Raw genomic sequence first — 113,493 nt, forward strand, 5'->3', positions numbered from 1 at the left:
GAGGCGGACGTGGCGATTGCGGACATTCGCTTCTATGCCGCGTCTGACGCCCCAGGCGGCTGAGCGGTCGAGATTTCATCGAAGCTGCGCCCATCCGCGTCGAGGACGGCCTGTTTCCCTGTGAACTTCTGCCAGCGCTGGACAGCCACATCAACATAGGCCGGGTTCAACTCGATGCCGAGGCAGACGCGGCCCGTGGTCTCGGCCGCGATCAGCGTCGTGCCCGATCCCATGAAGGGCTCGTAGATCGCCTGACCCGGGCTTGAATTGTTGAGGATCGGCCGACGCATGCATTCCACGGGCTTCTGCGTCCCGTGGACGGTCTTCTCGTCCTGATCCTTGCCAGAGATGTGCCAGAGCGTTGTCTGCTTCCGGTCGCCTGCCCAATGGCCCTTGCCGGATTTGCGCACGGCGTACCACGCCGGTTCATGCTGCCAGTGATAATCACCCCGGCTCAAAACCAGCCGATCCTTGGCCCAGATGATCTGCGACCGGATCGTGAAACCGGCAACCTCAAGGCTTTCCGCCACCGTCGCTGCGTGCAACGCGCCATGCCAGACATAGGCGACATCGCCGGGGAACAGCGCCCAGGCCTCGCGCCAGTCGGCACGGTCATCGTTCAGCACCTTGCCGATGCGCCTGGTCTTGGCCGCTCCCGCCTGGTTGCGCCAGGAGGGGTCATATTCCACACCGTAGGGTGGATCTGTGCACATCAGGAGCGGCGAAACGCCGTTCAGCACCCGTTCGACATCCGTGGCGACCGTGCTGTCACCGCAAAGAAGCCGATGGTTGCCGAGGACCCAGAGATCCCCGGGCCGGCTGATCGGGTCCTCGGGGGCTTCCGGAATGTCATCTTCACCGTCCTGCGGGCCAGTGCCTTCCTCGAGGCTCGACATCAGGCCATTCAACTCGTCCTCGGTGAAGCCCGTCAGCCCGAGATCAAAGTCGGCCTCCAACAGGTCCGCCAGTTCGAGGTTCAAGAGGTCCTTGTCCCACTCGGCATTCTCGCTCGAGCGGTTGTCCATGATCCGGAACGCCCGGGCCTGGGCCTCGGTCAGACCCTTGGCGACATGCACCGGGGCGGTCTTGAAGCCGAGCTTGCGCGCGGCCTCCAGCCGGGTGTGCCCGGCCAGCACGACCATCGCCTCGTCCACCACGATAGGCTGGCGCCAGCCAAACTCCTGGATCGAGGCCGCGACCGTGGCGATGGCCTGCTCATTGCGCCGCGGGTTGCGCGCATAGGGAATGATCTGCTCGAGCGGCAGGTCGACGACGTCCATGCTGATATCCTTGGAGATGCTTGATGCGCGGAACGGGTCTGGTCCGCGAAACGAAATGGGGTCCACACCCCGTTTCGGTTCAAGCGGGGGTTCTCAGGCCTTCAGGCCCTTGTTTTATTGGCTTTGAGCGCAATGCGAAACGAAACGGGTGTTTTTCAGGGTGTCACTGGGAAAGCCTCGCGCCAAGCCCCCCCGAATACAATTTCCGGCAGGAAGGACCCGTTCATTTTCAATGGCTTAGATGTCTCATCATTTTGAGCGGAGACAGTTTTTTCGGAAAACCGGTCACCGTTTGCACAGCTTCGAACCACCCAAATCCGGAACGAAAACGGGGAGAGACGTCTCCGCGACGCACTCTCCCCATCATATGCCTCGTTTAGCATGATTTTGTTGCAGCTGTCGAAAACAAAAGTGTTGCAACACTTCATGCAGCTGCAGCATTGAGCCGGCTCGCGATCTTGGTGAGCGCGAGCTTGTGCTGTCGCCAGGCGGTGCTGCGATCGACACCCAGTTCGTAGGTGATCTCCTTCCAGGGCCGCCGGGCCGCCCGCCACCAGATCAGGCGGCGTTCGTCTTCGCCGAGCCACAGCACCCAGTCGAAGGTCTGCTCGAGCCGGGTGATCGCGGCGGCCGAGGGCCAGACCCGCATGGGCTCGGGCTCCATCGCGAGGATCTCCTTTTCCGACCGCACGATCTGAGGCCAAGCGTTGAAGTAGCCCTGCACCCTCACGGGCGGCAGCTTGCGCAGGGTGCGGAACGCCTCCTCGAAGTGATCGGCGACATCCTCAGCGGTCCAGATGTGGTCAACCATGACGCACCTCCCCACCTGCAGCGCGTTTGCCGTAAAGCTTCTCGCCAAGCTGTCGAACCAGTTCGCGTTCGGGCCAGGTGAGACGGTCGTCATCCGCCGAGACCGCGAGAACGCCCTGTTCGCGCCACCCATCGCGCTTGACCTGTTCGGGATCGCGGCGCTGGCCGCCATAGCCCTTGGGGTACAGCCTCATGCGGCACCTCCCCGGGTCTCGAGCGCCCAGTGCAGGATAGCAATGGCATCTGCCTCGTTGTCATCGGCCGGGCTGGAGCCGCGCGCGCGGGCAGCCGCGATCATGGCCTCCTTGGACGCATTACCGTGGCCAGTGGCGTGACGTTTGATGGTACCCACCGGCACGCCTTGGTAAGGCACGCCGCGCAATTCACCCCACGATGTCAGCGAGGCCATCAGCCCGCCATAAACGTGGCTCGCATCCACGCCTTTGTGATTTCTGACTTCTTCGAACCAGATCGCCGCGATCGGGCCGGACAACCGGTCCAGTTCTGTCAGCCAGTTGGTGAAGCGCAGATAGCGCATGCCGCCACCGTCATAGCGGCCGGGTTTGAAGCTGGCCGTGCCGGTGGTGATCAGACCGTCATAGCCGCGCAGCGCCCAGCCGGTGGTGGTGCCGAGATCGAGCGCCAGGATACAGCGCAGTTGTTCGTTGGGTTGGGTCATGCAGACCTCCTCTTCGCTTTGGCGAGCGTGGCGAGAGGGCTGGCCGGTGAAGGCTGCGGTCTCGCCAGGCCCCGAAGGGTGGTCTGGTCATGTCAGGCGCGGGGCGAACGGGTCGCCCGGCTGATTTTTCTGGAACTTCAACAAGCTCGCATGAAGCATTCTCCATGCTAACCCATTGGCCTCCCTACATAATATATATAATTCATATTATTATATAGTTATAGAGGGTAGTCATTCTTTAATTATACCGCGCGCGCGTACACGCGTAGGGGAATAGGTGTCCTCTTGAAAGATTGAAGGACGTGATGGATCTTACTTTTTCCATTATTTCCATAATCTTATACATGATCAAGCTTCCTTCTGCGTGATTTTGCGCCCTGAAGCATCCCGCCAGGGACCACCCCAGTGGGCCATTCGATAGACCATCGCCTGCCTGGTCGACGAGCCCCGCATGCCGGTGGTGATATCTCCGCTCTCGATCAGGGTGAGCAGGATCTCGTCCCGGTCACGGGATTTCAGCCATTGGGAAGCGCGCGTTACCTCGGATTTCGTGATCCCCTTGGCCCCGGCTGCTCGGATGATCTCCTTCAGCCGCTTGAGATGAGCCTCGGTTTCGGTGTCTGCCACATGTCGTTCCACCGCTTCCATCGTCCGCTGTGCATAGTGCCGCACGAAGGTAATGGCCCAGTCCGCCGCCGTGATCTCGATCTCGGGACGGGACGGATCACGCCCGACCGCCACGATGAGCGCGAGCTTCAGGGCGTTTTCGCCGATGCGGGCGAGAATGGCAGTGAAGGCCGTACCAGCAGCCGCGCGCAATTCCTCGGTCAGCTCGATGCTGAGCTGGCGGAACCGGGCGCGGGCGTCCTCGGTCATCGGCACGATCATCGGGTTCACGACAGTGTTCTGGTCGGCCGTCTTGCCGGCCAGGTTGCCCTTCTTGCCGCCGCCACCCGCCGCAATCAGCTGCAGCCCCTGGATCAGCGCCGGCGGGGCCTGCCGGATGCCGACAGCGATGTTTTCATCAGGATAGTCCTCGTCGCTGGGCAGGATCAGGAAACGCGCGAGCGAGCCGTCAACGACGTTCGCCCCTTGGAGCGCCCCCCAGAAGTGCAAGGGCGTCGTGGTGCCATAGACGCAAAGGCAGGGCTGGTTGATGTCGCGCCGCTCATTGGTGCCGTCCCGGTTCGCATATTCCGCCCCGAGGAAAATCCCGCCGGCCGAGGTATAGAGCTCGGTCATGTTGTCGAGGATCTCGGTGATGTGGCGCGGGCTGCGCTTGCGGTCTGCGGCGGCCGACAGGAACATGCCGAACTCGTCGATCTGGAACAGGATCGCGGGCTGACGGTGCAACGCAGTCAGCAGCCCCGCGCCGGAGGCGATCTTGTTGCCGCCGAGGTGGTGGGCGAGCCCCGCCTCGAAGAAGGTCTCGTTGATGATTTCCCGGGCGTGGTTCTTGCCCGATCCACTGTCCGCAATGCCCACGACATAGAGGTTCGAGCGCAGGTTGCTCTCGGTCCGGTAATTGCGCCCCATCAGCGCCCCGATGGCGCAGAGGCTCGCCCCCAAGGACAAGAGAGGCTGCGGGCGCCGGGCCGTGGTCAGCATGAAATCTGTCAGGTCGCCCACCAGACCATCGGGGATGGCGAGCGAGAACGGTGGCGCGCCCGGGGGCGAAGATGGCGCGGCTGCTGTGACACCGAGGCGAGACAACAACCCCGCCGCCGGATGGTCTTCGCCCTCGGCCACGCTGCCGTCGAGGCGCAAGGTAGCGTCGGGCTGCCAGCCGCGCTCCATGGCAAGATGATAGATCGTGCCCGCCCCGATCCGGTCCGGCTTGAAGCTGGCCCAGGCTTTCATGGTGGTCGCCGGCACATCCTTTGCCGCCTGCGCGGACCAGTTGGCAAAGAGATCGGCCCCGGCCTCTCCGATTGCACCTTTCAGCGCCATGCCCACGCGCATCCAGCTGTCATAGTCCAGTTCCGCATTGGGCAACCATTCGAGCGCCGCCTCTATTGCCGGCAGGGTCCCGACCTGACTGTGGCTGCGTGAGACTTCCGCCGATGGCGAAAGGGCGGCCAGCCCGCGCTGTCGCAGGGCTTCTGGCAAAAGCGCGTAGGCCTCATCCAGAAACGCCGCAGCCGCTTCGGCCGTGATTTCCGGCAGATCGCCGATGTCGATATCCGCGAGCCCTTCCTCGGGCCAGGCATAGGGTGCGCCCGTGTCCGGGTGGTTGGCATAGGCGACGAACTGCTGCCCGAGGCAGAGCACCTCCAGCGGATGGCGCTTGAGGCCCCGGAACGGCACGGCCGTGCGGTAGACCAGCATACGTTTTGGCGCCCTGCCGATGCGCAGCGCGGGCGTGTCGCCGAGGCGTTCGCGCGCCAGCCGCTCGATCTGCAGCGCCAAGTCCGCATCCTCGGTAATGTCGATATCAACTGCGGCCACGGCGCCGCCCACGATCCCGACGCCGCACTCCGGCCAGCTGGCCCATGTCGCCACCTCGACCTCGGTGGTGCCGCGCTCGGCATGGCGGTTCCATTCCGGGTAGTCCGCCCATGCCCCCCGCTGGAAGCGGCCTGGCTTCTTCGTACCCGGGCCGATCGGCAGGATGGCATAGCCATTGGTGACGAGCCGCGCGCCGAAGCGCGCCATGAAGGATGTGTTGGTCATCAGAAGGGCACCTCGGGGGTCATGGCGACGAGGCGTGTTCGGTCCTGGCCCGCCAGCTCGCGCAAGTGGTCGCAATATCCGGTGATGACCGCGTCGATGAAGCGGTCCCACTCGGTCTCCGTGAGGGTGGCGAGATCGGACTTGCCGATGCTTTCGAGATACTCGCCGCCCGTCTGGCCGCCGACGGTCATCGCCTGCATCTCGTTCGGGGTAGGATCGATCATGCCCTTCCTCCCGTGGCAGATGTCCTGGCAGGCACGGCTGCAGAGGTGCTTGCGGCTGGCATCGCGGCGCGGGTCCGAGACGGAGAAATTCCGGTCGAACCAGCCAAACCCGCGAGGTTGCCGGTGGCAGACGGCGCAGAGGCCGGGGTGGGATTGAGACATGGATCAAACCTGTAGCCGGAAACTTCGACAAAGCGGCCCGCGGGACGGACCGAGATAGCACTGGGGCGCATGAGCTCTTTGGCCTGCAGGATGGCCTCGGCCACGCTCAGCGGCACGGGGCAGCCGGGCGCGCGCTTGCGCCACCACTCGGCGGCCTTCTGGCGCGCATAGCCCGGATGCTCGAGGCAGATCCATTCGCTGTAGGTGGCAAGGCCGCAGCTATAGGTCACCTTCAGCGACGGACGCCCGCCCAGCTTGTCGTGACGACTGTAGGAAACCCCCGTGACCAGAAGCCATTGTTGCTTCGGCGAAAGCACCGGCAGCGTGGCGGCGGTGGGGGCGATCTTCACCTCGCGGGCCGGGAATTCGTAGCCGCAATCCGGGCATTCGATTGACGAGAGCGCAATGATGCTCTCACACATCGGGCAGAGCTTGGTCGGGGCTTCACCACCACCGCCTTCGCCCGGACGCTTCGGGCGCACAAGGTCGATCGGCCCGTGGCGGCGGACATTGCCGGCGAAGTCGAGAACGAGGCAGTTTTCTTTACCCGGCGCGAGGCGTGTGCCGCGCCCGACCATCTGCACATAGAGCCCGGCAGACTTGGTAGGGCGCAAGAGCGCGATCAGGTCGACGCCCGGCGCGTTGAAGCCGGTGGTCAGCACGCCCATCGAGGCGAGCGCGCGAATCTCGCCGCGCTTGAAGGCGGCAAGGATCGCATCGCGCTCGTCCTTCGGCGTGTCGCCGAAGATCGTGCGGCAGCTGATACCCTGGCGGCCGAATTCCTCGGCCACATGGCGCGCATGCTCGACACCCGAGCAAAAGGCCAGCCAGGACTTCCGGTCACGGCCATGTGCGATGATCTCGGTGACGGCCGCGCGGGTGATCGCCTCCTGGTCGACTGCCGCCGCCAGATCGCGCGCAATGAAATCGCCCGCGCGGGTGCCCACCTTCGAGACGTCGAGCCGGGTTACAGGCTGCTTCGAGACCAGAGGGCTCAGGTAGCCTGCGTCGATCAGTTCGCGGACCGGGGCCTCATAGGCGATGTCGGTGAAGAGTGCGTTTTGCCCCTCGTGCAGCATCCCGCTATCGAGTCGGAACGGCGTGGCGGTCAGCCCGATCACCTTGAGCGCCGGGTTGATCCCCTTCAGCGCGTCGAGGAAGCGCCGATACATCGTGCTCGATTTGCCGGGGATCAGATGCGCCTCGTCGATCAGCACCAGATCGGTATGGCCGATCTCACCCGCACGGCGGTGGATCGACTGGATGCCCGCGAAGAGGATCCGCGCCTGCGCCTCGCGCTTGCCGAGGCCCGCCGAATAGATGCCCGAGGGCGCATCGGGCCAGAGGCCGATCATCTCGGCATGGTTCTGCGCGATCAGCTCGCGGACATGGGTCACGATCAGGATCCGCTGATCGGGCCAGGCCTTCAGCACGCCCTCGATGAAGGAGGCCATGACGAGCGACTTGCCGCCCGCAGTCGGAATGACCACCAGCGGATTGCCGGTGTGGGTCTGGAAATAGCCGTAGATCGCGGTGATCGCGGCCTGTTGATAGGGGCGCAGGGTCAGCATGGCGCGGCCTCCGGGGAACGGGCGTCGTTGGTCCAGGTCGAGCCATCGGCCATGCGGTAGGTGACGAGATCGTCGCCCGCATCGATGACCTCGCCCGGGATGAGATCGGGGATGAAGAGATGGCGGCCGCAGGCCGCGCGTTGCTCGGCAGGCGCCAGCATCCGGTCGTGCCGGGCGCAGTGCCAACCGCCCTCAATTGGGGTTGAATGCAAACAGGACCGACAAGTCACCGCAGCGCCACCACCCTCATGACAGGCCCCATGGTGATCGCAGAACCGGCATTCGAACCAGGCCGGGTCCTCGCTGATCCGCGCGGGCGGATGCTGAGCGAAGATGATGCGCCCGGCCTTGTCCAGAAGACGCTCGGCCATGGCGCGATCCACCTCGATACGCTCGACATGCAGCGCGTCGGTATCCTTGCAGACCGCCACGTAAAGCGCGCGCGTGATGCCGGTCAGGTGCATGTAGATCTGCATCTGCGCGGCGTGCTGGGGCTTGGCCAGAACGACGCCCTTGGCGACCAGCTCGTTGAAGCTCTTGAACGAGTGGGTCTTGAATTCCAGCACATGCCAGGTCTTGGGCGCCTCCAAGAGCCCGATGGCCACACCGTCGAGCGAGCCGCCGAAATGGCCGCCATGGGCCTCGACCCGGAACTGGCGGCCGGTCTCGGGATCGACCTCGAGCACGGTCGCCCCGGTGGCACGCAGGTTGCGCACCAGCCGGTCCTCTTCCAGTTGACCCGTCTCGAAGAGGCGCAGAAGGCGGCCGGAATGGCGCGCGGGCGTGATCCAGCGGAAATCATACCAGAGCGCCCGGGCGCAGGATTTGCCGATGATCGAGGCCCCGAGGTGATCGCGGAAACCATCGCCCTGGCGGGCCTCGTAATCGGCATAGATCGCCGACAGCGTCGGCGTGGGGGCTTCGGGAAGCTCGGCCATCACAGGCCCTCCCGTTCGGCTCTCGCCTGGGCCTCGGCCAGGATGCCGGTCCAAGTCTCGGGGTCATGGCGCTCGCGCAGGATGCCGATCAGGGCGTCCTTGAGCTTTTCCCTGCGGCGACGACCGGTGCCTTGGGCGAGCAGTTCCGCGCGTTCACGGCACAGGTGACGGAGCGCCGTGCGCGCCCGGTGGAACCAGTCCGGATCGATCGGCCTCGTCCCCCGCTGGCGGGCCAGATCGGCCGTGGCGATCTGGGTGCGGATCTTGGCAATGGCATCGTCGAGCTCGATCAACCGGCGCTGGTCTTCAGGCAAGCCGGGGCTGGTCGCGGCCACAGGGGCCGCGTTGGTCATGTCAGTCATGGGAGTATCCTCAGATGGGGTTGCGCGCTGCCCCGTCAGTCAGGGCGCAGGACAGCGCGGGGGCTCAGCCCTTCTTGTTCCAAGGCGCGGAGACCATTTTCGGCGGCGCCGAAGAACTGGCCGGATCGGGCGCGGGCCTCAATGGACGGGCGGCCGGGGCTGCGCCCTTCTCGGGCGGCAGATAGGCAATCGCATTGCTCTCGCCGTAGCCATTCTTCGGCGGCTTGATCTTCACCTGGATCGTCATCGGTATGAGGTGCAGCTCCTCGCTGTCGCTGACATGCATCCGGCCCGTGGCGTGGCAGATCGCCGAGAGCGTGCGCTGCGCGATCTCCACTGTCGTCGGGTTCGGGTTCACCAGGTTCAGCTGGTCGAAGATCTTCCGCCCCTTGTGCTCGCCCTCGAGGATGTCGAGCATCAGCCAGAGGAACTGGCCCATGCCGTTCTTGGTGACGCGCATCTCGCTCTCGACGATCTGGGCGCGGTATTTGCCTGCAGGCAGCAGCTCGTAGGCGGTGGTGGGCTCGACGCTGGTGGCGTCGAAGGACGTGTCGAAACGTGCCATGGTCTTGTCCTTGTTCAGTTCATTGGGATTGGGGCATGGCCGCGAGGAACTCCGACCACTCGAGTGGCAGGGTGTCCGGCAGGCCGTAACGGTTCTTGGCGAGGAAGGCCGGGCGCTCTTCGGTGTGCATGACGCGCGCACCGGACCCGAGCGCCCGGGTGACCTTCTTGTTGAAGCCGACATCGGATTTTGCGACCGAGATCTGATAGTTGGCGAAGAGCACCACGTCCGAATGCTCCTGCAGCAGCGCCGAGGCGCGGGTCTGCAGCTTGATCACATAGCGGTCGTAGGGCTCGTGCTCGGGGCTGTCGAAACGCTTGATGTCGGTATGGGCGATCTGGATGACCACCATGCCCTTGCGGTCGCGCAGCGCGTTGAGCCGGTCGAGATATTCGCGCCAGATGGTCAGCGCTTCCGCATAGCCTTTCCCAAACCCCGGCGCCTCGATCGAGGCCCAGCCGTTGCGCTTGCAAGCCTCGGCCCAGATCAGCGGCTCCAGCCAGTCGACGCTGTCAACGACGACCGTGCCGAAATCGTGGTCCTCGTTCAGCAGCGCATCAAGCGCCTCGGCCACCTCCGCATAACTGGTCGCGAGCGGGAAATGCGGGACCTGCAGCTTGCCCAAACCGTCCTCGGTCATGAGGAAGACGGGCCGGTCGGCATCGGCCGCGAAGGTGGATTTGCCCACCCCGGCCACGCCGTGGATCAGGATGCGCGGCGGGGTCAGCACGGAGGTGGTCCGCAGGGAAGCGAGCGAAATGGCCATCAGCGAACCTCCTCGTTCAGCACGAGGCGGAACTTCGGCTTGCCGGTGCGGACCGTGCGCGCGGGCTCGAAGCCCTTGCGCCAGCTTTCCGGCAAAGCGCCGTATTTGCGCTCGGAGACCGAGAGCTTGGTGTCGATGAATTCCGCCGGGTCTTCGCCCGCCGAAGCGATGTTCTCGGCGATCTGCGCGAGCTTGGCCTGGTCCCAGTCGATGCGCTTGGGCAGTTCGGCGATCACGGTGACGCCGTCATCCTCGAACCGGATCGTGCCGGTGTCTTTGCCTGCCTCCTGGCGAGATGTCTGGGCGCGGTCCGCGTATTTGAGGGAGATGGCGCCGTCGAGCCAGTCGGCGACCGACTTCGCCTGCGTCAGCTGCTCGTCCGCCGCGCCTTTCAGCAGCGCAAGCTGATCGGCGGGCAGCGCAGCAATCTCTCCCACCGGCATGCGGTGGATATCGGCCAGGGTGATGTGGTTGGAGATCGTCATGGCCCGCCCCCTCAAGCCAGTTTCACGGCAGGCTTGCTGGCCGTGCTCGAGCAGTGGCGGTTGGTCTCGTAGGCCTCGATATCCTCGAGCCTGTAAACGACCCGCCCACCGATCTTGATGAAGGCAGGGCCCTCACCGCTCCAACGCCAGCGCTCCAGCGTGCGCGGGCTGATCTTCCAGCGAGCCGCCAGCTCGACCTGGTTGAGATGTGTGACTGACATTGTCGTCTCCTTCGCGTTTGACCTTGTGTCTGCGAAGGAATGTGCAAAATGCCGCCGTGGGATGTCGTCGGGATTGGAGTGGGATGTGGCAGTGGATCGGAAGGACCTTCCAATCAAGGTGGAAGTGTAACGGCGTGGGATCATCATCCCCTACACATCCCACAGCGCATCCCCCGATGAGGTCAAAGGGGGTCGAAGCGGGGGAGGTTTCGGAGAATCAGAGCCCCAGCAGGCGATAAGCGCCTTGACGATCCGATTCGATCAAAAGGGACCAGTTCTTCTTCGACTTGAATACGTCATGCATCTTCGTACTGCGCGAGCCTGCAGCGGCGAGCACCGCCTTGCCGCTCTGCCAAGGTTCGCCCTGTTGCGCGGCCGCGTGAAGGGCCCGCACAACATTCGCCTGGATTTGGCCCAACCGAAAGCGATGCCCGTTGCAATGGACGTCCCGATAATCGGCAGAGGCGAAAAACACACCCGGCTGCGGCCCGACAGAAGCGCCGCAAAAATTGGTCTCTGCATCGAAACGGTCGCGTTCCTCGCGCTTTAGCAGAAGGTCACTTTTGCGCACAGAGATGAACTCGTGCCGGCCGCAGAGGCAGGCATAGTCCGCCCGCGCGGTTCGAAATTGCGAGACCCTTACCTCACCGTGACGGAACAACTGGAAGACATCCTGGACATGCAGGTCAAGGAGCCCATTGAAGCAAGTTCTCTCCCAGGGAATTGAGTGACAGTGCCCGTCATCAGTAACTTCCAGGTCCCCGAATTCGATGTCCAGATAGAGGATCCGAACCGAAAGGCGCAGTTGGTCGTTCTCGGCAAGGTAGGCGAGATCCGTCTCGGACATTGACCAGCGCCTGAGGACTTCCGGCAGAGTGAAATACGCCTTCTCGATCTCCATCTGGGGCCCCCGATTCCGATGCAATATGTTTGCCTTTTGTTCTATCTTCTTGACGATCCCAATTCAATCCTGTCATATCCAATCATATCCACAGCCCCATGGGGAAAAGATGACCGAACATCACACCCTGGCTGACCGTCTGCGCGCTCGCTCCGATCAGCTTGGCCTGGCACCGGCCCATGTTGCGGAGATGGCCGGTGTCAATCGCTCCTTCGTCTACGATATTCTGCGTGGACGATCCTCGCGCCCCAGCATTGATCGACTTGCCGATGTCGCGCGAGTGCTGAAGGTCGATCGCGAGTGGCTTATCCATGGCATCGGTGAGGTCGAGGGCCCCTCCCCCTTCGCCGAAAACCCCGAAGACACTTTCATTGCGATCGCTCATGCCACTCCACGCCCGACGATGGGCGGCGGAGCGGTGGTGACCGAGGACGGAGATACGCCTGGTCGCACTTACCATTTCCGGCAGTCGTGGATCCGGCACAAATTGAAGGCCAGGCCCTCGCAGCTCAGGATCATGCATGTGGAAGGCGACAGCATGGTCCCCACCCTTCAGGACGGCGACGCGGTTCTTGTAGACATGGCACGCCAACTGCCAATCCCACCCGGTATCTTTGTCCTGGACGACGGGATGGGACTTGTGGCCAAGCGCCTGGAGCATATCCCCAACAGCGAGCCGCCAACTGTTCGCGTGATTTCGGACAACCCACTCTATCCGAGCTACGACCGTGCTGCTGACGAGATCCGCATCATAGGCCGCATACGGTGGTTTGCTCGCGAAGTGTAGGGTACCTTAGGTCCGCCCTCAAAGTCAGTGTCGCAAGTCATCCTGCCCGTCGGCTCTGTGCTGCGCCGCCGGAATTTCCAAGGTCGCTTCTGTCTAGCTAAAAACCCAGTGCCGTAAGGATCCTACATACCGCTTACGCCACTCGGTCAAGGGCCAAGTTTTGTCAAAAGTCCGGCGCCTATTGAAACCGCCATTGGGGCCAGAAACCGCAGAACGATTGGCACCAATGGCAGCTTAATACCGGCAGGCTTTTCAACCGACCAACTAAGTTAGATCCCCCCCGACATATCCGGCTCGCAACACCGATTGTTCCGATCCTACCTTGGCCCGTCGATGTCATCAGGGGTTACAACATCAAAGCCTGCTGGCCCGCTCGAGCGTTACGACTCGATCTTGGGGCCAGCCGGGTCGAAGCCTTCCATTTCTACACGCGCAAGGTGATCTAGTTCAGCCGGCGTCATACGTACCCAATGGATTGCACTGACTATGCCCCAACCACCTTTCCCGCGTCCGGGCCTACGCCACGACGGGTGGCGCATTTCCTGCAGTTTGCTCAGAGCCTCTTCGAAATTGTCAACCTGCCTTTCATTCCCCTTCTCGCCAACGGTGTAGGCACCGCCACGCTTGAGCCCGGGGTGGAAGACTGACCCATCGCGCGATTGCGGTACGAACACCGGTTGCGCATAATCAAGATCATGCACCTCGCCATCCCATTCTCGCCGTGCGCTTTCCCAGATCGAAGGAAAGAAGGATCGCTTGTCCGCGAGCCAATTCAGCGCTTCATTGGCTGCAATCTTGCCTTCGATCTTGGTAAAAATCTGAGTCTTGCCCGATAGCAGGTTGCGCATTGAACCCATTGTGACACCACCAAAAATTGCCAAGGCCTCAGGCTCGACCGGTAAGCCATGATCCAGCGCCCATCGGTTTTTCGCCAGCAGCAGAGTTTCTTCAAGTTGGCGCGGTCTGTCTTCGCCAAGCCACTGTTCGAGCGGGCATAGGTCGACCAAGACTTCAACAGCTTCGATCACCGCACGCAATCGGTTGGTGATTTCTGCTGCGCTCTCGTGCTCTCGGGCTGTGAGGTCAATTCCATAGCGCGCATAGGCCGAAAGGAAGTGAAGCTGTTCACCAATAGCCCATTCGCTGTAGGCGCTAGTCTCGCCATTCTCCAGGTCGTCACGCCATGCTGAGGGACCGTTGGCCGACAATGAACCGATGATCCGGGCCATGCCTTCATTTGCGGCTTTTGGACCCACAATTTTTTCGAGAAAATCCCCGGCCCGGCGCACAAGGGCAACCAGGGTCACGCTAGGATCGTTTCCGTAGTCAAAAAGCTCGGTGAACTCTCTAACGCGTTCATAGTAGTCCATTTCGGAAGGATGCTTACCGTCCATGTTACGCCTCCATATTGCGGATCTTGCGAGTAATCGATGCGCGGGCTGCATCGATCTTGTCAGGGTTCGTCTTGCTGGACAGCTTCGCGCGCGGCTTGCGTCCCAGAAGATAGGCAATGCGTTCTGCATTGGCGCCGCTGGGATGCGGCAGGCCTGACAGTATGCGTGTACGGTCAATTCCGGCGCGGTCGGCCGCCATTTCAAGAGCGGCGCTGACCTTCGGTCCAAGGGGAACAAAAATGGCCTTGGGCAGAGCGCGGAGTTCATCTGCGAGAAAAGTGTCAAGCTGTTCGCGCATGACCGGAACCCGGGTCATGTCAGGGGCGCCCGAGTAGTTTTTGCCATCGACAAAGACCGGGTATCGAAGGGCCGATGTGAAGTGCGCAAGATCAGACCGATCCGTCCAGAGACTGGCTGTACTTTCGACTCCGATCAGGCGATGCACACCGATTTCATCTAGCATGGCGACCAGATTGGCACGCATCGGCCCAGAGAAGCTGGCGAAAACCTTTGCCGCAGCCAATGCGGTAATACCATCGACGCCAGCACGCAGGTGTTTGTGACATTCCCGCAGAGCGTTACCCATCTGCTGGCGGCCGGGAGTAATTCCGACGATGGCGAGCAGGGCACCCGAATTGACGTGATCGAAAGGCGCGTAGGCAATGTCGATACGCGAACGACCGTGCTGTACCTGCTGCATCTGCAACTTTGAAGGTCGCTCGATCTCATGCTCCAGTTCCGCCGGCGACATAGCGGCGATGAGGGGAAGGAAGTGGTTAGCTGGTTTCTGGTCCATGGAATCCTCAGTGAAAAATAGGTTTGGATGCGAAAGCGGCGGTGATGATCTTTTCGTCGCTGGCGATGACATAGGCGCGACGAAAGTGATCGAGTTTGGAGGGGGACTTAGTTGCTCGATCCTTTCTGACTTCGCGCAGCCCTCGGCGGGATAAAGCATATTTTCGCGCCCCATCGCCTGCATCACGGCTGTCACCGTAGGCTAGGATGAGATCAATCACGTCGATCGGGATGGAGCGCTGCGCTGCACGATTCGCGGCGTGGCGGGTGAGTTTGTAAGATAGCTGAGTCATGATGCGTCCTACATGATTTCACGATATCATGTTATCATGTTTAGCGCTCGATCTCGATCGCGTCAAGCATGATATCATACATTCATTATCATCGAGCGCCCTTAGACACCGTTGATCTATCCCAATGAAGAAATGAGGCGAACTGCCTTCCTGCCCAAACGCAGCTATCCCGAACAGCGACCCGCCGGCTGTTGGAGTGACCTCGGACTACCCACTCTACCCGGCCTAAGACCGTATTACTGGCGAGACCCGTATCATCGGCTGCGTCCGATGGTTGGCTCGAGAAGAGTAGGTTGGCTGCGCCTTCGGCTGCCGTGGGTGACTAAGGCGTCTCTTGCAGACCAAAAATTTTCACTATGCGAATGATCGTCACGATTTAGGAGCGTCCCGGAGTTCGCGAGGGCGTCGGCCACCTTGTCCGGGTCGAATACATTGGACCGTACGCCATCGAATAGCCAACCCACGAGTGCAAAAAGGTAATCCTTCAATATCTTTAGGCCCCCGGAGAATTGGCGCATCAGATTTCCCGAGCTAAGGATTCTTTAATCTAGCTCAGTGCTCTTAAATTACTGCGGAAATATTGAACCGCCGACCTCTTCCTTCATCACGCGAACTGTCAGCTCCTTCTGGCTGAGATTGACTGCGTTTCGGGCCTTCGCAATCGCCTGCGCCGTCGGCGGACGTGGCCGGTTCATCGCTTGCTCTTCCTGTCAATCCGCTTGTTCGCCGATTTACGAACGGTTACCCATTATCCCTAGATAAATTGACGACGAGGCGCGCTGCAGGCCTGAGCGAGCTGCAACATGTTACGAATACAAGGTAATCGTGTGACGGATCAAGTTTCTGCCCTCGAGCTCCTCAGACTCGCAGTTGGCGACGCAACTGCCGAGTTCCGCGATGGGCAATGGGAGGCCATTAATGCGCTCGTAAACCGTCGAGAACGCCTGCTCGTTGTACAGCGGACTGGATGGGGCAAGAGTTCTGTCTACTTTATCTCGACACACATCCTTCGCGAACGCGGACGTGGCCCAACCCTAATTGTGTCGCCGCTTCTCGCATTAATGCGAAACCAGATCGAAGCCGCAGAACGGCTCGGGGTCCGTGCGGTGACGGTCAACTCCACTAACCGAGACGATTGGCCCAACATTGAACGCGCCGTCGGCAGGAACGAAGTGGATGCGCTCCTGGTTTCCCCTGAGCGACTTTCCAACGAAGAGTTCGTCGAGAAGGTCCTGCTACCTATTGCAGGAAGGATCGGCCTGCTTGTGGTGGACGAGGCACATTGCATTTCCGACTGGGGGCACGACTTCCGCCCGGACTATCGGCGCCTGGTAAACATCCTGCAACGCATGCCGGCGAACGTCCCGATCATCGGCACCACAGCAACCGCCAACAATCGCGTGGTCGAGGACGTTCAGAACCAGCTTGGTGACATCGGCATCCAGCGTGGAAGCTTGATGCGCAGCACTCTGGCCCTGCAAACCGTTCAACTACCAACCCAAGCCGCACGTTTGGCGTGGCTTGCAGAGCATATAGGAGCATTGCCTGGAACCGGGATCGTCTACACGCTTACAAAGCGAGACGCGAAGCAGGTAGCCGATTGGCTGCGGTCGCATGGAATCGATGCGCGTGCGTACTTCAGCGGCGTTGTTAGTTGCGGCTTCGAGGACTCGGATGCGTATCGGCAGCATCTCGAACGCAAACTGCTCGACAACGACATAAAGGCTCTGGTTGCAACCACGGCGCTCGGAATGGGCTACGATAAACCTGATCTCGGGTTCGTCCTACACTACCAAGCGCCCGGCTCCATTGTCGCATACTACCAGCAGGTCGGTCGTGCGGGTCGTGCCATAGACCATGCTGTCGGTGTGCTGTTGTCGGGCGAGGAAGACTCGCACATCCATGATTACTTCAGGAAAAGTGCATTCCCCAAGGAGAAGTGGGTCCTCGCAATTCTGGAGGCGCTTGAGGAAAGTGATGGATTGAGCGTTCTGCAACTTGAACGGGCCGTGAACCTTAGGCGCGGCCAAATTGAGCAGGTGCTAAAGTTCCTTTCAGTAGAGAATCCGGCGCCGGTCCTCAAGTCAGGCCCAACATGGCAGCGCACACCTGTCCCCTATCAAATGGATCACGAAAAGATTGCGCGCTTGACAGGACAACGCGAGACCGAATGGGAAGAAGTACAGCGCTACGTTGAAGCAGAGGGCTGCTTGATGGAGTTCCTAGCTGAAGCGCTGGATGACGCAGATCCTCAACCATGCGGAAAATGCGACAGATGCCTGGGGCGACCGATTGTAGACCCCCACTTCACCCGTGAGATGGCGATCTCAGCTGCGCGATACCTACGTCACGCGGAACTAGAACTGGAATGCAATAAGCAGGTAGCCAAGGATGCGCTGCCAGAGTACGGCCTTAGCGGGAACATCCCGGTAAAATTACGCGCCGAAACAGGTCGTATTCTGTCGCGATGGGGCGATGGCGGCTGGGGACAGTTGGTCGCCGACAACAAGCGCGCTGGCCACTTTCGCGACGAGCTAGTGCACGCAGTCGTAGAAATGCTGAACGATCGCTGGCAGCCCAGTCCAAGGCCGGAATGGGTGACCTGCGTGCCCTCGCTGAATAATCCCACTCTCGTTCCCGACTTCGCCCGCCGCCTTGCTGACACACTTGGACTGCCGTTTAAATCGGTGGTAAAGAAGGTGAAGGGAAACGAGCCACAGAAAGTGCAGCAAAACAGATTTCATCAGTGCAGGAACCTGGACGGTGTCTTCGGGATCGATGGGCCGGTGCCTACGGGACCCGTATTGTTGGTGGATGACGTCGTCGACTCTGCGTGGACGCTAACGATTGCCGCCGCCCTTCTTCGAAACGCTGGCAGCGGCCCCGTTTGGCCTTGCGCTCTCACAACCTCAAGCATTGGGGCCTAGAATGAACGTGAGCGCCCAAGCACAGGCGGTGATCCTCCTTACAGTCCCCTTTGGCAAAACAGACGCCAAGCCACTTTCAGTCAAAGAATGGGGACGGTTCGCCCTCTGGCTGAAAGACCATGAGATGGAGCCATCGCGACTTCTCAAGGGAGATCCGAAATCTCTTCTTTCCAGCTGGATGGACCGTACGGTCACTCTGCAACGGATTGAAGGCCTGCTGGATCGTGGCGGAGCACTAGGTCTTGCCTTGGAAAAATGGCAACGGGCTGGGCTATGGATAATTACCCGATCCGAACCCGACTATCCGGAGAGACTGAAGCGCAGGTTGCGCCTGGACTCTCCGCCGGTCCTCTTTGGCTGCGGGAACAAAACGCTTCTCAACAAAGGTGGCATTGCAGTTGTAGGATCCCGTGATGCCGACGAAGACGACCTAAATTTCTCGATCAGCCTCGCCCGATCCGCCGCCCACCAAGGTTTCTCAGTGGTCTCTGGTGGTGCTCGTGGCGTAGACGAAAGTGCGATGCTGGGTGCCCTCGATAGCGAGGGAACAGCAGTCGGCGTATTGGCCGATAGCCTTCTGCGGGCGGCCACATCTGCCAAGTATCGCAAGCACTTGCTCTCTGGTGATTTGGTTTTGGTTTCGCCGTTCAACCCGGAGGCGGGTTTCAACGTCGGCAACGCGATGGCGCGAAACAAGTATATCTACTGTCTTTCTGATGCGGCCGCGGTCGTGAACAGCACGCCCGAAAAGGGAGGCACATGGAACGGAGCTATCGAAGACCTGAAAAGCGATTGGGTGCCACTTTGGGTGAAGCCAAAGGATAGCCCTCGATCGGGCAATGCAGCACTCGTCCAGAAAGGTGCGCGCTGGTTCCCGAAAGAATTACCCGCACTTTCAAGCCTGTGGGAGATGGTTTCAGGCGGCGATGTCGCAACACAAGAGGCCGCGGGATTGCCACTACTTCAATCCGAAGCGCGGATCACGCCTGCTGAAACGGCGGCTACGGCCACTGATGCAGAGAGTGAAGGCGGGGCTGCCGAAGCACCAACCGAAAGCGAGACCATAAAAAACTCTGACCCGGAGATCACGTCTTCGGAAACTGCAATCGACTTCTACGCCCTATTTCTTCGGCGTCTCCTGGATTTGACAGGTGACGACGCGTTGAAAGCCGAGGACATCGCTGTGCGTCTAGAGTTGGAGAAGGTGCAAGTTAACGCATGGCTGAAACGCGGCGCTGCGGATGGTCAGATCAAGAAGCTAAGCAAACCTGTTCGCTATCAGTCCTCATCTGCGGAGCAACGACAAGCATCCTTCTTTGGGAATGAGAGCTGAGCGACCGGGGTCGAGATCGCAAAATCAGGAAAGACGGCAATTGTCTCGATTTAATCCAAATCACTACGTCGCGCCAATCTACGACGCCGCTGCGACATGGAAAGACAGGTGCTTTCTTTTAGACGGATCGGCGTTGTCGGACGGCGCAAACCTTTGGACGAACGAATTGCTCGGCGAGCTCGATCAGCGCTTCGTGAAAAACCTCGACGCCGGTGACGGCGATTTCCGCTCGAAATTGAAGGTGCAGCTCTCTGAAGGCTCTCCTGATTGCCGCCAGCTGATGGCTGAAAGCCTATGGCTTACCCTGCTTTTCCCGTCAAACGTCGGCGCGGCCAAGAAACGTGAGAACGTGTGCGAGATATGGTCTTGGTCGGCGGATGATCTAAGTTCGACCCACCCCCTTCTGGACGATTCCGTCCTGGAAGGCATTGGCTCCGCCGGCACCGCATACAATACGCACCGTTGGCGCGAGCTGGTCTTCTTCATTGGTGCCTTGCGAGATTTCAAGTCACGCGATCCCTCCGAGCGCGAGCAGATCGCTTCGGATCCATGGGCGTTCTCTGGCTGGCTAAGTGGGCTTCCTGAGGCGCGGCACAGACAGCTGATCCATATTCTTCCGCACCTGCTGTTCCCCGATACCTTTGAGCGGATCAGTTCTGAGGGCGATAAGCGCCTGATCCTTGCCGGCTTCGGAGACACGCCGGAGAAGGAGATCAAGAAATGGAGCACTGTCGAGATCGACCGCGCTCTGCTTGAGCTGCGCCGCCGACTTGAAGAAGAACATGGTGCGGACATCGATTTCTACCAGGAGGAGTTCGAGGCCCAGTGGAAGAACCAGACCAAGAACTGGCTCCTCAGCTGGAACCCCTCCAAATGGAACTGGGATACGCTTGCGAGGGACCGCGCCACGACCATCAACGGGGAGAAAGCTGACAACCGTTGGCGCTGCAGCTCGAGCAAGCCGCGCGAAGGCGACCGAGTCTTCCTTGTCCGCACCGGAAATCCTCCGAAAGGCGTCGTGGCAGTCGGAAAGGTCACGCGCTCGCCATACGAAGCGGAGCACTGGGAGCAGTCTCGCGCCGACGCCGACGAGACAACGCGGTTCGTTGACGTCGCATTCGACTCCGTCCGCGATGCAACGACGGACGAAATCGTCCCTCTTGAGGAGCTGCAAAGCCGCGAACCCGGCCAGGAATGGAACCCGCAGTCTTCCGGGATCGAGATTAAGGCAAAGGCGGCGCGGAGCCTGGAGCGCCTATGGAAAGCGCTGCCACCTATCGTATCGGGCGCTACTACGCGGGGGGACGACGCCGGGTCTGGGGATGCATCTCCAAAGAAACTCGCGCCGCCCCTGAACCTAATTCTCTACGGCCCTCCGGGTACCGGCAAAACCTACCGCCTGAAGAACGACTATCTGCCGCGATACCAGAACGAGGCTACAGATCGCTTCGAGTTCGTGACGTTCCATCAGAGCTACGCTTACGAGGACTTCGTTGAAGGAATTCGACCCGTTACGGAGAACGGCGCTGTCACCTACGAGGTGCGGCCGGGGGTGTTGAAGCGGCTTTGCGATCGGGCCCGGCGCTCGCCCGACAAGCGGTTCGCTCTCTTCATCGACGAGATCAATCGCGGGAACGTCGCCAAGGTCTTCGGCGAGCTGATCACCCTAGTCGAAGTGGACAAGCGTATCCGCATCGATGCGTCGGGAAACCGCTCGGCGAGCTGCAAAGGTCTGGAAGTGACGCTACCTTACTCCGGTGAGCGTTTTGGGGTGCCCGCGAACGTCGATGTGATCGGCACCATGAACACCGCGGACCGCTCGATCGCCCTGCTCGACAGCGCATTACGACGCCGGTTCCGGTTCGAGGAACTCACGCCGAAGCCAGAATTGCTTGAATCGATCGACGACGGTGAGGGTAACGTGATCGACTTGCGTCAGCTCCTGCAGGCCATGAATGCCCGCCTGTCCCGCCTGCTGCATCGCGACCAGACCCTTGGCCACAGCTACTTCTACCACGTGAAGTCCTTCGACGAGCTGCGCCGTGTATTTGCGCGGGAGATACTGCCGTTCCTGCAAGAGGCGTTCTACGACGACTGGCGTCAGATCCGTTACGTCCTCGCCGACCAGGCCGTGGAGGAAGAGCTGCAATTGGTCCGGGCGCGCACGCAGAGTGCTGCCGTGCTCTTTCCTAAGGCGGACCCGAGCGAAATTGGGGACGGTGAGGCGTTCGAGATCATTCGGGAAGACGACATCACCCCGGACGCAATCCGGAAGATCTACGAGCCACCGGAATGAGGTGCCTGACCTTCCGAGAGAGGGAGGGCGTCAGCATCGGCCCGGCCAGCGAGATCAGCGAGCTCGAGGCAGAAGGGATCGCGAAACTCGCCGGACGTCTGCCACCCGGGGCCCTCACGTGGGGCCATCGGTCATTGAAGTTCGGGCCGTTCTGCGGAGTCCTGCAAACCGAGCAGCTGGCGATCGAGATACTTCCAAAGATCGACCATGGCAGCGATAGCAGCGAAGAAATGCGGGGCCTTCTAGTTGCCATGCTTGCTCGTGCTGGAGAGCTCGGATCGAAGCGCGTAGGCGAGGCGGGCCTCGGGCAACAGCACAGCCACCTCCTGGACGTCTTCATCGAGGATTTCTGCAGCCAGGTGAAATCCGCGCTCCGAGGCGGGGCCATTGCCCGGTACTCGGAGAGGACGGAGAATCTCAATGCCATCCGCGGACGGCTCGAGCTGACCGAGCACCTGCGCGCGAACGCCTTCGACCGTTCTCATCTGCTCTGCCGCTTCGACGAGCGAAGCATCGACAACCCATACAATCAATCGCTGAAGGGCGTCCTGCGAATCCTCCTCGGGTTCGCGCTAAGCCCAAGGACCCGGGCGATGGTCGCGGCGTTTCTCCATCGCTTCGACGAGGTGAGCGATCGTCGGGTTACGGTTCGCGGCGTCGGCGCACTGCGGTTTGATCGGACCATCCGGAACTGGGAGCCGGTGTTTGCGCGGGCCCACTGGCTGTTGTCAGGCATGTACCCGGATGTTCGCATCGGCGACGCAGTTGGTTCAGCGCTGCTGTTCAACATGGAGAAGCTCTTCGAGACGGTACTCGGACTGCGTATCCGGCACGCCTGTCAGGCGCACCATGGTGGTCGCCTTTCCGTCGGGCTCCAGAGCCCTGTGAAGAACCTCGCGACGGCGGGCTTCCAGCTGCGCCCCGACATCGCCATTCAGAGCGGAGATGAGACGGTCGCCATCCTCGATGCAAAGTGGAAACGCCTAGATCTCGGCGAAGCGAACTCCGGCGTCTCGAGCGGCGATGCGTATCAGATGAACGCCTACGCCAGTCGCTACCGCTGCAAGCGACTCGCGCTCGTTTACCCTGCCTCCAGGGACTGCCCGCCAGGAAGGATCACCGAGTTCGTGCTCATGACCGAAGAGCGGCCGGTACTGGATGTCGTCGCGGTCGATGTTCGAGAGCTCGCCTTTGGCAGCGGGATCCCGGCCGGAATCGATGCGATGATCCCTATCGAGCGCAACTGGAAGCAAAGGACATCGACGACACTGATTTACGAAGCGATATGAAGGACTTCGGCCCTTTTTGCTTCCACAGTGCTTCCACGGGGGTTGCAAACGCAAACGCCGCCCCGGAAGGCGGCGTGTAAGCGTTTGGAAACGTGCATGTATTTGGTTGCGGGAGTAGGATTTGAACCTACGACCTTCAGGTTATGAGCCCAAAGGCAAACAATTCAAATATCTTAATAAAAACAACCACTTAAGAGGCAATTCTTTGTTTTGGCGTGACTTTCGCCCTCGCATACGACAGCAACCGTACGGATTCACATGCAAACTCAGCACGAAGCCCGCAGTCGCAGGTTGACGTGGCGTTGATGTAAATAGATCCCTCTGCCTGGTCTATGATCACCTCCTTGTGAGAATGAATGGAGCAGGTTTCGAAGCAACGGCCCTTTCCTGACTTTCATCACAGGCCGCGACGCCGCGATGCAGCTCTCGCATTCCGGCCGTTCGTGCATCTTGCGGCATTTTTTCGACGGCAATGACCGGGTCGCGGACGGAGCCGACTGTTGCGGATGCGGCGAAACTGAAACACCCGATGAGGCACGATCTAAGGAGTCCTCGCCGCACTGCAGCTGCTATTCCCAAGAGCGGTCATTCAGAGCGCATCAGTGATTACGTTGGTCGCTGCATTCGAACTTAGCTCAAAATCCCGCAATCCGTTCAATCACCCAAAAGGCGGCGAGACTACCAATGCCGTAACCTGTCACGCGTTCAAACTGAACCGCGCGCTCTTTTACTGCCGGATAGAGAAGCCGGGCCGCGAATCCGATGGCCAGTACCACAACGACAAACAGGATCTGACCAAGCTCCACCCCGACGTTGAATGCAAACAGAGCCAGTGGAATGTCTCCTTCGGGCAAGCCGATCTCTCTCAGTGCCCCGGCGAAGCCCAGGCCATGTATCAAGCCGAAAGCGAAAGCGACGATCCAGGGGAAACGCTCGGCCAAGGGGTCACGGTTCTCCGGCGAAAGCGATAGCTCATAGGCAAGGAACACGATTGAGAGCGCAATCACGGCCTCGACGGGCGGAGGAGGAATGTTCAGCCAGCCGAGAGTGGCCGAAGCCAACGTGATGCTGTGCGCCAACGTGAACGCCGTGATCGCCCAGAACAACCGACTGTGATCGCGTACCAGCAGCACAAGCGCGAAGACGAAAAGCAGGTGATCGAGTCCTTCGAGGATGTGCGTCACTCCGAGCGCGACGTAACTCGAAAAGATGTCGAGAACACCCGGGTCCTCAGGTACGATGAATGCAGTTTCGGTCGACGTAAGGCGATGCACCTGCGTTTGTCCCGGCTCCAATTCGTACCGCACCAGGGTTTCTGTCCTGGTCTGCTCGAGCCCGGCGATCTCGATCACACCACCCTCAAGGCCTCCTGGACAGGTGGCGACCCATGAGGTTGTCCAGGCACGTCCATCGAAGGAAGGTTTCGGTGACGGCTCTTGTGAACAGTTCTCTGGAAGGCGCGCCTTTATGGGCATTTTTCGACCGTTCACGTCAGGTACACGCCAAGTCACACGCCAGCGCTCCTGCCCCATGGACGAGAGATCGAGATACCCCGGATCAAGAGCGTGGGCCGGCGCGTATCCCGGCAAACAAATGGCGGAAATGACGAGCAGAAGTAACAGCAGCCGTTTCATCTGGTCAACACGTCTTCGGCGTTGGGCAAGATAACGGTGTAGCGATCCAGCAGCGCCTGACCGAAGCTTTCGCGCAACTTCTTTGTCTCAGCCGCGAGCCATTCGACCTTTACCCGGTCGCGGATATCGGACAGCGGTGGCAGCACGGCGTCCATTCTCTGGGTTACCCGAACGAGATGCAGGCCATAGCCGCTCTCGACCGGGCCCTGCCATTGTCCGACCGGCAGGTCCGCCAGTGCCTCGTGGAACCCCTCTCCGAATGTGCGGTCGATCACCGGCGCAGGCGTCATTGGAAAGGATTGTGGCAGTAGGCTGGCGGACCCCAGCGTCGCCGGGTCGTTACCATTCTCCAGCAGCGCCAGAAGCTCGGAGGCATCCCGATCTCTGGGCACAACGATCTGTTCCAGAGCCATTCGAGCGGGTTGAGTGAACCGTTCCGGGTTTTGGTCCAGATACGTCTGAAGCATGGCCTCATCTGGCTCCACCATCGCGGCGCCGGATTCTGCTAGGAACTTCATCTTCTGGTTCAATCGCTGGCGAATGACCACGTCGCCCTGATCAAGTCCGAGGATCAGCGCCTCGCGGACATGGGCCTCTTCCAGCGCCCATGAATGCATCAGGTTCTCCAACTCCCGGATCGTGGGGGGGCGGTTCCAGGTGGCAACGAAGTTTTGCACCAGACGGTTTGCTTCGCCCTCGGTCAAGCTGATCATATCGGGGCTGAGCGCAACTGGCTCATCCTCGATCGCCGCATATGCCGCAAAGATCAGGGCACCAAGCGCGAAGAAATGGACAAGCGGGGAACGGAGAAGCGTGCGCAAGCGTATCATCAGACCTTCGGGTATCAATCATCACGAAGTGGTAGGCTCTACGTTAGGCGATGCGATTGCAAGCTATCACAAAAACCAAATTAATCTTGGCACATATCAAATTGCTGACCTCGCGACACTTAACCCGGATACCATGCATTCTAAGATGCGTAAGGGTATCATGGCACGGAAGCTTTGACACCAAACGGTCTCCCTTAATCAGGCCAGATTGCCCGCGCCAAATCTTCATACCAGGCACGGCGTCCGTTTGATCTCGGTCATGGGTACTGTTCGACCAAACCGCTAAAATGTGGTTTAATGCTGGTACATGAGCGTTAGGAGGAGAGGACATGAAACGGCAGAAGCGCGTCGCCGCAAGGCACATCATTACCCTGCTCGCAACGGCTGTCCTTGCTACGGCAATGCCAGCCCATGCGCAGGAATGGACCCCGACTTCGGAACAGCTCGCGAATACCTATCCAGCGCCCGCCTATTCACCATATGCTGGTCGGACCTTCCCAGAACGGCCGCTGTGGGGAGAGACGCATCTTCATACGGGACAATCCATGGATGCCGGAGGTTTCGGTGCGCGCCTCGACCATGAGGATGCTTATCGTTTTGCGCGCGGGGAAGAGATCATCGCGTCCTCTGGCCAGCCTGTTCGTCTGTCTCGCCCGTTAGACTGGCTGGTTATCGCGGACCACTCGGACGGCATGGGCATGATCTTCGACGCTCTTGCAGGCAATCCTGCGGTTACGCGCTATGAACAGGGCAAGCGTTGGTCCGATGGGTTCCGCGCGGGCGGACAGACAGCAGTGGATACCGCACTTGACCTGATCGGAAGCGTTTCTCAAGGCGCCATCGACGAAGCGCTTTTCAACAACTACATGCCCGGGTCGCGCCGGTTCTCCACGCTGTGGTCGGATAACCTCAAGACTGCCGAGCGGTTCTACGAGCCCGGCATTTTTACCCCTATGCTCGGGTTCGAATGGACTTCGCTCGTGGCGGGCAACAACATGCATCGCAACGTGATCTTCCGCGATGGACCGGATCGCGTTGGACAGATCGTGCCGATGGTGATGACACCACCCTGGGGCAGTCCCGATCCGATGGATCTTTATGCCTATCTCGAGGCCTACGAGAAAAAAACCAATGGCGCGGCGCTGGCGCTTGCACATAACGGCAACCTCTCCAACGGGGTAATGTTTCCGATCGACATCCGGTTCGATCGCTCTCCCGTCACGCAGGAATACGTGGAAGCCCGGGCCAAATGGGAACCGCTCTATGAAATTACTCAGATCAAGGGAGACGGCGAGGCACACCCATTTCTGAGCCCGAACGACGAGTTTGCGGACTATTACAACTGGGATGTCGGGAATCTTGACCTGTCCGAAGCCAAGACCGACGACATGCTGGCGCGAGAATATGCCCGCGAAGCGCTGAAAAGCGGGCTCGCTCTGGAAACCGAGTTCGGGACAAATCCGTACAAGTTTGGCTTCAGCGGGGCGACCGACAGTCATACCGGTCTTGTGACCGCCGAAGAAGAGAATTTCTTTGGCAAGCACACCGGCTACGAGCCGTCCGCAGAGCGGTTGCAGCACCCTTTCATGAAGAACGAAAACGGTGAGCTTTTCGCTTGGCAGATGGTCGCAGCCGGTCTCACGGCGGTCTGGGCCGAGGAGAATACCCGCGAAAGCATCTTCGACGCCATGGCGCGCAAGGAAGTCTATGCCACGACCGGCCCTCGAATGTCGGTCCGCTTCTTCGGCGGTTGGAACTTTGACGAGGCCGACCTGGCTTCTCGTATTCCGTCTACTGTCGGGTATTCGAAAGGCGTGCCTATGGGCGCTGACCTGTCGGCCGCGCCCGATGGGGCCGAGGCGCCGACATTCATGGTGGCCGCGCTAAGGGATCCGATTGGCGCGAACCTTGACCGCATCCAGGTCGTGAAGGGCTGGCTCAATGAGGACGGCACGACCAGCGAAGCCGTCTACGACGTCGCATGGTCCGACGGGCGCGTCCCCGGCGCGGATGGCAAGCTGCCTGCAGTAGGCGATACGGTGGATGTGGCGACGGCGAGCTGGGCCAACTCGATCGGTGCATCCGAACTTGCGACCGTCTGGACCGACCCGGACTTCGATCCGGCACGCCCTGCCTTCTACTACGTCCGAGTATTGGAGATCCCCACACCGCCTTGGTACGTCTACGATGCCTATCGCTACGGGATCGAGATTCCTGAAGGCGCACCGACATCACAGCAAGAGCGAGCCTACACATCTCCGATCTGGTACACACCGGCAGGCTGATGGGCAGTGGACTTCGGGATGACAGTAAGCCTCGACCGTCGGTTCAATGGTGCGGTCGAGGAGTTAATTGCCACGATCGCTGTAGAAGGCTTCGGGGTCATTTCGCGCATCGACTTCGACAAGGCTTTTTGTGGAGAAGCTTTGGGAGGTCTTGCACAGCAATTCAATTCTTGGGGCAAGCAACCTGAAACTTGCATTTCGGGCATTGAAAGCCGGGGCCAATGTGGGTTTGCTCTTGCCCTTCAAAGTTACGGTCGAGGAAGTTGAGGCCGGGTCAATCGTCAGAAAAGTGGATGCCGGTCAACTGACGAACGTGGGAGTTCTGGCCAAAACACCGGAAGTATCGGAGTTCGCGACTTATCCCAGTGAAAGCCTGAATGGCGTCGCCCGAAATCCCGTCCTCCCGCGACCCTCCAATGCGTCTCTGCGCGCCATCACACCGCGCAACCGCCCGGATTAGCCGGCAGAAAAGGCATCAGCTTCGTTATAGGGGGAGTACCCGAAGGTGGCTGGCGGGGAGACAGGGATTCGAACCCTGGGATGGCTCTCACCATCAACGGTTTTCAAGACCGCCGCATTCGACCACTCTGCCACCTCCCCGGTCGCATTCCCTCTATGCGTTCGCCCCGGACGAGGCAAGAGGCCAGCCGGGAAAACTTGCCGAAGCCCGTGCAGCAGGCTTTCAAAGGGCGGGTCCGCGCGTTATGATCCGCCCCAAAGCGGGCCTTGGCGCCCACAGCAGCGCAACGACCGGACAACCGGCAGCGGGGCGGCGCGCGCCCCGGATACAGGCAAGGATACAAACGACATGCACCGCAAGAGCCCATTGTCCCGCCCACTGACCCGTTTACCGGCCCTTGGGCTTGGCCTGTTGTTGCTGGCCGGTTGCGAAGAGGGCGCCAACCTGTCCTTTCTTCAGCCAAAGGACAAGGAGGAGGCCGCCAGCAGCGAAACCCGCAGCACCAAACTGGTCGAACGCGATGTCGAAGCGCCCGAGGTGTTCCAGGTGACAGAGGCCGGTCTGTGGGACGGACGCCCCTCGCTGGGTGGTGTCTGGGTGGCGCATCCCGACGTCAAGGAACCCGAGCGGGTCATCATTCGCAACGCCACCAACGACAAGTTCGTGATCGGCGCCCTTTTCCGGCGCGAGCGCGACATTCCCGGCCCTCGCATTCAGGCCTCGTCCGATGCCGCTGCCGCGCTGGGCATGCTGGCCGGTGCGCCGGTGGAACTGAACGTGACCGCGCTGCGCCGCGAAGAGGTTCAGGAGGAGCCGCCGCTCGAAGAGACGCTGGCCGAGGCCGACGCGGTCGAACCGCTGCCCGAGGTGGCTGAAACCACGCTTGATCCGGTTGCCGGTGCCGCCGCAGCGATCGAGGCCGCCGCGCCCAGCCCGGCCCCGGCGGCAGCCCCCGCCCCCGCCGCACCGCCCAAACCGAAACCGCAGACCTCGTCGCTGGACAAGCCCTATATCCAGATCGGCATCTTCAGCGTCGAGGCAAATGCCAAACGCGCCGCCGACCAGATGCGCGCCGCAGGCATGGTGCCGACGATCCGGCAAGAGGCCACCAGCGGCAAGAGTTTCTGGCGGGTCGTGGTCGGCCCGGCGCAGTCGAAATCCGAACGCACCGCGCTGCTGAAACAGGTTCAGGGCACCGGGTTCTCGGACGCCTATGCAGTGAAGAACTAAGACGGGAGGGTATCCCAGTGCCGACTTTCATCCGCTCCGCCCTGCTGGCCCTGGGCCTGGCGCTTGCCGCCCTGCCCGCGCTGGCCTATGACACCTCGGCGCGCGCCGCCTATGTGCTGGATCAGAGCACCGGCACCGTCCTGCTCAACAAGAACGCCGACGAGGCGCTGCCGCCCGCGTCGATGTCGAAGCTGATGACGCTCTATGTCACCTTCGAGGCGCTGCGCGATGGACGGCTGACGCTGGACGAGCGGTTGCCGGTGTCACAGCACGCAATGAGCTATGGCGGCTCGACCATGTTCCTCAACACCACCGACCGGGTGCGGGTCGAGGATCTGCTGCGCGGCATCATCGTACTCAGCGGCAACGACGCCTGCGCGGTGATCGCCGAGGCGCTCAGCCCCGATGGCACCGAGGCCGGGTTTGCCCGCTTCATGACCAAGCGCGCCGAGCAACTGGGCATGACCCGCTCGACATTCGCCAATTCCAACGGCTGGCCGGCTGCGGGACATCTGATGTCGGTGCATGATCTGGCGGTGCTGGCCAATCGGTTAATCACCGATTTCCCCGAATATTATCCGCTGTTTGCCGAGACGGAATTCGCCTTTGACGGCCGCGCGCCATCGAATGTCCGCAACCGCAACCCGCTGCTCAGGCTCGACATCGGCGCCGACGGGCTCAAGACCGGGCACACCGCCGAGGCGGGCTATGGTCTTGTCGGCTCGGCCCGGCAGGGCGACCGCCGGGTGATCTTTGTCCTGACCGGCCTCGAGAGCGAAGCCCGCCGCGCAGAGGAGGCCGAAGCGATCGTGAACTGGTCCTTTCGCCACTTTGCCACCAAAACCGTTGCCCGCGCCGACGACCCGGTCGCCCGCGCCGAAGTCTGGATGGGAGCAAAACAATCGGTAGGACTGGTTCCGGCCGAGGATCTGAACCTGCTGCTACCAGTTCTGTCCGACACCAAGGTCGCAGCCGAAGTGGTCTATGACGGTCCGATCAACGCGCCCATTGCCAAAGGCCAGCAACTGGCCGAGCTGGTGATCAAGCCCGACGACCTGCCCGAAATCCGCCGCCCTCTGGTTGCGGCCGAAGCGGTGCCGGCGGGTGGCTTTGTGGTGCGGATCAAGACCGCCGCCAACCTGCTGCTGCGCCAGCTCAACGCCGGACCGGCGGAGGCGATGTGAGCGGCACGGGGCTGTTTCTGACCTTCGAAGGCATCGACGGATCGGGCAAATCCACCCAGGCGCGGCGGCTGGCCGAAACCTTGCGCGCGGCGGGTCATGACGTCGTTCTGACGCGCGAGCCGGGCGGCTCGCCCGGTGCCGAGGAAATCCGCCGTCTGGTGCTTGAAGGCGACCCCGACCGCTGGTCGGCGGAAACCGAGATCCTGCTCTTTACCGCCGCCCGCCGCGATCATCTGGAACGCACCATCGAACCGGCGCTGGCCGCGGGCCGCGTGGTGATCTGCGACCGTTTCGCCGACAGCACCCGCATGTATCAGGGCCTGTCGCGCGGCGATCTGCGGCAGCTGGTCGACCAGTTGCATGCGCTGATGATCGGACGCGAGCCGGACCTGACCCTGCTGATCGACATGGACCCCGAAACCGGCCTGAGCCGCGCCAAGGGCCGGCAGGGCAGCGAGGAACGGTTCGAGGATTTCGGCCCCGAGCTGCAACAGCGCATGCGCGCCGGGTTTCTCGACCTGGCGCGGGAATATGCCCATCGGTTCCGCATCGTCGACGGCAATCGCGACATGGACAGCGTGGCGGCGGATGTGACCGAAATCGCGCTGAGCCACCTGAATCCGCCCCGATGACCGACGACCTCCCCACCCCGGATCAGGCGCCCGGTGCACCGCATCCGCGCGAGACGCCCCGCCTGTTTGGCCAGGACGCCGCGGAACGGGCCTTTCTCTCCGCCTATGGCTCGGACCGGCTGCATCACGGCTGGCTGCTGACCGGGCCCGAGGGGGTGGGCAAGGCTACGCTGGCCTGGCGCATCGCACGCTTTCTGCTGGCCACGCCGCCACAGTCCGACGATGGCCTGTTCGGCGCCGCCCCGCCGCCACAGACGCTTGACATCGACCCCGAACACCCGGTCGCGCGCCGGATGCAGGCCGGGGCCGAACCGGGGCTGGCGGCGATCACCCGCTCGGTCAACGACCAGGGGCGCCTGCGCTCCGAAATCGTGGTCGAGGATATCCGCAAGCTGGGCCGCTTCTTTGGTCTCAGCTCGGCCGATGGCGGGCGGCGCGTGGTGATTGTGGACAGCGCCGACGAGATGAACACCAGCGCCGCCAACGCGCTGTTGAAGATGCTCGAGGAGCCGCCCGCGCGCACCACGCTGCTTTTGGTGTCGCACCAGCCCTCGCGCCTGTTGCCGACCATCCGCTCGCGCTGTCGCACCCTGCGCCTGACACCGCTGTCACCCGCCGACATGCAGGCCGCACTGGAACAGGCGGGCGCCGGGACCGAGGCGATGCCGGAGCATCTGGCCGCGCTCGCCTCGGGCTCGGTCGGGCGGGCGCTGCGGCTCTTGAACCTAGACGGTCTGGCGCTCTATGCCGAGCTGATCGCGCTTCTGGACACGATGCCCCGGCTCGACCGCCCGCGCGCGCTGGCGCTGGCCGAGGCTGCGGCCGGGCGCGGCGCGGCCGAACGGTTCGACCTTCTGCTGGGCCTTGTCGACATCGCCTTGGCCCGACTGGCACGTACCGGCGCCACCGGCACCCCCCCCCAACCCGAGGCCGCGATGGGAGAGGCGCAGGTTCTCTCTCGCCTCGCCCCCGACCCTGACAGCGGTCGCCGCTGGGCCGATATTGCGGCCACCATCTCGGCCCGCGCCCGGCATGGTCAGGCGGTGAACCTTGACCCCGCAGCGCTTGTCCTAGATACGGTGTTCAAGATGCAGGATACCGCCAGCTGGGGCCGATGAGCACGACCGACACCACACCCGAGATCACCGACAGCCATTGCCACCTCGACTTCCCCGATTTCGAGGGGCAGCTGGACGAGATCGTGGCCCGCGCCGCGCGGGCCGGCGTCACCCGGATGGTGACGATCTGCACCCGGCTGAAGAACGAACCCGCCGTGCGCGCCATCGCCGAGGCGCATGCGCCCGTGTTCTATGCCGCTGGCACCCACCCGATGAGCGCCGCCGAGGAACCCATGGCCACGGTCGAGGAACTGGTGGCGCTGGCCCGGCACCCGAAATTCGTCGGCATCGGCGAGACCGGGCTCGACTATCACTACACCGCCGACAGCGCCGAGGTGCAGCAGCGCTCGCTGCGCATTCACATTCGCGCGGCGCAGGAAACCGGCCTGCCGCTGATCATCCACGCCCGCGCCGCCGATGACGACATGGCCCGCATCCTGGCCGAGGAGTACCAGCGCGCGCCCTATTCCTGCGTGATGCACTGTTTCTCCTCCTCGCCCGCGCTGGCGCGGGCCGCCCTTGATCTGGGCTTCTACCTGTCGATGTCGGGCATCGCCGCATTCCCCAAAAGCCAGGAGCTGCGCGATATCTTCGCCGACGCGCCGCTCGACCGTATCCTGGTCGAGACCGACGCCCCCTATCTAGCGCCGCCACCGCATCGGGGCCGGCGCAACGAACCGGCCTATACTGCCCATACCGCACGGGTCGGGGCCGAGCTGTTCGGGCTGGATTACGTCGATTTCGCCGCCCGCACGCAGGCCAATTTCGACCGGCTGTTCACCAAGGCCGCCCGCTTCAAGGCCGCCGCATGAGCGGCGAACTGCGCTTTACCATCCTGGGCTGCGGCTCTTCCGGGGGGGTGCCACGCCTGGGCGGGCATTGGGGCGACTGCGACCCCGAGAACCCGCGCAACACCCGCCGCCGTTGCTCGATGCTGGTCGAGCGTGAAAGCGAAGCAGGTGTGACAACCGTACTGATCGACACCACGCCCGACATGCGCAGCCAACTGCTGGATACCGGCACCGGTCGGCTTGACGCGGTGGTCTATACCCATTCCCATGCCGATCATGTGCACGGGATCGACGATCTGCGCATGATCGTGTTCAACATGCGCGCCCGCATCCCGGTCTGGGCCGATGGCGATACCCAGAACGCGCTGTTGTCGCGCTTCGGCTATGCCTTTGTGCAGCCCGATGGCTCGCCCTATCCGCCCATCCTGAAGATGAAGACGATCTCGGGCCCGTTCGAGATCGACGGCCCCGGTGGACCGATCGCCTTTCGCCCGTTTCGGGTCGGCCATGGTTCGATCGACAGCCTGGGCTTTCGCATCCACGATCTGGCCTATCTGCCGGACGTGGCCGAGATCTATGACGAGGCCTGGGCCGAGTTGCAGGACCTGGATTGCTGGGTGCTGGACGCGCTGCGCCGGACCCCGCACCCGACGCATGCGCATCTGGACAAGTCACTGGACTGGATCGCACGCGCCGCGCCGCGCCGGGCGGTGCTGACCAACATGCATATCGATCTCGACCACGACACCGTGGCGGCCGAAACCCCCGATCACATCACCCCCGCCTATGACGGGATGGTGATCCGCTACGCGCTCTGAGGTCGCTCTGTCTGCGCGTCGCCATATGTTCCCGGCCCCGCAACAGGGGGCCGGCTGAACCATGTTTCAGGCGCTGATAGATGTTGTTCTGCCGGTTTTTCTGGTGATCGGCGCAGGATATGGCACAACGCTGGCGGGCTATTTCAAGCCCGAGCATATCGACGGGGTGATGCGGTTCACCCAGGGCTTCGCCATCCCCTGCCTGCTGTTCCGCGCGATTGCCAATCTGGATCTGAACGCGGGCTTTGACCCGGCCCTGCTGGCCAGTTTCTACATGGCGGCGTTCTTATGTTTCACCGCTGGCCTGCTGGGCGCGCGGTTCCTCTTTAACCGCGATTGGGAGGACAGCGTCGCCATCGGCTTTTGCTGCCTGTTTTCCAACTCGGTCCTGTTGGGCCTGGCCATCACCGAGCGCGCCTATGGCCCCGAAAACCTGGTCGGCAATTATGCCATCATCGCCATCCACTCGCCCTTTTGCTATGCGCTGGGGATCACCACGATGGAGGTGATCCGCAATCGCGGGCGCGGCGGGCGCAAGATGGTGACCTCGGTCCTGAACGCCATGTTCCGCAACGTGCTGATCCTGGGGATCGCACTGGGCTTTGTCGTCAATCTCACCGGAATCTCGCTGCCCCAGATCGCCGATGACGCGCTGTCGCTGATCATCCGCGCGGCGCTGCCGGGGGCATTGTTCGCCCTCGGCGGGGTGCTGGTGCAATACAGACCCGAGGGCGACACCCGCGTGATCGCCTATATCTGCGCCATCTCGCTGCTGCTGCATCCCGGCCTGGTCTGGCTGTTCGGCTCGGCGCTGGCGCTGCCGCAGGACCTGTTTCGCTCAGGCGTGCTGAACGCGGCCATGGCGCCGGGGTTCAACGCCTATATCTTTGCCAATATCTATGGCCGCGCCAAACGGGTCGCCGCCTCGTCGGTGCTGGTGGCAACCGCGGCTTCGATCCTGACAGTGTGGATGTGGTTGATGCTCTTGGGGTGAGTTGGGTTGACTTCGCCGTCCCGCGCCCCACAACTCGGACCATGACAGAGACAACCGCCCTGATCGTCGCCCATGGCCAGCCCTCGGACCCGGACCCGGCCGAGGCCGCGTTGACCCGTTTTGCCGCACGGGTCGCTGCTTCCGCCCCCGGCCTGACCGTGCATTCTGCCACACTGGCCGCTCCGGGCCGACTGGAGGCCGCGCTGGAGAGCCTGCCCGAAACGGTGCCGATCTATCCCCTCTTCATGGCACGGGGCTGGTTCGTTACCTCGGCCCTGCCGCGCCGGTTGGGCCCGCGGGGCAATCCGATCCTCGATCCGCTGGGCATCGATCCCGACCTGCCCGCCCTGATCGCCGCGCATCTGTCAACGGAGCTGGAGCAGCGCGGCTGGCCAGTGGCCGAAAGCGGGCTGGTGTTGGCTGCCCATGGATCGGGGCGCAGCCGCAACCCGAGTGCCGTGGCCCGTGGCTTTGCCGAGAACCTTCGGGCGCATCTGCCCGTGGCGCGCCTGTCCGTGGGGTTTGTCGAAGAGGCGCCCTCGATCACCGAGGCCGCAAGCGGGCATGGCGCGATGTCGCTCTGCCTGCCCTTCTTTGCCTGCGCCGGTGGCCATGCCAACGAGGACGTGCCGCAGGCGCTGGAACAGGCGGGCTATGCCGGGGCGCTGTTGCCGGTTCTGGGTGACCTGCCCCCGGTTCCGGCGCTGATCGCGCGCCGGATTTCCGAGGCGGGCCGCTAGGCTCAGTTGCCGCTGGTCGAGGCCGAGAAGACCGGGATCGCGGGCGCCGCCGCAGCCGAAGTCGAGGCCTCGGTCAGCACGGCGACCCGTTCCGGCGTCTGCCCCAGCACGCCTGACCCGCTCTGCGCCGCGTTCAGTGCAAGCCGCATCCACTCACCGGCGCGTGCCATGCCGACCGGAGCGCCAAAGCCCTGACGCAGCTGGTGGCTCACCACCTCGCCATAGCCAAGCTGACCGGCCGACGCCAACAGCGTCGCCGAAGCCAGCGCCATCTCGGCGTTGTCGGTTCGGTATCCGACACCCAGACAGATCTTGCCGCCCGAAATCAGGCTGGCCATCGGCTGACCCGAGGCCTGCAAGAAGGCCGAAGTGGCGGCGACCACCTCGGACGGGGCCTTGGTGTCGATGTCCACCATCTGCGGCGCCATCGCCTGGGCCAGGCCATCGCATTGCTGCTCGACCTGTACGGCGGTCATGTTGGGAATCGTGACCTCGATCTGGCTTGCCTCGGTCATTGCCTGACTGCGGGCCTGGCAGAACTGTTCGTTCAATGCAAAGACCGGCTCGCGCACCTGGCCCGGACGGCTGGGACCGCCATTCGACGTCGTCAGCAGATTGACCTCGTTGCAATGGGCGTTGATCGAAACAGGTGTGGTCTGGGCGAAGCCGAAATTGGGCAGGGCCGCACCGGTCGCCGCCCGCGCGGTCACCACCTGCGACGTCTGCGGGGCCGTTGCCGCCATATGGGTCTGGGGTTGCACCGGCTGCACGGCCTGCGGGGTCTGGATACCAAGCTGCTCGTTGCGATAGGTGCGCAGAAGCCCGCCCTGCCCCTGGCTGGCCAGAATCTGATTGTACGGCGCAACATGGGCGCTGGCCAACGCGCGCTGATGCGAGGCGAGCAGGAACCCGCGCTCGTGATCGTCCAGATACCCGTCGATCGGATAGCCCATATCGGCCTGGAAATGCGAGATACCTGCCCGGCTGCGGCGGCCCAGAGACCCGTCAACGGTGCCGACATTATAACCGAAATAGTTCAGCGCGGTCTGCACTTCGCGGTTCTGCTGGCGCTGCGCCGAGGAGACACCGCTCGATTGATAGGTCTTGCGCGTGGTCTGCTGGCGCTGGCGCTGCTTGTTCTTGTGAACCTCGTTCACGATCAGGCCACCCAGCAGGGCGCCCCCGATCAGCGCCGCAGCCTCATCGGCTGCAGCCCGCTGGGCCGGTACCACCACCATGCTGGCAGCCACGAAAGATGCACATAGGCGTCGCTTCATCATGTCAATGACCTTTCCCTCTTGCCATTGACCGCGCGTAGACGGGCGCGCAACGGCCCGGTTTCGAAAATGACCTAAACTGGATCAATGCGACCAAACCCGAAGCACAAAGTCAAGGTCGTTGTGCTGCGGCGCACCTCCGCGGGGCATCAACTTGCCAGATTGCGGGCGGCGCCTTGCCCGGCCGCCGCCTCTTCCTGCGGGCTTGGCGTGGCCGCCCGCTCGAGCGGCTCGACCGAGGTTGAGGACTGGCCGGCCTCATAGAAGCGATGCGTCGCACGCCCGGCGCGCTTGGCAGCGTAAAGCGCCAGATCGGCGGCATGCAACAGGGTCGAGGCATCGGGCCGCGCGAATTGGCTGGACAGGACCGTGCCGACACTGGCCGAGATGCGGCACTCCTCACCGTTGAAGGGGATCGGCTCCTCCAGCCGGTCGATCAGTCGCCGGGCGATGCTGTCGAGCCGTTCACGCTCTTGCAGGTGGTTGAATATCAGCACGAATTCATCGCCACCGATCCGCGCCACGGTATCGTCGCCGCGAGTCTCTTCGACCATCACGCGAGCCACATGTTGCAGCACGTGGTCACCAGCGGCATGGCCCAGCGTATCATTGACCGACTTGAAATAGTCGAGATCCAGATGCATGAGCGCAAACGGTGTCGTCCCGGCCAGCAGCCGCGACAGGATATGATCCATCGCGCGGCGGTTCTTGAGCCCGGTGAGCGTATCGGTAAAGGCCTGCTCCTCGGCAGCGATCATCGCACCCTGAAGCCGCAGGTTCAGCTTGCGCGAGGCCTCCATCGCCGCCGATTTCGCCTCGACCAGATAGAGCAGTTCGATCGCCAGATCGGTGCCCGAGAAATCGGCGCTGGTCAGTGCATAGTCACGCACCGCGTCCAGGATCGAGATGCCGAAGGACAGGTTGACGATGGCCCCATGTTCGCCCGGCAGGGGCACGATCAGCCCCTTGAGCGCGGTGCGCGGCTCGTCCCGCAGGCTCAGGTGCAGCTTGGCCCCGGAACTGGCCATCAGCGCTGGTACCGTCGCCACCGACCGGGGACGCAGCAACTCGAAGGTCTCCAGAAACTTCTCGCCCTGCATCGGTTGCTCCGGACGCAGTTTCTGCAAGGTGGGCCCGACGCGGGTCATCCGGCCAGAGCGGTCCAGCAGCACAAACATCGGACAGAGCCGTTCCAACAGAAAGGCAAGGTCTTCCAGGTCAATCATCCCGCGCGCGCCCCCAATTCGAAACTGCGCCCCTCGGCAAAGGCGGTTTCGATCAGCGTGATCTCGATCACCTCGGCCTTGCCACGGGTACCGGAGTGCTCCAGCATCACCAGCGCGCCGTAATCGTCAGCCATGGCGCGCAATACCCCCATCATCACATTGGCATAGCCCGGCAGACCCGTATGGCAGGTCAGGCTGAACCGGCCGCCCGATTCTTCGCGCAACTCCAGCGCAGGCAGATGCAGATCCGAGACCGCCAGCCGCGCCCGGTCGGGCAGATCATCCAGCGAATGCAGGAATTCCAGATATGTCACGCCGCCGAACCGCAACAGACGGCGCAGCGCCTCGGTATTCGGGTTGGACACCAGATAAGTGCCCAGATCCTCGAGCACCTCTCGCTGCGGGCGGCCCAGTTCCAGGCACAGTTCCTGCAAGACCCGCAACGAGGTCTCGTCATCATAGACAAGCATCGCCTCAAACTCGATAAAACCGAGATGTGCCGCCTCCGTGATCCGGATCCAGCGGCTCTGCCCATAGGTGTTGCATACAAAAGATTGTATGGCCCTGTTGATCAGCCCATGCATGGATGGTCCCCTAACGCTTGTCGGCACTGTCGCATCCGAAACATTAACAAAGCGCCAATAGCGCCCGGTCTTTACCTCGAATTGCTCCTATTCTTGGGGTGATATCAGCGAGCCACCGATATCCAGTGCCCGCTGACCGGAGGGTACGATGGAAAAATCGCCGTCCAGCGCCCGCATCAGCAGCGCCTGCTCGGCAGCGAGGTCATCGCCCTTACGCGGGTCACCTGCCGGGCGCAGAAATAGATCGCCCGCGGTATTGCGTCGCAGATGGGTGGCGCGGACCAGTCCCAATTCGTCCAGATAAAGCACGATCGCCTGGTTCTCGGCCGATACGACCGGGCTCAACGCGCCGCGTATCAACACGCAGCCCGCCCGCCCGTCAGGCAGAGGGCGGGCGCAACCGTCACGCCAAATTTGCAGTTGATGCTGGGGAACACCATCCAGGTCTGCCTCGCTCAGCCCTTCCTCCTTTGGACGCACCTGCATCCGCGCCACCAATTCCGGCACAAGATCAGCGTTCAGCGGCAGTTCCGGCGTCTCGAAGAGATAGCGGCTGTCCACCTCGCGGGCGCGGTCCAGTGCGCGGATCAACCCGGCATCCCCCCGCGCAACCGCCAAATCGCGCAACTGCGCTAGCCCGGCCTGCCCGGCATGGCCCCAATCATGGGTCATCTCCCAGATCGGCAATTCAGCGCGCTCGGCGCGTGCGTCGCCATAACGCGCAACCTGGCTTGCCGTCGAAATGCGCAGGCTGTCCAAAAGCGGCGTCAGCCACAGGGCGGCGGACACAAGCACCAGAACGGCCATGGTCACGTTGAAACGGCGCAGGCGCGCGGTCCAGTCGCCACCGCGCAGCGCCAGCAGGCAATAGCCCAGCCCATAGATGGCCATCAAGCCAGCGCTGAGCGCGGCGAACAGGCGCGCGGGCGTCCAGCCGTAACCGACCACCCGAATGCCCAGCGCCCAGATCGCCAGCGCGATCGGCAGCGGCAGCAGGATGGCCAGCACCCGCGTGCTGCTGCGCAGACCAGGCGAGTTGACCGCATGTGCCTCGTCCCGGTCGAGCGCGGTCGAGATCAATGTGATCGCCGCGGCGGCAGTGGCCAGCAGGATCGCGGCCGAGGACAGATCGCCGAACAGCCCGCTCAGCCCCCTCAGCGGCAACGCCGCCAGAAACAGCACCATGACGGTCAGCAACACCGGCAGCAGCAGCCGCAAGAGCCGCAACACCGGATAGGGAGAAACCCTGCTTCGCGCCTCGTGGATCACCGCCAGGGCGAAACCCAGCACAGCGCCGCTGAGCGCGTAAAACAGCACCCCCTCTTCCAGTATCCTGTCGATCACCCCCACCCCGACAAGGTCAAGCAGTGCATCCGACAGCAGCAGCACGCCCCAGAACAGGCCGACAAAGACCCAGGCCAGCACGAAGCGCAGGGCGGTTTCCCAGGTGGCAGCAAACAGGCTGGCATAATCGAACACGCGGCCCCGCCCTTCGGCCCGAACCACCAGGAAGGGCAGCGCGACAAAGACGAAGCCCGCCAGCGCCAGCACCAATTGCGGATGCTGCAACAGGCGCGAGGCCGGGTCGAAGCGGCTGGCCACCGACCAGGTCAGCAGGGTCGCGGGCAGCGACAGCCACAGGCTCATGACCGCGCCCCGCATCAGGCCCACCGGCCCCGCCAACGCCAATGTGGCGCCCGATTGCACCAGAACCAGGCTCAGCAGGCAGAGCCAGACCCGTTCGGGCAGCACCTCGCCACCCCAGACCTCGGCCAGCGCCCAAAGCGCCAGCCCGGCCAGCGTCCCGGCGGCGGCCTGCGCCAGCCGGTCCCGTATCGCAACCGTCACGTCCAGATCCGTCATGCCCGCCTCTTGCACCGCCTGCCCTGCCCCAGTCTACGGGGCGCACGCGGCGAATGCCAACGGCAAAGACGTCCGGGCAACCTGGTCAGAAATCCGTGGGCGCGCCACCCTCGGCCTTGCGGCGGGCCACGAAATCGGCCAGCTCCTCGCGGATCCCTTCGTCCATCTCCGGCGCCTCGAAACTGCCGATGATCTCCTTGAACAGGTGATGGGCGCGCTCGGGCGTCCAGATGGCGCCTGCCGCCTCCCAGCCCTCGTAATTCTTCCAGTCGCTCAGGAAAGGCTGGTAGAACGCGGTGGTATAGCGGTCCTGGGTGTGCTGGATACCAAAGAAATGCCCGTCATTGCCCACCGCGCGGATCGCCTCCAACGCGATATCGTCCGGCGTGGTGGCATAGGTCGCGGGCTCCATATAGCGCTGGATCTGCTGGAGCACCTCGCAATCCATGATGAACTTCTCGGGGCTGGCGATCAACCCGCCCTCCAGCCAACCGGCGGCGTGATAGACCATGTTGGTCCCCGACTGCACCGCCGCCCAGAGCGAGTTCGACGTCTCCCACATGGCCTGGCCATCGGGCACGTTGGCGGCGCAGACCCCGGAGGACCGCACCGGCAGGCCGTAGAACCGCGCCATCTGGCCGGTCATCTGGGTGGCGCGCATGTATTCCGGCGTGCCAAAGGCGGGCGCACCGGATTTCATGTCCACGTTCGAGGTAAAGGTGCCGATCACGCAGGGAATGCCCGGCCGCACATATTGGAACAGGGCAATGGCGCACAGCGCCTCGGCCAGCGATTGCGCTACGGCGCCCGCCATGGTCACCGGCGCCATCGCACCCGCCAGCGTAAAGGGCGTAACCACGATCGCCTGGCCGCGCCGCGCCAGCCGCAGGCAGCCGTCGATCATCGGATGGTCGTGTTTCAACGGCGAGGTCGAGTTGATGTTGGTATACATCCGCGGCGTCGCCTCGAACTCCTCGTCACTGAGGCCCCCGGCGATGCGCACCATCTCCATCACGTCCTCGACCCGCTCCTTGCCCAGGCTATAGGCGTGCATCACCTTGTCCGAGATCGTGAGCTTGTCGTAGAGCACGTCGAGATGCCGGACCGAAGCATGGATATCCACCGGCTCGACCGGATAACCGCCCGCGAAATGGATGCAGTTGAAATATTGCGTCAGTTTCAACAGGTTGCGGCATTGCTCGCGATTGCCGGGCACTTTGCGGCCGATCTCCATATCCCAATAGTTGGGCGGTGAGGAGACATTGCCGAACAGGATCACATTGCCGCCGATCCTGAGCGTGCGGTCCGGGTTGCGCGGGGTCAGGGTGAACTCGCGCGGCGCCTTGGCCACCATCTCCATCACCCAGTCACGGCCCATGCGGACGATCTCGCCATCCACGCTGCACCCGGCCTCGCGGAACAGCGCCAATGCCTCTTCGTTGTAAAAGGCGACGCCGATCTCTTCGAGGATGCGCATGGCCCCGTCATGGATCGCCTCGACCCCCTCGGGGGGCAGCGGCTCGGTCGGGCGGTCGGTATTGACCGGCAGGCGCCACGGCATCTGCTCGATGACGGCCTTGCCCCTGCGGGCGGCGGCGCCGGCGCGGCCTCCGCCGCGGCGTTTGCGGGTGTCGGTATCAACCATGGGACCCTCCTGAGATTTTGGTCAGGTTCCCATCTTGTCGGGGCAAAGCCGCTCTATCCACGACACACCATGTCGCTTTTGGTCAGCGCAGCGGCGTATTGACGCAAATTTTCGCGTCAGTGCCCCAACCAGTCGCCGATATGGCCAATATGGGGCAGAACGACATCGGCATGAGGGGACAGATCCTCGGGCCCGGCCATACCGGTGAGCACTGCCACCGTGGTCATGCCCGCCGCGCGCCCGGCCATCATGTCATGGGTACTGTCGCCCACCATCGCCACCCGCGCCGGGTCGAGCCCGATCCGGTCGGCAAAGGCCAACAACTGCCCCGGCCCCGGCTTTGCCCCATGGCCGCTGTCGAACCCGGCGATGAAATCGAACCGGTCCGCCACCCCGACCGAGCCCAGATGCGCCCGCGCCGGGGCCTCGCCATCATTGGTGGCAACGCCCAGCCTGAGGCCGCGCGCGCGCATCGCATCGAGAAAGGGCGCCAGCGGCACCGCCTGAACCTGCGGCGCGCGGGCGCTTTCCTCGTTGATCATGTCGACCAACGCGCCGTGGCTGACCCCCGGAAGCTCTGGCAGCAAAACCTCTGCGATCTCGCCCGGCGTGCCTGCGATCACCACACTGTCACGGGCATAGCGCGCGGCATCGAAATCGAAACCGATCATGGCGCCCAACTGCGCCGCACGTGCCGCATCGCCATCGCCGATGCGGATCAGAAAGGCACGCCCGAAGGCCCCCCAGGTGGCGGCAAAGTCAAAGAGTGTTCCGTCCTTGTCGAACAAGAGCGCGTCGATCGGCATGTGATATGGCTCCGTCTGTCTGGGTCAGGTCCAATGCATCTCGCCACCACCCAGAACGGCGCGCGCCTGCATCGGCTGATCATAAGCAATGCCCTGTTCATCGCAAAAGGCAATGACCCAGGCGTCGTCCATCGTCAGGAAATCCAGCACCGAGGCCAGAAACTGCCTGTCTCCCGCCCGCGCGCGCAGATCGCCGACATCGGCGCCGGTCGACCCCAGAAACACAGGTAACAGCTCGTCATTGGTCACCAGCCAGGTCAGCGCCTGCAAGGCCAGCGTTTCGGCGGCATCGGCGGAAAATCGCATGCAAACTCCGGCTGGGAGAGGGTTGGAAAGGGTTTGTTAACCTGTCTCATAAACACTTTGACAAGAATTGGAAACAATAGTCGAAAGGCTGGGACCGTGCAGGGAACGATACTGATCCTCGACGGTGTCTCCACCAACCGGATCATGCTCAAGGTGCAGCTGTCGGCAGCCTGGTACCATGTGGTGCAGACCGACCGGCTGGAGGGGATAGGCGCGTTGCTGCGCCGGGTGCGCCCGGACCTGATCCTGTGCGCGATGACCCTGCCCGATGGCACCGCGATGGATGTCAAACGCGTCCTGCTCGCCGATGAGAGCCTGGCCAATATCCCGATGATCGCCATCGCCGGGCAGAACGACCATACCGCCCGGCTGAGCGCGCTGGAGAGCGGGATCGAGGACGTGCTGTCCCAACCCTATGACGACGTGGTCCTGCTGGCCCGGGTCCGCAGCCTGGTCCGCGCCTATACTGGGATCGAGGAATTGCGCCAGCAAAGCGGTGCGCGCGACATTGGCTTTGCCGAAGGCACTACGACGTTCCGCGGCCTGCCCCGGATCGCCGACATTGCGCTGGTCACCCAGACCCCCGGCACCGGCGCCATCTGGCGCAGTCGCCTCAAGGATCAGGTGGCGCATCGAATCGACCTGCACCGGATGGAGGATATTCAGCACCTGCTGCGCGACCGTGAACCGGATGTGATCGTGGTCGAGCTGAGCGACGGCGTCACCGGGCTGCGCCTGCTAGCCGATCTACGCGCACGCGGCGCCACCCGCAATGCCGCGATCCTTGCGATTCCCAATCCAGCCAACGCGCACCTGGCCGCCGATGCGCTGGACCGGGGTGCCGATGACGTGATGCCCGGTGGCTTTGCCCTGCGCGAACTAGTGCTGCGGCTGGAAACGCTGCTGCGGCGCAAGGCCCGCTTGGACCGCTACCGCTGCACGCTGAATGCGCGGCTTCAGGCGGCGCTGACCGACCCGATGACGGGGCTTTGGAATCGCCGCCATGCCCTGCCCGAGCTGGATCGCATCCTTCACGAGGCCGGTTTGACCGGAGAACCCTATGCGGTGATGTTAGCCGATCTGGACCATTTTAAGGGCATCAACGACCGTTTTGGCCATCCCGCCGGCGACGCGGTGCTTATCGAGACCGCGCGGCGCCTAATCGGTCAGATGCGCGGCGGTGACCTGCTGGCCCGTATCGGGGGAGAGGAGTTTCTCATCGCGCTGCCCGGTGTCTCGCAAACCCAGGCGCTTGGTGCCGCCTCGCGGCTTTGTGCCCGCATCAATGGGGAACCCTTCGTTGTGCCGGGTCAGGCCCAACCGATCACGGTCACCACCAGTATCGGGCTTGTAACCGTCACCCCTGCCGGGACCGAACCACCGCTCAGCCCCGGCGAATTGATCGCACAGGCGGACCGGGCGCTCTATCGGGCCAAGGATACCGGGCGCAACCGGGTGTCGCTGGCCGATGCCGCAGCGGCCTGAACCACCCTTCGCCCTAGTTCCGGTCGCGCCGGGGGTGTCCGTGCATCCGCATCCGTTCGATGCGGTCGGCATAGGCGGCACGCGCACCGGTATCCATCGCGGCGATCCGGTCGATCAATGCCGCGCGCATGACCTCATGCCCCTCGGCCCGCCGCATTTCATGCTGTTCCAGAAGCGCTGCGAACCGCGCGGCGTCGAAGGGCGAAGCCCTGAGTGCCGCCGCCAGTTCGGCCATATCCTGCGCGCGGCGTGACTGCCGGGCATCCAGCCGCCCATGCGCATGCTGGCGCAGATAGTCGCGGTCGGCATCCGGCAAGGCCCTGTACAGCGTTGCCGCCATCGGCAGCGGTGGCCGATGACCATGATCACCGCCAAAGCGCCAGATGGCCCCCACCGCCAGACCGATCACCAGCAGGTTGAGGGCCAGCGAGCCCAGCAACAACAGCCGGAGCGGCCAGCCCAGCGTCTTTTTCTCCTCTGTCATTCACCCATCCTCGCTGATGATGTCGGCCAGGTCGTAGAACCCCAGCGTCTCGGTTTCGGTCTGCGCACCCAGCACCAGCTGCGCCGGATCCGGCAGGAATTCAGGCGGTGCGACGCCGATCCAGACCCCCGCCGCGCAGGCGGTGGCCAGCCCGCCCATGCCGCGCCAGCCCCCCAGCGCCGCCAGCAGAGCACGCCAGGCGCCATGCGCATGCAGATCGCGCCCCGGCACGGGTCGTGGGGTAAGGCTGGCCTGTACCCCGGCCGCGTCGGCCATCATCCGCTGCGCCAGCGCCTCGGGCAGGTCGTCCCGCCCGGCGCGCGCCGCGTGCAGCATCCAGTCCAGATCGGTCATGTCATCCGTCATCGTCATACCCCAAAGCTGCGCGCTGACCGGCCAGTTGCCCGGCAAGCGCCCGTTTCCCCCGTGCTGTCAGGCTTTCCACCGCCTCGACCCCGATCCCCATGATCTCGGCGATCTCGGGGTTCGCGAGTTCCTCGAAATGGCGCAGGACCACCGCCTGCCGCTGCCGGTCCGGCAGGTGCATCAGTGCCGCCTGCAACGCATCGACCCGCGCCGCCTGTTGCAGCACCTCGATCGCTGGTGGCGCCTCGTCCGGCGGTTCGGGCACGGTACCCAGATCGACCGCCTGCGCCCGCCGCTTGCGGTCAAGGCACAGGTTCAGCGTCACACGGTAGAGCCATGTACTCACCCGCGCCCGGCCCGGCTCCCACTCGGGCGCCATCCGCCACAGGCGCAGCATCGCCTCTTGTGCCACGTCCTCGGCCTCGGCCCGGTTGCCCAGCACCCTGAGCGCCACGGAGAAGGCCCGAGGCCCCAGGCGACCGGTCAGATCCCGCGCCGCCTGGGGATCGCCCTTGGCAAACAGTCGCAACAGCGCCTCGTCCGCCGGGCCGGCGGCCTCTGCCGGCCCGTCTGTCGAAGCGCGTCGCTCCATCGGTCTCAGTTTTTCCGTTTACCGTCGCAGCCGTGTTTCATGCCATGGCCGCCATGGCGGTCATGCCCCCGAGCCTGCATTTCCGAAAACTCCTGCTCCGAGATCGCCCCGTCGCCATCGGCATCCATATGTTCGAACATACGCATCGATTTGCCCTCTTTCTGGTGCTTCGGCATCTCGTCCTGGCTCAGTGCTCCGTCCTTGTTCGCATCATGCCGCTCCAGCATCCACGCGACCCGCGCCTTGGCGTGGGCCATGGCCTGCGCCTCAAGCTCGGCCTGGCTCAGCTTGCCGTCGCCATCGGAATCGGCACCGGTGAACATGGCGGCACGGTGGCCTTGCATCTCCTCTGGCGTGATCTTGCCATCGCCATCGGCATCGATCTCGGAGAAGTTATGGCGCATGCCGCCCCCCGGACCCATCGCCAGCGCCGAGGTGGCGGTGACCGCGACACCGGTCAAAAGGAGGGCTGCGATAAAGCCTGCATGTTTCATATCGGTTTCCCTTGCTCGCCAGCGGCCCCGTGCCGCCGTTCGTATCCTTGTAACGGCCGGGCGGTGAAACTCCGTCGCGGGCGGCGACAATATTTTGCCATTGCTGGCGCGCCGGGGTAAAGATGCCCTGAGCCCGCCCCTTTTTGCGACATGCCGACGCAAGGCCCGCAAGTGGCCTTTTCCCGGCGACGAAACAGGCCCAGATTGACGGGCAATCCTAGACCGAGAGACCCCATGACCGATCAAGCCCTCTGCGCCGAGACCGACCGCCCGACCTGGCCCGCCATCCTGACGGGTTTTCGCGGGCGTTGCCCCAATTGCGGCGAGGGGCGGCTGCTGCATTCCTATCTCAAGGTGAACGACCATTGCAGCGAATGCGGCGAAGAATACATGCATCACCGTGCCGATGACGGCCCGGCCTATCTGACCATCCTGCTGGTGGGCCACCTGATGGCACCGCTGTTGCTGGTGGTCTTCGAGACCTGGCGGCCCAGCCCGATGACGCTGTTCACCATTTTTGCGCTTGGATGCCTGAGCCTCTCGCTCTACCTTTTGCCTCGGCTGAAGGGGATGGTGGTCGCCTATCAATGGGCACGCCGTATGCACGGGTTCGACAAGAACCGCTGATCCCCGGCCCGGCAGGAGGGGACATGACAGAGCAGCAGGACAAGACGGCAATCCGCAATGCGGCCACGGTAATCGTGCTGCGCGACCGGCTGGACAATCCCGCCATCCTGATGGGGCAGCGTGGCGCCAAGGCGGCGTTCATGCCCAACAAGTTCGTATTCCCCGGTGGCGCGGTGGATGCAGAGGACGCGCAGGTTCCGCTGGCAAGCCCCCTGCCACCTGTCTGCGCCGACCGGCTGACCGAAAAGGCGCCTCAGGGCTTGGGTCATGCGCTGGCGGTGGCCGCGGTGCGCGAGTTGTGGGAAGAGACCGGCCTGATCCTGGGCCGCCCCGGTGACTGGCCCGGCGCGGTGCCCGCCGATTGGCAAAGCTTTGCGGCGACCGGCCACCTGCCGGCGGCCGAGGCGCTGCAATTCGTGTTCCGGGCTCTCACCCCACCCGGCAGACCGCGCCGGTTCGACGCGCGGTTCTTTCTGGTCGATGCCGGGGCGATCTCGGGCGACCTGGACGATTTCACCCATGCCTCGGACGAGCTGTCACACCTGCAATGGATCCCGCTGAAAGACGCGCGCCGGTTCGATCTGCCCTTCATCACCGAAGTGGTGCTGGCAGAGGTTGCGGGCCGGGTGGCCGACCCGGAACCGCCCGCCTCGGTGCCCTATTTCCACAACAACGAAGAGGCGAGCCTGTTCCTGCGCCTGCGCGGCTATCCGATGCCCGAGACCGGGTAACCCGGCCTTGTCCTGGCGCGGCAAGATTTGAAGTCAAATCTTGCCTACAAGGTCTTTTTCAAGACCTTGTCCCGCGCCCGGCTCAACGCATCCGGCTGATTACCACCGTCACTTCCGGCTTCTTGCCGATCTCCGCCTGGGCAGTCTGGCGTGCGATGCGGCGCAGCGCCTCTTCCAACCGATCGTCGTCGCGCAGCGTCTTCTGGTTCGAGCGCATGAGGAACTGGTTCAGGTCCTCCTCCAACACATCGACCAGCGGCGCCTTGGAGCTGCCGATCTCGGGCAGACCCATGATGTCGCACCAGGGTTCGCCCAGCGGTTCGTCCTCTTCGTCCAGGATCACCGTGACCGTCACATGCCCGTTCAGGGCCATCCGGATCCGGTTGCGGATCACCCCGTCCAGCGCGCCCACCTGCACCGTGCCGTCAAGATAGGTGCGCCCGGTCTCGATATGGGCGGCCACCACGGGCGCATTGCCGCTGAGGTCCAGCATGGTACCGTTCACCGCCACCACGCCCTGACGCCCGCCCGCCTCGGCCACGCGCGCATGTTCGCGCAGGTGCCGGTGCTCGCCATGCATGGGGATCACCATCTGCGGATCGATCAGCGCATGTACCCGCTCCAGATCAGGTCGGTTGGCATGGCCCGATACGTGATACCGGCCCGAGCTGTCATCGACCACGTCAACGCCCTTTTCGCTGAGCTGGTTGATGATACGGATGACTTCCTTTTCATTGCCCGGGATGGTCTTGGACGAGAACAGGAACAGATCGCCCTCGGCCAGTTCCAGCCCGCGATACTTGCCGCGCGCCAGTTGGGCGCTGGCGGCGCGCCGTTCGCCCTGACTGCCGGTCACGATCAGCATCAGGTGATCGCGCGGGATGTCCTGCGCCTCTTCCGGGCTGATCACAGGCGGAAACTCGGTCAGCACGCCGGTTTCCATCGAGGCCTCGATCATCCGCCGCATCGCGCGACCGAGCAGCACCACCGAGCGCCCGGCCCGGGCGCCCGCCTCGGCCAGGGTCCGCACCCGCGCCACGTTAGAGGCGAAGGTGGTCGCCACCACCATGCCGGTGGCGCCCGCCACCAGTTTCTCGATCTCGGGGCCGACCTCGGATTCCGAACGGCCCGGATTGGGCGAGAACACGTTGGTCGAGTCGCAGACCAGTGCCCGCACCCCGCTTTTGCCCACCGAGCCCCACAGATCGGGATCAAAGGCCTCGCCTACCACCGGGTTGGGGTCGAGCTTGAAATCGCCGCTATGCACGATCCGTCCTGCCGGCGTGTCGATGACCAGCGCGGCGCTTTCCGGGATCGAATGCGACACCGGCAGGAACCCGACGGTAAAGGGTCCGGCCTGCACCTGCTCGGGCCAGGCCGAAACCGTCTGTACCGCCTCCTCGGGCAGGCCCAGTTCGGACATCTTGCGCCGGGCGATATTAGCGGAAAAGGCGCGCGCGTGGATCGGTTTGCGCAACTGGTCATAGGTATGGGCGACCGCGCCCACGTGATCCTCATGCGCATGGGTGATGAACACCGCCTCAAGCCGGTCGACATTCTCGCGCAGCCACGAGATGTCGGCCCAGATCAGATCCACCCCCGGCGTGGTGTCCATATCGGAGAAGGCAACACCGATATCGACCAGGATCAGCCGCTCCTTGCCCGGCTGGCCATAGCCATAGACATAGGCGTTCATGCCGATCTCGCCGGCGCCCCCCAATGGAAGGTAGATCAATCTCTCACGGCTCATACGGTTCCGTTTTCCTTGTTATAGCGATGGATCACGGTCAGCCCGTGCATCGTCAGATCGTCTTCGAAGATATCGAACAGAATTTCGCTTTGCTGAAACAGCGCCGCCAGCCCGCCGGTCGCGATCACCTGCATATCCCGGTCGCGTTCACCCTTGATCCGGGCGCAGATCTCCTTGACCAGACCGACATAGCCCCAGAACACGCCCGATTGCATGCAGGCCACTGTATTGGTGCCGATCACCGCCTGCGGCTTGGCGATATCCACATGCGGCAACGCCGCCGCCGCCATATGCAGCGCCTCGAGGCTGAGGTTCACGCCGGGCGCGATCACGCCACCCACATAGGCGCCATCGTCATCGACCACGTCGAATGTGGTGGCGGTGCCGAAATCGACCACGATCTTGTTTCCGCCATGCCGATCATAGGCACCGGCGGCATTGACCAGACGGTCGGGGCCGACGGCGGTGCCCGCATCGACGCGCGGTTGAACCGGCAACAGGCAGTCGGGCTTGCCCACCACCAGCGGACGGCAGCCAAAGAACCGGTCGGCAAAGACGCGCAGGTTGAACACCACACGCGGCACCGTGGACGAGATGATCACATCGGTGATGTCGGTCTCGATCCCGTAATGTTTGATCAGGGTGGAATACCAGGTGAAATAGGCATCCGCCGTGCGCGCGTGATGGGTCGAGGTCCTGAGCGTGCACAGGAATTTCTCGCCATCCCAGATCGAGAAGACGGTATTGGTATTGCCGCAGTCAATGGCCAGAAGCATGGCCCTGTCTCCCCTAGAAATAGACCTCTGCCGCCGGGATGCTGACCCGGCCCTGGGCGGTGTTTAGGACAAGGTTGCCGTCCGCGTCCACCGTTTCAAAGGTGCCCACGGTTTGCGACGTTGCGGTGCGGGCGGTGATCACCTCGCCCAGGCGCGCGGCGCGGGCCAGCCAGGCACTGCGGATGGGGGCAAAGCCATAGGTCAGGAATTGCGCCTCGTAGCGGGCAAAGGCGGCGGCCAGTTCGGTCAGGAACAACTCGGGCTCGACCTGCGCACCGGTCTCTGACAACAGCGAGACCGGGCGGACAGCGCCCGGCTCGACCGCATCGGCGCCGGGGGCATCGGCCAGGTTGACCCCGACACCTATGGCCAGGTGCGCCACACCACTGCCGTGGCCGGTGCTTTCCAGCAGGATACCCGCCAGCTTGCCGCCGTTCAGCAGCACGTCATTGGGCCATTTCAGCGACAGCCCCTCGGCCCGTCCGGTCACCGCCACACAGGCATCGAACAGCGCCAGCGCCGCGACAAAACTGCGCAGCGCGGCCTGCTTGGCCTCGCCCACCGGGCGCATCACCAATGTTGCCGCCAGATTGCCCTGCGCTTGCACCCAGGCCCTGCCCCGCCGCCCTCGGGCGGCGGTCTGGCGCCGCGCCATGATCCATTCCGGACCCGACAGCGTGGGCGCGATCCGGCTTGCCTCGTTCAGGGTACTGTCGACCTCGTCCAGCACCCGCTTGCCATAGCCTTGGGGCCAATCACTCATTGCGCAAAAAGGCCCGGTCCTAGGACCGAGCCCCCCTTTGTCGGTTGTGTTGCGGGATCAGTTGACAAGCGTCGCCGCCGCGGCGGCAGCCGCCCCTTCAACCCCGAACTGATAGAACAGCCCCACCAGCATCATCGCGGCCGACCCCATCAGCGCCACCCAGAGCACGGGCGAGGAATGGGTGTCGATCGGTTCCTCGTTCTCGGCGCCGAAATACATGTAGAACACGATGCGCAGATAGTAGAAGGCACCAATGACCGACGCGATGGCCGAGGCCACGACCAGCCCCATCAGCCCGGCATCGATACCGGCCTGCCAAACGCCCAGCTTGGCGAAGAAGCCCAGCATCGGCGGCACGCCCGCCAGGCTGAACATCAGGATCAGCACCGCCAGCGCCTTGCCCGGATCACGGCGCGAGAACTGGCGCAGGGCGTCGATATCCACCACCGGCTGGCCGTCCCGCTCCATCATCAGGATAAAGGCAAAGGTGCCCACGTTCATGGTGACGTAGATTGCCAGATAGACCAGCATCGCCTGAACACCCGCCTGGGTGCCCGCCGCCAGACCGATCAGGGCATAGCCCATATGCGCGATGGACGAGAACGCCATCAGCCGCTTGATGTTGCGCTGGCCGATCGCGGCAACCGCGCCCAGGAACATGCTGAGCACCGAGAGCACCACCAGAACCTGTTGCCAGTCGCTGACCGCGTTGCCGAAGGCATCGAACATCAGCCGCGCGAACAGACCCATCGCCGCCACCTTGGGTGCGGTGGCAAAGAAAGCTGTGATCGGGGTGGGCGAGCCTTCGTAGACGTCGGGGGTCCACATGTGGAAGGGCACCGCCGAGACCTTGAACGCCAGACCCGAGATCAGGAAGATCAGGCCAAAGAGCAACCCGATCGAGACCTCGCCGTGATGGGCGCTGGTCAGGATGCCCGAGAACAGCGTGGTGCCGGTATAGCCATAGACCAGCGACGCGCCATAAAGCAGCAGGCCGGAACTCAGCGCACCCAGCACGAAGTATTTCAGACCCGCTTCGGTCGATTTCACGCTGTCGCGACGCAGCGAGGCCACGACGTAGAGCGCCAGCGATTGCAGTTCGAGCCCCATGTAGAGAGACATCAGGTCGCCGGCGCTGACCATCATCATCATGCCGACAGCGGCCAGCGCCACCAACAGCGGATATTCGAACCGCAGCAATCCGCGCCGCGCCATGTAGTCCTGGCTCATCAGCAGAACGGCACCGGCCGACAGCAGGATCGCCACCTTGGCAAAGCGAGCAAACGCATCATCGACGAACATGCCGCCGAATGCCACGCGGGTGCCGCTGTCCTGGGTCGCGATCCAGATCGCCAGCACCGCCATCAGCGCCGCCGTGGCCCAGACCAGCGCCGGGCCCATCCCGTCCTTGGTCGTATAGACCGCCCCCAGCAGCGCCGCCATCGCATAGACCGCCAGAACGATCTCGGGCAGGATAATGTACAGATCAGCCTGGATCATGTTCCCAAAGCTCCCTTAATGCGATGCGACCTGGGTCGCGGTCTCGGCCGCGGCCAGGGCCGTGTCAAAGTTCGAAATCAGCGCGGCGGTCGACGGCCCGATGATATCGGTCACCAGCGCGGGGTAGACCCCCAGCAGGATGGTCATCACGATCAGCGGCGCAAAGATGGCGCGCTCGCGCGAGGTCATGTCGGTGATCGCCTTCAGGCTTTCCTTGATCAGGTCCCCGAACACCACCCGGCGATAGAGCCACAGCGCATAGCCCGCCGAGAAGATCACGCCCGAGGCGGCAACCGCCGCGACCCAGGTGTTCTTCTGGAAGGTGCCCATCAGGGTCAGGAATTCACCGATGAACCCGCTGGTGCCCGGCAGGCCGACATTTGCCATGGTGAACAGCATGAACACGCGGGCATAGGTCGGCATCCGGTTCACCAGACCGCCATAGGCGTCGATGTCGCGGGTATGCATCCGGTCATAGATCACGCCGACGCACAGGAACAGCGCCGCCGAGATGAAGCCGTGGCTGAGCATCTGGAAGATGGCCCCGTCGACACCCTGCTGGTTGGCGGCAAAGATGCCCATGGTGACAAAGCCCATATGCGCGACCGAGGAATAGGCGATCAGCTTCTTCATGTCCTCCTGCACCATCGCCACAAGCGAGGTGTAGACAACCGCGATGGCCGAGAGCCACAGGATCAGGTCGGTCATCACCTCTGCCCCCACGGGGAACATCGGCAGGCTGAAGCGCAGGAAGCCGTAGCCGCCCATCTTCAACAGGATCGCGGCCAGCACCACCGACCCGGCGGTCGGCGCCTGCACGTGCGCGTCCGGCAACCAGGTATGCACCGGCCACATCGGCATCTTGACCGCGAAGCTGGCGAAGAAGGCCAGGAACATCAGGGTCTGCGCCCCGCCCAGCACGTGCACGCCCAGCACGCTGAAGCTTTCGGACGAGAACTGATGCTTCATCAGCAGCGCGATATCGGTGGTACCGGCATCCACATACATGGACACCATCGCCACCAGCATCAGCACCGAGCCGAGGAAGGTATAGAGGAAGAATTTGAAGGACGCATAGATGCGCTCCTTGCCGCCCCAGATACCGATGATCAGGAACATCGGGATCAGCCCGGCCTCGAAGAACAGGTAGAACAGCACCAGGTCGAGCGCCATGAACACGCCCAGCATGAGCGTTTCCAAGAGCAGGAAGGCAATCATGTATTCCTTGACGCGGGTCGTCACCTCCCAGCTGGCCAGGATGGTCAGCGGCATGATGAAGGTGGTCAGCAGCACGAAGAGAACGCTGATCCCGTCAACGCCCATCTTGTACTTCAGGCCCATCAGCCATTCGGCCTCTTCCACCATCTGAAAGCCGGTGTCGGCCGGGTCAAAGCCGGCATAGATACCGATGGACACAAGGAAGGTCACGGTCGTCGCAAACAGCGCCACCCATTTGGCATTGCGCTGGGCTGCGGCGTCCTCGCCCCGCAGGAACACGGCCAGGATCGCCGCGGCCAGGGCCGGGATGAAGGTGACAATGGAAAGGATGTTGTCCATCAGTGTGCGCCCCCGCCGATCGACATCCAGGTGACCAGGGCAGCGATGCCCAGGACCATCCAGAAAGCGTAAGTGAAGATGTAGCCCGACTGAGCCTTGCCCGCGAGGCGGGTGAAAAAGGGCACCACGCCCATGGCGACGCCGTTCAGGAAGCCGTCGATCGTGCCGCCGTCACCGCGTTTCCACAACAGCCGGCCCAGGGCCAGCGCCGGGCGGACGAAGATGGCGTCGTAGATCTCGTCGAAATACCACTTGTTCTTGAGGAACAGGTAGAGCGGACGCTGATTGGCCGCCAGCCGCTTGGGCAGCTCGGGATTGACGATGTAGAACAGGTAGGCCAGCGCCAGACCCAGCACCATGGCGATGAAGGGCGAGACCTTGACCCATTTCGGAGCCGCGTGGGCATCGTCCAGCACATGGTTGTCGGGACCGAAGTAAAGCGCCCCCTCGCCCGGTGCCCCGGCAAAGGCTGCGTGATGCTCGCCCTCGCTCTTGCCATGCGTCGCGTCATCGCCGTGACCGGCGTCCGCGTTGCCATGGCTTGCATCGCTGCCACTGACCGTGTCGCTGTCCGAGGCGCCATGGGCCGCCTCCTGACCACCCGCAGCGGCCTCGGCCACCGGGATGCCGTAGAACTTGCCCACCTGATCGGCATGGCCAAAGAAGTTGCCGTACCAGATCATGCCTGCAAACACCGCGCCTAGGCTGAGCACGCCCAGCGGCACCAGCATCACCTTGGGGCTTTCATGGGCGTGGTCATGGGTATGCTTGTCGCCCCGCGCCTCGCCATAGAAGGTCAGGAAGATCAGCCGCCAGCTGTAGAACGAGGTCATGAACGCAGCGATCACCAGCAGCCAGAACCCATAGGCGGACCCACCCGCATAGGCGCTTTCGATGATCGCGTCCTTGGACAGGAACCCGGCAAAGCCGATGGTGGTCAGCGGGATGCCGACGCCGGTGATGGCCAGCGTGCCGATCATCATCGCCCAGAACGTATAGGGGATCTTCTTGCGCAGCGCGCCATAGTTCATCATGTCCTGCTCGTGATGCATCGCATGGATGACCGAACCGGCGCCAAGGAACAGAAGCGCCTTGAAGAACGCGTGCGTGAACAGGTGGAACATCGCCGCCGAATACATGCCCACGCCGGCGGCCACGAACATGTAACCCAGCTGCGAACAGGTCGAATAGGCGATCACCCGCTTGATGTCGGTCTGCACCAGACCCACGGTCGCGGCAAAGAACGCGGTGGTGGCGCCCAGCACGGTGATGAACCCGGCAGCCCCCGGTGCAAATTCGTAAAGCGGCGACATCCGGCAGACCAGGAACACGCCCGCCGTCACCATGGTTGCGGCGTGGATCAGCGCCGACACGGGCGTCGGGCCTTCCATCGCGTCGGGCAGCCAGGTGTGCAGGATCAGCTGCGCCGACTTGCCCATGGCGCCGATGAAGAGCAGCACGCCGATCACCTCGGCCGCGTTCCACTCACGCCAGAGGAAGGTCATCTGCGTCTCGGCCAGCGTCGGCACGGCGGCGAAGATGTCCGAGAAGTTGATGCTGTCGACCAGGAAGAACAGGGCAAAGATACCCAGGGCAAAGCCGAAGTCGCCCACCCGGTTGACGATGAACGCCTTCATCGCCGCCGCATTGGCGCTGGGTTTGCGATAGTAGAACCCGATCAGCAGGTACGAGGCGACGCCCACGCCCTCCCAGCCAAAGAACATCTGCACCAGGTTATCCGCCGTCACCAGCATCAGCATGGCGAAGGTGAAGAAGGACAGATAGGCAAAGAAACGCGGCTTGTAGCTTTCGCCGGTGCGCCATTGCGGGTCGTGATCCATGTAGCCGAAGCTGTAGAGATGCACGAGCGCCGAGACGGTGGTGACCACGATCAGCATGATCGCGGTCAGCCGGTCGAGGCGGATCGACCACGAGGTCGAGAGCGACCCGCTCTCGATCCAGCGCAGGATCTCGATCTGCTGGGTGTGCCCGTCAAAGCCCAGGAACACGATCCAGCTGAGCGCGCAGGCCAGGAACAAGAGGCCCGTGGCGGTCCACATGGCGGCTTTCTCGCCGATGAACTTCCAGCCGAACCCGCACAGGATGGCGCCCACAAGCGGGGCAAAGAGGATGGTTGTTTCCATGATCCCTTACCCCTTCATCACGTTGACGTCTTCGACGTCGATGGTACCGCGGTTGCGGAAGAAACAGACGAGGATGGCGAGGCCAATGGCCGCCTCGGCGGCAGCGACGGTCAGCACGAAGAGCGTAAAGACCTGCCCGACCAGATCGCCCAGGAACGAGGAGAAGGCCACAAGGTTGATGTTCACCGCCAGAAGCATCAGTTCGATGCTCATCAGCAGCACGATCACGTTCTTGCGGTTCAGGAACAGACCGAAAATGCCGATGACGAACAGCGTCGCCGCGACCGTTAGATAATGTTCAAGTCCGATCATTCGTCCATCCTGTCCTTCGCGCGGCACCGAAATCTTGCAAAGATTTCGGGCCGATTTTTTTGCAAAAAATCGGGTCGCTCACAGCCCCTGCCCCGGTTTCACATCCTTGAGTTCCATTGCCTTGGCAGGGTCGCGCATCATCTGAGCGATGACGTCCTGACGCTTGACGTCCTGGCGGTGGCGCAAGGTCAGCACGATCGCACCGATCATCGCCACCAGCAGGATCAGACCGGCAAGCTGGAACAGAAGGAAATACTGGTCATAGATGATGAGGCCCAGAGCCTCGGTATTGTGGCGATCCGCCGGCACCGGCTGGGCCAGATGTCCGGCAGCGCCCTCGGCGGTTTCCCAGGCGCCATAGGCCATTACGAACTGCATCAGGATCACCAGCCCGATCAGCAAGGCCAGCGGCATATAGCGCGCCATCTCGGCCTTCAGCTCGGCGAAATCCACATCCAGCATCATCACGACGAAGAGGAACAGAACCGCGACCGCGCCGACATAGACGATGACCAGCAGCATGGCCACAAACTCGGCCCCCAAGAGCACGAACAGCCCCGCCGAAGAGATGAAGGCCAGGATCAGCCACAGCACCGAATGCACCGGCTGGCGGCTGATCACCGTGAACAGCCCGCCAGTGATGGCGCTGATGGCAAAGAGGTAAAACGCAAACACGCTCATTGATCATCGTCCCCATTATCGCCCATGACCTCTTGCGCCAGGTTCAGCGCGCGAGTCATGGCGGGAATGCCGGCAAAGACCGACATCTGTCCGATCGTTTCCACGATCTCTTGTTTTCTCGCCCCCGCTTCCAGCGCGTGGCGCACAGTCTGGCGCACGGCGGTATCCGCCTGGGCGCCCTGGCAGGTCAACCCCGCCAGCGTCAGCAGCAGCCGGGTCCTGGCATCCAGCCCGTCCTTGTTGACGGTATTGCCGAACATCAGCTCCATCACCTCTTTGGGCATGGTGGGCCACATCGCCTCGAACCCCTTGAAGGCCTCGGAGGGAGAGAAATTCTCGAAGCCCGGGTTGACCGCTTTGGCCATGGCCTGGCTCTGCTCAATCAACTGTTCGAACAGTTTCGACATGTCGGTCATGCAACACCTCTTTTGGCTTGTGGTTTGCCCATCCCGACCTCGGCCAGAAAATACCCCAGGAACGATCCCGGATCGGCCTCGCGCTCTTCCATCTGACCGCGAATTCTGCTGCCCCAGAGATGCACCGCCCAGGTGCGCTCGCTGAAGGCACGCGTGGCTACCTCGTAGGGGTCCCAGAACTGGCTCTTGTTCGAATACTGGATCGGAAAGATCACATCCTCGGCCAGCGCCTCGCCGGTCCGGTTATGGATCTGCAACAGATGCCGCAGCACGAAGGGGCCGCTATAGCGGCGCGCATGCATCTGGCCGCGATGCATCGGCGTGTCAGTGCGGCGCAACTCGCGGATACGGGCATTGACCTGTGCGCCATAGAACGGCTGCGGCTCGGGGAATTCGTCTTCGACAGCGGCGATATAGTCGAGCAAGACCGGATCGTCGGGCGCGAAATACATTGTCGTGTTGGCGGGCAGATTGTCGTTGACCGCAAAGAACGAGCGTCGGATGTCCGGGAACCGGTCCGAAACGGGCAGGAAATCGCTGTCGACCCAGGCCATGTTTTCCTGCCGGATCATGTGCAGACGGAAGATATCTGCCGCCATGGCACCCGGCAGGGCGCGCGCGCCTTCGACGGCGCGGTCCGAGAGGTCCCGCTCCATCACCTCACGAGCATCCCGGAAGGGGATGTCCGAAGGCAGGTTTTCCGGTCTCTGATACCCGAACAGGGTCACATCCCAACCGGCCCGGACCATGTTCAGCATGCACATGGTCTCCATCCGCGGCAGGCGCGGGCCAAGCCAGAGCGTCCCCAGCGGCGGGGTCGTCTTGCCAGGGGCAATGGAAAGGGTATCCGGCAGGACGGGTTTCATCGGTAAGGCGCGTCCAGTTCCAGGTTGCGGGCGATCTCGGCCTCCCAGCGGTCGCCGTTCGACAGGAGTTTCTCCTTGTCATAGAACAGCTCTTCGCGGGTCTCGGTGGCAAACTCGAAATTCGGGCCTTCGACAATGGCATCGACCGGGCAGGCCTCCTGGCAGAAACCGCAATAGATGCATTTCGTCATGTCGATGTCATAACGCGTGGTCCGGCGGCTGCCGTCCTCGCGCGGTTCGGCGTCGATGGTGATCGCCTGCGCCGGGCAGATCGCCTCGCACAGCTTGCAGGCGATGCAGCGTTCCTCGCCATTGGGATAACGGCGCAGCGCGTGTTCACCGCGGAAACGAGGGGAAAGCGGCCCCTTTTCATGCGGATAGTTCACGGTCGCCTTGGGCGCGAAGAAGTATTTCAGCCCCAGCTTCATGCCGCCCCAGAAATCCTGAAGCAGGAAGTACTTGGCGGCGCGGGTATAGTCGATATTCGCCATGATCAGCCCCCCACGGTCCAGCGGGCGAAGAGGCCCCAGAACCAGTCGAATTTCGCCGCAAAGGCCACGAAGACCACCCAGACCAGGCTGAACGGCAGGAAGACTTTCCAGCCCAGCCGCATCAGCTGGTCATACCGGTAGCGGGGCGTGATCGCCTTGACCATTGCAAAGAGGAAGAAGAAGAACGCCATCTTGGCGACCATCCACAGCACCCCGTCGGGCAGGCCGGGAATGGGCGACAGCCAGCCGCCGAAGAACAACAGCGAAGTCAGCGCGCACATCAGGAAGATGGCGATATATTCCCCGGCCATGAACAGCAGGAAGGGCGTGGCGGAATATTCCACCTGATAGCCCGCCACCAGTTCCGATTCCGCCTCGGGCAGGTCAAAGGGCGGGCGGTTGGTCTCGGCCAGCGCCGAGATGAAGAACAGGAAGACCATCGGGAAATGCGGCAGCCAGTACCAGCCGAAAAAGCCCCAGCCGGTATCCTGCGCCCGCACGATATCGCCAAAGTTCATCGAGCCGGTCGACAGGATCACCCCGATGATGATCAGACCGATGGAGACCTCGTAAGAGATCATCTGAGCGGCAGACCGCAGCGAGCCCAGGAACGGATACTTCGAGTTCGAGGCCCAACCGCCCATGATCACGCCGTAAACCTCGAGCGAGGAGACGGCAAAGACATAGAGGATGGCGACGTTGATATCGCTCAGGACCCAGCCGTCGTTGAACGGGATCACCGCCCAGGCGATCATCGCCAGCACAAAGGAGGTCATCGGCGCGAGGATGAACACCGTCCGGTCGGCGCCGGCGGGAATGACCACTTCCTTGACCACGTATTTCAGCGCGTCGGCCACCGATTGCAGCAGGCCATAGACGCCCACCACGTTGGGGCCGCGGCGCATCTGGACCGCGGCCCAGATCTTGCGGTCGCCATAGACGAGGAAGAGAAGCGAGATCATCACGAAGGCAACGACCGCAAGCACTTGTGCCAGGATGATCAGGGCTATGCCGCCTGGGGTGTCAAAGAATTCAGCCATAGGTCCTCACACCGTGGGTATTCCGTTTTCGGCGCAGTGCGCGACCACGACTTCGGCGTCGATGGTCTTTGCCCCGCGCGGCAGGGATGGCGAGATGGTGTAAACAGCATCCGCCGCCCACACGCCACCCTTTTCATTCACATTCGTGCGCAAATGACGCGCAAAGCCGTAGCCCCGGATCAGGGCATATTGGGCCGCCGCGCATTCGGCATAATCGTCCAGATCGGCGGCGCTGCGTGCGCCGCTCATCCGCACCCCGAACTGCACCAGATCACCTTCCAGCAGCGCGGTTTCGACGCCCATGTATTGGGGCGCGAAACGCGACACCTGATCCTGCGCCGGGTCGGCGCAGGCCATCAGGGCCAGGGGCGATATGAGCGCGAGGCGGGTCATTCTGCGGCGATCTTCTCCGCCCGGCGCGCCTTGGCGGCGGCCGACAGTTCGGCCATCAGGGCGCTGGCCCGGGCAATCGGGTTCGAGAGATAGAAATCGTCCACCGCGTTGCGGAAGCTGGCCGCGCCCAGCGGGCCCTGTTCCAGCGCCTCGACCGTGTTTTCCGGCACCTGGTCGATCTGCGCCAGATGCGGCACCTCAGCCACCAGTGCCTGACGCAGCTGCGCCAGCGAATCGTAGGGCAACGTGGCGTCCAGCTCGGCGCTCAGCGCCCGCAGGATGGCCCAGTTTTCCTTGGCCTCGCCCGGAGCAAAGCCAGCGCGCATCGCCAGTTGCGGGCGGCCTTCGGTGTTGACGAACAAGCCGTTTTCCTCGGTATAGGCGGCGCCCGGCAGGATCACGTCGGCACGATGCGCGCCCCGGTCACCATGGCTGCCCTGATAGATAACGAATGCACCCGCGTCGATTTCGACTTCGTCGGCACCCAGGTTATAGATCACCTCGGCCCCGTCGATGGCGGCCTCGATGCCGCCCTCGGTCGCAGCCCCGATATCCATGGCCCCCACGCGGCCCGCCGCGCTGTGCAGCACCAGCAGGCCCGAGCCCGAGATTTCGGCCATCTTCTGCGCCGCGGCCAGAACCGCCAGACCGTCGGCCTCGCGCAGGGCGCCTTGCCCCACGATGACCAGTGTTTTCTTGTTCTCGCGGGTCTCGTCCGAAACGCCCTCGGCGATCATGTCGGCCAGCGCCTTACGGTCGGTGCCCGCATGGAAATAGTCATAGGTCAGATCGGCGGCGGGCCCGATCAGCGCCACTTCGGCGCCCCGGGTCCAGGCCTTGCGGATACGTGCGTTCAGCACCGGCGCCTCGTCGCGCGGGTTGGTGCCGATCAGCAGGATCATATTCGCGTCGTCGATATCCTCGATGGCGGCGGTGCCGACATAGGCGCCCCGATTACCGATCGGCAGGCGGGCATTGTCGACCCGGCATTCCACCTTGCCGCCCTGCCCTTCGACCAGCTGTTTCAGGGCAAACGCGGCCTCGACCGGGACCAGATCGCCGATCAGGCCAGCGAGTTTCTTACCCTTCATCGCCGCGGCGGCGGCACTCAGCGCCTCGGGCCAGGTCGCGGGCTTCAGCTTGCCATCGACGCGCACATAGGGGCGGTCGAGCCGCTGGCGGCGCAGCCCGTCCCAGACGAACCGAGTCTTGTCGCTGATCCACTCTTCGTTCACGCCGTCATGGTTGCGCGGCAGGATACGCATCACCTCGCGGCCCTTGGTGTCGACCCGGATGTTCGATCCCAGCGCATCCATCACGTCGATGCTCTCGGTCTTGGTCAACTCCCAGGGACGGGCGGTGAATGCATAGGGTTTCGAGGTCAGCGCACCCACCGGGCACAGGTCGATGATATTGCCCTGAAGGTTCGAATCCAGCGTCTGGTTCAGGTAGCTGGTGATCTCGGCATCCTCACCCCGACCGGTCTGGCCCATCTGGGTGATGCCCGCCACCTCGGTGGTGAAGCGCACGCAGCGGGTGCAGGAAATGCACCGGGTCATCGCGGTACCGACCAGCGGGCCCAGGTTCAGATCGTCCACCGCGCGCTTGGCCTCACGGAAACGGCTGAAGTCGACGCCATAAGCCATTGCCTGGTCTTGCAGATCGCACTCGCCGCCCTGATCGCAGATCGGGCAATCCAGCGGGTGGTTGATCAGCAGAAATTCCATCACACCTTCGCGGGCCTTCTTGACCATGGGCGAGTTGGTCTTGACCACCGGCGGCTGGCCTTCCGGCCCCGGGCGGAGGTCGCGCACCTGCATCGCGCAGGAGGCCGCCGGTTTCGGCGGACCGCCCACAACCTCGACCAGACACATCCGGCAATTGCCCGCGATCGACAGACGTTCGTGGTAGCAGAAGCGCGGCACCTCGATCCCGGCCACTTCGCAGGCCTGGATCAGGGTCATTGCGCCCTCGACTTCGATCTCGTGCCCGTCGATGTTGATCTTGCGGAGGTCAGACATGATCTAATTCGCCCTCAGTAGCGCGCCGATTGCGCTGTTGTTCGAAATTTCCAGCCGGCCCAGTCGGCACAGGTCGCCCGGCTTGTCATAGTTGAGGCCCAGTTCGGCCATGTACTTGCGCCCACGGTCGCGGAACCGTTCCTTTTCGACGTCGCTGTCCAGCACGGCGCGGATCTCGCTGTCGGAATAGCCCAACTCGTTGGCGCGGGCGCGCAGGCGGCGGATCTCGCCGATCCCCTTGAACAGGCGCCCGTCGATATCCTCGCAATTCTTGCGGATCTCGTTGGCCACCACGATGGTAAAGATACCGTCGGCGATCTCGGGCACCTCGCGCAGCGGCGGTTTGGCCGCAGCGGTCGAGGCGGCAACGGCCAGGCTGGCGGTGGCGGTCAGGATGGATTTGAACATGACATGTCCTTTCGGTCTGGAAGAACCAGACCGATGCATGCCGGGCCTGTTATGCAATAACAGCGCGCCCGACCGGCAGGGATATGCCGACCGTCCGCTCATGGCCGCTGACAGGTGCCTTGAAAGGTCATCTTGTCGCCCTCGATCCGCAGTTGCGCGGGGTCGCTGTCGGGGCCGACCTGCCAGTCGATCCTGGAGTTGCCGTAATTGGCGATACAGTACGAGACACCACCGTGCCGCCCCGCCTCGCGCGCGTCGTCAAAGGACTGGCTGACCTTGTCCACCGTCACCGTGAACACCGACAGCGTCGCCTTCTTGTCGACCGGCTTGGCCTTGACCGGAAAGTAATGCCCGCCGAACAGAAGCCGATTTTCGCGCTTGGTGCTGTTGCAGGCCGCCGTCACGGCAACCGCACCGATCAGCAGGGCCAGCGCGGCCCGTTGGGGGAAACGAGAGGCAGTGGGTTTGCTCATCGCGTTCACTCCGCTGCCATCGCGCCCATGCGGCCCGATTTCTGCGCCTTGATGCGATCCTCGATCTCTTCGCGGAAGTTGCGGATCAGGCCCTGGATCGGCCAGGCCGCCGCGTCGCCAAGGGCGCAGATGGTGTGGCCCTCGACCTGCTTGGTCACGTCCCACAGCATGTCGATCTCTTCCAGTTCCGCCTCGCCGCGCACCAGGCGGTCCATCACCCGCATCATCCAGCCGGTGCCTTCGCGGCAGGGGGTGCACTGGCCGCAGCTCTCATGCTTGTAGAACTTGCTCAGCCGCCAGATCGCCTTCACGATATCGGTGGATTTGTCCATCACGATCACCGCCGCCGTGCCCAGGCCCGAGCCCAGTTCGCCGCGCAGGTAATCGAAATCCATGATCGCGTCCTTCATCTTTTCCCCGCGCACGCAGGGAACCGAGGAGCCACCCGGGATCACGGCCAGCAGGTTGTCCCAGCCGCCGCGAATGCCGCCGCAATGGGTTTCGATCAGTTCCTGGAACGAGATCGACATCGCCTCTTCGACCACACATGGGTTGTTCACATGACCCGAGATGGCAAACAGCTTGGTGCCCGCGTTGTTCTGGCGGCCAAAGCCCGCGAACCATTCCGGCCCGCGCCGCAGGATGGTGGGCACAACAGCAATGGATTCGACGTTGTTTACCGTGGTCGGGCAGCCATACAGCCCCGCGCCCGCCGGAAACGGCGGCTTCATCCGGGGCATGCCCTTCTTGCCTTCGAGGCTTTCGATCAGGGCGGTTTCCTCGCCGCAGATATAGGCGCCCGCGCCGTGATGCAGATAGAGGTCGAAGTCCCAGCCCGACTTGGCGGCATTCTTGCCCAAGAGGCCCGCGTCATAGGCCTCGTCAATCGCGGCCTGCAGCGCCTCGCGCTCGCGGATGTATTCGCCGCGAATATAGATATAACAGGCGTTTGCGTTCATCGCGAAACTGGCGATCAGGCAGCCTTCGATCAGCGTGTGCGGATCGTGGCGCATGATCTCGCGGTCCTTGCAGGTGCCCGGCTCGGATTCGTCGGCATTGACCACCAGATAGGACGGGCGGCCATCGCTTTCCTTGGGCATGAAGGACCATTTCAGACCGGTGGGAAAGCCCGCGCCGCCGCGCCCGCGCAGCCCGCTGTCCTTCATCTGCTGGATGATCCAGTCCCGCCCCTTGGCGATGATGCCGGCGGTTCCGTCCCAATGGCCGCGTGCCATCGCGCCTTTCAGCGTGCGGTCGTGCATCCCGTAGAGATTGGTAAAGATCCGGTCCTGATCCTTCAGCATGCTTCCTGCCTACCTTTGGCTATCCTGACGCAGGCGCCAGAGTTGAAAAATGTTGATCACCGCATAGATGAAACCCGCAAGCGCTGCGAAATCTATCAGCAGCGCATACCGGCCCGGCAGCCCCAGCGCCGGACCGATGAACATCGACAGGACAAGCCACAGCACCATGGTCACGGCGATGACCAAGGCGATGTGGCGACCCTTGCGGGCAATGACCTGTTCCAGTTTCTCGTCCATGTTTCCAGTGCGCGCCACGGATCATGCCGTGGCGCTGTTTCCTTCGTATCGCCACGAGCCCTTGCGCGCGGCAAGTTCAGCTTCGCCCGGCAAGACCTTGGAAGGCTGAACCAATTTCATCTCTTCTTCTGCCTCGGGCTCTGCCACGGTCGCGACGGGCTCAGGCTCTGCCACGATCTCAACCGGCTCGGGCTCTGCCACGACGTTGACCACCTCAGGTTCTGCCATCGGCGCCGGCGCACTCTGGGCGACATCGGCACGAATGTCCTCGGCCAGATTGCCCCGCGCCTCGGCCTGCTGCGCGGCCGCGGTCATTCTGCCCCCCAGGTAGCCGCCCGCGGCAAAGGCCACCAGTCCGGCGACAACAGCTGTCACGAAGCTTGTCTGACCGAATACCAGGATCACACCCGCGACCACGAGCCCGCCATAGGCCGCCCGTTTCCAGACACGCGCCGTGTCTGCCGATTTGTCCGTTGAGGTCGTCATGATGTGGTCTCCCTGTTATCAGTTATTCGTCGTAAATTCCGTCCTTCTTCGCCCTTTTGGCAAATTCCGTTTCTTCGCCCGCTGCCAGTTGGCGGGCCTGATCGATCCAGCCGTCCCGTTCGATCCGGCCCTTGAACTTCAGCCGCGCATCGACCCAGGCAACCTGGGCCGGGGTCCAGGCGGCAATCTGGTCGAAATGATAGAATCCCAACTCGTTGAGCAGACCTTCGAGCTTGGGTCCCACACCCTTGAGCAGCTTGAGGTCATCGGCCCCACCTTCGCGCGCCGCGCTCAGCGTCAGCGGCTGTTCCTCGCCCGCCTCGTCGGTCGTGGTCTCGGCACCCTCGGCCTCATAACGCCATGTACCCTTGCGGCTGGCCAGTTCCTCCTGCCCCGGCAGTGCGGTCGAGGGTTTCAGCACCGGCTCAGCTGCGGGCTTGGGCGCAGGCTTCGTCTCGGCCTTGGGGGTCTGCTTGACCGCCGGTTTCGGCGCGGCGGGTGCGGGCGGCGGGCTGACCTTGCCCGCGCGGCTGGCAACCGTGCCATCCTTGCCGATCCAGGGGGTCAGCAGCGGCACCTCGGTGCCGTCGATCCGCTTGACCGTATCACCGATATCGGTGGCCAGTTGCACGCTGGCATTATAGCGGGTCTTGCCGCTGTCATATTCAGTCAGGCTGGTCAGACCCTTGAGAGGCTCGGACGCGTAACGCCCATTCTGCGGACCCGGAACCGGCACCTTGCCAGCGGCCAGCTCGTCCAGAAGCTCGCCGAACCGCTTGGCGGTCAGATCCTCGTAATAATCCTTGCCGATCTGCGCCATGGGCGCATTGGTGCAGGAACCGAGGCATTCCACCTCTTCCCAGCTGAACTTGCCATCGGCGGACAGGGTATGCGGTTTATCGGCGATCTTTTCCTTGCAGACCGCGATCAGATCCTCGGCGCCGCAGATCATGCAGGAGGTGGTGCCGCAAATCTGGATATGAGCCACGGTTCCAACCGGTTGCAGCTGAAACATGAAGTAGAACGAAGCCACTTCCAGAACCCGGATATAGGCCATGCCCAGCATGTCGGCGACGGCTTCGATGGCGGGCCGGGTCAGCCAGCCCTCCTGCTCTTGCGCGCGCCAGAGCAGCGGAATAACCGCGCTGGCCTGGCGGCCTTCGGGAAACTTGGTGACCTGCGCCTCGGCCCAGGCCTGATTGGCGGGCGTAAAGGCAAAGCTGTCGGGCTGTTCGGGATGCAGACGGCGTAGCATTGGTGTTCTTGTCCTTCTCGTTCCCGTTACGCGGCACAGGGCCCGGTGTTGATCCGGATGGAGTTCCCATCCCCCACCCGTTCGGCCTTGCCTCTCGACAGATAATTCGCGGTGATCGCCAGCGTCTGCTCGCGGCTCAGACCGGCCTGAAAATCGACCGCGCCATACTGACGCTCGTCCCGCAGCACGCAACCGACGCTGGCCACGGCATCCAGATAGTCGGCGCGCATTTCACCGGTGATCACGCCGGTGCTGCCCTCGCCCGTCGGCGCAACGTCACAAGCGGCCAGCGCGGCCAGCCCCATCATTCCGATCAAAGCGGATCGCATCGGGCTCATCTGTCGATCTCCCCGAACACAACGTCCATCGTGCCGATGATGGCGGCGACGTCGGCCAGTTGGTGGCCCTTGGCAACATGGTCCATCGCCTGAAGATGCAGATAGCCCGGCGCCCGGATCTTGGAGCGATAGGGTTTGTTGGTGCCATCGGCCACCAGATAGACGCCAAACTCGCCCTTGGGCGCCTCGACGGCGGCATAGACCTCGCCCGCGGGCACGTGGAACCCTTCGGTATACAGCTTGAAGTGATGGATCAGGCTTTCCATCGAGGTTTTCATGTCGCCGCGTTTGGGTGGGGTCAGCTTGCCGCGCGCCAGCACGTCGCCGGGGCAATCGCGCAGCTTGGCGATGGCCTGACGGATGATCGAGATCGACTGGCGCATCTCTTCCATCCGGCAGAGGTAACGGTCGTAACAGTCGCCGTTCTTGCCGACCGGTACCTGGAATTCGAATTCGTCATAACATTCATAGGGTTGTGCACGGCGCAAATCCCAGGCCAGGCCCGAGCCACGCACCATCACGCCCGAGAATCCGTATTGCAGGATCTCTTCCTCGTTCACCACGCCGATATCGCAGTTGCGCTGCTTGAAGATACGGTTCTCGGTCAGCAGGCCGTCGATATCGTCGAGCACCTTGGGGAAGGTATGGCTCCACGCCTCGATATCGTCCAACAGTGCGTCGGGCAGGTCCTGATGCACGCCGCCGGGCCGGAAATAGGCCGCGTGCAGACGCGCGCCACAGGCCCGCTCGTAAAAGATCATCAGTTTTTCGCGCTCTTCGAACCCCCAGAGCGGCGGCGTCAGCGCGCCCACGTCCATCGCCTGGGTGGTCACGTTCAGCAAGTGGTTCAGGATGCGCCCGATCTCGGAATACAGCACCCGGATCAGGCTGGCGCGGCGCGGCACCTCGACACCGGTCAGCTTTTCGATGGCCAGGCACCAGGCGTGCTCCTGGTTCATCGGCGCCACGTAATCGAGCCGGTCGAAATAGGGCAGGTTTTGCAGATAGGTGCGGCTTTCCATCAGCTTTTCGGTGCCGCGGTGCAAAAGACCGATATGCGGATCGCAGCGTTCGACGATCTCGCCGTCCAGCTCCAGCACCATCCGCAGCACGCCATGCGCCGCCGGGTGCTGCGGACCAAAGTTGATGTTGAAGTTGCGGATCTTCTGCTCGCCTGTCAGCGCGTCCTCGAAGCCCTTGCCGCCATCCATCATCTGTCTCTCCTGTCCGGGCGCCCTGCCCGGCTTGTCGTGTCGTACCGGCCCGTCGGGGCGCGGCCCATGCGGGCGTCAGCGACGCGCCCGCGCATTCCGTTTTGCCGTGGCCCGCACGCGGGCACGTTCTGCCTGCGCCGCCTTGGCCGCCGCCCCCGCCAGGGCCAGTCCCAGAGCCGCCAGCGCGGCCAGTTCCCCCAGGATCGTCAGCATGTCAGCGCCGCTCCATCTCTTGCAGCTTCATGGCCATGATCCACAGCAGCACGATGACCACCGGCGAGATCACGCAGGCAAAGGGCCAGTTCCGGTTGATCCCGAAATGCGGCAGCAGCTTGATCATCGGAATGATCGTCGCAGCCGCCAATGCAATCCAGATCAGGAACTCCATGGCTTAGCCCTCTTTCTTCTCGTCTCCCGGAAGGATGTAATCGGCGCCTTCCCAGGGGGACATGAAATCGAACTGTCGGTATTCCTGCACCAGGCTCACGGGTTCATAGACAACCCGCTTTTCCGCCTCGTCATAGCGGACCTCGGTATAGCCGGTGGTCGGGAAATCCTTGCGCAGCGGATAGCCCCGGAACCCGTAATCCGTCAGGATGCGGCGCAGGTCCGGGTGGCCGGTGAACAGGATGCCGAACATGTCGAACACCTCGCGCTCGAACCAGTTGGCCGAGGGATGCACACCGGTGATCGAGGGCACCATGTCATCCTCGCGGATCGAGACCCGCAGGCGAATACGCTGGTTCTGATACATGCTGAGCAGGTGATATACCACGTCGAACCGCTTGGCCCGTTCGGGGTAATCGACAGCGGTGATATCAACCAGCGTCGAAAAGCGGCAGCTGCTGTCCGAACGCAGGAAATCCACGAAATCGACCAGGTTCGACGGCGCCACATCGACGTTCAACTCGTCAAAGGTCACATCCCAGGACAGGATGCAGTCGGCGCGTTTCAGCTCCAGATGGGTGCCCAGTTCTCTGAGTGCGTCGCTCATTTGGCTCTCTCCTCAGCGCACGATGGTGCCGGTGCGGCGGATCTTGCGTTGCAACTGCAACAGACCGTAGAGCAGCGCCTCGGCGGTCGGCGGGCAGCCCGGCACGTAGATATCCACCGGCACGATCCGGTCACAGCCGCGCACCACGGAATAGCTGTAGTGGTAATAGCCGCCGCCATTGGCGCAGGAGCCCATCGAGATCACGTAGCGCGGCTCGGGCATCTGGTCATAGACCTTGCGCAGGGCGGGCGCCATCTTGTTGGTCAGCGTGCCGGCCACGATCATCACGTCCGACTGGCGCGGCGAGGCGCGCGGCGCGATGCCGAACCGTTCGGCGTCATAGCGCGGCATCGAGGTATGCATCATCTCGACCGCGCAGCAGGCCAGACCGAATGTCATCCAGTGCAGCGAGCCGGTGCGCGCCCAGTTGATGATGTCCTCGGTCGAGGTCAGCAGGAAACCCTTGTCCTGCAACTCGGCATTCAGGGCCTGGGTGGCGACTTCCTTGTCGACGCCCGCGGTGTTGGCACCCGTCATCACTGCCATTCCAGCGCCCCTTTCTTCCATTCATAGGCAAAGCCGATGGTCAGCACGCCCAGGAACACCATCATCGACCAGAATCCCACATCGCTCATGTCCTTGAAGCCGACGGCCCAGGGAAACAGGAAGGCGATCTCCAGGTCGAAGATGATGAACAGGATCGACACCAGATAGAACCGGACGTCGAATTTCATCCGCGCATCGTCGAATGCGTTGAAGCCGCATTCATAGGCGCTGACCTTTTCGGGATCGGGATTGCGGACCGCCAGCACGACGGCGGCGAGAATCAGGACAAGTCCAAGGCCAGCGGCGACGGCCAGAAACACCAGGATCGGGAGGTATTCCCGCAACAGCTCTTCCACGAGTGGCTCCTTTCCTGCGCGCCCGCCTCGGGACGCGCCGTCAATTGGCGTGTTGACTGGACCTTCTCTACCCGCGCCCGCTCAGAGGGTCAACTGAACGAACGCGTCCTGCCACGCATATTTCGACGCAGCAGGTATCGGTTTTCAGGCATATTTTCGGTCAGACACCGGTGATCGACAGGAGATCAAACCTAAGTGTTCCATGCAGGTTTGCGCTTGTCGAAAAAGGCGCCGATTCCCTCGCGGGCCTCATCCGTCTCCCAACGGTCGACCAGCGCCCGGATGGTGCGGTCGATGACCGCGTCATCGACGCGCGGCCCCAGATCGCGGATCAGCGCCTTGGCCGAGGCGACGGCGCCGGGCGCGCAGGCCAGATAGGGTGCGACCTCGGCCTCGATCGCGGCGGCGAGATCTTCGGCAGGCACCGCGCGGGCGAGCAGACCCAGTTCCACCGCTTCGGCGGCCCCGAAGAGACGCCCCGACATGAAGACCCGGCGCGCGCGCGCCTCGCCCATGCGGGCAATGACATAGGGGCCGATGGTGGCGGGGATGATGCCCAGCCGGGTCTCGGTCAGGCCCATCTTGAGCGTGTCGACACCGATCGCGATATCGCAGACGCTGGCCATGCCGACGCCGCCGCCAAAGGCGTTGCCCTGCACCGCGCCGATCAGCGGCTTGGGCAGGCTGTTGAGCGCCTGCAACATCTCGGCCAGCTTGCGCGCCTCGACAAAGCGGGTTTCGGCATCGGCGGCCATCTGCGCCTGCATCCAGCCCAGATCGCCACCGGCGCAAAAGCTTTTGCCCGCACCGGTCAGCACCACGGCCCGTACCGCGTCGTCAGCGGCCAGTTGCGCGGCAGCGGCGCTGAGATCGGCCAGCATCTGCGCCGACATGGCATTGTGTTTCTCCGCCCGGTCGAGCGTCAGGGTGGCGACCCCGCGCGCGTCGGTGTCGATGGTGATGGTTTCGTACATGACCTCTCCTTCAGAACCGTTTTCCGGCACGGAAAACGGGCCGGAATTCTTGCAGAATTCCGGGTCTCACCCGGTGCGCATGGCGCGCGCCATCTCTGCCGCTTCGGCGATCACATCCATGTCGAGCCCGGTCTGGTAGCCCAGCCGCTCCAGATGCGCGGCAACCGCCTCGGTCGCCACATTGCCCGCCGCGCCCGGCGCATAGGGACACCCGCCCAAGCCGCCCACGGCAGCATCGAAGACCCGCACGCCCAGCGCCAGCGAGGCGTCGATATTGGCCAGCGCCCGGCCCGCCGTATCGTGGTAATGCCCCGCCAGCCGCGAGACCGGCACCCGCTCGCGCACTGCCAGCAGCATGCGCGCGATCTTGTCCGGGGTCGCCTGCCCGATCGTGTCGCCCAGCGAGATCTCGTAGCAGCCCAGCGAGAACAGCCGGTCGGCCACTTCGGCCACCTTCTCGGGCGCCACCGCGCCATCATAGGGGCAGTCGGTCACACAAGAGACATAGCCCCGCACCGGCAGATCGATATGGCGCGCGGCCTCCAGGATCGGCTCGAACCGCGCGATGCTCTCTTCGATGGTGGCGTTGATATTGGCCTTGGAAAAGCCCTCGGACGCCGAAGCAAAGACCGCAATCTCGTCTGCACGCGCCGCCAGCGCATCCTCGTAGCCGCGCATGTTCGGGGTCAGCGCCGCATAGCGCACCCCCTCGGCGCGGGTGATCCCGGCCAGCACCTCGGCAGACCCGGCCATCTGCGGCACCCATTTGGGCGAGACAAAGCTGGCCACCTCGATCCGGCGGAACCCGGCCCGGCTGAGGCAATCGACCAGCGCCACCTTCTCGGCCACCGGTATCTCGCGTTTCTCGTTCTGAAGCCCGTCGCGCGGCCCCATCTCGAAGATTTCGACCCAATCGCCCATCGCCGCACTCCTGTCCCGTTGCGCTCAGTTCACCTGCCCACCGCCGCATGTCCGCGGCGGCGCGTCAAGCCTCTTCGTCTTCCAGACGCACCAGCGCGGCACCGGCCTCGACCTGGGCGCCGGCCTCGGCCAGAACCTCGGCCACCACCCCGTCACGGGCGGCCAGCAGCGAATGCTCCATCTTCATCGCCTCCAGGATGGCGAGGCGGTCGCCCTCCTTCACCGACTGACCGGCGCTGGCAAAGACCGCCTTGACCAGGCCGGGCATCGGGGCCAGCACCACGTTTGTATCGCCACCCGCGCTGCTGTCGCGATCAAGCGGGTCGATGATGTCGAAGGGCAGACCATAGCCGTCGAACACGGTGGCCACGCCCCCCGCGACCGAGACATCGGGCATCGCCCGCCCGCCGATGCGCCAGCGCCCGTCGCGCCGTTCGGCCACCACCTGATCCGCGCCGATCTGCCAGAGCTGGCGGTCACGTCCCTCGACCTGCACATCGACGGCAATCTCCTCGCCCTGCCAGCCAAGCGTGATCGCCCGGTGCAGCGGCGCCCAGAGGGTAAAGCCCTGCTCGGCCTGATCCTCGTCCAGTCCCAGCACCGCCATGGCGGCGGCGGCCACATGGCGCGGCTCGGGCGCGGGGGCCGCGACCAGCGCGTCGATATCGCGGCCAATGAGGCCGGTATCCACATCCCCCGCGGCAAAACCCGCATGCCGGGTCAGCGCACCAAGGAAGGCCAGATTGGTGACGGTGCCGCCCACCTGCGTCCCCGCCAGCGCCCGGTCAAGCCGTGACAGCGCCACCGCGCGGGTCGGGCCGTGCACGATGACCTTCGAGATCATCGGATCGTACCAGGGGCTGATGGTGTCGCCCGCACGCACGCCGCTATCGGCGCGGCAGCCTTCGGGAAAGGCCAGATGGCTGAGCGTGCCGGTGGCAGGCAGAAAGCCCTTGGGCACGTCCTCGGCATAGAGCCGCGCCTCGAAGGCATGGCCGGTGATGCTCAGATCCTCCTGCCGGGCGGGCAGGCTCTCACCCGATGCGACGCGCAGCTGCCATTCCACCAGATCGGCGCCGGTGATCGCCTCGGTCACAGGATGTTCGACCTGCAGGCGGGTGTTCATCTCCATGAACCAGAACCGGTCGGCGCGCAGCCCTTCGGAGGCGTCGACGATGAATTCCACGGTCCCCGCGCCCTTGTAGCCGATGGCCTCGGCGGCACGCACGCCCGCCTGCCCCATCGCGGCGCGCATCTCCTCGGTCATGCCGGGCGCGGGCGCTTCTTCGATCACCTTCTGGTGGCGACGTTGCAGCGAGCAGTCGCGTTCGAACAGATGCACCGCATGGGTGCCGTCGCCGAATACCTGCACCTCGATATGACGCGGCTTGGACACGAATTTCTCGACCAGCACCGCGTCATTGCCAAAGGCGGTCTTGGCCTCGCCCCGGGCGCTGTCGAGCGCGGCGGCGAAATCCTGTGGCCGCTCGACCAGGCGCATGCCCTTGCCGCCGCCGCCCGCGACCGCCTTGATCAGCACCGGGTAACCGATGGTATCGGCGGCCCCCGCCAGATGTTCGGGATCCTGGTTGTCGCCGTGATAGCCGGGCACCACAGGCACGCCCGCCTCGTGCATCAGCGCCTTGGCGGCGTCCTTGAGGCCCATGGCCCGGATCGCGCTGGCCGAGGGACCGATAAAGGTCAGGCCCGCCGCCTCGACCGCATCCACGAAATCGGGGTTCTCGGACAGGAAGCCATAGCCGGGATGAATGGCCTGCGCACCGGTTTCCAGCGCGGCGGCAATGATCACTTCACCCTTGAGGTAGCTGTCGGCGGGAGCCGGACCGCCGATATGCACCGCCTCGTCCGCCATCGCCACATGTTTGGCGCCGGCATCGGCATCGGAATAGACCGCAACACAGGCGACGCCCATGCGCTGCGCAGTTTCCATCACGCGGCAGGCGATCTCGCCGCGATTGGCAATCAGGATCTTGTCGAACATGGGGTCGGTCCTTTTGACTCAAGGGTCGGTTCGGGGGCGCTGCCCGTCGCCATTGGGGGCAACCCAACGGCGCGGCACTGGCGCCCCCGGAATATTTTCTGCGAAACGAGGATCACATCCGGAACACGCCGAACCGCGTGTCCTCGATCGGTGCGTTGAGCGCGGCGCTGAGCGACAGGGCCAGCACATCGCGGCTCTTGCGGGGGTCGATGATGCCGTCATCCCAAAGCCGGGCGCTGGCATAAAGCGGGTGCGACTGGCGCTCGAACATCTCGAGCGTCGGGCGCTTGAACTCGGCCTCTTCCTCGGCCGACCAGCTGCCGCCCTGCCGTTCGATCCCGTCGCGCTTGACGGTCGCCAGAACGCCGGCCGCCTGTTCGCCGCCCATCACCGAGATGCGGCTGTTGGGCCAGGTCCACAGGAAGCGCGGCTGATAGGCGCGGCCCGCCATGCCATAGTTGCCAGCGCCAAACGAGCCGCCCACCAGCATGGTGATCTTGGGCACACTGGTGGTGGCAACCGCCGTCACCATCTTGGCACCATGGCGCGCGATGCCTTCGTTTTCGTATTTGCGGCCCACCATGAAGCCGGTGATGTTTTGCAGGAACACCAGCGGGATCTTGCGCTGGCTGCACAGTTCGACGAAATGCGCGGCCTTCTGCGCCGCCTCGCTGAAGATCACGCCATTATTGGCGATGATGCCGATCGGGCAACCCTTGAGATGGGCAAAACCGCAGACGATGGTCTCGCCAAAGCGCGGCTTGAACTCGTCAAAGCGCGAGCCGTCGACCAGCCGCGCGATAACTTCGCGGATGTCATAGGGGGTTTTCAGATCGGCGGGCACCACGCCCAGAATCTCCTCGGGGTCATAGGCCGGTTCCTCGGGGCTGGCCCAGTCCACCGTCAGCGGCTTGCGGCGGTTGAGCGAGCGCACGGCACGCCGCGCCAGCGCCAGCGCGTGGGCGTCATCCTCGGCCAGGTAGTCGGCCACGCCCGACAGGCGGGTATGCACGTCACCTCCGCCGAGGTCTTCGGCGCTGACAACCTCGCCCGTCGCGGCCTTGACCAGCGGCGGACCGGCGAGAAAGATGGTGCCCTGTTCCTTGACGATGATGGTGACGTCGGACATGGCGGGAACATAGGCGCCACCTGCGGTACAGGATCCCATCACCACCGCGATCTGCGGGATGCCCTTGGCGCTCATCCGGGCCTGATTATAGAAGATGCGGCCAAAATGGTCGCGATCCGGGAACACCTCGTCCTGGTTGGGCAGGTTGGCGCCACCACTATCCACCAGATAGATGCAGGGCAGGTTGTTTTCCTCGGCGATCTCCTGCGCGCGCAGGTGCTTCTTGACCGTCATCGGGTAATAGGTGCCGCCCTTTACCGTGGCGTCGTTGCAGACGACCATGACCTCCTGCCCCTCGACCCGGCCGATCCCGGCGACGACACCGGCGGCAGGAGCCGCGTTGTCATACATGTCATGGGCGGCAGTGGCGCCGATTTCGAGGAAGGGCGAGCCCGCGTCGAGCAGGTTGGCCACCCGGCGGCGCGGCAGCATCTTGCCCCGGCTTTCGTGACGGGCCCGCGATTTCTCGCCGCCGCCCAGACGCGCGGCCTCGGCCGCCGCCCCGATCTGCGCCAGCGCCTCCAGATGGGCGGCGCGGTTCGCCTTGAAGCCCTCGGAGGCGGGCATGGCCTTGGATGTGAGTTTCATGGATTGGCCTCCAGTTCTGCCGCTGCGCGGCGCTTCAATTCCTTGCGGATCACTTTACCTGTCACCGTCATCGGCAGCGCGTCCAGAAACGCCACCTCGCGCGGGTAAGAATATTGGGCGAGCCGGTCCTTGACCCAGGCCTGCAGCTCTTCGGCGCTGGCCCGGGCGCCCGGTTTCAGCACCACATAGGCCTTGACGATCTCGGTTCTGAGCGGGTCGGGCTTGCCCACCACGCCCACGGTTGCGACGGACGGGTGGGTCAGCAGGCAATCCTCGATCTCTGCCGGGCCGATGCGGTAGCCGGCCGAGGTGATCACGTCATCCTCGCGCCCGACAAAGCGGAGGTAGTCGCCCTCCCACACGCCGCGGTCACCGGTCACCAGCCAGTCGCCCCGGAACTTCTCGGCGGTGGCCGCCGGGTTGCGCCAGTATTCCAGCAGCATCGAGGCCGAACCGCGCCGCACGGCGACATCGCCCTCTCCTGTCGTGGGCTGGCCCGCATCGTCGATCACCGCAACCTCGTGCCTCGGCACCGGCTTGCCGATACAGCCCGGACGCACAGGGAAATCGGCGGCGCAGGACGACACGGTCATGTTGCATTCGGTCTGGCCGTAGAATTCGTTGATCGTCAGGCCAAAGGCGCCCTCGCCCCAGGCCAGCATCTCGGCCCCCAGCGGCTCGCCGCCCGAGGCGACCGAGCGCAGGCCGGGTATGGCCTGATCCGCCGCCTTGAGCATGCGGAGCGCGGTGGGCGGAAAGAACACGTTTTTCACCCCGCCCCGCGCGATCACATCGGCGCAGGCCTCTGCGCTGAATTTGTCCAGCCGCGCGGCCACCACCGGAATGCCCAGCGCCAGCCCCGGCATCAGCACGTCAAAGAGACCGCCGATCCAGGCCCAGTCGGCAGGCGTCCACAGGCAATCGCCCGGGCGCAGGTGGTTATGGCTGATCGAAACGCCCGGCAGATGGCCGGTCAGCACCCGGTGACCATGCAGCGCCCCCTTGGCCCGGCCGGTGGTGCCCGAGGTATAGATCAGCACCGCCGGATCCTCGGGCCTTGTATCGGCTTGCGGCACCGGTTCGCCCGGCAGCCCGATCTCGGCCGCCATCAGCGGGGTCGCCAGATCGCCCAGCAGGGTCGCGCCCTCGGCATCGGTCAGCACCAGCCGGGCGCTGGAATCCTCCAGACGGCTGCGCAATGCGTCCTGTTGGAACAACTTGAACAACGGCACCGAAATGGCACCGATATGCCAGAGCGCCAGATGCGCAGCCGCACACCAGGGCGATTGGCTGAGCAGCACGCCGACCCGGTCCCCCGGCGCCACGCGCCGCATCAGCGCCCGCGCCAGCCCCTGCACCATTTCGCTCAGGTCGCCATGCGTGATGTCGCGCCGCGCGGGTCCGGTCAGGTCGATGATCGCCAGCGCATCGGCAGGTTGCGACAGGCATTGGCGCGCCATGTTCAGACGCGCGGGCAGGTCCCAGCCGCCATCAGGGCGCAACCCCGGTATGCGCGCCGCGAATGTCATTGGACGCGACCCCCGGAAACCCCTTGAACAAAAGGGGCTATAAAGGTGTTTTTTAAATAAATATAATTTGTTACGCGGCGGAAGATAAACAAATTTTGATCCAGATCAGGGAATTCGCATCTGTCCGGGCGCAGAAACGGGTCGTCAACTAAACCAAAGGTACCCACATGACACGTATCGCTGCTGCCTTGGCGCTTTCCACAGCTCTCGTCACCCTTGCCGGACCACTCGCGGCCCAATCTCAGGGCGATTGGACCGTTGGTGTCGGTGTGGGCTATGTGAACCCAAAATCCAACAACGGCACCCTGGCCGGTGGCGCGGCCACGGTGGATGACAACACCCAGGGGATCTTTACCGTCGAATACTTCATCCGTGACAATCTGGGCATCGAACTGCTGGCCGCGACACCGTTCAAGCATGACGTCTCGATCAGCGGGATCGGCTACGCCGGGACTGTCAAACACCTTCCGCCCACCCTGTCGCTGAACTATCACTTCCCGACCAATTCCGCGTGGAAGCCCTATCTGGGTATCGGCGTGAACTATACCACCTTCTTCGAGGAAAGCTCGCCGCTGGGCACGCTGAAGCTGGATGACAGTTTCGGTGTCGCCGTCAACGCGGGCCTCGACTATCAGATCAGCGACCGCGGCGCTCTGCGTCTGAACGCGCGCTGGATCAACATCGAAACCGACGCCACCCTGAACGGTGCCGCCATCGGCACGGCCGAGATCGACCCGCTGGTGATCGGCGTCCAGTACGTGCATCGGTTCTGATCCCTCCTCGGCAAGACAGGCGGCCCGCAAGTTCCCTCGGCTTGCGGGCCGTTTGCGTTTTCAGAGCACCGTGTTCATCAGCTCGCGGCCGATCAGCATGCGGCGGATCTCCGAGGTGCCGGCGCCGATCTCCATCAGCTTGGCATCGCGGAAGATGCGGCTGACCGCGCTGTCGGACAGGAACCCGGCACCGCCCATCGCCTGCACCGCCTGATGCGCCTGCACCATCGCCTGTTCGCTGGCATAAAGACAGCAGGCGGCGGCGTCCTGACGGGTCACGTCGCCCCGGTCACAGGCCTTGGCCACCTCATAGATATAGGCGCGGGCCGAATTCATCGCCGTATACATGTCGGCGATCTTGCCCTGCATCAGCTGGAAGGTTCCGATCGGTTTGCCGAACTGCTTGCGCTCGGCCATATAGGGCATGATCTCGTCCAGACAGGCCGCCATGATGCCGGTGCCGATGCCCGCGAGCACCACGCGTTCGTAATCGAGGCCCGACATCAGCACGGCAACGCCGCGCCCCTCTTGACCCAGCACGTTTTCGAACGGCACTTCGACATCCTCGAACACCAACTCGGCCGTGTTCGAGCCGCGCATGCCCAGCTTGTCGAAATGCTTGGAGGTCGAGAACCCCTTCATCGACTTTTCGATCAGGAAGGCGGTGATGCCCTTGCTGCCCGCTTCCGGGTCCGTCTTGGCATAGACCACCAGCGTATCGGCGTCGGGGCCGTTGGTGATCCAGTACTTGTTGCCGTTCAGGCGATAGTGGTCGTTGCGCTTTTCGGCGCGCAGCTTCATCGACACGACGTCCGATCCGGCGCCCGCCTCGGACATGGCCAGCGCGCCCACATGCTCGCCCGAGACCAGGCCCGGCAGGTATTTGCGCTTTTGCTCGTCATTGCCGTTCAGCTTGATCTGGTTGACGCAGAGGTTGGAATGCGCGCCATAGCTGAGGCTGACCGAGGCGCTGGCGCGCGCGATCTCTTCGACCGCCACCACATGCGCCAGATAGGACATGCCGGCGCCGCCGAACTCCTCGGGCACGGTGATACCCAACAGGCCCAGCTCGCCCATCTCGCGCCACAGCTCGTTGGGAAACTCGTTGGCCTGGTCGATCTCGGCGGCCATCGGGCGAACCCGCTCCTGCGCCCAGCGATGCACCATGTCGCGCAGCGCGTTCACGTCCTCGCCCAGATCGAATTGCATGGTAGCTGCGAACATCGCGCTCTCCTCTCCGCATTAATGAACAACTGTTCAATAATGGCGATACCAGCGTTTTCCCCACCCGTCAACGATTCCTGCATATGAAGCATGACGGCAAAGGCGCCGTCCCTTGCGGAACGGCGCCTTTGCGGCCTCGCGGCGTTTCGCGATGTCAGGACTGGTGGACCGCCCCTACCTCGGCCCGGATGATGCGCGCGATCAGATCGCAATCCTCGAGGCTGAAGGTCAGCGGCACCCGCATGTCGACGATCCCGGCCAGCACCCGATCGCTGGCAGGCATCGGCGCGCTCTCGGCATAGCGCCAGCTGTCATAGCGCGAGGTAAAGCCCACAGGTTCAGGCGTGCCGAACCATTTCAGCTCGACCCCACGGGCAATACAGCGGCGCAGCACCTCCTGCACCTTGTCCGCCGCCCAGTCGAGCAGCAGGAACTGGATGGACGAGCCGACATAGGTCTCGGCCTCGGGCCGCTCGATCACCGTGAGGCCCGGCGTGCCACGCAAGCCCGCCTCGATCCGCTGATAGCGTTCGTTCCAGCGCGCCACCTGCGCATCCAGCGCACGCAACTGCGGCCGCAGAATCGCGGCGCGCAGATTGTCCATCCGGCCCGAGATATTGGGGGTGTGGTACTTGATGCGCTCGAACACCTCGGGCCCCGGCGCCGCCAGGTGACGTTCATAGAGCATATAGGACCCCGACATCATCACCGCCCGCGCCGCGATCTCTTCGTCATCGGTGACCAGCAGCCCCCCCTCGCCCGAGTTCACGTGCTTGTAGGTCTGGCAGGAATAGCAGCCGACCGCGCCCTGCCGCCCCGAAGGCACGCCGTTCCACGCCGCGCCCATCGTATGGGCGCAATCCTCGATCACGGTGATCCCGGCGTCGTCGCAGATCTGCATCAGCCGGTCCATGTCGCACAGATGCCCGCGCATGTGGCTCAGCATCAGCACCCTCGCCGTGCCCGCCTTGGCCTCCAGATCGTCAAGGTCGATGGTCAGGCTCTCGGTCACCCCCACAAACACCGGCCGCGCCCCCACCGAGGCGATGGCGCCGGGCACCGGTGCCAGCGTAAAGGCGTTGGTCAGCACCGCATCGCCGGGCCTCACCCCCACAGCGCGCAACGCGGTGGCCAGCGCATAGCCGCCCGAGGCCACCGCCAGACAATAGCGCGCGCCGGTTTGGGCGGCGAATTCCTGCTCCAGCAGGGCGGTCTCGCCCAACTCGCCCTTGGCCAGATTGTACCGGTGCAACCGGCCATGACGCAGCACCGCCAGTGCCGCCTCGATCGCCTCGTCCGGAATGGGTTCCTGCTGGGTGAAACTACCCGAGAATGTCTCTGTCATGACTGGTATCTGAGGCGGCGCCCGACAGGTGGTCAAGAGCCGAGATGCAGTTTTGCAAAGGCCAAATCGGGTTTTATCCGATCAGCCGGGTCACCACCTGCGGCAGGTCCTCGAACCGGTCCAGCAGCGCCTCGGGTTCCAGCGCCGCCATATCGGCCCCCGAAGGGCCGAAGGTGACAAGGATCGAGGGCACGCCAGCGGCACGCGCGGTGTTGCGGTCGGTATCGCTGTCACCCACCAGGACGCAGGCCGCCGGATCGCCCCCCGCCGCCCGCGCGGCGGCGCGCAGCGGTTCGGGGTCGGGCTTGCGCACCGGCAGCGTATCGGCGCCGATCAGCGCGGCAAAGACGTCGCGTACCCCCAGCCGTTGCAACAGCAGGTCGGCCAGCGCCTCGGGCTTGTTGGTGCAGATGCCGACGCCGTAGCCCAGACCGCGCAGGTCCTCGACCGCCTCCATCGCGCCGGGATAGAGGAAACTGTGATGGTCGATCGCCGCGCGATAGGCCTCCAGCAGCACCGGGTAATAGCGGTCAACCGTCGCCGCATCATAAGCGCCCGCGCGCTCCAGCCCGCGCGTCAGCATCATCCGCCCGCCCCGCAGTGCGATGCCTGCATCCTGCCCCGGCACCAGCACATCGCCCAGCCCCATGTCACGGAAACAGTGATTGGCCGCGGCCAGCAGGTCGCCCGAGGTATCGGCCAGCGTGCCGTCCAGATCGAAGATCACCGTGCGCATCGCGCCCCTTTCCGGGCGATGTTGCGCCCCTGCCTGTCTCTGCCCGTCCGCACAATCGCTTGCGCCCGTGCCCCCAGCGGATAAAACGGGCGCAAGCAAAACGAAAGAGAAAACGCATCATGAGCACCGCACTGGTCATTCTCGCCGCTGGCAAGGGAACCCGGATGAACTCCGAGCTGCCCAAGGTTCTGCACCCGATCGCCCAGGTGCCGATGCTGGTGCATGCGATGCGCGCCGGCGCCGTGCTGGAGCCTGAGCGCACCGTAATCGTGGCAGGCCATGGTGCCGAAGCCGTGCGCGCCGCCGCTCTGGACGAGGATGAGGGCGCAACGGTCGTCCTGCAAGAGGAACAGCTGGGCACCGCCCATGCCGTCGATCAGGCGCGTGCAGCGCTGGAGGGGTTCGAGGGCGATGTGGTCGTGCTCTATGGCGACACGCCCTTTCTGCAACCCGACACGCTGGAGCGGATGCTGGCCGCCCGCAAGACCCACGACCTGGTCATCCTCGGGTTCGAGGCCGCCGACCCCGCCCGGTATGGTCGCCTCGTGATGCAGGGCGACAGCCTGGAACGGATCGTCGAGTTCAAGGATGCCACCGAAACCGAGCGCGCGATCCGCTTCTGCAACTCGGGCCTTTTGGCCTGCAACGCGGAAACCCTGTTCGGCCTCATCGCGGCGGTGGGCAATGACAATGCCTCGGGCGAATATTACCTGACCGACGTGGTCGAGATCGCGCGCAAACAGGGGCTGGCGGTGACCGCGGTGGCCTGTGACGAGGCGCAGACGCTGGGCGTCAACTCGCGCGCCGATCTGGCAGCGGCAGACGCGATCTTTCAGGAGCGCGCCCGGGCCGAGTTGCTGGATCTGGGCGTCACCCTGATGGCGCCGGACACCGTTTATCTTGCCGCCGATACGGTGATCGGACGCGACACGGTGATCGAGCCCAACGTGGTGTTCGGCCCCGGCGTCACGGTGGAAAGCGGTGCCACCATCCGCGCATTCTCGCATCTCGAGGGCTGCCATGTCAGCCAGGGCGCGGTGGTCGGCCCCTATGCCCGCCTGCGCCCCGGTGCCGAACTGGCCGAAAATGCCCGCATCGGCAATTTCGTCGAGATCAAGAATGCCGAGATCGGCGAAGGTGCCAAGGTCAACCACCTGACCTATATCGGCGATGCCAGCATCGGCGCGAACAGCAATATCGGCGCCGGGACCATCACCTGCAATTATGACGGCGTGATGAAGCACCGCACCACCATCGGCGCCAATGTCTTTATCGGCTCGAACACGATGCTGGTGGCGCCGGTCACCTTGGGCGACGGTGCGATGACCGCGACCGGCACCGTGGTGACCCGCGATGTCGAACCCGACGCGCTGGCCGTTGCCCGCACCAAGCAGGAGAACAAGCCCGACCGCGCGCGCAAGCTGTTTGACATGCTGCGCGCCAAGAAGGCCCGCAAGCAGAAAGACACCTGACGCGCCTCTGCCTGCGACAGGTTCACGACAACCGGCGCCCGCGCCGGTTGTCACTACCCCGCCCGTGGAGGACGCCATGCTCAGCCCCTATCTCGACCAGATCCGCGCCCATGCCGACCCCGAACGCGCCGCCGAGATGGCCGCCTATCACAAGGCTCCGCGCGTCTATCTGGGGGTCGCCAACCCGGTGCTGAACGATCTGAGCCGGGCCTGGCGGCAACAGTTGGCTGTTCCCGACCGGGTGGCGCTGGCCAAGGCGCTTTGGCAGACCGATATCCACGAGGCGCGGGTGGCTGCCGCCAAGCTATTGACCCAGGCCCGCATCCGCCCTGAGGACGCGGTCTGGGACCTGCTGCTGTCGTGGCTGCCCGATTTCGATGCCTGGGCAATTGCCGATCATGCGGCGATGGCGATGCAGAAACGGCTGGTGGCCGATCCGGCGCGGCTGGACCAGGTCGAAGACTGGACCCGCTCGGACCACATGTGGACCCGGCGCGCCGCGCTGGTAACCACCCTGCCCTGGGCCAAGATGAGCAACCCCAAACCCGCCGATACCGCCGCGCGCGACCGCATCCTGGGCTGGGCGGCGGATTATGTGCCCGACCGCGACTGGTTCATCCAGAAATCGGTGGCCTGGTGGCTGCGCGACCATTCCAAGCACGATCCCGAAGCGGTGCGCGCCTTTCTGGCCGAACACGGCCCCGCCATGAAGGCATTTGCCCGCAAAGAGGCGGGCAAATACCTGAAAGCTCAGTTGGAATAGACGTCGAGTTCCACCAGCTCGTCGATCGGCGCCAGCAGCGCCCGCATCGCCTCAAGTGACAGGCGGCTGCCGCTGCCCGGATCGCCGCCGCCAGGAATCAGGGTGACATGGGCGATGGCGCCCGTCTTGCGCACCACTACACGGCCATTGCGCTCCTGCTCGACCAGCGCGGTCTCCATCCAGCGGCCCGGAATCGTGGGATCGCCCAGACCGGCCACGGTCTGTCGCGCGCCCTCCCATCCGGGAAGGATGTCGGCAGGTGGCGCGGCCGTTTCGGCCTCGGGCGTTGCGGCCTCGGCGGCCTCTTCGGGCGCGGTTTCGGCCTGCGGCGCGGCGGTGGTTTCCGGGGCCTTGTCGCCCCCGAACAGCTTGTCGGTGGTGGTGCGCACGCGGTCACAGCCCGCCAGCGCCACGAGGGAAATCAGAACCAGGTATCTCATGGCCCGACCCTAGCGCCAGAGAGCGGGCCTGCGCCAGCCCAAACCCACATCGCCCTTGCCGCTGGCAGCGACCCGCTTTACCTATGTCGCCATGACAGCTCCGCTTATCGACCCGTTCCAGCGCGCCATCACCTATCTGCGCGTCTCCGTCACAGACCGCTGCGATTTCCGCTGCGTCTATTGCATGTCGGAAAACATGACCTTTCTGCCCAAGAAAGAGCTTCTGACGCTGGAAGAGCTGGACCGCATGTGCTCGACCTTTGTCCGCATGGGAGTGGAGAAGCTGCGTATCACCGGCGGCGAGCCGCTGGTGCGTCGCGACATCATGACCTTTTTCAACGGCATGACACGGCATCTGGACAGCGGCGCACTGAAAGAGCTGACACTGACCACCAATGGTTCGCAGCTGGAGCGCTTTGCCGATCAGCTTTATGCCGCGGGCGTGCGCCGGGTGAATGTCTCGCTTGATACGCTGGACGATCAGAAATTCGCCGACATCACCCGCTGGGGCCGCCTGCCGCAGGTTCTGCGCGGCATCGACGCGGCCCAGCGGGCAGGCCTCAGGATCAAGATCAACGCGGTGGCGCTCAAGGGCTTCAACGAGGAAGAACTGCCGCGCATCACCGAATGGTGCGCCGAACGCGACATGGACCTGACCTGGATCGAGGTCATGCCGATGGGCGATATCGGCAACGAGAACCGGCTGGGCCAGTTCTGGTCGCTCAAGGACGTGCGCGCGGAGTATGAAAACCACTACCGTGTCACCGACCTGTCCGAACGCACCGGTGGCCCGGCGCGCTATGTGCGGCTGGAGGAGACCGGGCAAAAGATCGGCTTCATCACCCCGCTCAGCCATAATTTCTGCGAAAGCTGCAACCGGGTGCGCCTGACCTGCACGGGTGAGCTGTATATGTGCCTCGGCCAAGAGGACATGGCCGACCTGCGCAAGCCGCTGCGCGACCATCCGGGCAGCGAGGAACCGCTGGAACAGGCGATCCGTGCCGCTATCGGGCTGAAACCCAAGGGCCATGATTTCGACTATTCCCGCCAGCAGGTCGACGGCAGGATGTCCCGGCACATGAGCCACACGGGCGGCTGACCGTGTCCGGCCCCGGCCTGTCGCCGACCCCGCTCTATCATCTTTATCGCGCGGCCTCGTCGGTGCTGGTTCCGTTTGCGTGGCGCGCGGTCCGCAAAAAGCTGCGCCGCGCCGAAGTGCCCTTGGAGCGTCAACACGAGCGGCTGGGCCATGCCAGCCTGCCACGCCCCCCAGGTCGGCTCGTTTGGTTCCATGCCGCCAGCGTCGGCGAGAGCCTGTCGGTGCTGCGCCTGATCACCCGCATGGGCGAGCGGCTGCCGAACCTCGAGTTCCTGATCACCTCGGGTACGCCCACCTCGGCCGATCTGATCGCGCGGCGGATGCCGCCGCGCTGCCGTCACCAGTTCGCCCCACTCGACGGGCCGGGCCCTGTGGCGCGCTTCTATCGCCACTGGCGCCCCGACGCGGCGGTGTTTGTCGAAAGCGAGCTTTGGCCGCGCATGATCGTCGAGGGCGCCCGCGCCGGAGTGCCGCTGGCCCTCTTGAATGCCCGCCTGTCCGAGAAATCGGTGCGCGGCTGGCAACGGTTCCCCTCGACTGCGCGCTTTCTCCTCGATCGCTTTCGCCTGTTCCTGACCCAGAACCGGCAGACCGCCGACAACCTGATCGCCATGGGCGCCGACCCGGCGCGGGTCACGCCTGGCACCAACCTCAAGGCTATGGCCGGGCCGCTGCCGGTCGATACCGCCCTGCTGACAGAGATGCGTGCCGCCATCGGTCCCCGCCCGATCTGGGTCGCCAGTTCCACCCATCCGGGCGAGGAAGAGGTGGTGCTGGAAGCGCATCGCCAATTGCTGGCCGACCACCCTGACCTGTTGCTCTTGCTGATCCCGCGCCACCCCGAGCGCGGCACTGAAGTGTCGACGCTGATAACAGGTGCCGGACTCACATCCGCCCGCCGCAGCATCGGCGAGAGCATCACCCCCGGCACGCAGGTCTATCTGGCCGACACGCTGGGCGAGACCGGCACCTGGTACGCGCTTTGCCCGCTGGTCTTCCTCGGCGGCTCGCTGCGCGAGATCGGCGGCCATAACCCGTTCGAACCGGCCCAGACGGGCGCGGCGGTGATTACTGGACCGGGCTATTTCAACTTTGCCGAAACCTTTCAGCCATTGATTGCGAGCGGTGGCGCCATAGAGGTAACAGGCGCCGCTCCGCTGGCCCGCGCCGTCCGCCGCTGGCTGGACGATACAGAGGCGTTTGACACCGCCCGCACCCAGGCGCGCGCACTGGTCGCCGCGCAGGAAACCGCGCTGGAGGGGGTCATCGACACGCTCACAACCCGGCTGGGACTGGATTGATGCCCGATCTCTTCGTCACCAATTTCAACCGCAACTTCACCGGCGTCTCGGCCACGGCGGCAAATGTGATCCGACAGCAGGTCGCGACCCACGATCTGGCGTTGGTGGGCCACGCCCTGCCCGGCTGCCCCGCACCGATCAGCGCCCGCGCCGCCCGCGCGCTGTCGCGCACGCCGCCGCCGGGCAAGCCCTTTGCCATCTGGCATGTGCGCCGCAACCCCGAGATGCAGACCGCGCTCTGGGCGCGCGACGTGCTGCGCCTGCCGATCCGTATCGTCTTTACCTCGGCCGCGATCCGGCGGCATTCGGCCTTTCCGCGCTGGCTGATCAGCCGGATGGATGCGGTGGTGGCCACCTCGGACGCGGCGGCAAGCTTTGTCCCGCATGTGCGCGCGGTGGTGCCCCATGGCGTCGATACAGATCGCTTCTCCCCCGCCCCCGACCGCCCCGCCGCCTGGGCGGCGCAGGGCTATGGCGGCGACTTCGGCATTGCCACCATCGGGCGGGTGCGCCCGGAGAAGGGCACCGATCTCTTTGTCGAGGCGATGCTGCGCCTCTTGCCCGAAATGCCGGGCGCGGTGGCGCTGGTGGTGGGCCGCGCCACCAAGGAACACCAGAAATTCGCCCTGACCCTCAAGGACAAGGTGCAGCGCGCCGGCATGATCGACCGCATTCGTTTCATCGACGAGGTGCCGCCCGACCGCCTGCCGGACCTGATGCGCGCCCTGTCGCTGGTGGTGCAACTGCCCCGCTACGAGGGCTATGGCATGGTCCCGCTCGAGGCGATGGCCTCGGGCGTGCCCTTTGTCGGCTCGGACACCGGCTTTTTTCGCGAATTCTCGGCCCAGGGCCGCACCGGGCGGGTGGTGCCGCTGGAAAATCCGAGCCAAGGGGCCGAGGTTGCCCGTGCGCTGCTGGTTGACGAGGATATCCACGGTGCCGCCGCCCTTGCCGCCCGTGAGATCGCGGTCGAGAGTTTCAGCGCCGCGCGCGAGGCCGCGGGGATCGAGGAAGTCTATCAACAGCTCTGGTCGCAGGCTGCCCCCAAGGCCTGACCCGGCCAGATGCGCAAACCGGAGGCAGGACGGCCGAAATCAAGCCCCGTTTACACAGGTACCTGCGTGAAAAAATTGACTAATCGGTAAAATAATGCTCCGCTTCCTGAAAAAAGCAGGAGAGGATCATGAAGAACACATCAATCACGCGCAGGGTCATGCTTGCTGCGGCAGTCGCAGCTTCGGCCCTGATGACGGCGGGGGCTGCCGCCGCCGAAAAGGTCAAGGTCGCGGCCATCTACACGTTGCCGGTCGAACAGCAATGGATCAGCCGCATTCACAAGGCGCTGAACACCGCCGCCGACCGCGGCGATATCGACTATACCTTCTCGGAGAATGTCGCAAATACCGATTATGAAAGGGTAATGCGCGAATATGCCGAACAGGGTGCACAACTGATCGTGGGCGAGGTGTTCGGTCTGGAACGCGCCGCACGCAAGGTGGCCAAGGACTATCCCGACACCGCCTTTCTGATGGGATCGTCCTTCGGGCCGGTGGCACCGAATTTCTCGGTCTTCGACAACTGGATCCACGAACCCAGCTATCTGACCGGCATGGTGGCCGGTGCCGCCACCGAATCGAACGTGATCGGCATGGTCGGCGGCTATGCCATCCCCGAGGTGAACCGGCTGATGCATGCGTTCATGGACGGCGCGCGCTCGGTCAACCCCGACGTCAAGTTCATCGTCAATTTCATCGACAGCTGGTATGACCCGCCCAAGGCCAAGGAAAGCGCCTTTGCGATGATGGATGCGGGCGCGGACGTGATGTATGCCGAACGCTTTGGCGTCTCTGACGCCGCGGTCGAGCGCGGCGTCAAGGCGGTCGGCAACGTGATCGACACCTCGGGCGATTATCCCGGCACCATCGTCGCCTCGGCGCTGTGGCACATGGAGGCCACCATCGACAAGGCGATCGAGAATGTCGCGGGTGGCAGTTTCGAGGCCGCCGATTATGGCCAGTACAGTTTCATGGCCTATGGCGGCGGTTCGCTGGTGATGGACGAGACCCTGGTCGCACCGGAAACGGTCACGGCGGTCAAGGCCAAGGAAGCCGAGATTCTGGACGGCCTGTTCCGTGTCAACGTGAACGACGACCGCCCGGTCTCGGACAACTGATGAAAGCGGGGCTGGCGGGGTGACCGCCAGCCCGTTTCCCCATGACGGATAGAACGGTTCTCAGGCTGAACGGGCTCAGCAAGCGCTTTGGCCCGGTGGTGGCCAATGACGATGTCAGCCTGTCGCTGGCGCGCGGCGAGGTGCTGGCGTTGCTGGGCGAAAACGGCGCGGGCAAGACCACGCTGATGAACATGCTGTTCGGGCATTACCTGCCCGACGCGGGAACAGTCGAGGTGGCGGACGAGGCCGGGCATCTTGCGCCCCTGCCGCTGGGCCATCCGCAGGCGGCGCTGGCCGCCGGCGTGGGCATGGTGCACCAGCATTTCACCCTGGCCGAGAACCTGAATGCGCTGGACAACATCACGCTGGGCGCGGAACCGCTGCGCGCGATCCGCCGCGACCGGCGCGGCGCGCGGACACGGATCGAGGCGATCATGGCCCATAGCGGGCTCAAGGCGCCGCTGAACGTGCCGGTGGGCCGCCTTTCCGTGGGCGAGCGGCAGAGGGTCGAGATCCTCAAGGCGCTTTATCGCGATGCCCGCATCCTGGTGCTGGACGAACCCACCGCGGTGCTGACCCCGCAAGAGGCCGATACGCTGTTTGCCAGCATCAAGGCGATGACGACCGAGGGCCTGTCGGTGATCTTCATCTCGCACAAGCTGCGCGAGGTGCTGGCCTTTTCCGACCGGATCGCGGTGCTGCGCCATGGGCGCAAGGTGGGAGAGATGGCCACATCCGAGGCCGACGAGGCGGCGATTGCCCGGATGATGGTGGGCGCCGACACCCCCCGCATCGCGCGCAGCGCCATGGCGCCGGGTGCCCCGGTGCTGCATTTGCAGGGGGTTTCGGTCGCGGGCCGGTCCCAGCGCGACAGCCTGAAACAGGCCGATCTGACCGTGCATGCCCATGAGATCCTTGGCGTTGCGGGTATCTCGGGCAACGGGCAAAGCGCGCTGGCCAACGTGATCTCGGGCCTTTCCGTCCCCACCGCCGGGCATATCCGGGTGGATGGGAGCGAGATCCCCCGTCCCTCTCCCGCCAGGATGGTGCGCGCCGGTGTCGGGCGCATCCCCGAGGACCGCCATCACGAGGGCATCGTCGGCGCCATGAGCGTGGCCGAGAACATGGTGATCGAGAGGCTTGACGACCCGCAGGTGCAATCGCGCGGGCTGCTCCGGCGCGAGGCGATCGCGACCCATGCCGAGGAACTGGCCCGTGCCTATGACGTGCGTGGTCCGGGCGTGACGGCACCTGCGCGGCTGCTCTCTGGTGGCAACATCCAGAAACTGATCCTTGCGCGGGTGTTCGAACGCGCGCCCCGCCTGATCCTGGCCAACCAGCCGACACGCGGCCTGGACATGGGGGCGGCGGCCGAGGTCGGGCGGCGCCTGCTCGAGGCCCGCGAACGCGGCGCCGGGATCGTGCTGATTTCCGAGGATCTGGACGAGATCCTGGGCCTGGCCGACCGGGTCGTGGTGATCCGCGACGGCCAGATTGTCGAGACCGGCAGCCATGACCGCGAGCGGATTGGATTGATGATGGCAGGAGAGGCGGCATGATCCGGATTGAACCGCGCCAACACAGGTCGCGCACCATGGACCTGGGCATTCCGGTGCTTTCTGCCGTGATCGCGCTGGCCTTTGCCGCCATTCCGCTGATGGCGGCGGGCGCCAACCCGATCACGGCCTATGGCGAGATGGTCAAGGGCGTCTTTGGCTCGGTCTTTGCCCTGTCCGAGATGCTGACCCGCGCGACACCGCTGATCTTTACCGGACTGGCCGCCGCGCTGGCCTTTCGCGCCAAGCTCTGGAACATCGGAGCCGAGGGGCAGCTTTACCTTGGCGCCATGGCGGCGGTGGCGGTCGGCGCCGGCTGGCTCGACCTGCCGGGGCTGGTGCTGGTGCCGCTGATCGTGATCCTTGGTGCTGCGGCCGGGGCGGCGGGCATGGCGGTGCCGACCTACCTCAAATCGCGCTTTGGCGCCGACGAGGTGGTGACCACGCTTCTGTTGAACTTCATCATCCTGATTTTCCTGCAAATGATGCTCGAAGGACCGCTCAAGGATCCGATGGGGCTCGGCTGGCCGCAATCGGCGCCGATCCTCGACCAGGGCATGCTGCCGCCACTGATGGACCGGATGCGGGTGCATTCCGGGCTGATCCTAGCGCTGGTTCTGGCGGCGGTGGCGCAGTTCATGCTGGCGCGCTCGGTCTGGGGGTTCCGGCTGCGCGCGGTGGGCGAGAACGCCGCCGCCGCCCGCCATGCCGGGATCAACGTCAACCGTTCGCTGTTTGGCGTGGCGATCATCTCGGGCGGGCTGGCCGGGCTGGCGGGCGTCAGCGAGGTCGCGGGCCTCAAGGGTTATCTGACCGCCGACCTGTCGCCCGGTTTCGGCTATACCGGCATCGTGGTGGCCATGCTGGCGGGCCTGTCGCCGGTGGGGGTGGTCATCGCCGCCCTGTTCATCGCCTCGGTCTTTGTCGGAGCAGACAGCATGAGCCGGGCGATGGGAGTATCGTCCTTTCTGGCCGATCTGGTGGTGTCGATGTCGCTGCTCTGCGTTCTGGTGGGCGGCTTCATCGCCCGCTACCGGATCATCCGCTCGGGCACGGGAAGGGCCGCGTCATGATGGACATCTTGAACATCCTGCTCAGCGAAAGCTTCTGGGCCGCAAGCCTGCGGATCGCGACCCCGCTGATCTTCGGCGTGCTGGGCGCGCTGATCTGTGAACGCGCGGGCGTGCTGAACCTTGGTATCGAGGGGATATTCGTGGTCGGCGCCATGTGCGGCTGGATGGCGGTCTGGCTGGGCGCGGGCCTGTGGGGCGGCGTGTTGGTGGCGGCGCTGGCCGGGGCCTTCTTTGGCCTGCTGCACGCGATCCTGACCGTGCCGCTGGGCCTGTCGCAACATGTCTCGGGCCTTGGCATCACCTTGTTTGCCACCTCGGTCAGTTATTTCACCTATCGCACCGCGCTGCCCAATGTCTCGTCCCCTCCCCGGATCGAGCCGTTTCAGCCGCTGGACCTGCCGATGCTGTCCGATCTGCCCTTCCTCGGGCCGGTCCTGTTTCAGCAGACGGCGCTGACCTGGCTGGCACTGATGATGGTTGGGCTGGTCTGGTACGTGCTGAACCGCACCGCGCTGGGGGTGGCCATTCAGGCGGTGGGCGACAATCCCGACAGTGTCGATGCGCAGGGCCTGTCGGTCTATGGGCTGCGGATCGGTGCCATCGTGGCGGGGTCGGCGCTGATGGCGCTTGGCGGCGCCTTCCTGACGATGAGCGCGTTCGACGCCTTCTTTTTCGGCATGGTCAACGGACGCGGCTGGGTCTGTATCGCGCTGGTGATCTTTGCCAGCTGGCGACCGGGCAAGGCGCTGTTCGGGGCGCTGTTGTTTGGCGCCTTCGATGCACTTCAGGTCCGTTTGCAGACCGAGATGGGTGCGCTGGTGCCGGGACAGGTGTTCCTGATGGCGCCCTATATCCTCTCCATCATCGCCCTTGTCATCGCCGCGCGCTCTGCCGACTATCCGCGCGCATTGCTGCAACCCTGGTTCAAGGGCCAACGATAGGAGCCTGCCATGTTCGACCTGATCGTCAAGAACGCCAATCTGCCCGACGGGCAGAGCGGCGTCGATATCGCCTGCAAGGATGGCCTGATCGCCGCCGTCGAACCCGGCATCACCGCCGAGGCGGGCACGGTGATCGAGGCGGGCGGCAACCTGGTCTCGCCGCCCTTTGTCGATCCGCATTTCCACATGGACGCAACCCTGTCGCTGGGCACGCCGCGCATGAACGTCTCGGGCACGCTGCTGGAGGGGATCGCGCTGTGGGGCGAGTTGAAGCCGATCCAGTCGATCGATGACATCATTGCCCGCGCGCTGCGCTATTGCGATCTGGCGGTGGCCAAGGGGATCGGCGCGATCCGCAGCCATGTGGACACCTGCGACGACGAATTGAAAGGCGTGCAGGCCCTTCTGGAGGTGCGCGAGCGGGTCAAGGACCGGCTCGACCTGCAACTGGTGGCCTTTCCCCAGGACGGGGTGCTGCGCGACCCGACCGCGATGGCCAACACCGTGCGGGCGCTGGACATGGGCGTCGATGTGGTGGGCGGCATCCCGCATTTCGAGCGCACCATGGCCGATGGCGCCGAAAGCGTGCGCCTCTTGTGCGAGATCGCGGCCGAGCGCGGGTTGATGGTCGACATGCATTGCGACGAGAGCGACGATCCCCTGAGCCGCCATATCGAGACGCTGGCCTATGAGACCCGGCGCCTGGGCCTTCAGGGCCGGGTGGCGGGTTCGCACCTGACCTCGATGCACTCGATGGACAACTACTATGTCTCGAAACTGATCCCGCTGATGGTCGAGGCCGGGGTTCATGCCATCCCCAACCCACTGATCAACATCATGTTGCAGGGCCGGCACGACAGCTATCCCAAACGGCGCGGCCAGACGCGCGTGCGCGAGCTGCGCGATGCGGGCATCACCGTGGGCTTCGGCTCGGATTGCGTGATGGATCCGTGGTATTCTCTGGGCCGCGCCTGCATGCTCGACGTGGCTTTCATGGGGCTGCATGTGGGGCAATTGTCCAGCCGCGCCGACATGGACTGGTGCTTTGACGCGGTCACCGAGAATTCGGCCCGGATCATGGGGCTCGACGGTTATGGTCTGGCCAAGGGCTGCGCCGCGAATTTCGTGCTGTTACAGGCGCGCGACCGGATCGAGGCGATCCGCCTGCGCGCCCATCGCCTGGCCACCATCCGCAAGGGCGCGGTGATCTGCCGCTCGGCTCCGGTAACCCATGAACTGGCTGGCACGGATGGCTGGTCGGGACTGGACGAGACCGCATTCGCACCACCGCAGACCGGGTAACGATCTGGGTGGCACGCGCCTTGCGAGGCTATGGGAGAGGCGGCGCCTCTCCCTGTTTCTTGCTCAGGCGGCGGGCATCCGCTGTTCGACGATCTCGGCCCACCAGCTGCATCCCGCCGGAATGGCCTCGTCGTTGAAGTTGTATTCGGGGTGATGCACCATCGCGGTGTCGCCATTGCCGACCAGAATATAGGCGCCGGGGCGTTCCTCCAGCATATAGGCGAAATCCTCGCCGCCCATGACCAGCGCCGCCTCGTCACAGCCGCCCGACACATCGCGTGCCACCTTTGCGGCGAACTCGGTCTGCTCGTCCGAGTTCACCATCACCGGATAGCCCCGGATATAGCGGATATCGGCGGTACCGCCGAAGGTGGCCGCGATGCCCGAACAGATCTCGTTGATACGCTTCTCGGCCAGATCGCGCATGTCCCTGGACATGGTGCGCACGGTGCCCTTGATCTGCACCCGTTGCGGGATGACGTTGAACGCCTTTGACGAGGTCTCGAACGAGGTGACCGAGACCACCACCTGATCAATCGGGTCAGCGTTACGGCTGGCGATGGTTTGTAGCGCCAGCACCGCCTGAGCGGTCATCACCGTGGTGTCGATCGTGTCATGCGGTTTGGCCGCATGGCCGCCGCGTCCCTCGAAGGTGATGTCGAACTGGTCGGTGGCGGCAAAGAAGGCACCGGGCCGGATCGCGAAACTACCCACGGGCGCGCCGGGCCAGTTGTGCATGCCGTAAACCTCCTGGATGTTCCAGCGGTCCATCATGCCATCCTCGCACATCTCGCGACCGCCACCGCCGCCCTCTTCGGCGGGCTGGAAGATCACCACCACGGTACCGTCGAAATTCCGGGTCTCGGCCAGGTATTTGGCCGCCCCCAACAGCATCGCGGTATGGCCGTCATGGCCGCAGGCATGCATGGCGTTGGGCGTTTTCGAGGCATAGTCGAGCCCGGTCTGTTCGTGGATCGGCAGCGCGTCCATGTCGGCGCGCAACCCGATCACCTTGCCCTTGCTGTCGCTCTTGCCCTTGATGACACCGACAACGCCGGTGCGGCCGATGCCAGTGACCACCTCGTCACAGCCGAACTCTTGCAATTTTTCGGCAACCAGCGCGCTGGTCCGATGGGTTTCGAACAGGATTTCCGGGTTCTCATGGATATCCCGGCGCCATTCTGTGATCTCGGATTGCAATTCTGCAAAGCGGTTCTTGACGGGCATAGTGTGTTTCCTCTTGCGTCACATCAGGGATTAAGCGGCATTCGCTGCTCGGCCAGCGTGGCGAACCAGCTGCATCCGGCGGGGATGGCCGCGTCGTTGAATTCATAGGCGGGGTGGTGCAGATCGGCGCTGTCGCCATTGCCCAGAAAGATGAAGGCGCCGGGGCGTTCGGCCAGCATATCGGCAAAATCCTCGCCCCCCATCACCGGGTCGATCTCCAGCGGCGCCTGGCCGGTCACAGCCCGGGCCGCCTCGGCCGCATGGGCCGCACCGGGGGCCGGGTTGCTGGTGACCGGCACCAGCTGCATGTAGTTCAGCTCGGCCGTTGCGCCATGCGCCTCGGCTGTGGCACGGGCCACCTCGGCGATGCGTGCACGGATCCGCGCCTGCACCTCGGGGTGCAGGTAGCGCACCGTTCCCTTGATCAGAGCGCTGTCGGCGATGACGTTATGAGCGTCGCTGTCGGTGCGCAGCGAACAGACCGACAGCACCGCCGGTTTCAGCGGATCGACATTGCGCGCCACCACCTGTTGCAGGGCCACGGTCAGTTGCGCTGCGGCCAGCGTGGCATCGGCGGTCAGATGCGGCATGGCCCCGTGCCCGCCACGGCCCTGCACCCGGATTTCAAAGAAATCCGTGGCCGCCATCATCGGCCCTTCGCGTAAGCCGAACTGGCCCGCCGGCAGGCCGGGCCAATTGTGCAGGCCATAGACCTCGGTCACGCCGTGGCGGTCCATCACCCCGTCGGCCAGCATCGCCTTGGCGCCGCCGCCGCCCTCTTCGGCGGGCTGGAACAACAGCACCACGGTGCCGTCGAAATTGCGGGTCTCGGCCAGATATTGCGCCGCGCCCAGCAGCATTGCTGTATGCCCGTCATGGCCGCATGCATGCATCTTGCCCGGATGGGTCGAGGCATGCGGCAACCCGGTCGCCTCGGTGATCGGCAGCGCGTCCATATCGGCGCGGAACGCCATCACCCGGCCCGAGCCGGTTTGGCGTCCGTGAATAACGCCGACAACGCCGGTCTGCCCGACCCCGGTTTCCACCATGTCGCAGCCAAAGGCGCGCAGCCGCTCGGCCACCAGCGCACTGGTACGGTGCTCTTCAAAGCGGGTCTCGGGATGGGCATGGATGTCACGTCGCCATTCGGCGATCTGATCCTGCAACTCGGCAAATCGGTTTCTGACCGGCATCGGCGGGGTCCTTCTCAGGCGGCGGGCATGCGGCGTTCGACCATTTCGGCGAACCAGCTGCATCCGGCCGGGATGATCTCGTCGTTGAAATCGTATTCGGGGTGATGCAGCCCGGCGCTGTCGCCATTGCCGATCATGATGAAGGCGCCGGGGCGCGCCTCCAACATGAAGGAGAAATCCTCGCCCCCCATCACCATGCGCGCCTCGCCACAACCGCCCGAGACCGCCGTGGCCACCTCGGCGGCGAAACGGGTGGGTTCCTCGGCATTCACCGTCACCGGCACGCCGCGTTCGTAATTCACATCAGCCTTGCCGCCAAAGGTGGCGGCCACGCCCTGCACCACCTCGCCAAGACGCCGTTCAATCAGGTCGCGCATCTCGCCGGAATGGGTGCGCACGGTGCCCCGGATGGTGGCGGCCTGCGGGATCACGTTGAACGCCTTGGACGAGGTCTCGACCGAGGTGACCGACAGAACCGCCTGCAGGATCGGGTCGGTATTGCGCGACACCACGGTTTGCAGCGCCACGATCATCTGCGACAGCATCACCGTGGTATCGACTGTCTCATGCGGTTTGGCCGCGTGGCCGCCGCGCCCTTCGAGATGGATTTCGAACGTGTCGGCAGCGGCCAGCAGCGGACCGGGCCGGATCTTGAACTGGCCGGCGGCCAGGCCCGGATTGTTGTGCATGGCATAGACCTCCTGCACCCCGAACCGGTCCATCATGCCATCCTTGACCATCGCCTCGGCGCCGTTTCCGCCCTCTTCGGCGGGCTGGAAGATCACCACCACGGTGCCGTCGAAGTTGCGGGTCTCGGCCAGGTACTTGGCCGCGCCCAGCAGCATCGCGGTATGGCCATCATGGCCGCAGGCATGCATCGCGCCGGGAATGGTCGAGGCATGTGGCAGCCCGGTCTGCTCCTGCATCGGCAGCGCGTCCATGTCCGCGCGCAGCCCCACGACCCGCCCCGCCGTGTCGCTCTTGCCCCGGATCACACCGACAACGCCGGTGCGGCCGATGCCGGTGACCACCTCGTCACAGCCGAATTCGCGCAGCTTGCCGGCCACCAGCGCGCTGGTCCGGTGGGTTTCGTACAGGATCTCGGGGTGCTGGTGGATGTCCTGCCGCCAGCCCGCGATTTCCTCATGCATCTCCGCCAGGCGGTTCTTGATCGGCATCTTGTTCTCTTCCCCGTCTTTTTAGCAGCTCAGCGCGCGGGCATGCGGCGTTCGACCATCTCGGCATACCAGCTGCTACCCGCCGGGATCGCCTCGTCATCGAAGTTATAGGCCGGGTGATGGCATTGCGCCGTGTCCCCGTTCCCAAGGAAGATATAGGCGCCAGGCCGTTCTTCCAGCATAAAGGCGAAATCTTCGCTGGGCATTATCGGGTCGACGGCATCATCCACCGCGCCTGAAACGGCAAGCGCGGCCTCGGCGGCATGCTGCGTTTCGGTCTCGCTGTTGATGGTGGCGGGATAGCCGGGGGTCCAGATCACCTGCGCCGTGGCACCATAGGCCGAGGCGATATCCTCGGCCACGCGGCGCACCCGCGCCTCGGCCAGGGCGCGGTATTCGGGATCAAGCGTGCGCACCGTTCCGCACAGCCGCGCGGTATGGGCGATGATGTTCGAGGCGACGCTGTCCGTCTCGAACGTGCCGACGGTCAGCACCACCCGCTTGATCGGGTCCACGTTGCGCGAGACGATGGAATGCAGCGAGACCACGATCTGCGAGGCCACCAGCGTGGTGTCGACGGCATCATGCGGGGCGGCGGCATGGCCGCCCTTGCCGGTCACCACGATCTCGAACTCGTCGGACGAGGCCAGAAGCGCGCCGGGCCGGATCGCGAATTGCCCGACCGGCAGGCCCGGCGTGTTGTGCATGCCGTAAACCTCCTGGATGTTCCAGCGATCCATCATGCCATCGGCGCACATTTCGCGGCCACCGCCGCCGCCCTCTTCGGCGGGCTGAAAGATCAAAACCGCCGTGCCGTCGAAATTGCGGGTCTCGGCCAGGTATTTGGCAGCACCCAGCAACATGGCCGTATGCCCGTCATGACCGCAGGCATGCATCTTGCCCGGCACGGTCGAGGCATAGTCAAGCCCCGTCGCCTCGGTGATCGGCAGCGCGTCCATATCGGCGCGCAGCCCGATCACCTTGCCCGCCGTGTCGGTCTTGCCCTTGATGGTGGCGACAACCCCGGTGCGACCGATGCCGGTGGTGATGTCATCCACACCGAATTCACGCAGACGCTCGACCACGAATGCGGCGGTCTGATGCACATCGAACAACAGCTCGGGATGGGCATGCAGATGCCGGCGCCATCCGGTGATTTCTTCTTTCATGTCCGCAAGACGGTTCTTGATCGGCATTTATTGCTCTCCTTGCCGGATACATCCGGGCACCTGACACAAACGAAAACGCCGCGCCCCGGAGTTCCGGGGGCACGGCGCGTGAAAACGGGGCTTGGCGGCTGCGCCGGTGCGCCGACCTGTTGGGGTCCATCCTGTTGCGCCCGGTCGCACCTGCATCGCCGTTACTCCGACAATCGGTCGAGTAATCGCGCCATGAAACCATGACCCGCCTCGAACTGGGCGACGGTGATGAACTCGTTGGGCTGATGCGCCTGGGCGATGTCGCCGGGGCCGCAGATCACGGCGGAGTAACCCGCCTCCTGGAACTGTCCGGCCTCGGTGCCATAGCTGACGACATGACCCGCATTGTCGCCGGTCAGGGCGCGCACCAGCATCTCGGCCTCGCCCTCCGGTTCGGGGACCAGCGGCGGCACGTGGAACTGTTCGGAGAGATCAATCCGCGCCTCGGGATGCACCGCCTGCATCTGCGCCTCGACCTCGCGCACCGCCTCGAAATAGGCGTCGCGCCACCGCTCCTTTGCCTCGCCGGGCACGATGCGAAAATCCATCGCAAAGCGGCAGTCCTTGGCGGTGATGTTATGCGCGGTTCCACCCGAGATCATGCCCACATGGCAGGTGGTCCAGGGCGGATCGAACATCGCCGCCAGCGCCGAAGGCGTCGCCGCGCGGTTTTCGGCATTGCGGTGATTGGCCCAGTCGATCAGCGGCGCGGCGGCCATGATCGCGTTGACCCCGGTATGCATGATCGAGCTGTGCACCTCGAAGCCGACAACACGGGTGTCATAGCCAAAACCGCCCTTGTGCCCGGTCACCGCCTGCATCATCGACGGCTCGCCCACGATCACGGCGCTGCCCTTGGGCAGGTGGTTCTGCATCTCGACGATCATCGGCGGCGCGCCGGTACAGCCGACCTCCTCGTCAAAGCTGAGCGCCAGTTGCAGAGGGCGTTTCAGATCGCGATAGCGCCCCTCGACCAGCGCCCAGATCGCCAGCGCGTCGAAACCCTTCATGTCGCAGGTGCCGCGCCCGAAATACTTGCCGTCGCGCTCGACCACGGTGAACGGATCGCTGTCCCAGGGCTGGCCGTCGACCGGCACCACATCGGTATGGCCCGAGAGCACCACGGCCCCCTCTTCCCAAGGGCCGACATGGGCAAAGAGCGCCGCCTTGTGCGGCTGCTCGGGATCGACCCAGCGATGCGCGGTGATGCCGTGCCCGGCCAGATAGGTTTCGACCCAGTCCACCAGCGGCAGGTTGGTATCGCGGCTGACGGTCGGAAAGGCGACAAGCGCGCCCATGATCTCGACCGGCGACAGGCGTTCAGTCATGGGTCAGTGTCCGCCCTGCCCCGCGAGCGACAGAGCGGCCGCATTGATCGAATCGCGGTCGACCGTATAGCCCGCCCATTCGCCATCCAGCACGTAATGGCCCGGCTCGACCTCGATATAGCGCGAGGGATCGGGGTCGTAGCCGATGGGATGGATCGGCGAGGGAATCGGTTTGAAGTTCAGGTCCTTCTCGGACTTGCGCCGGCGCGGGTCGGCGATCGGCACCGCCTTCATCAGGGCCTGGGTATAGGGATGCTGCGGGTTTTCGAACACGCGCACGCGCGGCCCGAGTTCAACGATGCGACCCAGATACATGACGCCCACATGGTGGCTGACCCGTTCGACGACGGCCATGTCATGGCTGATGAACAGATAGCTGAGCCCCAGATCGGCCTGCAATTCCATCATCAGGTTCAGCACCTGCGCCTGCACCGACACGTCCAGCGCCGAGACCGCCTCGTCGGCGACGATCAGCTTGGGGTTCAGCGCCAGCGCGCGCGCAATCGCGATTCGCTGCCGCTGTCCGCCCGACATTTCATGCGGATAGCGGCGCATGAAGCTGCGCGGCAATTGCACCCGGTCAAACAGCGAGGCGACCCGGTCCACCAGTTCCGAGCCGCTGGCAACATCATAGTTGCGCATGGGTTCGGCCACCTGCTCCAGCAACTGCATCTGCGGGTTCAGCGAGGCGAACGGATCCTGAAAGATCATCTGCATGTCGAGCCGGGCCTTGCGCAGCCCGGCCTGATCCAGCTGCATGATATCGACGCCGTCCAGATTGATCTGCCCCGCCATCGGTTCGACCAGGCGCAGGATCGACCGACCCGCCGAGGATTTGCCACAACCGGATTCGCCCACCAGGCTGAGGGTCTGCCCCTTGTTGAGGGTGAACGACACATCCTCGACCGCATGCACATTGGCCACCGTGCGGCGGAAGAAACCACCCTTGACCGGAAACCGCGTGGTCAGCCCCTTGACCGTCAACAGCGGGGTTTCGGTGCCCATGATCGGCTCGATCTTCTGATCGGCGACCCCCATCAGCTTCATCGGTTCGGGCGCTGCCTTGCCGCGCATTTCGCCCAGCTTGGGCACGGCGGCCAGCAGCGCCTTGGTATAGTCGTGCTGCGGGTTCTCGAAGATTTCCTCGACCGTACCCTCTTCGACCTTGTTGCCACGGAACATCACCACCACGCGGTCGGCCATCTGGGCCACCACCGCCATGTCATGGGTGATGAACATCACCGCGGTGCCGGTCTCGCGCTTCAACCGGTCCATCAGCGCCAGGATCTCGGCCTGAATGGTCACGTCCAGCGCGGTCGTGGGTTCATCGGCGATCAACAGGCGCGGCTCGCAGGCCATCGCCATGGCGATCACCACCCGCTGGCGCATGCCGCCGCTGAGTTCGTGCGGATACTGCTTCAGCCGCCGCTCGGGTTCGGGAATGCGGACCTGCCGCAACAGCTCGAGCGCGCGCGCCTCGGCCTGAGACTGGCTCATGCCCTTGTGCACGCGCAAGCCTTCGGTCAGCTGGCGCCCGACGGTAAAGACCGGGTTCAGCGCCGTCATCGGCTCCTGAAAGATCATGCCGATCTCGTTGCCGCGAATGTGGCGCATATAGTCCTGGTCGGCCGTGGCCAGATCCAGCTCGCCGCCGTCGCGGCGGTCGAACAAGAGTTGGCCACCGGCGATGTCACCGCCGCCGAACTCCACCAATCGCATCAACGACAACGAAGAAACAGACTTGCCAGAGCCTGATTCGCCGACAACACAGACCGTCTCGCCCGGATTGATCTCGAACGAGACATCCTCGACCCCGACAACCGGGCCGTCCTTGGTCTGGAACTCGACTCTGAGCTTCTTGATCTGTGCAATAGGCTGATCCAGCACGCGCGCGCTCCCCTTGGTCGCCCTTTTTGGTTGTTGGCAAACGCTAAGGCCCTCGCGGGGGGGGAGTCAAACCCATTGACCGTTTTCCCGACGGCAAGGCTTGCAATTTTCCAAAACTCTGTTTCGATACGACCCGTAACCGTTCCTGGGGGAGCCTGGTTCTTTCGCGTAGCGCGAATGGATTAGGATTTGTCTTTCAAGGATTTACCCAACGGGCGGCAACACCCAAGCCACGGTTAACCGTGGAAAAAATCACGACACATCCGTGTCCAACAAGGAGTGTAGTATGAAACTCAAGGCCCTTTTGATGGGTGCAATCGCCAGCACGGCCCTCGCCCCGGCAGCCTTTGCCGAGCGTGGTGCGGACGGCAATGTCAGCATCATCTACTGGCAGGCACCCTCGATCCTGAACCCGTTCCTGTCGGGCGGCACCAAGGACGTTGAATCCGCCTCGCTGATCATCGAACCGCTGGCCCGCTACGACGAAAACGGTGGCATGGTGCCCTTCCTGGCGGCCGAGATCCCGACCGTCGAGAATGGCGGCGTGAGCGAGGATCTGACCTCGATCACCTGGAAGATCGCACCCGGTATCAAGTGGTCGGATGGCAGCGCCTTTACCGCCCATGACGTGAAATTCACCGCCGATTACTGCATGCATCCCGAAGGCGGCTGCGCGCAGTTGACCAAGTTCGAAGGCGTGACCTCGGTCGAGGCGCTCGATGACATGACCGTCAAGGTCACCTTCGACAAGCCGACCCCGTTCCCCTATGGCCCCTTCGTGGGTGGCGAAAGCCCGATCATCCAGAAGGCCCAGTTCGAGAACTGCATGGGCGCCAAGGCCCCCGAATGCACCACCGAGAACTTTGGCCCGATCGGCACCGGCCCCTTTGTCGTCACCGAGTTCAAGCCGAACGACGTGATCACGATGAAGGCCAACGACAACTATCGTGACCCGAACAAACCGGCCTTTGCCACGCTGACCTTCAAGGGCGGCGGCGATGCCACCGCGGCCGGTCGTGCCGTGATGGAAACCGGCGAGTTCGACTATGCCTGGAACCTGCAGCTGGCGCCCGAGGTGATCCAGCAGATGCAGGCTGGCGGCAAGGGTACCCCGGTCGCGGGCTTCGGCCCGCTGGTCGAGCGCATCATGCTGAACCAGACCAACCCCTCGCCCGACCTGCCCGAAGGCGAGCGTTCGACCGCCAAGCATCCGCATCCCTTCCTGCAGGATCCGGCTGTCTACAAGGCGATGTCGATGGCCATCGACCGGCCGCTGCTGGTTGAGATCGGCTATGGCCAGGCCGGCAAGGTCACCTGCAACTGGGTTCCGGCACCTGCCGCGGTGAACTCGGACACTTTCTCCTGCGACACCCAGGACATCGAAGGCGCCAAGAAGCTGCTGGATGATGCCGGCATCGTCGACACCAACGGCGACGGCGTGCGTGAAAAGGACGGCGTGCCGCTGAAAGTGGTCTACCAGACCTCGACCAACGCCGTGCGTCAGGACTTCCAGGCGCTGATCAAGGAGTGGTGGGCCGAGATCGGTATCGAAACCGAACTGCGCAACATCAACGCATCCGTGTTCTTCGGTGGTGACCCGGGCTCGCCCGACACCTTCCAGAAGTTCTATGCCGACGTTGAAATGTACGCCAACACCTTCAACGGCACCGACCCGCAGTCCTACCTGGGCAACGGCCTGTGCGACAAGGCCCCCAGGCCGGAAAGCCAGTGGCAGGGTGAGAACATCAGCCGCTTCTGCAACGAAGAGTTCGACGCGCTGCATGCGGAACTCACCAAAACGGCTGGTGCGGATGCGCGCGCGGAAATCGCCAAGCGTCTGAACGACATCATGGTTGAAAACGGCGGCATGATCCCGCTGGTGCACCGTGGTCGTCTGTCGGCCCATTCCAACACGCTGGGCGGCGTCGTCCTGAACGTGTGGGACAGCGAGCTGTGGAACGCAGCCGACTGGCACCGCATCAAGTAACGCCAACACCATTCAGCCGCGTCCCGATCCAACATCGGGGCGCGGCATTCTGGCATCCGTCCCAACAAAAAGACTCGTAAACAAAGGCGCACCCGAATGCTGACCTTCACCATCCGTCGTCTGGTCCTGGCCGTCCCGACGCTTTTGTTCATCAGTCTTGTCATCTTCCTGCTGCTTGAACTCGCCCCTGGCGATCCGATGGCGCAGGTGCCGCTGACGGTGCCGCCCGAGGTCAAGGAAAAGATGCGCGAGGCGCTGGGCCTGGGCCAGCCGCTGCATATCCGGTTCTGGAAATGGATCGTGCAGTTCTTCTGGATCGAGCCACAGGTCCTGATCGACCATTACTTTGGTACAGCCCTTTCCGAGGGCAAGCTGCGGGTGATCTCGTGGCAGACCCGTTCGCCGGTGATGGACATCGTGGTGCAGCGCATCCCCCAGACCCTGTGGGTGGTCGGCACCGCCTATGTGGTGGCCATCATCATCGCCCTGCCCATCGGCATCTATTCCGCCTATCGGCAATACAGCTGGTTCGACCAGCTCGGGACCTTTGTCTCGATGGTGGGCTTCTCGGTGCCCCCCTTCTTCTCGGGCGTGCTGGTGATCGTGATCTTCTCGGTGCAGCTTGGCTGGTTCCCGTCGATCTATGACACCACGCATGTGGTCAACAGTTGGGACAGTTTCGTCTACCAGCTCAAACAGATGATCATGCCGGTAATGGTGCTGGCGCTCCAGATCACGGCACAGCTTTCCCGTTTCATGCGCGCCTCGATGCTGGACAACCTGAACCAGGATTACGTCCGCACCGCCCGCGCCAAGGGGCTCAGCGAATATGTCGTCGTGATGGTCCACGTGCTGCGGAACTCGATGATCCCGGTGGTGACCGTGATCGCGCTGGGCATTCCCTCGATCTTTGGCGGCGCCATCATCACCGAGCAGGTGTTCAAGGTGAACGGCATCGGCCAGCTGCTGATCGGTGCGCTTCAGGCCAACGACCTGCCGATGGTGCAGACCCTGACCTTTATCTTTGCCGTGCTGATCGTCCTATTCAACCTGATCGCCGACGTTCTTTACGGCATCCTTGACCCGCGGATCCGCTATGACTGAGTTGAGCCAACCCCAACCCACCAAACCGCCGCGCAGCCAATGGTATGACGTGTGGGACCAGTTCCGTCAGCACAAGGGCGCGATGATGGGGGCGACCCTGTTCTTCCTGATCGTGGCCGCTGTCTATCTGGGTCCGTATCTTTGGGACCTCGACCCAACCAAGACGGCGATCCGGGAACGCAATCAAGGGCCCAGCCTGGCCCATCCCTTTGGCACCGATCAGCTGGGACGCGATCTGCTCGCCCGGATGATGGCGGGCGGCGCCACTTCTGTCTCGGTGGGGATCACCGCGATGCTGCTGGCGCTGTTCCTTGGCTCTTTCGTCGGCGTGCTGGCCGGGTTCTTTCGCAAGCTCGACGGGCCGCTGATGCGGCTCACCGACCTGTTCCTCGCCCTGCCCCTGCTGCCGCTGCTGCTGGTCATGATGCTGCTGTTCCGCGAGCCGCTTAACGCCGCCTTCGGGCTGGAGCGGGGGATATTCATCCTCATCGTGTCGGCCATCGGCATCACCTCGTGGATGCCCACGGCGCGGATCGTGCGCGGCGATGTGCTGGCGCTGAAAGAGCGGGAATTCGTGCTGGCGGCCCGCTCGATCGGGACCACGAACACGCGGCTGATCACCCGGCATATCCTGCCCAACGTGCTGTCTCCGATCATGGTCTCGGCAACGCTGGGCATCGCCACCGCGATCATCACCGAAAGCGCGCTCAGCTTCCTGGGCCTCGGCTTCCCGCCCGACTTCCCGACCTGGGGGCGGTTGCTGTTCGATGGCGTCGACTATCTGCAACAATTCCCCGAACGGGTGATCTGGCCCGGTATGGCGATCTCGCTGACGGTGCTGAGCGTCAACTATCTGGGCGACGGCCTGCGCGACGCGCTCGACCCGCGCATCCGGGGCCGCTGAGGCAAAAAAGAACGAAAGAAAGGCCGCTCCGATCCGGGGCGGCCTTTTGGTTTCCTGCAACCGGCAAGGCCGGAACAGCATTTTCGAAGCCCCCCTCGCGGACGGGAGAATCTCCCACAAGAGAACGTCAGCACACATTCTGATGTGCTTGATTGTCGTGCATTTTGCCCGCATCTGGGAAAATATTCTCAATTCTCCGTGAGGCTGCCATGTTCGAGTCCCTTGGTTTCGAAGAGACCACCGCAAAAGAGATCAGCGTTCTTCTGGGCCTGATCCTGGGCGTTCTGTTTGGCCTTCTGGCCGAACGGACGCGGTTCTGTTTCCGCCGCGCCGTGGTGGGTGCGGACGCGCGCCAGGCCGCCGGTGTCTGGTTCACCGCACTCGCCACCGCCATCCTGGGCACTCAGGCCGCCGTGGCGTCCGGGCTGATCGGCTTTGCCGATCACCGCCTCCTCGCATCGGACCTGGCGGTTCTGGCGGTGGTGCTGGGCGGGCTGATGTTCGGCGCCGGCATGGTGCTGACACGCGGCTGTATCTCGCGGCTCACCGTGCTGGGCGGAACCGGCAACCTGCGGGCGCTGACAGTTCTTCTGGTCTTTGCCGTAGTGGCCCATGCGATGCTGAAAGGCGTGCTGGCACCGCTGCGCACTACGTTGGGCACCTTCACCATCGACCTGGGCGAGACCGTCTCGCTGGCCGCCCTGCCCGGCGGCGCTGCGCTCTGGACGGCCCTGTTGGCGCTGGCCGCGCTGCTGGTCGCGGCACGCTCGGGCAATCGGGCGCTCCCCTTGCTGGGCGCGGCCCTGATCGGCCTGCTGGTGCCGCTGGGCTGGCTCGGCACCGGCTATGTCCTCTTTGACGAATTCGACCCCATCGCGATGGAGAGCCTCTCATTCACCGCCCCTGCCGCCGATACGCTGTTCTACACCATCGCCTCGACCTCGATCGCGCCCGGTTTCGGCACCGGGCTGGTGGGTGGCGTGCTGCTGGGCGCGCTGGCGGCGGCGCTGCTGTTCGGCAGCTTCCGCTGGCAGAGCTTTGACAGCCCACGCCAGACCGGCCGCTATCTGGCTGGTGCGGCGATGATGGGCATGGGCGGCGTGCTGGCGGGTGGCTGCACCTTGGGCGCCGGTCTGGCCGGTATTCCCACGCTCAGCCTTGCCGCGCTGCTGGCGCTCGCTGCCATCGCGCTGGGTGCAAAACTGACCGATGCGGTGCTTAATGCAGCTTCTTCCGGATCCTCTGGATACCCAGCCACACCAGCCCAACAACCGGCAGAGTGACCAGCGCGATCAAGGTCTTCTTGTCGATCCCGTACCACTCTGACAACGGCAGCAGAAAGGCCGAGACCAATGAGACCGCATAGTAGCTGACCGCGACCACAGACAGGCCCTCGACCGTGTGTTGCAGGCGCAGGGCCAGGTCGGCGCGGCGGTCCATGCTCTCCAGCAGCGCCTGGTTCTGGGCGCTGCGTTCCACATCCACGCGGGTACGCAGCAGGTCGCCGGCCCGGATCGCCCGGTCCGACAAACGCTTCAACCGTTGTTCGGTGGATTTCACCGTCCGCATCGCGGGTTCGTAGCGGCGCAGCATGAAATCGGCAAAGGTCTGGCGCCCGCCGAACCGCTCCTCTCGCAAGGAGCTGATGCGCTGCCCCACGATGGCCTCATAGGCACCGGTGGCGCCCAGACGGAATTCAGCCCGCGCGGCCATGGTCTCCAGTTCGGCAGATGTGGACAGCAATTGCGGCAGCAATTCCTCGGCCGGGTGGTCGCCATCTGTCATCTTGACCATCAGCGCGGTCAACGCGGCATCCAGTTCACCCAGCTTCGGCCCCAGCGCCTTGACCCGGGCAAAGCCCAGCATCGACATCGCCTTGTAGGTCTCGATCTCGCACAGGCGCTGGATGATGCGGCCAATCCGGCGCTCGCCGGTGTCCGGCGCCACAAAGACGGCAAACCGCATGTGGCCCGCCGGGTCGATGCGGAAATCGCCCGCCGCCACCGCGGCCCGGTCCAGCACATGCGCGGCGGCCAGGCTTTCAGGCACGAACCAGTCGGCCAACGCAGCGATGATATCCGCCTCGGGCGGCTGTTCCTCGACCCTGAGAAGGGCCGAGGTCACCCGTTGGCCCGGCGCGGCGGCCAGCCAGTCAGGCGGAAAGACCTCGAAATCGACCGGATCGAAGGGACGCGCGCTGACACCCGTGGCAAAGGCCGTATAGGTCACGAACTCGGTATGGCTCTCCCATTTCAGCCAGTGGCGCCCGATCTGGCCCGCATAGTGCGTGGCCCCCGGCTGTGGATGCGCCGCGCCATGCCGGTCGAGCAGGTCGATCAGATGCGCCCGGTCCGCCTCGCGGTCGCGCCCCACAGCCGCATCCGGCTGCTTCACTGCCAGATAGGCCACCGTGCAGGGCGCGCGCGAAATGGGAAAGGGGCGCGCGTGCAGCTCGTTGGCCAGCGCAAAGCGCAAGGGATGGTCCTGAATGGGCGTCATTGGGGGCTCTCCGGTATTCGCGCACTATACGCGAGCAAGGCGATACAGCAAATATTTATTTATTTCAGGCAGTTACAGGATACATTGGCATACATCCCGCCTCTTGAGCAAGAAAACCCACCGCACGGCCGGCCCGGAAACGAAAAGGGGCGCCGCATGGACGCCCCTTTCCCCAACTGTTTCAGCCGGATCAGTCGATCATCGGCAACAGCTTGTCCAGCGACTGTTTGGCGTCGCCATAGAACATGCGCGTGTTCTCCTTGTAGAACAGCGGGTTCTCGATGCCCGAATAGCCGGTGCCCTGCCCGCGCTTAGAGACAAACACCTGTTTCGCCTTCCAGCATTCCAGAACCGGCATGCCGGCGATGGGGCTGTTGGGGTCTTCCTGCGCGGCCGGGTTCACGATGTCGTTCGAGCCGATCACGATGGCCACATCGGTATCGGGGAAGTCCTCGTTGATCTCGTCCATTTCCAGCACGATGTCATAAGGCACCTTGGCCTCGGCCAAGAGCACGTTCATGTGCCCGGGCAGACGGCCCGCCACCGGGTGGATGGCGAAACGTACGTTCTTGCCCTTGGCGCGCAGCTTGCGGGTCAGTTCGCTGACCGATTGCTGCGCCTGCGCCACCGCCATGCCGTAGCCGGGGATGATGATGACCGAGTCGGCATCGTTCAGCGCCGCGGCCACGCCCTCGGCGTCGATGGCGATCTGTTCGCCCTCGACCTCCATCGCCGGGCCCGAGGTGCCGCCAAAGCCGCCCAGGATCACCGAGATGAACGACCGGTTCATCGCCTTGCACATGATGTAGGACAGGATCGCACCGGACGAGCCGACCAGCGCGCCGACCACGATCAACAGGTCATTGCCGAGGCTGAAACCGATGGCCGCCGCCGCCCAGCCCGAATAGCTGTTCAGCATCGACACCACCACCGGCATGTCGGCGCCGCCGATGCCCATGATCAGGTGATAGCCGATGAAAAGCGCGGCGATTGTCAGGATCAGAAGCGGGAAGAATCCACCCGAGTTCAGATACCAGATCAGGCAGATCAGCGACAGGATGGCCGCGCCAGCGTTCAGCGCATGACCGCCCGGCAGTTTGGTCGCCGCCGAGGTCACCTTGCCCGAGAGCTTGCCATAGGCGATCACGGAACCGGTAAAGGTCACCGCCCCGATCCAGATGCCCAGCGCCGCCTCGACCCGCAGGATGTTGATTTCGACGGCGTCCTTCTTGGCAAGAAGCGCCGCAAAACCTTCCAGTGCCTTCTTTGCACTGTCATCCATGAGCAGAACGCGGCCCAGCTCGAAATGCGCATTGAAGCCCACGAACACGGCCGCCAGACCGACCAGGGCGTGCATACCGGCCACAAGTTCCGGCATCTGGGTCATCTCGACCTTTGACGCCAGCTGAAAGCCGATCATGCCACCAAGCGCGACCAGGATGATCGACAGCCACCACAGGCCCGCGCCGGGCCCGATGAGGGTTGCGAACACCGCCAGTCCCATACCGACAATGCCGTACCAGACAGCGCGCTTGGCGCTTTCCTGGCCCGACAGGCCACCCAGCGAAAGGATGAAGAGAACGGCCGCCACGACATAGGCGGCAGTGGTAAATCCAAAGTCCATAGCCCTCTACTCCTTTAGGATTTCTGGAACATGGCGAGCATGCGCCGCGTCACGAGGAAGCCGCCGAAGATGTTGATCCCGGCCATGAAGACCGACAGACCGGCCAGCAGGATCACCAGGAACGACCCCGACCCGATCTGCATCAGCGCGCCCAGGATGATGATCGACGAAATGGCGTTGGTCACGGCCATCAGCGGCGTGTGCAGCGAATGCGAGACGTTCCAGATCACCTGGAAGCCCACGAACACCGCCAGCACGAAGACGATGAAATGCTGCATGAAGCTGGCCGGGGCCACCAGACCCACCAGCAGCAGCAACAGGCCACCCACGGTCAGCAGCGTCACCTGGTTCTTGGTCTGCGCCTTGAAGGCCGCAACCTCTTGCGCGCGCTTCTCCTCGGGGGTCAGCTCTTTCGGCTTTTCCTTGGACTTGGCCGCAATCGCCTGAACCTTGGGCGGTGGCGGCGGGAAGGTGATGTCCCCCTCGAACGTCACCGTGGCGCCCCGGATCACGTCGTCTTCCATGTTGTGGTTGATCTGGCCGTCCTTTTCGGGCGTCAGATCGGTCATCATGTGACGGATATTGGTGGCATAAAGCGTCGAGGCCTGCGCCGCCATGCGGCTGGGGAAATCGGTGTAACCGATGATGGTGACGCCGTTTTCGGTAACGATCTTCTCGTCCTTGACGGTCAGCTTGCAGTTGCCGCCCTTTTCCGCCGCAAGGTCCACGATGACCGAGCCGGGCTTCATCGCCGCGACCATGTCCTCGGTCCACAGCTCCGGCGCCTCTCGGTTGGGGATCAGCGCGGTGGTGATGACGATGTCCATCTCGGGCGCCAGTTCGCGGAACTTGGCCAGCTGCGCGGCGGCGAATTCCGGGGACGAGACCGAGGCATACCCGCCGGTGGCCGCGCCATCCTGCTGTTCTTCCTCGAAATCGAGATAGACGAACTCGGCGCCCATCGACTCGACCTGTTCGGCCACTTCGGGCCGCACATCGAACGCATAGGTGATCGCACCCAGGCTGGTCGAGGTGCCGATGGCGGCCAGACCGGCCACACCGGCGCCCACGATCAGCACCTTGGCAGGGGGCACCTTGCCCGCGGCCGTCACCTGACCGGTGAAGAAACGACCAAAGTTGTTGCCCGCCTCGATCACCGCGCGGTAACCCGCGATATTGGCCATCGACGACAGCGCGTCCATCTTTTGGGCGCGGCTGATACGCGGCACCATTTCCATGGCGATCACATTGGCGCCCTTGGACTTGGCCGCTTCCATCCCCTCTTCGTTCCCCGCCGGGTTGAAGAAGGAGATCAGCGTCTTGCCCTTGCTCAGCCGCTTCAGCTCGGTCGCATCGGGCTGGCGCACCTTGGCGACGATATCGACCTCTTTCCACAGCGCCGCCGCGGTCTTCACGATCTGAACGCCAGCCGCCTCGTACAGCGCGTCCGAGAAGCCCGCGGCCGCCCCGGCCCCGCTCTCGATCGCGCAGTCATAGCCCAGTTTCTGCAACTGCACAGCGGAATCCGGTGTCATCGCGACGCGGTTCTCGCCCTCGAAAATTTCCTTTGGTGTGCCTATTTTCACCAGTCAGGTCCCCCTATTCGGCCCGGAGATCGGACGCGCCACAGTTAGGTTTGCAAAGCAAAGATGTATCTTGCGCAATTTTATTTCGCAAGCGCAGCATGCGCGACGTTGGGTCCGAACCTGTCATGTCCTATATCCAACGCCGCGTTTTCTGTGCGTATCGGGCAAAATCCGCCCGGAATTGCCGTCGGAGGCGGTTCTCCTCGGGAACAATGAAGCGTTTTTCCAGCAGCCAGGCAAAGACCGGCACCAGCACCAGCGACAGAACCGCGTCAAGATGCAGAATCACGCCGGCCAGAACCAGCACATCGCCCAGATAGATCGGGTTGCGGCTGCGTTTGTAGATGCCGCTCTGTACCATGGCCGAAGGGGCGCGATGGGGAATGATGGTGGTCCGGTGGCGACGGAACTCGACCGCCGCCATCAGCATCAACAGCACCCCGCCCCCGATCAACAGACCGGCAATCAGGTCGGCAAGTCCGCTGTCCAGCGAGAGGCCAAGAGAGAAATAGCGCTGTTGGAGCCAGGCCACGGCAATGAAGGCCGCCAGCCATATCGGCGGCAGGTCAATGCGGTGCATGGCCGTTCCTTTCCGGGCACTCGCCCGAATATCCCCAAGCGTTCATGGCGCACCTCTACCCGGTTGCGACGGGATTTGCAAAAAAACCGACCCGCCTGCGACAATTAGGGAGGCAGCGGCGGCAGCCGTGCCACAACCAGGGCAGATATTCCCGAATTTGGGTCGGATCGGAACGATTGTTCCGCCGCTTACTCCCATTCCATCTCGGCAAAGACACGGCCCGCGTTCTTGGTGGCCAGTTCCTCGAACGTGTCCAGATTGCGCCAGCGCTCCTGATCCACGTAATAGGCGCTGGCCAGGTCACCGCCCTCTTCGATATGGGCGCCGATCTTTTCGCGCAGGTCGACAAGATAGTCATAGGTATAGCGCCGCACCTGATCCAGATTGGTCGGATGCCCATGGCCGGGGATCACATAGGTGGGGGCCAGCGGCTCCATCTTGGTCTCCCAGGTTTCCAGCCAGCAACTGGTGCAGGTATGTTCAAAGATCGGCAGCATACGCTCGTGAAAGGCGATGTCGCCCGCGATCAGGATCTTCCATTCGGGGATCCAGACCTGGATATCGCCCGGATCATGCGCCGGGCCCATATGCATCACCTCGATCGCCACACCCCCCAGCGTCAGGTCATACCGGTCCTCGAAGGTCAGGTTGGCGTGCTCCACCCGTGTACCCTCGGCCCGGTCGCGGTTGTAGTTCTCCATCCCCATCAGGATGAAATCGCCGTTCTGGGTGGTTTCCTCGACCGCGTCCACATGGGCCAGGACATCGACCCCAAGGTCGCGCCAATAGCTGTTGCCCAGCATGGCATGGCCCTGCCCGTTCTCGTTGATGACCAGAACCACGGGTTGGTCGGTGACTTGCTTGATCTCGTCATGCAGCGCAGCGGCCAGCCGGGCCGAGGCCCCGGCATTGATCACCACCACCCCCTCATCCGTGACGATGAACGACAGGTTGTTGTTATGTCCGGCATTTTCATAGGTCGGTGGCGCGGTGGCGCCGATGGCCGAGAAGACATGCGGAATGACCTCGACCGGTTTGGAGTAAAGCTCGGACTGCGGATACTGGTCGGCGATATCCTCGCTGGCCGCCGCCGCGGTGGCGGCAAAGATCAGCGTCGTGCCCAGAAATCGTGTCATGTCACTCTCCTCCCAATGAATCATTCATATGTTTGCATAGGACGGAACGGAACGATACGGAACCCCTTGTCACAGGGTAGCGCGCCGATAGGCTGATCCGGCGAACAGGGAGGACCCGCAATGCATCTGAACGGCAAACATGCGCTGGTGACCGGTGGCGGCACCGGCATCGGTCTGGCGATTGCGCAGGCGCTGGCCGCCGAGGGCGCCCAGGTCACCATCACCGGACGCCGGGCCGAGGTGTTGGAGCAGGTGGCAACCGAGGGGCTGCATCCGCTGGCAATGGACGTGCGCCACGAAGAGGAGGTTGTCACCGGCATTGCCCGCGCGGTCGAGGCACGCGGCCCTGTGCAGATCTGTGTCGCCAATGCCGGCATCGCCGTGGGCAAGACCCTGCAAAAGACCGACATGGCGTTCTGGCGCGATATCATGGCGACCAATCTCGA

The 113,493-nt window shown here is 63.8% G+C and carries 112 protein-coding genes and 1 tRNA gene (1 of these 113 only partly in view); 35 read left to right on the forward strand and 78 right to left on the reverse strand.

The window, feature by feature from the left end; genetic code table 11:
• Nucleotides 1-32 precede the first annotated feature (32 nt).
• The 14 genes from MB818_RS05630 to MB818_RS05695 form a co-directional block, all read right to left on the reverse strand.
• Nucleotides 33-1,280 (reverse strand): DNA modification methylase, encoded by a 1,248-nt coding sequence (locus tag MB818_RS05630; RefSeq protein WP_238904328.1) that lies wholly within the window; start codon nt 1,278-1,280, stop codon nt 33-35.
• Nucleotides 1,281-1,704: 424 nt separating this feature from the next.
• The gene (locus tag MB818_RS05635; RefSeq protein ID WP_238904330.1) at nt 1,705-2,091 is read right to left on the reverse strand and encodes a DUF6362 family protein; all 387 of its coding nucleotides are present in this window, start codon (nt 2,089-2,091) and stop codon (nt 1,705-1,707) included.
• Entirely contained in the window at nt 2,084-2,284 is a 201-nt protein-coding gene (locus MB818_RS05640) for a hypothetical protein (protein ID WP_238904332.1), read from the reverse strand. Before MB818_RS05640 ends, MB818_RS05635 begins: the two co-directional genes overlap by 8 nt.
• The gene (locus tag MB818_RS05645) at nt 2,281-2,769 is read right to left on the reverse strand and encodes a crossover junction endodeoxyribonuclease RuvC (RefSeq protein ID WP_238904334.1); all 489 of its coding nucleotides are present in this window, start codon (nt 2,767-2,769) and stop codon (nt 2,281-2,283) included. Before MB818_RS05645 ends, MB818_RS05640 begins: the two co-directional genes overlap by 4 nt.
• Nucleotides 2,770-3,117: 348 nt before the next feature.
• Nucleotides 3,118-5,442, reverse strand: coding sequence for a PriCT-2 domain-containing protein (locus tag MB818_RS05650; protein WP_238904336.1), 2,325 nt, complete (start codon nt 5,440-5,442; stop codon nt 3,118-3,120).
• A complete protein-coding gene (locus MB818_RS05655) occupies nt 5,442-5,666 on the reverse strand; it encodes a DUF6511 domain-containing protein (RefSeq protein ID WP_234222180.1) in 225 nt (74 codons plus the stop codon). The genes MB818_RS05650 and MB818_RS05655 overlap by 1 nt, the downstream gene beginning before the upstream one ends.
• Complete coding sequence (locus MB818_RS05660; protein ID WP_238904338.1) at nt 5,663-7,399, reverse strand: DEAD/DEAH box helicase; 1,737 nt, start codon at nt 7,397-7,399, stop codon at nt 5,663-5,665. The genes MB818_RS05655 and MB818_RS05660 overlap by 4 nt, the downstream gene beginning before the upstream one ends.
• Entirely contained in the window at nt 7,393-8,337 is a 945-nt protein-coding gene (locus MB818_RS05665) for a PDDEXK family nuclease (protein WP_238904340.1), read from the reverse strand. The genes MB818_RS05660 and MB818_RS05665 overlap by 7 nt, the downstream gene beginning before the upstream one ends.
• Nucleotides 8,337-8,699 carry a hypothetical protein gene (locus MB818_RS05670; protein ID WP_238904342.1) on the reverse strand — a complete coding sequence of 121 codons (363 nt, stop codon included), beginning with the start codon at nt 8,697-8,699 and terminating at the stop codon, nt 8,337-8,339. Before MB818_RS05670 ends, MB818_RS05665 begins: the two co-directional genes overlap by 1 nt.
• A 64-nt stretch (nt 8,700-8,763) precedes the next feature.
• The gene (locus tag MB818_RS05675) at nt 8,764-9,264 is read right to left on the reverse strand and encodes a DUF669 domain-containing protein (RefSeq protein WP_238904344.1); all 501 of its coding nucleotides are present in this window, start codon (nt 9,262-9,264) and stop codon (nt 8,764-8,766) included.
• A gap of 19 nt (nt 9,265-9,283) precedes the next feature.
• A complete protein-coding gene (locus MB818_RS05680; protein WP_238904346.1) occupies nt 9,284-10,030 on the reverse strand; it encodes an ATP-binding protein in 747 nt (248 codons plus the stop codon).
• The gene (locus MB818_RS05685; RefSeq protein ID WP_238904348.1) at nt 10,030-10,515 is read right to left on the reverse strand and encodes a hypothetical protein; all 486 of its coding nucleotides are present in this window, start codon (nt 10,513-10,515) and stop codon (nt 10,030-10,032) included. The genes MB818_RS05680 and MB818_RS05685 overlap by 1 nt, the downstream gene beginning before the upstream one ends.
• 11 nt (nt 10,516-10,526) lie before the next feature.
• The gene (locus MB818_RS05690) at nt 10,527-10,736 is read right to left on the reverse strand and encodes a helix-turn-helix transcriptional regulator (protein ID WP_238904350.1); all 210 of its coding nucleotides are present in this window, start codon (nt 10,734-10,736) and stop codon (nt 10,527-10,529) included.
• 217 nt (nt 10,737-10,953) lie between these two features.
• Nucleotides 10,954-11,637, reverse strand: a complete 684-nt coding sequence (locus tag MB818_RS05695) for a hypothetical protein (protein WP_238904352.1) — start codon at nt 11,635-11,637, stop codon at nt 10,954-10,956.
• A gap of 109 nt (nt 11,638-11,746) precedes the next feature.
• On the opposite strand from MB818_RS05695, the gene MB818_RS05700 reads away from it, so the two are divergent.
• Nucleotides 11,747-12,424, forward strand: a complete 678-nt coding sequence (locus tag MB818_RS05700) for a LexA family transcriptional regulator (protein WP_238904354.1) — start codon at nt 11,747-11,749, stop codon at nt 12,422-12,424.
• 380 nt (nt 12,425-12,804) lie between these two features.
• On the opposite strand, the gene MB818_RS05705 is transcribed toward MB818_RS05700, so the two are convergent.
• From MB818_RS05705 to MB818_RS05715, 3 genes are read right to left on the reverse strand one after another with little or no spacing between them, the layout of a single operon-like run.
• Nucleotides 12,805-13,818 (reverse strand): hypothetical protein, encoded by a 1,014-nt coding sequence (locus tag MB818_RS05705; RefSeq protein WP_238904356.1) that lies wholly within the window; start codon nt 13,816-13,818, stop codon nt 12,805-12,807.
• 1 nt (nt 13,819) lies between these two features.
• A complete protein-coding gene (locus MB818_RS05710; RefSeq protein WP_238904358.1) occupies nt 13,820-14,614 on the reverse strand; it encodes a hypothetical protein in 795 nt (264 codons plus the stop codon).
• 7 nt (nt 14,615-14,621) lie between these two features.
• Entirely contained in the window at nt 14,622-14,906 is a 285-nt protein-coding gene (locus MB818_RS05715; RefSeq protein WP_238904360.1) for a hypothetical protein, read from the reverse strand.
• Between the two features lie 803 nt (nt 14,907-15,709).
• Here MB818_RS05715 and MB818_RS05720 point away from each other — a divergent pair.
• Genes MB818_RS05720 through MB818_RS05735 form a run of 4 tightly spaced genes read left to right on the forward strand, consistent with a single transcriptional unit; the run spans nt 15,710 to nt 22,751 of the window.
• Complete coding sequence (locus tag MB818_RS05720) at nt 15,710-17,833, forward strand: RecQ family ATP-dependent DNA helicase (RefSeq protein WP_238904362.1); 2,124 nt, start codon at nt 15,710-15,712, stop codon at nt 17,831-17,833.
• Between the two features lies 1 nt (nt 17,834).
• Complete coding sequence (locus MB818_RS05725) at nt 17,835-19,166, forward strand: DNA-processing protein DprA (protein ID WP_238904363.1); 1,332 nt, start codon at nt 17,835-17,837, stop codon at nt 19,164-19,166.
• A 40-nt stretch (nt 19,167-19,206) separates the two neighbouring features.
• Nucleotides 19,207-21,462 carry an McrB family protein gene (locus tag MB818_RS05730; RefSeq protein ID WP_238904365.1) on the forward strand — a complete coding sequence of 752 codons (2,256 nt, stop codon included), beginning with the start codon at nt 19,207-19,209 and terminating at the stop codon, nt 21,460-21,462.
• Complete coding sequence (locus MB818_RS05735) at nt 21,459-22,751, forward strand: McrC family protein (RefSeq protein WP_238904367.1); 1,293 nt, start codon at nt 21,459-21,461, stop codon at nt 22,749-22,751. Before MB818_RS05730 ends, MB818_RS05735 begins: the two co-directional genes overlap by 4 nt.
• Nucleotides 22,752-23,386: 635 nt before the next feature.
• Here MB818_RS05735 and MB818_RS05740 read toward each other — a convergent pair.
• Nucleotides 23,387-24,385 carry a HupE/UreJ family protein gene (locus MB818_RS05740; protein ID WP_238904368.1) on the reverse strand — a complete coding sequence of 333 codons (999 nt, stop codon included), beginning with the start codon at nt 24,383-24,385 and terminating at the stop codon, nt 23,387-23,389.
• On the reverse strand, nt 24,382-25,206 hold the full coding sequence (locus tag MB818_RS05745; RefSeq protein ID WP_238904370.1) for a peptidylprolyl isomerase: 825 nt from the start codon (nt 25,204-25,206) through the stop codon (nt 24,382-24,384). The genes MB818_RS05740 and MB818_RS05745 overlap by 4 nt, the downstream gene beginning before the upstream one ends.
• 338 nt (nt 25,207-25,544) lie before the next feature.
• Here MB818_RS05745 and MB818_RS05750 point away from each other — a divergent pair, with 338 nt between their 5' ends.
• Genes MB818_RS05750 through MB818_RS22045 form a run of 3 tightly spaced genes read left to right on the forward strand, consistent with a single transcriptional unit; the run spans nt 25,545 to nt 27,960 of the window.
• A complete protein-coding gene (locus MB818_RS05750) occupies nt 25,545-27,500 on the forward strand; it encodes a DUF3604 domain-containing protein (RefSeq protein ID WP_238904372.1) in 1,956 nt (651 codons plus the stop codon).
• 18 nt (nt 27,501-27,518) lie between these two features.
• Complete coding sequence (locus tag MB818_RS05755) at nt 27,519-27,767, forward strand: DUF302 domain-containing protein (protein ID WP_234139010.1); 249 nt, start codon at nt 27,519-27,521, stop codon at nt 27,765-27,767.
• Nucleotides 27,652-27,960, forward strand: coding sequence for a DUF302 domain-containing protein (locus tag MB818_RS22045; protein ID WP_369426324.1), 309 nt, complete (start codon nt 27,652-27,654; stop codon nt 27,958-27,960). Before MB818_RS05755 ends, MB818_RS22045 begins: the two co-directional genes overlap by 116 nt.
• A 50-nt stretch (nt 27,961-28,010) precedes the next feature.
• Here the strand turns inward: MB818_RS22045 and MB818_RS05760 are convergent.
• A tRNA-Ser gene (locus MB818_RS05760) sits at nt 28,011-28,100 on the reverse strand.
• 208 nt (nt 28,101-28,308) lie between these two features.
• Here MB818_RS05760 and MB818_RS05765 point away from each other — a divergent pair.
• The 8 genes from MB818_RS05765 to MB818_RS05800 all read left to right on the forward strand — a co-directional run bounded on the left by MB818_RS05765 (nt 28,309) and on the right by MB818_RS05800 (nt 35,467).
• Nucleotides 28,309-29,190, forward strand: coding sequence for an SPOR domain-containing protein (locus tag MB818_RS05765; RefSeq protein WP_234139009.1), 882 nt, complete (start codon nt 28,309-28,311; stop codon nt 29,188-29,190).
• 17 nt (nt 29,191-29,207) lie between these two features.
• Complete coding sequence (locus MB818_RS05770; protein WP_234139008.1) at nt 29,208-30,374, forward strand: D-alanyl-D-alanine carboxypeptidase family protein; 1,167 nt, start codon at nt 29,208-29,210, stop codon at nt 30,372-30,374.
• Nucleotides 30,371-31,006 carry a dTMP kinase gene (gene tmk, locus MB818_RS05775; RefSeq protein ID WP_234139007.1) on the forward strand — a complete coding sequence of 212 codons (636 nt, stop codon included), beginning with the start codon at nt 30,371-30,373 and terminating at the stop codon, nt 31,004-31,006. The genes MB818_RS05770 and tmk overlap by 4 nt, the downstream gene beginning before the upstream one ends.
• A complete protein-coding gene (locus MB818_RS05780) occupies nt 31,003-32,124 on the forward strand; it encodes a DNA polymerase III subunit delta' (RefSeq protein ID WP_238904373.1) in 1,122 nt (373 codons plus the stop codon). Before tmk ends, MB818_RS05780 begins: the two co-directional genes overlap by 4 nt.
• The gene (locus tag MB818_RS05785; RefSeq protein ID WP_238904376.1) at nt 32,121-32,936 is read left to right on the forward strand and encodes a TatD family hydrolase; all 816 of its coding nucleotides are present in this window, start codon (nt 32,121-32,123) and stop codon (nt 32,934-32,936) included. The genes MB818_RS05780 and MB818_RS05785 overlap by 4 nt, the downstream gene beginning before the upstream one ends.
• Nucleotides 32,933-33,733 carry an MBL fold metallo-hydrolase gene (locus MB818_RS05790; RefSeq protein ID WP_234139004.1) on the forward strand — a complete coding sequence of 267 codons (801 nt, stop codon included), beginning with the start codon at nt 32,933-32,935 and terminating at the stop codon, nt 33,731-33,733. Before MB818_RS05785 ends, MB818_RS05790 begins: the two co-directional genes overlap by 4 nt.
• A gap of 61 nt (nt 33,734-33,794) precedes the next feature.
• The gene (locus MB818_RS05795) at nt 33,795-34,727 is read left to right on the forward strand and encodes an AEC family transporter (protein ID WP_234139003.1); all 933 of its coding nucleotides are present in this window, start codon (nt 33,795-33,797) and stop codon (nt 34,725-34,727) included.
• Between the two features lie 41 nt (nt 34,728-34,768).
• Nucleotides 34,769-35,467: a CbiX/SirB N-terminal domain-containing protein gene (locus MB818_RS05800; protein WP_238904378.1), complete on the forward strand. Its 699-nt coding sequence runs from the start codon at nt 34,769-34,771 to the stop codon at nt 35,465-35,467.
• Nucleotides 35,468-35,469: 2 nt separating this feature from the next.
• Here MB818_RS05800 and MB818_RS05805 read toward each other — a convergent pair whose 3' ends face one another.
• The 7 genes from MB818_RS05805 to MB818_RS05835 all read right to left on the reverse strand — a co-directional run bounded on the left by MB818_RS05805 (nt 35,470) and on the right by MB818_RS05835 (nt 43,174).
• Nucleotides 35,470-36,717 carry a peptidoglycan-binding domain-containing protein gene (locus MB818_RS05805; protein ID WP_234163040.1) on the reverse strand — a complete coding sequence of 416 codons (1,248 nt, stop codon included), beginning with the start codon at nt 36,715-36,717 and terminating at the stop codon, nt 35,470-35,472.
• A gap of 176 nt (nt 36,718-36,893) precedes the next feature.
• A complete protein-coding gene (locus MB818_RS05810; RefSeq protein WP_234139000.1) occupies nt 36,894-37,970 on the reverse strand; it encodes a GGDEF domain-containing protein in 1,077 nt (358 codons plus the stop codon).
• Entirely contained in the window at nt 37,967-38,554 is a 588-nt protein-coding gene (locus MB818_RS05815; protein ID WP_234138999.1) for a heme NO-binding domain-containing protein, read from the reverse strand. Before MB818_RS05815 ends, MB818_RS05810 begins: the two co-directional genes overlap by 4 nt.
• Nucleotides 38,555-38,641: 87 nt before the next feature.
• Entirely contained in the window at nt 38,642-40,417 is a 1,776-nt protein-coding gene (locus MB818_RS05820) for a DUF4153 domain-containing protein (RefSeq protein ID WP_238904380.1), read from the reverse strand.
• Between the two features lie 85 nt (nt 40,418-40,502).
• Nucleotides 40,503-42,062, reverse strand: a complete 1,560-nt coding sequence (locus tag MB818_RS05825) for a trimethylamine methyltransferase family protein (RefSeq protein WP_234166110.1) — start codon at nt 42,060-42,062, stop codon at nt 40,503-40,505.
• Between the two features lie 116 nt (nt 42,063-42,178).
• A complete protein-coding gene (locus tag MB818_RS05830) occupies nt 42,179-42,868 on the reverse strand; it encodes an HAD family hydrolase (protein WP_234177410.1) in 690 nt (229 codons plus the stop codon).
• 24 nt (nt 42,869-42,892) lie between these two features.
• Entirely contained in the window at nt 42,893-43,174 is a 282-nt protein-coding gene (locus MB818_RS05835) for a DUF3572 domain-containing protein (RefSeq protein ID WP_234163042.1), read from the reverse strand.
• 96 nt (nt 43,175-43,270) lie between these two features.
• Here MB818_RS05835 and MB818_RS05840 point away from each other — a divergent pair, with 96 nt between their 5' ends.
• Entirely contained in the window at nt 43,271-44,659 is a 1,389-nt protein-coding gene (locus tag MB818_RS05840; RefSeq protein WP_234217377.1) for a diguanylate cyclase, read from the forward strand.
• Nucleotides 44,660-44,672: 13 nt separating this feature from the next.
• On the opposite strand, the gene MB818_RS05845 is transcribed toward MB818_RS05840, so the two are convergent.
• Genes MB818_RS05845 through MB818_RS05860 form a run of 4 tightly spaced genes read right to left on the reverse strand, consistent with a single transcriptional unit; the run spans nt 44,673 to nt 46,595 of the window.
• Nucleotides 44,673-45,143 carry a periplasmic heavy metal sensor gene (locus MB818_RS05845; RefSeq protein WP_234138993.1) on the reverse strand — a complete coding sequence of 157 codons (471 nt, stop codon included), beginning with the start codon at nt 45,141-45,143 and terminating at the stop codon, nt 44,673-44,675.
• Nucleotides 45,144-45,509 (reverse strand): hypothetical protein, encoded by a 366-nt coding sequence (locus MB818_RS05850; RefSeq protein WP_238904382.1) that lies wholly within the window; start codon nt 45,507-45,509, stop codon nt 45,144-45,146.
• Nucleotides 45,499-46,101 carry an RNA polymerase sigma factor gene (locus tag MB818_RS05855; protein ID WP_238904384.1) on the reverse strand — a complete coding sequence of 201 codons (603 nt, stop codon included), beginning with the start codon at nt 46,099-46,101 and terminating at the stop codon, nt 45,499-45,501. Before MB818_RS05855 ends, MB818_RS05850 begins: the two co-directional genes overlap by 11 nt.
• 5 nt (nt 46,102-46,106) lie before the next feature.
• The gene (locus MB818_RS05860; protein ID WP_234143513.1) at nt 46,107-46,595 is read right to left on the reverse strand and encodes an EF-hand domain-containing protein; all 489 of its coding nucleotides are present in this window, start codon (nt 46,593-46,595) and stop codon (nt 46,107-46,109) included.
• A 234-nt stretch (nt 46,596-46,829) separates the two neighbouring features.
• On the opposite strand from MB818_RS05860, the gene MB818_RS05865 reads away from it, so the two are divergent.
• Together MB818_RS05865 and MB818_RS05870 are read left to right on the forward strand one after the other, a co-directional pair.
• Nucleotides 46,830-47,222: a DUF983 domain-containing protein gene (locus MB818_RS05865; RefSeq protein WP_234138989.1), complete on the forward strand. Its 393-nt coding sequence runs from the start codon at nt 46,830-46,832 to the stop codon at nt 47,220-47,222.
• A 23-nt stretch (nt 47,223-47,245) separates the two neighbouring features.
• Nucleotides 47,246-47,953, forward strand: a complete 708-nt coding sequence (locus tag MB818_RS05870; RefSeq protein ID WP_234138988.1) for an NUDIX hydrolase — start codon at nt 47,246-47,248, stop codon at nt 47,951-47,953.
• A gap of 82 nt (nt 47,954-48,035) precedes the next feature.
• Here MB818_RS05870 and MB818_RS05875 read toward each other — a convergent pair whose 3' ends face one another.
• From MB818_RS05875 to MB818_RS06030, 32 genes are all read right to left on the reverse strand, one after another.
• A complete protein-coding gene (locus MB818_RS05875) occupies nt 48,036-49,703 on the reverse strand; it encodes a ribonuclease J (RefSeq protein WP_234163046.1) in 1,668 nt (555 codons plus the stop codon).
• Nucleotides 49,700-50,479 carry a type III pantothenate kinase gene (locus tag MB818_RS05880; protein ID WP_234138986.1) on the reverse strand — a complete coding sequence of 260 codons (780 nt, stop codon included), beginning with the start codon at nt 50,477-50,479 and terminating at the stop codon, nt 49,700-49,702. Before MB818_RS05880 ends, MB818_RS05875 begins: the two co-directional genes overlap by 4 nt.
• Before the next feature lie 13 nt (nt 50,480-50,492).
• The gene (locus MB818_RS05885; protein ID WP_234138985.1) at nt 50,493-51,242 is read right to left on the reverse strand and encodes a biotin--[acetyl-CoA-carboxylase] ligase; all 750 of its coding nucleotides are present in this window, start codon (nt 51,240-51,242) and stop codon (nt 50,493-50,495) included.
• Nucleotides 51,243-51,299: 57 nt separating this feature from the next.
• Entirely contained in the window at nt 51,300-52,742 is a 1,443-nt protein-coding gene (gene nuoN / locus MB818_RS05890) for an NADH-quinone oxidoreductase subunit NuoN (protein ID WP_234143510.1), read from the reverse strand.
• A 15-nt stretch (nt 52,743-52,757) separates the two neighbouring features.
• On the reverse strand, nt 52,758-54,299 hold the full coding sequence (locus MB818_RS05895) for an NADH-quinone oxidoreductase subunit M (RefSeq protein WP_234169454.1): 1,542 nt from the start codon (nt 54,297-54,299) through the stop codon (nt 52,758-52,760).
• Nucleotides 54,299-56,443 carry an NADH-quinone oxidoreductase subunit L gene (gene nuoL, locus MB818_RS05900; protein WP_234217379.1) on the reverse strand — a complete coding sequence of 715 codons (2,145 nt, stop codon included), beginning with the start codon at nt 56,441-56,443 and terminating at the stop codon, nt 54,299-54,301. The genes MB818_RS05895 and nuoL overlap by 1 nt, the downstream gene beginning before the upstream one ends.
• A 6-nt stretch (nt 56,444-56,449) precedes the next feature.
• Entirely contained in the window at nt 56,450-56,755 is a 306-nt protein-coding gene (gene nuoK / locus MB818_RS05905) for an NADH-quinone oxidoreductase subunit NuoK (RefSeq protein WP_011048465.1), read from the reverse strand.
• Between the two features lie 78 nt (nt 56,756-56,833).
• Nucleotides 56,834-57,436 (reverse strand): NADH-quinone oxidoreductase subunit J, encoded by a 603-nt coding sequence (locus tag MB818_RS05910; RefSeq protein ID WP_234138981.1) that lies wholly within the window; start codon nt 57,434-57,436, stop codon nt 56,834-56,836.
• Nucleotides 57,433-57,852 carry a carboxymuconolactone decarboxylase family protein gene (locus tag MB818_RS05915; RefSeq protein ID WP_234138980.1) on the reverse strand — a complete coding sequence of 140 codons (420 nt, stop codon included), beginning with the start codon at nt 57,850-57,852 and terminating at the stop codon, nt 57,433-57,435. The genes MB818_RS05910 and MB818_RS05915 overlap by 4 nt, the downstream gene beginning before the upstream one ends.
• A complete protein-coding gene (locus MB818_RS05920; protein WP_234138979.1) occupies nt 57,849-58,718 on the reverse strand; it encodes a hypothetical protein in 870 nt (289 codons plus the stop codon). The genes MB818_RS05915 and MB818_RS05920 overlap by 4 nt, the downstream gene beginning before the upstream one ends.
• Nucleotides 58,715-59,209, reverse strand: coding sequence for an NADH-quinone oxidoreductase subunit NuoI (gene nuoI, locus MB818_RS05925; protein ID WP_234138978.1), 495 nt, complete (start codon nt 59,207-59,209; stop codon nt 58,715-58,717). Before nuoI ends, MB818_RS05920 begins: the two co-directional genes overlap by 4 nt.
• A gap of 2 nt (nt 59,210-59,211) precedes the next feature.
• The gene (gene nuoH / locus MB818_RS05930; protein ID WP_234143507.1) at nt 59,212-60,249 is read right to left on the reverse strand and encodes an NADH-quinone oxidoreductase subunit NuoH; all 1,038 of its coding nucleotides are present in this window, start codon (nt 60,247-60,249) and stop codon (nt 59,212-59,214) included.
• Between the two features lie 6 nt (nt 60,250-60,255).
• Nucleotides 60,256-60,642, reverse strand: a complete 387-nt coding sequence (locus tag MB818_RS05935) for a YNQ4 family lipoprotein (protein ID WP_234163048.1) — start codon at nt 60,640-60,642, stop codon at nt 60,256-60,258.
• Nucleotides 60,639-62,663 carry an NADH-quinone oxidoreductase subunit NuoG gene (gene nuoG / locus MB818_RS05940; protein ID WP_238904387.1) on the reverse strand — a complete coding sequence of 675 codons (2,025 nt, stop codon included), beginning with the start codon at nt 62,661-62,663 and terminating at the stop codon, nt 60,639-60,641. The genes MB818_RS05935 and nuoG overlap by 4 nt, the downstream gene beginning before the upstream one ends.
• Before the next feature lie 3 nt (nt 62,664-62,666).
• The gene (locus MB818_RS05945) at nt 62,667-63,071 is read right to left on the reverse strand and encodes a DUF5333 domain-containing protein (RefSeq protein ID WP_234219456.1); all 405 of its coding nucleotides are present in this window, start codon (nt 63,069-63,071) and stop codon (nt 62,667-62,669) included.
• Nucleotides 63,072-63,169: 98 nt separating this feature from the next.
• A complete protein-coding gene (locus tag MB818_RS05950) occupies nt 63,170-63,544 on the reverse strand; it encodes a hypothetical protein (RefSeq protein ID WP_234138973.1) in 375 nt (124 codons plus the stop codon).
• Between the two features lie 5 nt (nt 63,545-63,549).
• Nucleotides 63,550-64,848: an NADH-quinone oxidoreductase subunit NuoF gene (nuoF, locus tag MB818_RS05955; protein WP_234138972.1), complete on the reverse strand. Its 1,299-nt coding sequence runs from the start codon at nt 64,846-64,848 to the stop codon at nt 63,550-63,552.
• 9 nt (nt 64,849-64,857) lie between these two features.
• Nucleotides 64,858-65,085 (reverse strand): DUF5337 domain-containing protein, encoded by a 228-nt coding sequence (locus MB818_RS05960; protein WP_044028549.1) that lies wholly within the window; start codon nt 65,083-65,085, stop codon nt 64,858-64,860.
• 21 nt (nt 65,086-65,106) lie between these two features.
• A complete protein-coding gene (locus MB818_RS05965; protein WP_238904389.1) occupies nt 65,107-65,571 on the reverse strand; it encodes a hypothetical protein in 465 nt (154 codons plus the stop codon).
• Nucleotides 65,572-65,593: 22 nt separating this feature from the next.
• Nucleotides 65,594-66,826: an NADH-quinone oxidoreductase subunit E gene (locus MB818_RS05970; RefSeq protein ID WP_234183181.1), complete on the reverse strand. Its 1,233-nt coding sequence runs from the start codon at nt 66,824-66,826 to the stop codon at nt 65,594-65,596.
• A 26-nt stretch (nt 66,827-66,852) separates the two neighbouring features.
• A complete protein-coding gene (locus tag MB818_RS05975) occupies nt 66,853-67,164 on the reverse strand; it encodes a hypothetical protein (RefSeq protein ID WP_238904391.1) in 312 nt (103 codons plus the stop codon).
• Nucleotides 67,161-68,375 (reverse strand): NADH-quinone oxidoreductase subunit D, encoded by a 1,215-nt coding sequence (locus tag MB818_RS05980; protein WP_234139054.1) that lies wholly within the window; start codon nt 68,373-68,375, stop codon nt 67,161-67,163. Before MB818_RS05980 ends, MB818_RS05975 begins: the two co-directional genes overlap by 4 nt.
• A 78-nt stretch (nt 68,376-68,453) precedes the next feature.
• The gene (locus MB818_RS05985) at nt 68,454-68,591 is read right to left on the reverse strand and encodes a hypothetical protein (protein WP_234138967.1); all 138 of its coding nucleotides are present in this window, start codon (nt 68,589-68,591) and stop codon (nt 68,454-68,456) included.
• A 1-nt stretch (nt 68,592) separates the two neighbouring features.
• On the reverse strand, nt 68,593-68,766 hold the full coding sequence (locus MB818_RS05990; RefSeq protein ID WP_238904393.1) for a hypothetical protein: 174 nt from the start codon (nt 68,764-68,766) through the stop codon (nt 68,593-68,595).
• A 3-nt stretch (nt 68,767-68,769) separates the two neighbouring features.
• Complete coding sequence (locus tag MB818_RS05995) at nt 68,770-69,372, reverse strand: NADH-quinone oxidoreductase subunit C (protein ID WP_234143498.1); 603 nt, start codon at nt 69,370-69,372, stop codon at nt 68,770-68,772.
• A gap of 12 nt (nt 69,373-69,384) precedes the next feature.
• Nucleotides 69,385-69,918, reverse strand: a complete 534-nt coding sequence (locus MB818_RS06000) for a NuoB/complex I 20 kDa subunit family protein (RefSeq protein WP_030003237.1) — start codon at nt 69,916-69,918, stop codon at nt 69,385-69,387.
• A complete protein-coding gene (locus MB818_RS06005; protein ID WP_011048485.1) occupies nt 69,909-70,274 on the reverse strand; it encodes an NADH-quinone oxidoreductase subunit A in 366 nt (121 codons plus the stop codon). Before MB818_RS06005 ends, MB818_RS06000 begins: the two co-directional genes overlap by 10 nt.
• A 191-nt stretch (nt 70,275-70,465) precedes the next feature.
• Nucleotides 70,466-71,248 carry a crotonase/enoyl-CoA hydratase family protein gene (locus MB818_RS06010; RefSeq protein ID WP_238904396.1) on the reverse strand — a complete coding sequence of 261 codons (783 nt, stop codon included), beginning with the start codon at nt 71,246-71,248 and terminating at the stop codon, nt 70,466-70,468.
• A 66-nt stretch (nt 71,249-71,314) separates the two neighbouring features.
• Nucleotides 71,315-72,169, reverse strand: coding sequence for a hydroxymethylglutaryl-CoA lyase (locus MB818_RS06015; protein WP_234138963.1), 855 nt, complete (start codon nt 72,167-72,169; stop codon nt 71,315-71,317).
• Between the two features lie 64 nt (nt 72,170-72,233).
• Nucleotides 72,234-74,171 carry an acetyl/propionyl/methylcrotonyl-CoA carboxylase subunit alpha gene (locus tag MB818_RS06020; protein WP_234163055.1) on the reverse strand — a complete coding sequence of 646 codons (1,938 nt, stop codon included), beginning with the start codon at nt 74,169-74,171 and terminating at the stop codon, nt 72,234-72,236.
• Between the two features lie 112 nt (nt 74,172-74,283).
• Entirely contained in the window at nt 74,284-75,888 is a 1,605-nt protein-coding gene (locus MB818_RS06025; RefSeq protein WP_234138961.1) for a carboxyl transferase domain-containing protein, read from the reverse strand.
• A complete protein-coding gene (locus MB818_RS06030) occupies nt 75,885-77,417 on the reverse strand; it encodes an AMP-binding protein (protein WP_238904398.1) in 1,533 nt (510 codons plus the stop codon). The genes MB818_RS06025 and MB818_RS06030 overlap by 4 nt, the downstream gene beginning before the upstream one ends.
• Before the next feature lie 167 nt (nt 77,418-77,584).
• On the opposite strand from MB818_RS06030, the gene MB818_RS06035 reads away from it, so the two are divergent.
• Nucleotides 77,585-78,190, forward strand: coding sequence for an OmpW/AlkL family protein (locus MB818_RS06035; RefSeq protein WP_234138959.1), 606 nt, complete (start codon nt 77,585-77,587; stop codon nt 78,188-78,190).
• Nucleotides 78,191-78,250: 60 nt separating this feature from the next.
• Here the strand turns inward: MB818_RS06035 and MB818_RS06040 are convergent, their stop codons facing one another.
• The 3 genes from MB818_RS06040 to MB818_RS06050 form a co-directional block, all read right to left on the reverse strand.
• Nucleotides 78,251-79,414 carry an isovaleryl-CoA dehydrogenase gene (locus tag MB818_RS06040; RefSeq protein WP_238904400.1) on the reverse strand — a complete coding sequence of 388 codons (1,164 nt, stop codon included), beginning with the start codon at nt 79,412-79,414 and terminating at the stop codon, nt 78,251-78,253.
• A 154-nt stretch (nt 79,415-79,568) separates the two neighbouring features.
• Entirely contained in the window at nt 79,569-80,759 is a 1,191-nt protein-coding gene (locus MB818_RS06045; RefSeq protein ID WP_238904403.1) for a DegT/DnrJ/EryC1/StrS family aminotransferase, read from the reverse strand.
• Between the two features lie 73 nt (nt 80,760-80,832).
• Nucleotides 80,833-81,495, reverse strand: a complete 663-nt coding sequence (locus MB818_RS06050; RefSeq protein WP_234138956.1) for an HAD-IA family hydrolase — start codon at nt 81,493-81,495, stop codon at nt 80,833-80,835.
• A gap of 119 nt (nt 81,496-81,614) precedes the next feature.
• Here MB818_RS06050 and glmU point away from each other — a divergent pair, with 119 nt between their 5' ends.
• Entirely contained in the window at nt 81,615-82,967 is a 1,353-nt protein-coding gene (gene glmU, locus MB818_RS06055; RefSeq protein WP_234138955.1) for a bifunctional UDP-N-acetylglucosamine diphosphorylase/glucosamine-1-phosphate N-acetyltransferase GlmU, read from the forward strand.
• A 76-nt stretch (nt 82,968-83,043) separates the two neighbouring features.
• Entirely contained in the window at nt 83,044-83,730 is a 687-nt protein-coding gene (locus MB818_RS06060) for a DNA alkylation repair protein (protein ID WP_238904406.1), read from the forward strand.
• Here the strand turns inward: MB818_RS06060 and MB818_RS06065 are convergent.
• Complete coding sequence (locus MB818_RS06065; RefSeq protein ID WP_238904408.1) at nt 83,718-84,170, reverse strand: hypothetical protein; 453 nt, start codon at nt 84,168-84,170, stop codon at nt 83,718-83,720. The two genes, MB818_RS06060 and MB818_RS06065, sit on opposite strands and share 13 nt — an antisense overlap.
• A gap of 91 nt (nt 84,171-84,261) precedes the next feature.
• Between MB818_RS06065 and moaA the strand changes: the two genes are divergently transcribed.
• The 8 genes from moaA (at nt 84,262) to MB818_RS06105 (ending at nt 93,615) form a co-directional block, all read left to right on the forward strand.
• Nucleotides 84,262-85,269, forward strand: a complete 1,008-nt coding sequence (gene moaA / locus MB818_RS06070) for a GTP 3',8-cyclase MoaA (RefSeq protein ID WP_234143487.1) — start codon at nt 84,262-84,264, stop codon at nt 85,267-85,269.
• Between the two features lie 2 nt (nt 85,270-85,271).
• Entirely contained in the window at nt 85,272-86,570 is a 1,299-nt protein-coding gene (locus MB818_RS06075) for a 3-deoxy-D-manno-octulosonic acid transferase (RefSeq protein WP_238904410.1), read from the forward strand.
• Entirely contained in the window at nt 86,570-87,625 is a 1,056-nt protein-coding gene (locus MB818_RS06080) for a glycosyltransferase family 4 protein (RefSeq protein WP_238904412.1), read from the forward strand. Before MB818_RS06075 ends, MB818_RS06080 begins: the two co-directional genes overlap by 1 nt.
• 128 nt (nt 87,626-87,753) lie before the next feature.
• Nucleotides 87,754-88,743, forward strand: coding sequence for a BMP family protein (locus tag MB818_RS06085; protein WP_234138949.1), 990 nt, complete (start codon nt 87,754-87,756; stop codon nt 88,741-88,743).
• A 41-nt stretch (nt 88,744-88,784) separates the two neighbouring features.
• Entirely contained in the window at nt 88,785-90,302 is a 1,518-nt protein-coding gene (locus tag MB818_RS06090) for an ABC transporter ATP-binding protein (RefSeq protein ID WP_238904414.1), read from the forward strand.
• Nucleotides 90,302-91,372, forward strand: coding sequence for an ABC transporter permease (locus MB818_RS06095; protein WP_430539560.1), 1,071 nt, complete (start codon nt 90,302-90,304; stop codon nt 91,370-91,372). The genes MB818_RS06090 and MB818_RS06095 overlap by 1 nt, the downstream gene beginning before the upstream one ends.
• Complete coding sequence (locus tag MB818_RS06100; protein WP_234139053.1) at nt 91,372-92,313, forward strand: ABC transporter permease; 942 nt, start codon at nt 91,372-91,374, stop codon at nt 92,311-92,313. The genes MB818_RS06095 and MB818_RS06100 overlap by 1 nt, the downstream gene beginning before the upstream one ends.
• Nucleotides 92,314-92,322: 9 nt before the next feature.
• A complete protein-coding gene (locus tag MB818_RS06105; protein WP_234138946.1) occupies nt 92,323-93,615 on the forward strand; it encodes an amidohydrolase family protein in 1,293 nt (430 codons plus the stop codon).
• Between the two features lie 63 nt (nt 93,616-93,678).
• Here the strand turns inward: MB818_RS06105 and MB818_RS06110 are convergent, their stop codons facing one another.
• The 6 genes from MB818_RS06110 to MB818_RS06135 all read right to left on the reverse strand — a co-directional run bounded on the left by MB818_RS06110 (nt 93,679) and on the right by MB818_RS06135 (nt 101,627).
• The gene (locus MB818_RS06110) at nt 93,679-94,842 is read right to left on the reverse strand and encodes a M20 aminoacylase family protein (protein WP_234138945.1); all 1,164 of its coding nucleotides are present in this window, start codon (nt 94,840-94,842) and stop codon (nt 93,679-93,681) included.
• A 23-nt stretch (nt 94,843-94,865) separates the two neighbouring features.
• Nucleotides 94,866-96,035, reverse strand: a complete 1,170-nt coding sequence (locus MB818_RS06115) for an amidohydrolase (protein WP_238904416.1) — start codon at nt 96,033-96,035, stop codon at nt 94,866-94,868.
• A 14-nt stretch (nt 96,036-96,049) separates the two neighbouring features.
• Nucleotides 96,050-97,213 (reverse strand): M20 aminoacylase family protein, encoded by a 1,164-nt coding sequence (locus MB818_RS06120; RefSeq protein ID WP_238904418.1) that lies wholly within the window; start codon nt 97,211-97,213, stop codon nt 96,050-96,052.
• Between the two features lie 29 nt (nt 97,214-97,242).
• Nucleotides 97,243-98,409: a M20 aminoacylase family protein gene (locus MB818_RS06125; protein ID WP_238904419.1), complete on the reverse strand. Its 1,167-nt coding sequence runs from the start codon at nt 98,407-98,409 to the stop codon at nt 97,243-97,245.
• A gap of 164 nt (nt 98,410-98,573) precedes the next feature.
• Entirely contained in the window at nt 98,574-99,740 is a 1,167-nt protein-coding gene (gene argE, locus MB818_RS06130) for an acetylornithine deacetylase (RefSeq protein ID WP_234138941.1), read from the reverse strand.
• A 3-nt stretch (nt 99,741-99,743) separates the two neighbouring features.
• On the reverse strand, nt 99,744-101,627 hold the full coding sequence (locus tag MB818_RS06135; protein ID WP_238904421.1) for an ABC transporter ATP-binding protein: 1,884 nt from the start codon (nt 101,625-101,627) through the stop codon (nt 99,744-99,746).
• A 286-nt stretch (nt 101,628-101,913) separates the two neighbouring features.
• Between MB818_RS06135 and MB818_RS06140 the strand changes: the two genes are divergently transcribed.
• The 4 genes from MB818_RS06140 to MB818_RS06155 all read left to right on the forward strand — a co-directional run bounded on the left by MB818_RS06140 (nt 101,914) and on the right by MB818_RS06155 (nt 106,905).
• Nucleotides 101,914-103,614, forward strand: coding sequence for a peptide ABC transporter substrate-binding protein (locus MB818_RS06140; RefSeq protein ID WP_238904423.1), 1,701 nt, complete (start codon nt 101,914-101,916; stop codon nt 103,612-103,614).
• Nucleotides 103,615-103,710: 96 nt separating this feature from the next.
• Nucleotides 103,711-104,718, forward strand: a complete 1,008-nt coding sequence (locus tag MB818_RS06145; RefSeq protein WP_234138938.1) for an ABC transporter permease — start codon at nt 103,711-103,713, stop codon at nt 104,716-104,718.
• Nucleotides 104,711-105,622 (forward strand): ABC transporter permease, encoded by a 912-nt coding sequence (locus tag MB818_RS06150; protein WP_234138937.1) that lies wholly within the window; start codon nt 104,711-104,713, stop codon nt 105,620-105,622. Before MB818_RS06145 ends, MB818_RS06150 begins: the two co-directional genes overlap by 8 nt.
• Nucleotides 105,623-105,831: 209 nt before the next feature.
• Entirely contained in the window at nt 105,832-106,905 is a 1,074-nt protein-coding gene (locus MB818_RS06155; protein ID WP_238904425.1) for a YeeE/YedE thiosulfate transporter family protein, read from the forward strand.
• Here MB818_RS06155 and MB818_RS06160 read toward each other — a convergent pair.
• The 5 genes from MB818_RS06160 to MB818_RS06180 all read right to left on the reverse strand — a co-directional run bounded on the left by MB818_RS06160 (nt 106,841) and on the right by MB818_RS06180 (nt 113,047).
• On the reverse strand, nt 106,841-108,121 hold the full coding sequence (locus tag MB818_RS06160) for a DUF3422 family protein (RefSeq protein ID WP_234138935.1): 1,281 nt from the start codon (nt 108,119-108,121) through the stop codon (nt 106,841-106,843). The genes MB818_RS06155 and MB818_RS06160 overlap by 65 nt on opposite strands.
• A gap of 190 nt (nt 108,122-108,311) precedes the next feature.
• Nucleotides 108,312-109,745 carry an NAD(P)(+) transhydrogenase (Re/Si-specific) subunit beta gene (locus MB818_RS06165; protein ID WP_234138934.1) on the reverse strand — a complete coding sequence of 478 codons (1,434 nt, stop codon included), beginning with the start codon at nt 109,743-109,745 and terminating at the stop codon, nt 108,312-108,314.
• Nucleotides 109,746-109,759: 14 nt separating this feature from the next.
• The gene (locus MB818_RS06170) at nt 109,760-111,331 is read right to left on the reverse strand and encodes a Re/Si-specific NAD(P)(+) transhydrogenase subunit alpha (RefSeq protein ID WP_234138933.1); all 1,572 of its coding nucleotides are present in this window, start codon (nt 111,329-111,331) and stop codon (nt 109,760-109,762) included.
• Nucleotides 111,332-111,461: 130 nt separating this feature from the next.
• Nucleotides 111,462-111,911: a methyltransferase family protein gene (locus tag MB818_RS06175; protein WP_238904427.1), complete on the reverse strand. Its 450-nt coding sequence runs from the start codon at nt 111,909-111,911 to the stop codon at nt 111,462-111,464.
• Nucleotides 111,912-112,099: 188 nt separating this feature from the next.
• Nucleotides 112,100-113,047: an MBL fold metallo-hydrolase gene (locus tag MB818_RS06180; protein ID WP_234216973.1), complete on the reverse strand. Its 948-nt coding sequence runs from the start codon at nt 113,045-113,047 to the stop codon at nt 112,100-112,102.
• Nucleotides 113,048-113,167: 120 nt separating this feature from the next.
• On the opposite strand from MB818_RS06180, the gene MB818_RS06185 reads away from it, so the two are divergent.
• On the forward strand, nt 113,168-113,493 hold the start of the coding sequence (locus MB818_RS06185) for an SDR family NAD(P)-dependent oxidoreductase (protein ID WP_234143471.1). It continues 427 nt past the right edge of the window; only the first 326 of its 753 coding nucleotides appear in the window; the start codon lies at nt 113,168-113,170; the stop codon falls past the right edge of the window.

The sequence above is a fragment of the Ruegeria alba genome (genome assembly GCF_022321465.1).
GTDB lineage: Bacteria > Pseudomonadota > Alphaproteobacteria > Rhodobacterales > Rhodobacteraceae > Ruegeria_B > Ruegeria_B alba.

Bases quoted from the DNA above. Each gene is read 5' to 3' on its own strand.
- MB818_RS05630 (WP_238904328.1), bottom strand. From the start codon at position 1,280: ATGGACGTCGTCGACCTGCCGCTCGAGCAGATCATTCCCTATGCGCGC.
- MB818_RS05635 (WP_238904330.1), bottom strand. From the start codon at position 2,091: ATGGTTGACCACATCTGGACCGCTGAGGATGTCGCCGATCACTTCGAG.
- MB818_RS05640 (WP_238904332.1), bottom strand. From the start codon at position 2,284: ATGAGGCTGTACCCCAAGGGCTATGGCGGCCAGCGCCGCGATCCCGAA.
- MB818_RS05645 (WP_238904334.1), bottom strand. From the start codon at position 2,769: ATGACCCAACCCAACGAACAACTGCGCTGTATCCTGGCGCTCGATCTC.
- MB818_RS05650 (WP_238904336.1), bottom strand. From the start codon at position 5,442: ATGACCAACACATCCTTCATGGCGCGCTTCGGCGCGCGGCTCGTCACC.
- MB818_RS05655 (WP_234222180.1), bottom strand. From the start codon at position 5,666: ATGATCGATCCTACCCCGAACGAGATGCAGGCGATGACCGTCGGCGGC.
- MB818_RS05660 (WP_238904338.1), bottom strand. From the start codon at position 7,399: ATGCTGACCCTGCGCCCCTATCAACAGGCCGCGATCACCGCGATCTAC.
- MB818_RS05665 (WP_238904340.1), bottom strand. From the start codon at position 8,337: ATGGCCGAGCTTCCCGAAGCCCCCACGCCGACGCTGTCGGCGATCTAT.
- MB818_RS05670 (WP_238904342.1), bottom strand. From the start codon at position 8,699: ATGACTGACATGACCAACGCGGCCCCTGTGGCCGCGACCAGCCCCGGC.
- MB818_RS05675 (WP_238904344.1), bottom strand. From the start codon at position 9,264: ATGGCACGTTTCGACACGTCCTTCGACGCCACCAGCGTCGAGCCCACC.
- MB818_RS05680 (WP_238904346.1), bottom strand. From the start codon at position 10,030: ATGGCCATTTCGCTCGCTTCCCTGCGGACCACCTCCGTGCTGACCCCG.
- MB818_RS05685 (WP_238904348.1), bottom strand. From the start codon at position 10,515: ATGACGATCTCCAACCACATCACCCTGGCCGATATCCACCGCATGCCG.
- MB818_RS05690 (WP_238904350.1), bottom strand. From the start codon at position 10,736: ATGTCAGTCACACATCTCAACCAGGTCGAGCTGGCGGCTCGCTGGAAG.
- MB818_RS05695 (WP_238904352.1), bottom strand. From the start codon at position 11,637: ATGGAGATCGAGAAGGCGTATTTCACTCTGCCGGAAGTCCTCAGGCGC.
- MB818_RS05700 (WP_238904354.1), top strand. From the start codon at position 11,747: ATGACCGAACATCACACCCTGGCTGACCGTCTGCGCGCTCGCTCCGAT.
- MB818_RS05705 (WP_238904356.1), bottom strand. From the start codon at position 13,818: ATGGACGGTAAGCATCCTTCCGAAATGGACTACTATGAACGCGTTAGA.
- MB818_RS05710 (WP_238904358.1), bottom strand. From the start codon at position 14,614: ATGGACCAGAAACCAGCTAACCACTTCCTTCCCCTCATCGCCGCTATG.
- MB818_RS05715 (WP_238904360.1), bottom strand. From the start codon at position 14,906: ATGACTCAGCTATCTTACAAACTCACCCGCCACGCCGCGAATCGTGCA.
- MB818_RS05720 (WP_238904362.1), top strand. From the start codon at position 15,710: ATGTTACGAATACAAGGTAATCGTGTGACGGATCAAGTTTCTGCCCTC.
- MB818_RS05725 (WP_238904363.1), top strand. From the start codon at position 17,835: ATGAACGTGAGCGCCCAAGCACAGGCGGTGATCCTCCTTACAGTCCCC.
- MB818_RS05735 (WP_238904367.1), top strand. From the start codon at position 21,459: ATGAGGTGCCTGACCTTCCGAGAGAGGGAGGGCGTCAGCATCGGCCCG.
- MB818_RS05740 (WP_238904368.1), bottom strand. From the start codon at position 24,385: ATGAAACGGCTGCTGTTACTTCTGCTCGTCATTTCCGCCATTTGTTTG.
- MB818_RS05750 (WP_238904372.1), top strand. From the start codon at position 25,545: ATGAAACGGCAGAAGCGCGTCGCCGCAAGGCACATCATTACCCTGCTC.
- MB818_RS05755 (WP_234139010.1), top strand. From the start codon at position 27,519: ATGACAGTAAGCCTCGACCGTCGGTTCAATGGTGCGGTCGAGGAGTTA.
- MB818_RS05765 (WP_234139009.1), top strand. From the start codon at position 28,309: ATGCACCGCAAGAGCCCATTGTCCCGCCCACTGACCCGTTTACCGGCC.
- MB818_RS05780 (WP_238904373.1), top strand. From the start codon at position 31,003: ATGACCGACGACCTCCCCACCCCGGATCAGGCGCCCGGTGCACCGCAT.
- MB818_RS05785 (WP_238904376.1), top strand. From the start codon at position 32,121: ATGAGCACGACCGACACCACACCCGAGATCACCGACAGCCATTGCCAC.
- MB818_RS05790 (WP_234139004.1), top strand. From the start codon at position 32,933: ATGAGCGGCGAACTGCGCTTTACCATCCTGGGCTGCGGCTCTTCCGGG.
- MB818_RS05795 (WP_234139003.1), top strand. From the start codon at position 33,795: ATGTTTCAGGCGCTGATAGATGTTGTTCTGCCGGTTTTTCTGGTGATC.
- MB818_RS05800 (WP_238904378.1), top strand. From the start codon at position 34,769: ATGACAGAGACAACCGCCCTGATCGTCGCCCATGGCCAGCCCTCGGAC.
- MB818_RS05810 (WP_234139000.1), bottom strand. From the start codon at position 37,970: ATGATTGACCTGGAAGACCTTGCCTTTCTGTTGGAACGGCTCTGTCCG.
- MB818_RS05815 (WP_234138999.1), bottom strand. From the start codon at position 38,554: ATGCATGGGCTGATCAACAGGGCCATACAATCTTTTGTATGCAACACC.
- MB818_RS05820 (WP_238904380.1), bottom strand. From the start codon at position 40,417: ATGACGGATCTGGACGTGACGGTTGCGATACGGGACCGGCTGGCGCAG.
- MB818_RS05825 (WP_234166110.1), bottom strand. From the start codon at position 42,062: ATGGTTGATACCGACACCCGCAAACGCCGCGGCGGAGGCCGCGCCGGC.
- MB818_RS05830 (WP_234177410.1), bottom strand. From the start codon at position 42,868: ATGCCGATCGACGCGCTCTTGTTCGACAAGGACGGAACACTCTTTGAC.
- MB818_RS05835 (WP_234163042.1), bottom strand. From the start codon at position 43,174: ATGCGATTTTCCGCCGATGCCGCCGAAACGCTGGCCTTGCAGGCGCTG.
- MB818_RS05845 (WP_234138993.1), bottom strand. From the start codon at position 45,143: ATGACAGAGGAGAAAAAGACGCTGGGCTGGCCGCTCCGGCTGTTGTTG.
- MB818_RS05850 (WP_238904382.1), bottom strand. From the start codon at position 45,509: ATGACGGATGACATGACCGATCTGGACTGGATGCTGCACGCGGCGCGC.
- MB818_RS05855 (WP_238904384.1), bottom strand. From the start codon at position 46,101: ATGGAGCGACGCGCTTCGACAGACGGGCCGGCAGAGGCCGCCGGCCCG.
- MB818_RS05860 (WP_234143513.1), bottom strand. From the start codon at position 46,595: ATGAAACATGCAGGCTTTATCGCAGCCCTCCTTTTGACCGGTGTCGCG.
- MB818_RS05865 (WP_234138989.1), top strand. From the start codon at position 46,830: ATGACCGATCAAGCCCTCTGCGCCGAGACCGACCGCCCGACCTGGCCC.
- MB818_RS05870 (WP_234138988.1), top strand. From the start codon at position 47,246: ATGACAGAGCAGCAGGACAAGACGGCAATCCGCAATGCGGCCACGGTA.
- MB818_RS05875 (WP_234163046.1), bottom strand. From the start codon at position 49,703: ATGAGCCGTGAGAGATTGATCTACCTTCCATTGGGGGGCGCCGGCGAG.
- MB818_RS05880 (WP_234138986.1), bottom strand. From the start codon at position 50,479: ATGCTTCTGGCCATTGACTGCGGCAATACCAATACCGTCTTCTCGATC.
- MB818_RS05885 (WP_234138985.1), bottom strand. From the start codon at position 51,242: ATGAGTGATTGGCCCCAAGGCTATGGCAAGCGGGTGCTGGACGAGGTC.
- nuoN (WP_234143510.1), bottom strand. From the start codon at position 52,742: ATGATCCAGGCTGATCTGTACATTATCCTGCCCGAGATCGTTCTGGCG.
- MB818_RS05895 (WP_234169454.1), bottom strand. From the start codon at position 54,299: ATGGACAACATCCTTTCCATTGTCACCTTCATCCCGGCCCTGGCCGCG.
- nuoL (WP_234217379.1), bottom strand. From the start codon at position 56,443: ATGGAAACAACCATCCTCTTTGCCCCGCTTGTGGGCGCCATCCTGTGC.
- nuoK (WP_011048465.1), bottom strand. From the start codon at position 56,755: ATGATCGGACTTGAACATTATCTAACGGTCGCGGCGACGCTGTTCGTC.
- MB818_RS05910 (WP_234138981.1), bottom strand. From the start codon at position 57,436: ATGAGCGTGTTTGCGTTTTACCTCTTTGCCATCAGCGCCATCACTGGC.
- MB818_RS05915 (WP_234138980.1), bottom strand. From the start codon at position 57,852: ATGACCGACATGTCGAAACTGTTCGAACAGTTGATTGAGCAGAGCCAG.
- MB818_RS05920 (WP_234138979.1), bottom strand. From the start codon at position 58,718: ATGAAACCCGTCCTGCCGGATACCCTTTCCATTGCCCCTGGCAAGACG.
- nuoI (WP_234138978.1), bottom strand. From the start codon at position 59,209: ATGGCGAATATCGACTATACCCGCGCCGCCAAGTACTTCCTGCTTCAG.
- nuoH (WP_234143507.1), bottom strand. From the start codon at position 60,249: ATGGCTGAATTCTTTGACACCCCAGGCGGCATAGCCCTGATCATCCTG.
- MB818_RS05935 (WP_234163048.1), bottom strand. From the start codon at position 60,642: ATGACCCGCCTCGCGCTCATATCGCCCCTGGCCCTGATGGCCTGCGCC.
- nuoG (WP_238904387.1), bottom strand. From the start codon at position 62,663: ATGTCTGACCTCCGCAAGATCAACATCGACGGGCACGAGATCGAAGTC.
- MB818_RS05945 (WP_234219456.1), bottom strand. From the start codon at position 63,071: ATGTTCAAATCCATCCTGACCGCCACCGCCAGCCTGGCCGTTGCCGCC.
- MB818_RS05950 (WP_234138973.1), bottom strand. From the start codon at position 63,544: ATGAGCAAACCCACTGCCTCTCGTTTCCCCCAACGGGCCGCGCTGGCC.
- nuoF (WP_234138972.1), bottom strand. From the start codon at position 64,848: ATGCTGAAGGATCAGGACCGGATCTTTACCAATCTCTACGGGATGCAC.
- MB818_RS05960 (WP_044028549.1), bottom strand. From the start codon at position 65,085: ATGGACGAGAAACTGGAACAGGTCATTGCCCGCAAGGGTCGCCACATC.
- MB818_RS05965 (WP_238904389.1), bottom strand. From the start codon at position 65,571: ATGACGACCTCAACGGACAAATCGGCAGACACGGCGCGTGTCTGGAAA.
- MB818_RS05970 (WP_234183181.1), bottom strand. From the start codon at position 66,826: ATGCTACGCCGTCTGCATCCCGAACAGCCCGACAGCTTTGCCTTTACG.
- MB818_RS05975 (WP_238904391.1), bottom strand. From the start codon at position 67,164: ATGAGCCCGATGCGATCCGCTTTGATCGGAATGATGGGGCTGGCCGCG.
- MB818_RS05980 (WP_234139054.1), bottom strand. From the start codon at position 68,375: ATGGATGGCGGCAAGGGCTTCGAGGACGCGCTGACAGGCGAGCAGAAG.
- MB818_RS05985 (WP_234138967.1), bottom strand. From the start codon at position 68,591: ATGCTGACGATCCTGGGGGAACTGGCCGCGCTGGCGGCTCTGGGACTG.
- MB818_RS05990 (WP_238904393.1), bottom strand. From the start codon at position 68,766: ATGGAGTTCCTGATCTGGATTGCATTGGCGGCTGCGACGATCATTCCG.
- MB818_RS05995 (WP_234143498.1), bottom strand. From the start codon at position 69,372: ATGAGCGACGCACTCAGAGAACTGGGCACCCATCTGGAGCTGAAACGC.
- MB818_RS06000 (WP_030003237.1), bottom strand. From the start codon at position 69,918: ATGGCAGTGATGACGGGTGCCAACACCGCGGGCGTCGACAAGGAAGTC.
- MB818_RS06010 (WP_238904396.1), bottom strand. From the start codon at position 71,248: ATGTACGAAACCATCACCATCGACACCGACGCGCGCGGGGTCGCCACC.
- MB818_RS06015 (WP_234138963.1), bottom strand. From the start codon at position 72,169: ATGGGCGATTGGGTCGAAATCTTCGAGATGGGGCCGCGCGACGGGCTT.
- MB818_RS06020 (WP_234163055.1), bottom strand. From the start codon at position 74,171: ATGTTCGACAAGATCCTGATTGCCAATCGCGGCGAGATCGCCTGCCGC.
- MB818_RS06025 (WP_234138961.1), bottom strand. From the start codon at position 75,888: ATGAAACTCACATCCAAGGCCATGCCCGCCTCCGAGGGCTTCAAGGCG.
- MB818_RS06030 (WP_238904398.1), bottom strand. From the start codon at position 77,417: ATGACATTCGCGGCGCGCATACCGGGGTTGCGCCCTGATGGCGGCTGG.
- MB818_RS06035 (WP_234138959.1), top strand. From the start codon at position 77,585: ATGACACGTATCGCTGCTGCCTTGGCGCTTTCCACAGCTCTCGTCACC.
- MB818_RS06040 (WP_238904400.1), bottom strand. From the start codon at position 79,414: ATGTTCGCAGCTACCATGCAATTCGATCTGGGCGAGGACGTGAACGCG.
- MB818_RS06045 (WP_238904403.1), bottom strand. From the start codon at position 80,759: ATGACAGAGACATTCTCGGGTAGTTTCACCCAGCAGGAACCCATTCCG.
- MB818_RS06050 (WP_234138956.1), bottom strand. From the start codon at position 81,495: ATGCGCACGGTGATCTTCGATCTGGACGGCACGCTGGCCGATACCTCG.
- glmU (WP_234138955.1), top strand. From the start codon at position 81,615: ATGAGCACCGCACTGGTCATTCTCGCCGCTGGCAAGGGAACCCGGATG.
- MB818_RS06060 (WP_238904406.1), top strand. From the start codon at position 83,044: ATGCTCAGCCCCTATCTCGACCAGATCCGCGCCCATGCCGACCCCGAA.
- MB818_RS06065 (WP_238904408.1), bottom strand. From the start codon at position 84,170: ATGAGATACCTGGTTCTGATTTCCCTCGTGGCGCTGGCGGGCTGTGAC.
- moaA (WP_234143487.1), top strand. From the start codon at position 84,262: ATGACAGCTCCGCTTATCGACCCGTTCCAGCGCGCCATCACCTATCTG.
- MB818_RS06080 (WP_238904412.1), top strand. From the start codon at position 86,570: ATGCCCGATCTCTTCGTCACCAATTTCAACCGCAACTTCACCGGCGTC.
- MB818_RS06085 (WP_234138949.1), top strand. From the start codon at position 87,754: ATGAAGAACACATCAATCACGCGCAGGGTCATGCTTGCTGCGGCAGTC.
- MB818_RS06090 (WP_238904414.1), top strand. From the start codon at position 88,785: ATGACGGATAGAACGGTTCTCAGGCTGAACGGGCTCAGCAAGCGCTTT.
- MB818_RS06100 (WP_234139053.1), top strand. From the start codon at position 91,372: ATGGACATCTTGAACATCCTGCTCAGCGAAAGCTTCTGGGCCGCAAGC.
- MB818_RS06105 (WP_234138946.1), top strand. From the start codon at position 92,323: ATGTTCGACCTGATCGTCAAGAACGCCAATCTGCCCGACGGGCAGAGC.
- MB818_RS06110 (WP_234138945.1), bottom strand. From the start codon at position 94,842: ATGCCCGTCAAGAACCGCTTTGCAGAATTGCAATCCGAGATCACAGAA.
- MB818_RS06115 (WP_238904416.1), bottom strand. From the start codon at position 96,035: ATGCCGGTCAGAAACCGATTTGCCGAGTTGCAGGATCAGATCGCCGAA.
- MB818_RS06120 (WP_238904418.1), bottom strand. From the start codon at position 97,213: ATGCCGATCAAGAACCGCCTGGCGGAGATGCATGAGGAAATCGCGGGC.
- MB818_RS06125 (WP_238904419.1), bottom strand. From the start codon at position 98,409: ATGCCGATCAAGAACCGTCTTGCGGACATGAAAGAAGAAATCACCGGA.
- argE (WP_234138941.1), bottom strand. From the start codon at position 99,740: ATGACTGAACGCCTGTCGCCGGTCGAGATCATGGGCGCGCTTGTCGCC.
- MB818_RS06140 (WP_238904423.1), top strand. From the start codon at position 101,914: ATGAAACTCAAGGCCCTTTTGATGGGTGCAATCGCCAGCACGGCCCTC.
- MB818_RS06145 (WP_234138938.1), top strand. From the start codon at position 103,711: ATGCTGACCTTCACCATCCGTCGTCTGGTCCTGGCCGTCCCGACGCTT.
- MB818_RS06150 (WP_234138937.1), top strand. From the start codon at position 104,711: ATGACTGAGTTGAGCCAACCCCAACCCACCAAACCGCCGCGCAGCCAA.
- MB818_RS06155 (WP_238904425.1), top strand. From the start codon at position 105,832: ATGTTCGAGTCCCTTGGTTTCGAAGAGACCACCGCAAAAGAGATCAGC.
- MB818_RS06160 (WP_234138935.1), bottom strand. From the start codon at position 108,121: ATGACGCCCATTCAGGACCATCCCTTGCGCTTTGCGCTGGCCAACGAG.
- MB818_RS06165 (WP_234138934.1), bottom strand. From the start codon at position 109,745: ATGGACTTTGGATTTACCACTGCCGCCTATGTCGTGGCGGCCGTTCTC.
- MB818_RS06175 (WP_238904427.1), bottom strand. From the start codon at position 111,911: ATGCACCGCATTGACCTGCCGCCGATATGGCTGGCGGCCTTCATTGCC.
- MB818_RS06180 (WP_234216973.1), bottom strand. From the start codon at position 113,047: ATGACACGATTTCTGGGCACGACGCTGATCTTTGCCGCCACCGCGGCG.